Source organism: Comamonas terrae (assembly GCF_001544075.1).
In the GTDB taxonomy this organism is placed as follows: Bacteria; Pseudomonadota; Gammaproteobacteria; order Burkholderiales; family Burkholderiaceae_C; genus Comamonas; species Comamonas terrae.
Window position 1 is genome coordinate 224,799 of record NZ_BCNT01000003.1, and the last position, 115,343, is coordinate 340,141.

General features: G+C 65.8%; 90 protein-coding genes, 3 tRNA genes and 1 pseudogene (2 of these 94 cut by a window edge). 38 read left to right on the plus strand and 56 right to left on the minus strand.

What is annotated here, in order from left to right:
* From lepA to Cte04_RS04470, 13 genes are all read right to left on the minus strand, one after another.
* A protein-coding gene (lepA, locus tag Cte04_RS04410) for a translation elongation factor 4 (protein WP_066472674.1) crosses the window boundary here: on the minus strand, window positions 1-344 show its start. 1,465 nt of this gene lie to the left of the window's left edge; 344 of the gene's 1,809 nt are visible here — the first part of the coding sequence; its start codon is at window positions 342-344; its stop codon lies off the left edge, out of view.
* Window positions 345-768: 424 nt separating this feature from the next.
* Window positions 769-2,271: a DegQ family serine endoprotease gene (locus Cte04_RS04415; RefSeq protein WP_066473958.1), complete on the minus strand. Its 1,503-nt coding sequence runs from the start codon at window positions 2,269-2,271 to the stop codon at window positions 769-771.
* Window positions 2,272-2,636: 365 nt separating this feature from the next.
* Window positions 2,637-3,407, minus strand: coding sequence for a sigma-E factor negative regulatory protein (locus Cte04_RS04420; RefSeq protein WP_066473960.1), 771 nt, complete (start codon window positions 3,405-3,407; stop codon window positions 2,637-2,639).
* A 51-nt stretch (window positions 3,408-3,458) separates the two neighbouring features.
* On the minus strand, window positions 3,459-4,088 hold the full coding sequence (gene rpoE / locus Cte04_RS04425) for an RNA polymerase sigma factor RpoE (RefSeq protein WP_066472676.1): 630 nt from the start codon (window positions 4,086-4,088) through the stop codon (window positions 3,459-3,461).
* Window positions 4,089-4,200: 112 nt separating this feature from the next.
* Entirely contained in the window at window positions 4,201-4,686 is a 486-nt protein-coding gene (locus Cte04_RS04430; protein WP_157081835.1) for a hypothetical protein, read from the minus strand.
* A 204-nt stretch (window positions 4,687-4,890) separates the two neighbouring features.
* A complete protein-coding gene (gene fabF, locus Cte04_RS04435; RefSeq protein ID WP_066472683.1) occupies window positions 4,891-6,135 on the minus strand; it encodes a beta-ketoacyl-ACP synthase II in 1,245 nt (414 codons plus the stop codon).
* A 38-nt stretch (window positions 6,136-6,173) separates the two neighbouring features.
* The gene (acpP, locus tag Cte04_RS04440; RefSeq protein WP_003058049.1) at window positions 6,174-6,413 is read right to left on the minus strand and encodes an acyl carrier protein; all 240 of its coding nucleotides are present in this window, start codon (window positions 6,411-6,413) and stop codon (window positions 6,174-6,176) included.
* A gap of 157 nt (window positions 6,414-6,570) precedes the next feature.
* The gene (gene fabG, locus Cte04_RS04445) at window positions 6,571-7,314 is read right to left on the minus strand and encodes a 3-oxoacyl-ACP reductase FabG (protein WP_066472691.1); all 744 of its coding nucleotides are present in this window, start codon (window positions 7,312-7,314) and stop codon (window positions 6,571-6,573) included.
* Window positions 7,311-8,255, minus strand: a complete 945-nt coding sequence (gene fabD / locus Cte04_RS04450) for an ACP S-malonyltransferase (RefSeq protein WP_066472695.1) — start codon at window positions 8,253-8,255, stop codon at window positions 7,311-7,313. Before fabD ends, fabG begins: the two co-directional genes overlap by 4 nt.
* A gap of 51 nt (window positions 8,256-8,306) precedes the next feature.
* Complete coding sequence (locus Cte04_RS04455; RefSeq protein ID WP_066472707.1) at window positions 8,307-9,287, minus strand: beta-ketoacyl-ACP synthase III; 981 nt, start codon at window positions 9,285-9,287, stop codon at window positions 8,307-8,309.
* A 9-nt stretch (window positions 9,288-9,296) separates the two neighbouring features.
* Complete coding sequence (gene plsX / locus Cte04_RS04460) at window positions 9,297-10,337, minus strand: phosphate acyltransferase PlsX (RefSeq protein ID WP_066472715.1); 1,041 nt, start codon at window positions 10,335-10,337, stop codon at window positions 9,297-9,299.
* Between the two features lie 188 nt (window positions 10,338-10,525).
* Entirely contained in the window at window positions 10,526-10,708 is a 183-nt protein-coding gene (gene rpmF / locus Cte04_RS04465) for a 50S ribosomal protein L32 (protein WP_012207072.1), read from the minus strand.
* Window positions 10,709-10,953: 245 nt separating this feature from the next.
* The gene (locus Cte04_RS04470) at window positions 10,954-11,508 is read right to left on the minus strand and encodes a YceD family protein (protein WP_066472718.1); all 555 of its coding nucleotides are present in this window, start codon (window positions 11,506-11,508) and stop codon (window positions 10,954-10,956) included.
* A gap of 25 nt (window positions 11,509-11,533) precedes the next feature.
* Here Cte04_RS04470 and Cte04_RS04475 point away from each other — a divergent pair, with 25 nt between their 5' ends.
* Window positions 11,534-12,142 carry a Maf family nucleotide pyrophosphatase gene (locus Cte04_RS04475; protein WP_066472720.1) on the plus strand — a complete coding sequence of 203 codons (609 nt, stop codon included), beginning with the start codon at window positions 11,534-11,536 and terminating at the stop codon, window positions 12,140-12,142.
* Window positions 12,139-12,930: an SAM-dependent methyltransferase gene (locus tag Cte04_RS04480; protein WP_066472722.1), complete on the plus strand. Its 792-nt coding sequence runs from the start codon at window positions 12,139-12,141 to the stop codon at window positions 12,928-12,930. Before Cte04_RS04475 ends, Cte04_RS04480 begins: the two co-directional genes overlap by 4 nt.
* 100 nt (window positions 12,931-13,030) lie before the next feature.
* On the opposite strand, the gene Cte04_RS04485 is transcribed toward Cte04_RS04480, so the two are convergent.
* From Cte04_RS04485 to Cte04_RS04500, 4 genes are read right to left on the minus strand one after another with little or no spacing between them, the layout of a single operon-like run.
* Entirely contained in the window at window positions 13,031-14,074 is a 1,044-nt protein-coding gene (locus tag Cte04_RS04485; RefSeq protein ID WP_066472724.1) for a S49 family peptidase, read from the minus strand.
* A 1-nt stretch (window position 14,075) separates the two neighbouring features.
* Entirely contained in the window at window positions 14,076-14,453 is a 378-nt protein-coding gene (locus Cte04_RS04490) for a Rieske (2Fe-2S) protein (protein WP_066472726.1), read from the minus strand.
* Between the two features lie 8 nt (window positions 14,454-14,461).
* Window positions 14,462-15,154 (minus strand): HAD family hydrolase, encoded by a 693-nt coding sequence (locus tag Cte04_RS04495; protein WP_245633289.1) that lies wholly within the window; start codon window positions 15,152-15,154, stop codon window positions 14,462-14,464.
* A gap of 8 nt (window positions 15,155-15,162) precedes the next feature.
* Window positions 15,163-16,167: an RluA family pseudouridine synthase gene (locus tag Cte04_RS04500; protein ID WP_169798038.1), complete on the minus strand. Its 1,005-nt coding sequence runs from the start codon at window positions 16,165-16,167 to the stop codon at window positions 15,163-15,165.
* Between the two features lie 604 nt (window positions 16,168-16,771).
* On the opposite strand from Cte04_RS04500, the gene Cte04_RS04505 reads away from it, so the two are divergent.
* The 4 genes from Cte04_RS04505 (at window position 16,772) to queF (ending at window position 22,599) form a co-directional block, all read left to right on the plus strand.
* On the plus strand, window positions 16,772-19,762 hold the full coding sequence (locus tag Cte04_RS04505; protein ID WP_066472730.1) for an Rne/Rng family ribonuclease: 2,991 nt from the start codon (window positions 16,772-16,774) through the stop codon (window positions 19,760-19,762).
* A 160-nt stretch (window positions 19,763-19,922) separates the two neighbouring features.
* A complete protein-coding gene (gene yaaA, locus Cte04_RS04510; protein WP_066472732.1) occupies window positions 19,923-20,708 on the plus strand; it encodes a peroxide stress protein YaaA in 786 nt (261 codons plus the stop codon).
* Window positions 20,709-20,781: 73 nt separating this feature from the next.
* A complete protein-coding gene (locus Cte04_RS04515) occupies window positions 20,782-21,678 on the plus strand; it encodes a 2OG-Fe(II) oxygenase (protein WP_066472737.1) in 897 nt (298 codons plus the stop codon).
* A 75-nt stretch (window positions 21,679-21,753) separates the two neighbouring features.
* Entirely contained in the window at window positions 21,754-22,599 is an 846-nt protein-coding gene (queF, locus tag Cte04_RS04520; RefSeq protein WP_066472741.1) for an NADPH-dependent 7-cyano-7-deazaguanine reductase QueF, read from the plus strand.
* 21 nt (window positions 22,600-22,620) lie between these two features.
* Here the strand turns inward: queF and Cte04_RS04525 are convergent, their stop codons facing one another.
* From Cte04_RS04525 to Cte04_RS04560, 8 genes are all read right to left on the minus strand, one after another.
* Window positions 22,621-23,946 (minus strand): hypothetical protein, encoded by a 1,326-nt coding sequence (locus Cte04_RS04525; RefSeq protein ID WP_157081836.1) that lies wholly within the window; start codon window positions 23,944-23,946, stop codon window positions 22,621-22,623.
* Between the two features lie 331 nt (window positions 23,947-24,277).
* A complete protein-coding gene (locus Cte04_RS04530) occupies window positions 24,278-25,372 on the minus strand; it encodes a hypothetical protein (protein ID WP_066472748.1) in 1,095 nt (364 codons plus the stop codon).
* Window positions 25,357-27,750, minus strand: a complete 2,394-nt coding sequence (locus Cte04_RS04535) for a hypothetical protein (RefSeq protein ID WP_066472751.1) — start codon at window positions 27,748-27,750, stop codon at window positions 25,357-25,359. The genes Cte04_RS04530 and Cte04_RS04535 overlap by 16 nt, the downstream gene beginning before the upstream one ends.
* Window positions 27,751-27,891: 141 nt before the next feature.
* Window positions 27,892-29,448 (minus strand): methyl-accepting chemotaxis protein, encoded by a 1,557-nt coding sequence (locus Cte04_RS04540; protein ID WP_066472753.1) that lies wholly within the window; start codon window positions 29,446-29,448, stop codon window positions 27,892-27,894.
* Between the two features lie 128 nt (window positions 29,449-29,576).
* On the minus strand, window positions 29,577-30,794 hold the full coding sequence (dinB, locus tag Cte04_RS04545) for a DNA polymerase IV (protein ID WP_083526530.1): 1,218 nt from the start codon (window positions 30,792-30,794) through the stop codon (window positions 29,577-29,579).
* 120 nt (window positions 30,795-30,914) lie between these two features.
* Window positions 30,915-32,438: an amino acid permease gene (locus tag Cte04_RS04550; protein ID WP_066472761.1), complete on the minus strand. Its 1,524-nt coding sequence runs from the start codon at window positions 32,436-32,438 to the stop codon at window positions 30,915-30,917.
* A gap of 475 nt (window positions 32,439-32,913) precedes the next feature.
* Window positions 32,914-33,849, minus strand: coding sequence for an EamA family transporter (locus Cte04_RS04555; protein ID WP_066472762.1), 936 nt, complete (start codon window positions 33,847-33,849; stop codon window positions 32,914-32,916).
* Between the two features lie 248 nt (window positions 33,850-34,097).
* Window positions 34,098-34,943 (minus strand): AraC family transcriptional regulator, encoded by an 846-nt coding sequence (locus tag Cte04_RS04560; RefSeq protein WP_066472766.1) that lies wholly within the window; start codon window positions 34,941-34,943, stop codon window positions 34,098-34,100.
* A gap of 292 nt (window positions 34,944-35,235) precedes the next feature.
* Between Cte04_RS04560 and Cte04_RS04565 the strand changes: the two genes are divergently transcribed.
* Window positions 35,236-36,939, plus strand: coding sequence for a 2-isopropylmalate synthase (locus Cte04_RS04565; protein WP_066472769.1), 1,704 nt, complete (start codon window positions 35,236-35,238; stop codon window positions 36,937-36,939).
* 241 nt (window positions 36,940-37,180) lie between these two features.
* Here the strand turns inward: Cte04_RS04565 and Cte04_RS04570 are convergent, their stop codons facing one another.
* Complete coding sequence (locus Cte04_RS04570) at window positions 37,181-38,344, minus strand: alpha-hydroxy acid oxidase (RefSeq protein ID WP_066472771.1); 1,164 nt, start codon at window positions 38,342-38,344, stop codon at window positions 37,181-37,183.
* 221 nt (window positions 38,345-38,565) lie between these two features.
* Here Cte04_RS04570 and Cte04_RS04575 point away from each other — a divergent pair, with 221 nt between their 5' ends.
* The 4 genes from Cte04_RS04575 (at window position 38,566) to lldD (ending at window position 44,171) form a co-directional block, all read left to right on the plus strand.
* Complete coding sequence (locus Cte04_RS04575; protein WP_066472781.1) at window positions 38,566-40,224, plus strand: L-lactate permease; 1,659 nt, start codon at window positions 38,566-38,568, stop codon at window positions 40,222-40,224.
* A gap of 361 nt (window positions 40,225-40,585) precedes the next feature.
* The gene (gene lldP / locus Cte04_RS04580) at window positions 40,586-42,250 is read left to right on the plus strand and encodes an L-lactate permease (RefSeq protein WP_066472784.1); all 1,665 of its coding nucleotides are present in this window, start codon (window positions 40,586-40,588) and stop codon (window positions 42,248-42,250) included.
* A 17-nt stretch (window positions 42,251-42,267) separates the two neighbouring features.
* Window positions 42,268-43,038 carry a transcriptional regulator LldR gene (gene lldR / locus Cte04_RS04585; RefSeq protein ID WP_066472787.1) on the plus strand — a complete coding sequence of 257 codons (771 nt, stop codon included), beginning with the start codon at window positions 42,268-42,270 and terminating at the stop codon, window positions 43,036-43,038.
* Window positions 43,035-44,171: an FMN-dependent L-lactate dehydrogenase LldD gene (lldD, locus tag Cte04_RS04590; RefSeq protein WP_066472798.1), complete on the plus strand. Its 1,137-nt coding sequence runs from the start codon at window positions 43,035-43,037 to the stop codon at window positions 44,169-44,171. The genes lldR and lldD overlap by 4 nt, the downstream gene beginning before the upstream one ends.
* Window positions 44,172-44,208: 37 nt before the next feature.
* On the opposite strand, the gene pbpC is transcribed toward lldD, so the two are convergent.
* The 8 genes from pbpC to argH all read right to left on the minus strand — a co-directional run bounded on the left by pbpC (window position 44,209) and on the right by argH (window position 58,718).
* Window positions 44,209-46,749 carry a penicillin-binding protein 1C gene (gene pbpC / locus Cte04_RS04595; RefSeq protein ID WP_157081861.1) on the minus strand — a complete coding sequence of 847 codons (2,541 nt, stop codon included), beginning with the start codon at window positions 46,747-46,749 and terminating at the stop codon, window positions 44,209-44,211.
* A gap of 404 nt (window positions 46,750-47,153) precedes the next feature.
* Window positions 47,154-47,714: an HdeD family acid-resistance protein gene (locus Cte04_RS04600; RefSeq protein ID WP_066472800.1), complete on the minus strand. Its 561-nt coding sequence runs from the start codon at window positions 47,712-47,714 to the stop codon at window positions 47,154-47,156.
* Window positions 47,715-47,824: 110 nt separating this feature from the next.
* Window positions 47,825-48,700 carry an endonuclease/exonuclease/phosphatase family protein gene (locus tag Cte04_RS04605; RefSeq protein ID WP_066472803.1) on the minus strand — a complete coding sequence of 292 codons (876 nt, stop codon included), beginning with the start codon at window positions 48,698-48,700 and terminating at the stop codon, window positions 47,825-47,827.
* Between the two features lie 82 nt (window positions 48,701-48,782).
* On the minus strand, window positions 48,783-49,409 hold the full coding sequence (locus tag Cte04_RS04610; protein WP_066472805.1) for a nucleotidyltransferase family protein: 627 nt from the start codon (window positions 49,407-49,409) through the stop codon (window positions 48,783-48,785).
* Complete coding sequence (locus Cte04_RS04615) at window positions 49,402-49,797, minus strand: VOC family protein (RefSeq protein ID WP_066472809.1); 396 nt, start codon at window positions 49,795-49,797, stop codon at window positions 49,402-49,404. The genes Cte04_RS04610 and Cte04_RS04615 overlap by 8 nt, the downstream gene beginning before the upstream one ends.
* 161 nt (window positions 49,798-49,958) lie before the next feature.
* On the minus strand, window positions 49,959-56,012 hold the full coding sequence (locus Cte04_RS04620) for an alpha-2-macroglobulin family protein (RefSeq protein ID WP_066472814.1): 6,054 nt from the start codon (window positions 56,010-56,012) through the stop codon (window positions 49,959-49,961).
* Between the two features lie 158 nt (window positions 56,013-56,170).
* A complete protein-coding gene (locus Cte04_RS04625) occupies window positions 56,171-57,151 on the minus strand; it encodes a Bug family tripartite tricarboxylate transporter substrate binding protein (protein WP_066472816.1) in 981 nt (326 codons plus the stop codon).
* A gap of 109 nt (window positions 57,152-57,260) precedes the next feature.
* Window positions 57,261-58,718, minus strand: a complete 1,458-nt coding sequence (argH, locus tag Cte04_RS04630) for an argininosuccinate lyase (protein ID WP_066472818.1) — start codon at window positions 58,716-58,718, stop codon at window positions 57,261-57,263.
* A gap of 370 nt (window positions 58,719-59,088) precedes the next feature.
* Between argH and Cte04_RS04635 the strand changes: the two genes are divergently transcribed.
* From Cte04_RS04635 to Cte04_RS04645, 3 genes are all read left to right on the plus strand, one after another.
* The gene (locus Cte04_RS04635) at window positions 59,089-60,156 is read left to right on the plus strand and encodes a DMT family transporter (RefSeq protein WP_083526503.1); all 1,068 of its coding nucleotides are present in this window, start codon (window positions 59,089-59,091) and stop codon (window positions 60,154-60,156) included.
* 88 nt (window positions 60,157-60,244) lie between these two features.
* Complete coding sequence (locus Cte04_RS04640) at window positions 60,245-61,336, plus strand: histidine kinase (protein ID WP_066473975.1); 1,092 nt, start codon at window positions 60,245-60,247, stop codon at window positions 61,334-61,336.
* The gene (locus Cte04_RS04645; protein ID WP_066473966.1) at window positions 61,317-62,108 is read left to right on the plus strand and encodes a LytR/AlgR family response regulator transcription factor; all 792 of its coding nucleotides are present in this window, start codon (window positions 61,317-61,319) and stop codon (window positions 62,106-62,108) included. Before Cte04_RS04640 ends, Cte04_RS04645 begins: the two co-directional genes overlap by 20 nt.
* A gap of 17 nt (window positions 62,109-62,125) precedes the next feature.
* Here Cte04_RS04645 and Cte04_RS04650 read toward each other — a convergent pair whose 3' ends face one another.
* The 6 genes from Cte04_RS04650 to polA form a co-directional block, all read right to left on the minus strand.
* On the minus strand, window positions 62,126-62,965 hold the full coding sequence (locus Cte04_RS04650; protein ID WP_066472826.1) for a ZIP family metal transporter: 840 nt from the start codon (window positions 62,963-62,965) through the stop codon (window positions 62,126-62,128).
* A gap of 205 nt (window positions 62,966-63,170) precedes the next feature.
* On the minus strand, window positions 63,171-64,082 hold the full coding sequence (locus Cte04_RS04655) for a dienelactone hydrolase family protein (RefSeq protein ID WP_066472829.1): 912 nt from the start codon (window positions 64,080-64,082) through the stop codon (window positions 63,171-63,173).
* Between the two features lie 89 nt (window positions 64,083-64,171).
* Window positions 64,172-64,501: an AzlD domain-containing protein gene (locus Cte04_RS04660; protein ID WP_245633291.1), complete on the minus strand. Its 330-nt coding sequence runs from the start codon at window positions 64,499-64,501 to the stop codon at window positions 64,172-64,174.
* Window positions 64,498-65,220, minus strand: coding sequence for an AzlC family ABC transporter permease (locus Cte04_RS04665; RefSeq protein WP_245633292.1), 723 nt, complete (start codon window positions 65,218-65,220; stop codon window positions 64,498-64,500). Before Cte04_RS04665 ends, Cte04_RS04660 begins: the two co-directional genes overlap by 4 nt.
* Window positions 65,221-65,324: 104 nt before the next feature.
* A complete protein-coding gene (locus tag Cte04_RS04670; protein WP_157081838.1) occupies window positions 65,325-66,431 on the minus strand; it encodes a type 2 periplasmic-binding domain-containing protein in 1,107 nt (368 codons plus the stop codon).
* Window positions 66,432-66,620: 189 nt separating this feature from the next.
* A complete protein-coding gene (polA, locus tag Cte04_RS04675; RefSeq protein WP_066472836.1) occupies window positions 66,621-69,461 on the minus strand; it encodes a DNA polymerase I in 2,841 nt (946 codons plus the stop codon).
* Window positions 69,462-69,590: 129 nt separating this feature from the next.
* Between polA and Cte04_RS04680 the strand changes: the two genes are divergently transcribed.
* From Cte04_RS04680 to Cte04_RS04695, 4 genes are all read left to right on the plus strand, one after another.
* Window positions 69,591-69,971 carry a lysozyme family protein gene (locus Cte04_RS04680; protein ID WP_066472844.1) on the plus strand — a complete coding sequence of 127 codons (381 nt, stop codon included), beginning with the start codon at window positions 69,591-69,593 and terminating at the stop codon, window positions 69,969-69,971.
* A gap of 110 nt (window positions 69,972-70,081) precedes the next feature.
* A complete protein-coding gene (locus tag Cte04_RS04685) occupies window positions 70,082-71,038 on the plus strand; it encodes a homoserine kinase (protein ID WP_066473982.1) in 957 nt (318 codons plus the stop codon).
* 153 nt (window positions 71,039-71,191) lie between these two features.
* Complete coding sequence (locus Cte04_RS04690; protein ID WP_066472847.1) at window positions 71,192-71,989, plus strand: BPSS1780 family membrane protein; 798 nt, start codon at window positions 71,192-71,194, stop codon at window positions 71,987-71,989.
* 247 nt (window positions 71,990-72,236) lie between these two features.
* The gene (locus Cte04_RS04695) at window positions 72,237-74,309 is read left to right on the plus strand and encodes a PhoX family protein (protein WP_066472849.1); all 2,073 of its coding nucleotides are present in this window, start codon (window positions 72,237-72,239) and stop codon (window positions 74,307-74,309) included.
* A gap of 75 nt (window positions 74,310-74,384) precedes the next feature.
* Here the strand turns inward: Cte04_RS04695 and Cte04_RS04700 are convergent, their stop codons facing one another.
* Window positions 74,385-76,862: a UvrD-helicase domain-containing protein gene (locus Cte04_RS04700; RefSeq protein ID WP_066472852.1), complete on the minus strand. Its 2,478-nt coding sequence runs from the start codon at window positions 76,860-76,862 to the stop codon at window positions 74,385-74,387.
* 389 nt (window positions 76,863-77,251) lie between these two features.
* On the opposite strand from Cte04_RS04700, the gene Cte04_RS04705 reads away from it, so the two are divergent.
* From Cte04_RS04705 to Cte04_RS04770, 14 genes are all read left to right on the plus strand, one after another.
* On the plus strand, window positions 77,252-78,229 hold the full coding sequence (locus tag Cte04_RS04705; RefSeq protein WP_066472855.1) for a GMP reductase: 978 nt from the start codon (window positions 77,252-77,254) through the stop codon (window positions 78,227-78,229).
* A 191-nt stretch (window positions 78,230-78,420) separates the two neighbouring features.
* Window positions 78,421-79,302 carry an NAD(P)-dependent oxidoreductase gene (locus Cte04_RS04710; protein WP_066472859.1) on the plus strand — a complete coding sequence of 294 codons (882 nt, stop codon included), beginning with the start codon at window positions 78,421-78,423 and terminating at the stop codon, window positions 79,300-79,302.
* A 175-nt stretch (window positions 79,303-79,477) separates the two neighbouring features.
* Window positions 79,478-79,553, plus strand: a tRNA-Lys gene (locus Cte04_RS04715).
* A gap of 51 nt (window positions 79,554-79,604) precedes the next feature.
* Window positions 79,605-79,680: transfer RNA gene (locus Cte04_RS04720), tRNA-Lys, on the plus strand.
* A 52-nt stretch (window positions 79,681-79,732) separates the two neighbouring features.
* Window positions 79,733-79,808 (plus strand) — tRNA-Lys (locus Cte04_RS04725).
* Window positions 79,809-80,007: 199 nt separating this feature from the next.
* Window positions 80,008-82,311: a cellulose biosynthesis cyclic di-GMP-binding regulatory protein BcsB gene (bcsB, locus tag Cte04_RS04730; RefSeq protein ID WP_281178757.1), complete on the plus strand. Its 2,304-nt coding sequence runs from the start codon at window positions 80,008-80,010 to the stop codon at window positions 82,309-82,311.
* Window positions 82,304-83,464 (plus strand): cellulose synthase complex periplasmic endoglucanase BcsZ, encoded by a 1,161-nt coding sequence (gene bcsZ, locus Cte04_RS04735; protein WP_066472865.1) that lies wholly within the window; start codon window positions 82,304-82,306, stop codon window positions 83,462-83,464. Before bcsB ends, bcsZ begins: the two co-directional genes overlap by 8 nt.
* Complete coding sequence (locus Cte04_RS04740) at window positions 83,461-87,057, plus strand: cellulose synthase subunit BcsC-related outer membrane protein (protein ID WP_066472867.1); 3,597 nt, start codon at window positions 83,461-83,463, stop codon at window positions 87,055-87,057. Before bcsZ ends, Cte04_RS04740 begins: the two co-directional genes overlap by 4 nt.
* A 1-nt stretch (window position 87,058) precedes the next feature.
* Window positions 87,059-88,756 carry a BcsE family c-di-GMP-binding protein gene (locus tag Cte04_RS04745; protein WP_083526505.1) on the plus strand — a complete coding sequence of 566 codons (1,698 nt, stop codon included), beginning with the start codon at window positions 87,059-87,061 and terminating at the stop codon, window positions 88,754-88,756.
* Window positions 88,757-88,765: 9 nt separating this feature from the next.
* Window positions 88,766-88,939: a hypothetical protein gene (locus tag Cte04_RS04750; RefSeq protein ID WP_157081840.1), complete on the plus strand. Its 174-nt coding sequence runs from the start codon at window positions 88,766-88,768 to the stop codon at window positions 88,937-88,939.
* Window positions 88,940-88,944: 5 nt separating this feature from the next.
* Window positions 88,945-89,712: a cellulose biosynthesis protein BcsQ gene (gene bcsQ, locus Cte04_RS04755; protein ID WP_083526506.1), complete on the plus strand. Its 768-nt coding sequence runs from the start codon at window positions 88,945-88,947 to the stop codon at window positions 89,710-89,712.
* Window positions 89,709-92,294, plus strand: a complete 2,586-nt coding sequence (gene bcsA, locus Cte04_RS04760; RefSeq protein WP_083526507.1) for a UDP-forming cellulose synthase catalytic subunit — start codon at window positions 89,709-89,711, stop codon at window positions 92,292-92,294. Before bcsQ ends, bcsA begins: the two co-directional genes overlap by 4 nt.
* On the plus strand, window positions 92,291-93,877 hold the full coding sequence (gene bcsG, locus Cte04_RS04765) for a cellulose biosynthesis protein BcsG (RefSeq protein WP_066472872.1): 1,587 nt from the start codon (window positions 92,291-92,293) through the stop codon (window positions 93,875-93,877). Before bcsA ends, bcsG begins: the two co-directional genes overlap by 4 nt.
* A gap of 89 nt (window positions 93,878-93,966) precedes the next feature.
* A complete protein-coding gene (locus Cte04_RS04770) occupies window positions 93,967-95,187 on the plus strand; it encodes a multidrug effflux MFS transporter (protein ID WP_066472876.1) in 1,221 nt (406 codons plus the stop codon).
* 37 nt (window positions 95,188-95,224) lie between these two features.
* Here Cte04_RS04770 and Cte04_RS04775 read toward each other — a convergent pair whose 3' ends face one another.
* From Cte04_RS04775 to orn, 3 genes are all read right to left on the minus strand, one after another.
* Window positions 95,225-95,431, minus strand: coding sequence for a hypothetical protein (locus Cte04_RS04775; RefSeq protein WP_157081842.1), 207 nt, complete (start codon window positions 95,429-95,431; stop codon window positions 95,225-95,227).
* Window positions 95,431-97,548, minus strand: coding sequence for a DEAD/DEAH box helicase (locus tag Cte04_RS04780; protein ID WP_066473986.1), 2,118 nt, complete (start codon window positions 97,546-97,548; stop codon window positions 95,431-95,433). Before Cte04_RS04780 ends, Cte04_RS04775 begins: the two co-directional genes overlap by 1 nt.
* 295 nt (window positions 97,549-97,843) lie before the next feature.
* On the minus strand, window positions 97,844-98,479 hold the full coding sequence (gene orn, locus Cte04_RS04785; RefSeq protein WP_083526508.1) for an oligoribonuclease: 636 nt from the start codon (window positions 98,477-98,479) through the stop codon (window positions 97,844-97,846).
* A gap of 30 nt (window positions 98,480-98,509) precedes the next feature.
* Between orn and Cte04_RS04790 the strand changes: the two genes are divergently transcribed.
* The 3 genes from Cte04_RS04790 to rsgA are packed head-to-tail and all read left to right on the plus strand — an operon-like array spanning window position 98,510 to window position 101,141.
* Entirely contained in the window at window positions 98,510-99,817 is a 1,308-nt protein-coding gene (locus tag Cte04_RS04790; protein ID WP_066472882.1) for a M48 family metallopeptidase, read from the plus strand.
* A 19-nt stretch (window positions 99,818-99,836) separates the two neighbouring features.
* The gene (locus tag Cte04_RS04795) at window positions 99,837-100,172 is read left to right on the plus strand and encodes a 4a-hydroxytetrahydrobiopterin dehydratase (RefSeq protein ID WP_066472886.1); all 336 of its coding nucleotides are present in this window, start codon (window positions 99,837-99,839) and stop codon (window positions 100,170-100,172) included.
* 12 nt (window positions 100,173-100,184) lie between these two features.
* Window positions 100,185-101,141 (plus strand): ribosome small subunit-dependent GTPase A, encoded by a 957-nt coding sequence (rsgA, locus tag Cte04_RS04800; protein ID WP_066472891.1) that lies wholly within the window; start codon window positions 100,185-100,187, stop codon window positions 101,139-101,141.
* Window positions 101,142-101,258: 117 nt separating this feature from the next.
* On the opposite strand, the gene Cte04_RS04805 is transcribed toward rsgA, so the two are convergent.
* The 6 genes from Cte04_RS04805 to rpsP form a co-directional block, all read right to left on the minus strand.
* Window positions 101,259-102,245, minus strand: a complete 987-nt coding sequence (locus tag Cte04_RS04805) for a CobD/CbiB family protein (RefSeq protein ID WP_066472894.1) — start codon at window positions 102,243-102,245, stop codon at window positions 101,259-101,261.
* A gap of 48 nt (window positions 102,246-102,293) precedes the next feature.
* Window positions 102,294-103,010, minus strand: a complete 717-nt coding sequence (locus Cte04_RS04810) for a CoA pyrophosphatase (protein ID WP_066472897.1) — start codon at window positions 103,008-103,010, stop codon at window positions 102,294-102,296.
* Between the two features lie 117 nt (window positions 103,011-103,127).
* A complete protein-coding gene (gene rplS, locus Cte04_RS04815; protein ID WP_066472900.1) occupies window positions 103,128-103,520 on the minus strand; it encodes a 50S ribosomal protein L19 in 393 nt (130 codons plus the stop codon).
* Between the two features lie 139 nt (window positions 103,521-103,659).
* A complete protein-coding gene (gene trmD, locus Cte04_RS04820) occupies window positions 103,660-104,439 on the minus strand; it encodes a tRNA (guanosine(37)-N1)-methyltransferase TrmD (protein WP_066472903.1) in 780 nt (259 codons plus the stop codon).
* Between the two features lie 38 nt (window positions 104,440-104,477).
* Window positions 104,478-105,047 carry a ribosome maturation factor RimM gene (rimM, locus tag Cte04_RS04825; protein WP_066472905.1) on the minus strand — a complete coding sequence of 190 codons (570 nt, stop codon included), beginning with the start codon at window positions 105,045-105,047 and terminating at the stop codon, window positions 104,478-104,480.
* A 124-nt stretch (window positions 105,048-105,171) separates the two neighbouring features.
* Window positions 105,172-105,426 carry a 30S ribosomal protein S16 gene (gene rpsP / locus Cte04_RS04830; RefSeq protein WP_066472908.1) on the minus strand — a complete coding sequence of 85 codons (255 nt, stop codon included), beginning with the start codon at window positions 105,424-105,426 and terminating at the stop codon, window positions 105,172-105,174.
* A gap of 305 nt (window positions 105,427-105,731) precedes the next feature.
* Between rpsP and Cte04_RS04835 the strand changes: the two genes are divergently transcribed.
* Window positions 105,732-106,217, plus strand: coding sequence for a TM2 domain-containing protein (locus tag Cte04_RS04835; protein ID WP_066472915.1), 486 nt, complete (start codon window positions 105,732-105,734; stop codon window positions 106,215-106,217).
* Between the two features lie 137 nt (window positions 106,218-106,354).
* Here Cte04_RS04835 and Cte04_RS04840 read toward each other — a convergent pair.
* From Cte04_RS04840 to Cte04_RS04850, 3 genes and pseudogenes are all read right to left on the minus strand, one after another.
* Window positions 106,355-106,699 (minus strand): annotated as a pseudogene (locus Cte04_RS04840) (inorganic phosphate transporter); the annotation flags it as partial.
* Between the two features lie 113 nt (window positions 106,700-106,812).
* On the minus strand, window positions 106,813-107,799 hold the full coding sequence (locus Cte04_RS04845) for a hypothetical protein (RefSeq protein ID WP_157081844.1): 987 nt from the start codon (window positions 107,797-107,799) through the stop codon (window positions 106,813-106,815).
* A 165-nt stretch (window positions 107,800-107,964) separates the two neighbouring features.
* Window positions 107,965-108,333 (minus strand): hypothetical protein, encoded by a 369-nt coding sequence (locus Cte04_RS04850; protein ID WP_066472922.1) that lies wholly within the window; start codon window positions 108,331-108,333, stop codon window positions 107,965-107,967.
* Between the two features lie 115 nt (window positions 108,334-108,448).
* Here Cte04_RS04850 and Cte04_RS04855 point away from each other — a divergent pair, with 115 nt between their 5' ends.
* On the plus strand, window positions 108,449-108,727 hold the full coding sequence (locus tag Cte04_RS04855) for a helix-turn-helix domain-containing protein (RefSeq protein ID WP_245633293.1): 279 nt from the start codon (window positions 108,449-108,451) through the stop codon (window positions 108,725-108,727).
* Here the strand turns inward: Cte04_RS04855 and Cte04_RS04860 are convergent.
* On the minus strand, window positions 108,724-109,827 hold the full coding sequence (locus Cte04_RS04860) for a tyrosine-type recombinase/integrase (RefSeq protein ID WP_066472928.1): 1,104 nt from the start codon (window positions 109,825-109,827) through the stop codon (window positions 108,724-108,726). The genes Cte04_RS04855 and Cte04_RS04860 overlap by 4 nt on opposite strands.
* A gap of 235 nt (window positions 109,828-110,062) precedes the next feature.
* On the opposite strand from Cte04_RS04860, the gene Cte04_RS04865 reads away from it, so the two are divergent.
* Window positions 110,063-112,903 (plus strand): hypothetical protein, encoded by a 2,841-nt coding sequence (locus Cte04_RS04865; protein ID WP_157081846.1) that lies wholly within the window; start codon window positions 110,063-110,065, stop codon window positions 112,901-112,903.
* Between the two features lie 215 nt (window positions 112,904-113,118).
* Here Cte04_RS04865 and Cte04_RS21860 read toward each other — a convergent pair whose 3' ends face one another.
* Together Cte04_RS21860 and Cte04_RS04875 are read right to left on the minus strand one after the other, a co-directional pair.
* Window positions 113,119-113,658, minus strand: coding sequence for a hypothetical protein (locus tag Cte04_RS21860; protein ID WP_217997567.1), 540 nt, complete (start codon window positions 113,656-113,658; stop codon window positions 113,119-113,121).
* 245 nt (window positions 113,659-113,903) lie between these two features.
* Window positions 113,904-115,343: the 3' portion of an SIR2 family protein gene (locus Cte04_RS04875; RefSeq protein ID WP_083526511.1), read on the minus strand. It continues 168 nt past the right edge of the window; 1,440 of the gene's 1,608 nt are visible here — the last part of the coding sequence; its start codon lies beyond the right edge, outside the window — the gene reads right to left on this strand; its stop codon occupies window positions 113,904-113,906.

Here is a 115,343-nt window from a genome sequence, read left to right on the forward strand (position 1 = left end):
TTGGCCACGGTCTGGGCCTCGACGCCCTGGGAGGCATCGACCACCAGCAGCGCGCCCTCGCAGGCGGACAGCGAGCGGCTCACCTCATAGGAAAAGTCCACGTGGCCGGGCGTGTCGATCAGGTTCAGGTTGTAGACCTTGCCGTCCCGGGCCTTGTACTGCAGGGCCGCGGTCTGGGCCTTGATGGTGATGCCGCGCTCCTTCTCGATGTCCATCGAGTCCAGCACCTGGGCCTCCATGTCGCGCTCGGCAAGGCCGCCGCAGCGCTGGATCAAACGGTCTGCCAGCGTCGACTTGCCGTGGTCGATGTGCGCAATGATGGAGAAATTTCGGATGTGATTCATCAACGAGAAAGACGACTATGGAATTGGAAAAAAGGGTGGCCGCACGCGCAAGAAAAAAGGGCGCGTCCATTGGCGGCGCGCCCGTAACCAACAATCTCTGGCAACTGCGATAGTTGGGACTTCATTGTAGGCAAAACGGGCCGCAAACCAAGACCCAGCAAGGCTTGACAAGCGATCCAATGTGTCTGCCGAAATCATTTATCAACAGTTTATCCACAGAGATATTTCGCTCGTTTGCCCATCAGTGGCCGGAAATTGCAAGGGCTTTTGCACCGCCTGGAAACCGCTGAAATCAGCCGTTTTTTTGCGTCCAACCACCATGCATTTGCGTGGGATTCTACCCAATGGCATAGGGACACTACCCGAGAGGGGATGAACCCGCCTTGACAGCCGCCGGTTCATCCCGTTCGATAGCAGCGGAGGCTTACCTGGCGGGGCGGATCAGCACGTACTGCGCCCATTCGCCGCGGCGCACCAGCACGTTGACGGGCTTGGCCTTGTCGGCCTTGGCCCAGGCGGCCTCGAAGCTCTTGAGGTCGGTCACTTCCACATTGGCCAGCTGCAGGATGACATCGCCCTCGCGCAGGCCGGCGCGGGCGGCGGCGTCCGTGGCAGCCACCACCCTGACACCGCCCTTGATGGCCAGCTCTTTCCTCTGGGCTGCCGTCAGCTCGCCCAGCGTCAGGCCCAGAGGCTTGTTGATGATGGTGCCCTGGGGCGAGGACTTGCTGCCCGGTGCCTTGGCCTTGGCGGCATCGTCGGGCTCCACCTCGGCGATGACCAGGTTCAGGTCCTTGTTCTTGCCGCGGCGCAGCACGGACAGCGTGCTGTGCGTTCCCGGCTTGGTGTTGCCGACCATGCGCGGCAGGTCCGAGACCTTGTCGATGGGCTTGCCGTCGAACTTGGTGATCACGTCGCCCGCTTCCACGCCCGCCTTGGCGGCCGGCGAATCCGGCTCCACGGCCGACACCAGCGCGCCCTGGGCCTTGCCCAGGCCGATGGACTCGGCGATTTCCTTGGTCACGGGGCCGATCTGCACGCCGATGCGCCCGCGCGTGACCTTGCCTGTGGCGCGCAGCTGGTCGCTGACGCGGATTGCCTCGTCCACGGGAATGGCGAAGCTGATGCCCATGAAGCCGCCCGAGCGCGAATAGATCTGGCTGTTGATGCCCACCACCTCGCCGCGCATGTTGATCAGCGGGCCGCCCGAATTGCCGGGATTGATGGCCACATCGGTCTGGATGAAGGGCAGGTAGTCGCCCGTGTCGCGCTGCTTGGCCGAGACGATGCCGGCCGTGACCGAGTTCTCCAGGCCGAAAGGCGAGCCGATGGCCATCACCCACTCACCGACCTTGAGCCGGTTCACATCGCCGATTCTGACGGCCGGCAGGCCCTTGGCATCGATCTTGACCACGGCCACGTCGGTACGCTTGTCGCTGCCCACGATCTTGGCCTTGAACTCGCGCTTGTCGGTCAGCGTCACGATGACCTCGTCCGCGCCTTCGACCACATGGGCGTTGGTCATCACATAGCCGTCGGGCGTGAGGATGAAGCCCGAGCCCACGCCGCGCGGCTGCTCTTCCTCGCTGGGCGGGGACTGGCGCGGCGAACGGCGCGGCATATTGGGCATGGGCAGGCCGAAGCGGCGGAAGAACTCCAGCATGTCCTCGTCCACGCCGAGGCTGTCGTCGCCGGGCGCGACCTTCTCCAGCGTGCGGATATTGACCACCGACGGGCCGACCTGGTCGACCAGATCGGTGAAATCAGGCAGACCGCGGGCCGTGGCAGCGCTCTGGGCCTGCGCCGTAGCGAACGGCAGCATGGCAGAGGCTCCGGTGGCGGCCACAGCCATGGTGCTGGCGAGCGCTGTTGCCGATGCAGCGGCCGACGCGCGGGTTTTGAGCGACTTCCAGGCAAATGTGGTCATGGTCATCCTTTCCTTGTTCGAACCTCGAAACCGGCCTGTCCGCGCCGCGCGCGCCACCGGCTGATGCAGTCTTGCCGACACCCATTCTGGCAAAGCCCGGGCCCGCTACAAAGCGCAGAAGCGTCAGCCATGGCGCCTGTGGTTGCGGACCGATCGGCCACGGCGGCGAAACGTCCCGCCCACAGCCGGCAAGCCGGCCGCCTGCCACGACCAGGGAATCAACAAAAAGATAGCTTCTTGCGCCGGGAATTCAAGCACTTGAAGCACAAAACATGGTGAAAATTTTACAGATCAAGCGCCAGCTGCTCTTTTTTTAAAAGCAACCGGACGCCGGTCAGTGCAGGCGCTTGGCCTCACCCCCTGCCTCAGGGACGCTGCGCGGGCCGCATGCTGGCAAAGTTGGCATTGCGCAGAAAGCTGGCCGGCATCTGGAGATTGGGGGCGCTGCTGTACTGCGGATGCGAGGCCAGCAGCTCGTCAAGACGCGGATCGCGCAGCATCACGCTCTGGCCATAGGGGCCGGCCACGGCCACCACGGAGGAGGACTGCGCCTGCTCGCCCAGCGGCAGCTCGCTCGCGCCGGCATTGCCGGGCGCCGCCGGAGCTGCGGCCATCAGCGCCGAAGCCTGGGGAGCACCCAGGCCTGCCAGCTGCACAGGCGGTTGCTGGCCGGGGCTGCCGAGCATCACGCTCCAGCCGATGGCCGCCACGGCCGCCACCGAGGCCACGCCGGCCGCCATCTTCCAGCGAAACACCGAGGCATTGGCCGCAGAGCGCACCGGGAATGCCACCACGGGCGCACCATTGCTCACCAGCCGCTCCGAGGCATGATCGCCGGAGGGCGGCACCACCTGCTCCAGCTGCCCCAGGGGCAGGCCATCGGCCAGGCCGGACACGGCCTGGCCGGGGCGTGGCTCGCGCGCCATGAGCGCACGCACGCCCGGGAGCACGTCGTGCTGGCTGTGGTGCGCCAGTTCGGGGGAGCGCAGCACGTCGCCGATCAGATGGTACATGCGCCAGGATTGCTGGCCCTCGTCGCTTTCGGCATAGGCCAGCACGGCCTGCATCTGCGACGCGGATGTTTCCCCATCGACCAGGGCGGAGAGCTGTTCACGTTGGATCAGATCGTCGTTCATGGAATTCACCTGCTCATCTTGCTTGCCCGCTTCACGCGCACTCATGCATGTTTACCAGCGCTTGCCGCTCTGGCGCTCCAGCAAAGGCTTGACCCTGGCTGAAATCGCCTCGCGCGCCCGGAAAATGCGCGAACGCACCGTGCCGATAGGGCAATTCATGGCTGTGGCAATCTCTTCATAGCTCAGGCCCTCGATCTCGCGCAGCGTCACCGCCTGGCGCAGATCCTCGGGCAAAGCCTCCATCGCCGCATTGACCGCCTGCGCAATTTCCTGGGCGGCCAGCACGGTTTCCGGAGTTTCTTCGGTGGTTAGTTCCTGTCCGAAGCGAGAAGTTTCATCCTCGTCATCCCCAGTGTGTAACGCGCTCTCGGTCAGCACGGGCGAGCGCTTGATGTCCTGCAGCGCCTTCTTGGCCGTGTTGACCGCAATGCGGTACAGCCAGGTATAGAACTTGGCCTCGCCGCGGAACTGGTGCAGCGCCCGGTAGGCGCGGATGAAGGTTTCCTGCGTAACATCCTGCACCTGGTCCTGGTCGCGCACCATGCGTCCCACGAGCCGCTCTATGCGGCGCTGGTATTTGATGACCAGCAACTCGAAGGCCCGCGTATCGCCGGCGTTGGCACGCTCGACCAGGGCCAGATCGCTGTCTGCAGAAGGGGTCGGGAAGTCGGGAGGTGTCATGAATGCCTGTGCAGCGCGCCGCCGCCAGGCGCAGAACCCATCAGACGCCTCAGCCATCCCACCGGATTCCGTGAAGAGTCCCGGCGGCAGGCCCCGCGTTCGCAGCAGCTGCTCATCCAGGCTCCGGCATCGGCGCAACTGGCGAATATACCGCACGCCGCAAATCGCCCCAGCGCCCGGGATTCTGGCTTTCGCACAAATACAGCCGATATACCTTGCGCCGCAACCCTTTTCCCGGCCCATCCCCGATGGCGCAAGCTTCTATCCATAGCCAGGAGCCGCCATCCAAGGCCACATGCAGCAGCACGCCTGCCGGCTCCGCGGCTCCCTCCGAAGCGTCCAGCCCCAGCGTCCAGCACTCGCCGTCCCAGAGCAGGCACCCTGCGGGCCAGAGCCGGTGCTGGTGCCGCAACGCCAGGGAGGCCCACAGCAAGCAAAGCCCCGCCAGGCCTTGCTGCAGTGCGCTGGCCTGTGGCTGCGCGGCCCAGCCCAGCATGACGGCGGCCAGCCCCAGCCAGCAGACGATGGCGGCCTTTCCTGCCCAGTGCGGGCGCTGCGCGGCATAAGCCACTGCCGGTGGCCGGTAACGTGTCGTCATGGCTGCAGTGTGCAGCCCGCCGCCACCTGGGACGACCAGGCAAACCCGTGAGGCGTCGACACAACAGAAAATGCATCGCCCTGCCCCCTTTCATGCAGCCGCCGCTCCCACACCGGCCCTCCCGGGGGACACTTCGGCCTTGGGGCAGGCGCAACAAAAAAGCCCGCCTCTTTCGAGAGCGGGCTTTGAATTGTCCAAACGATTTCAGATGCGCTTGAAGACCAGCGTGCCGTTGGTGCCACCGAAGCCGAAGTTGTTCTTCACGGCCACATCCAGCTTGGCATCGCGTGCGATGTTGGCGCAATAGTCCAGATCGCACTCGGGATCCTGGTTGTCCAGGTTGATCGTCGGCGGAATCTTCTGGTCATGCAGAGCCATGACGGTGAACACGCTCTCGATGCCGCCGGCCCCGCCCAGCAGGTGGCCGGTCATGGACTTGGTCGAGCTGACCACCAGCTTCCTGGCGTGGTCGCCCATGGCCGCCTTGATGGCGTTGGACTCGTTCACGTCGCCCAGAGGGGTGGAGGTGCCGTGCGCATTCAGGTAGTTGACCTGATCCTGGTTCACACCGGCGTTGCGCAAGGCATTGAGCATGGCGCGGCGCGGGCCGTCCATGTTGGGAGCCGTCATATGGCCGGCATCGGCACTCATGCCGAAGCCTGCGAGCTCCGCGTAAATCTTGGCGCCACGGGCCTTGGCGTGTTCGTACTCCTCGAGCACCATCACACCGGCGCCTTCGCCGAGCACAAAGCCGTCGCGGTCCTTGTCCCAGGGGCGCGAGGCAGCCTTGGGGTCGTCGTTGCGCGTGGAGAGCGCACGCATGGCAGCAAAGCCGCCCACGCCCAAGGGGGACACTGTGGCTTCAGTGCCGCCGGCAACGACGATGTCGGCGTCGCCATATTCAATCATGCGTCCCGCTTCGCCGATGCAGTGCAGGCCCGTGGTGCAGGCAGTCACGATCGACAGGTTCGGCCCCTTGAAGCCGAAGCGCATGGACACATGCCCGGCCACCATGTTGATGATGGAGGCAGGCACGAAGAACGGCGTGATGCGGCGAGGGCCGCGCGCCGCCAGTTCTGCGTGGGTGTTTTCGATCAGCGGCAGACCGCCGATGCCCGAGCCGATCACGCAGGCGATGCGTGTCGCCAGGTCTTCGGACAAGGCTTCGCCCGTGGGCAGGCCTGCATCCAGGACCGCTTGCTCCGCAGCCGCTATGCCGTAATGAATGAAGGTATCCATGGAGCGCGCATCCTTGGCGCTCATGTATTTCTCCACATCAAATCCCTTGACCTCACCTGCAATTTTGCAGGAGAAGTTCGACGCATCGAACTTGGTGATGAGGTCAATGCCGGACTGGCCGGCCAAAAGATTGGCCCAGGCTTCGCCCACCGTGTTGCCCACGGGGGAAATGCAGCCCAGGCCGGTCACGACAACGCGACGACGGCTCATGCGTTCAAACCTTTAACTGATCGCTCGGAAAAGACCTGTCAGGCCTTTTGGTGGGTGTTGGCGTAGTCGATGGCGTTTTGCACCGTCGTGATCTTTTCGGCGTCTTCATCGGGAATTTCGATGCCGAATTCATCTTCCAGGGCCATCACCAGCTCCACCGTGTCCAGGGAGTCAGCACCCAGGTCAGCCACGAAGGCCTTTTCGTTGGTGACTTGAGACTCTTCCACGCCGAGTTGTTCGGCAATGATTTTTTTGACACGTGCTTCGATATCGCTCATGGTTTCCCTCTGGGGGTTGTGAATGAACCCGCGATTCTAGCCGTTTCGGGCAAATACCCGTGGCGGCTGGCCGTCGCGAGGAAACGGCCTGTGAACTTGCAAAATTGCAATGGATCTGGCAGTGGCGGCAAAATCGCCTCCCGGCTGCCCGATGGAATTACATGTACATGCCGCCGTTGACGTGCAGTTCCTGCCCCGTCACATAGCCTGCGCCCGCAGATGCCAGATAGGCGACCGCATGGGCGATGTCGCTGGGCTGACCCAGGTCGCCCATGGCGATCTGCGCCTTGAGCGCTGCCTTCTGCGCCTCGGGCAGGTCGGCCGTCATGTCGGTGGCGATGAAGCCGGGGGCCACGCAGTTGACAGTGATGCCGCGGCTGCCCAGTTCCTTGGCCAGCGCCCGGGTCATGCCAGCCACGCCGGCCTTGGCGGCCGCGTAGTTGGCCTGGCCGGCATTGCCCGAAGCACCGACCACGCTGGTGATGCTGATGATGCGGCCGAAGCGCTGCTTCATCATGGGGCGAATAGCCGCACGGCTGACTCGGAAAACCGCCTTCAGATTGGTATCGGTGACGGCATCCCAGTCGTCATCCTTCATGCGCATGGCCAGGGTGTCGCGGGTGATGCCGGCGTTGTTGACGAGCACGTGCAGGCCGCCGTCGTTCTTGACGATGGAGTCGACCAGCGCATCCACGGCAGCGCCGTCGGTCACGTTGAGCGTGACGCCGCGGCCACCGAAAGGCGCCAGTGCCTGGGAGATCTTTTCGGCGCCGGAATCGGTGGTGGCCGTGCCGATCACCTGATAGCCGCGCGAGGCCAGCTCCTGCGCGATGGCAGCGCCGATGCCGCGGGTGGCGCCGGTCACCAGGGCAACTTGAGGCTTGGTCTGGTTGTCAGTCATGCGAGCAATTCTTTCACGTCGGCCAGCGTGGCCGGGTCATACAGGGCGGCACCCGTCAGGTCCGCGTCAATGCGCTTGGTCATGCCGGCCAGCACCTTGCCGGGGCCGCACTCGACCAGATGGCTCACGCCACGGGCCTTGATGGCCTGCACGCATTCCACCCAGCGCACGGGGCCGAAGGCCTGGCGGTACAGCGCATCGCGGATGGCATCGGCATCCGTCTGGACAGCGACGTCGATGTTGTTGACGACCGGAATCTGGGGCGCGGCCAGCTGGAGCCCGGCCAGTGCAGCCTTGAGCTTCTCGGCCGCAGGCTTCATCAGGCTGGAGTGGAAAGGCGCGGACACGGGCAGCGGCAGTGCGCGCTTGGCACCGGCAGCCTTCACGGCTTCGCAGGCCTTTTCAACGGCCAGCTTGCTGCCGGCGATCACGGTCTGCGAGGGGTCGTTGAAATTCACAGCTTCCACGACTTCGGCGCCGCCGAGCTGGGCCGTCACCTCGGCGCAGACGGCCTTGACCTTTTCGGCCTCCAGACCCAGCACGGCAGCCATGCCGCCGGTGCCCACGGGCACGGCATCCTGCATGGCGGCAGCACGCAGGCGCACCAGGGGAGCAGCCTGGGCCAGCGTCAGCACGCCAGAAGCCACCAGGGCCGAATATTCGCCCAACGAGTGGCCGGCCACGGCCTCGGGCACGGCGCCGCCTTCCGAACGCCAAACGCGCCAGGCGGCCACGCCGGCCACCAGCATCACGGGCTGGGTATTGGTTGTCAGCGCCAGGGCTTCCTTGGGACCTTCCTTGATCAGCTGGCCGATGTTCTCGCCCAGGGCATCCGAAGCTTCGGCCAGGGTCTGGGCAACGACGGGATGGTCGCCCCAGCCGTCCAGCATGCCCACGGACTGCGAGCCCTGCCCGGGAAACACAAATGCGAACTTCTTCATATTTCTTGGTATTGAAAGTACTTGAACCGCTTGTCCATCAAGCGCCTGAAGCTACATCTTGAGGAGCACTGCACCCCAGGTGAAGCCACCTCCAACGCCTTCCAGCAACACGGTCTGGCCAGGCTTGACCTGGCCGGACCGCACGCCGTGGTCCAGCGCCAGCGGAATCGAGGCCGCCGAGGTGTTGCCGTGCTGATCCACGGTCACCACCACCTTGTCCATGGACAGCTTGAGCTTGCGCGCCGTGCTCTGCATGATGCGGATATTGGCCTGGTGGGGAATCAGCCAGTCGATGTCGGCATCGGTCAGCCCCGCCTTTTCCAGCGTGGCGCGCGCCGCCTTGTCCAGCACGCCCACGGCCAGCTTGAACACGGCCTGGCCATCCATCTTGAGCAGGGGATCGCCCAGCACATTGCCACCCGAGACATTGCCCGGAACGCACAGAATGCCCACATGGCTGCCGTCGGCATGCAGCTCCGTGGCCAGGATGCCCGGAGTTTCCGAGGCTTCCAGCACCACGGCGCCGGCGCCGTCGCCGAACAGCACGCAGGTCGTGCGGTCGTTGAAGTCGAGGATGCGGCTGAACACCTCGGACCCCACCACCAGCGCGCGTTTGGCCACGCCGGTCTGGATCATGGAATCCGCCACGGACAGCGCATAGACGAAGCCGCTGCACACGGCCTGCACGTCGAATGCCGGGCAGCCATTGGCAATGCCCAGCTTGTGCTGCAGGATGGCCGCTGTCGAGGGGAAGACCATGTCCGGCGTGGAGGTGGCCACGATGATCAGGTCGATGTCCTGCGCATTGATGCCGGCGGCCTCGATGGCCTTGCGGCTGGCCTGCAGCGCCAGATCGCTGCTGGCCACGTCGGGCTCGGCAAAGTGGCGCGCCCGGATGCCGGTGCGCTCGACAATCCACTCGTCCGAGGTTTCGATGCCGCGCTGGGCCAGCTCGGCAGCCAGGTCGTTGTTGGTGAGGCGGCGGGGAGGCAGGTAGCTGCCGGTGCCGATGATGCGTGCGTAACGTCTCATGTCTTCTAATTAGGGCGCCGACGTCTCTTGTTCCGTCTGCGCAGCCAGCAGCAAAGGTGCGGCGACGGCAATACGGCTGCGGACACGGTCAAGCAGGTTGTTGCGTGCCGCATCATACGCGCGGTTGAGCGCATGCTCGAAAGCGATGGCATCCGCCGATCCATGGCTTTTGAACACCAGGCCGCGCAGGCCCAGCAAGGCCGCGCCGTTGTAGCGGCGGTGGTCCACGCGCTTCATCAGCGCAGTTAGGACCGGATAGGAAATGATGGCTGCGATTTTCGTGAAGATGTTGCGCTTGAATTCCTGCTTCAGGATGCCAGAGATCATCGAGGCCACACCTTCGGTGGACTTCAGCGCCACGTTGCCGACAAAGCCGTCGCAGACCACGATATCCACCGTGCCCTTGAAGATGTCGTCGCCTTCCACGTTGCCGTAGAAATTCAGCGCCTTGGCTTCTCCGGCCGTGCGCAGCAGCTCGCCAGCACGCTTGATGACTTCGCTGCCCTTGATCAGCTCCTCGCCGATATTGAGCAGACCCACGCTGGGCGCCTCGTCGTTCTTGAGCGCAGCGACCAGGGCCGACCCCATGACCGCGAACTGCAGCAGGTGTTCTGCCGTGCAATCCACATTGGCCCCCAGATCCAGCATGGTGGTGTCGCCGCCCTTGGCATTGGGCAGGCCGAACGCGATCGCGGGGCGGTCGATGCCGTCCAGCGTCTTGAGCAGGTAGCGCGAGATCGCCATCAGCGCACCCGTGTTGCCGGCCGACACCGCCGCACTGGCAGCGCCGTCCTTGACCTGGGCAATGGCCACGCGCATGGAGGAATCCTTTTTCTTGCGCAGCGCAACTTCCACCGGGTCGTCCATGCCGACGACTTCGCTCGCGGCAACAATGCTGGCGCGCTCGTGCCTGAAGGCACCCAGTTCGTCCGGCTTGCCTACCAGCAGCAGGTGGGCATCGGAATGGGAATCCAGAAACTGACGGCACGCAGCCAGCGTGACGCGGGGGCCATGGTCGCCCCCCATGCAGTCAACAGCCAAAGTGATCATGGGCGACTGACAGATCCATTAAGTCCAATAGGGCTTGGGGTGAAAGACAGGCAGGCCGCAAGGCCGCCAGGATACTCACAAGACGCCTGCCCCGCCTGCGGCGGCCAAAAATCTTGTGGGTATCCCTTAAACACGAAAGCCCGCGCTACAAATTTTGTAGCCGCGGGCCTTGCGAGATCTGTCGTCGCTTAGGCTTCGGACTTGTTCTTCAGCACCTGGCGGCCACGGTACACGCCGTTGGGGCTGATGTGGTGGCGCAGGTGGGTTTCGCCGGTGGTGGGCTCCACAGCGATGCCGGGCACATTCAGTGCATTGTGCGAACGGTGCATGCCGCGCTTGGAGGGAGACTTCTTGTTTTGCTGAACAGCCATGATGGCTCCTGTGTATCTTGAAAGGGTTGGTAACACGACCCACGCAAAACAGGTCAGGCAGATGCTTGCCCTGAGGACACCACCACTGGCGCATCCTTGTTTACGTAAATCCTAAAAAAACGCGATCAGCCCATTAAAGACACGAGGGGATTCGCGCGAAGCTCACGATTATAGCGCAAACGCTTTTCGCGGCTTTCGGCAATCCGATTTCCCCCACTTATCTCCTTGGGACCTGCCCGCAGCCATCAGTCGGCAGACTTGCCCACATCCAGGGAGCGCAGCACGGCAAACGGATTTTCCTTCTGCTCGTTGGCCTGCTCGAAATCGGCATCGCTGGACTCCAGCTTGACGGGCACGGGGCAGACGTCATGGCGCGGCACCACGGGCACCTCCATCAGCAGCTCATCCTCGATCAGCTCCAGCAGATCGAATTCGCGGCTCATGGCCAGCACGTCCTCCTCGCTGTCGTCGTCTTCCTGCTCCGCCAGGGCCTCGTTGGCCACGAAGCGAAAGGACCGGTCCACCAGCAGCGGGATCGATGCCGCCGTCAGGCAGCGCTGGCAGACCATGGGCAGATCCACCTCGGCCGTCACATGCAGCCATACCTGGCCGGCGCCGCCGGTTTCGGGGACGAACTCGCCCTCGGCCTGCCAGCGCACTTCGGGCTGCGCGCCACCGTGCGGCTGTGCATCTTCGGCCAGCCGCTTGAACGCCGACAATGGCGCCTGACCTTGCAAATGGCCTTCGGCTTGCGCAAATGCGCGCACATCCAGCCGGGTCGCAGAAAAATCCTTGCTCATGCAGCCAGTGTAAGAGAATCCCGATATGCCTGATTCCTTCATTGCCGAGCGCCTGCCGCGCGCTCTGATCCTGGGCTCCACTTCGCGCTACCGCCGGGAACTGCTGAGCCGCCTTCAATTGCCGTTCGAAACGGTATCGCCCGAGGTCGACGAAACGCCGCTGCCCGGCGAGACGCCGTACGACCTGTCCCTGCGGCTGGCCCGCGCCAAGGCCCAGGCCGTCGCGAAGCTCCACCCCGGAGCCCTGGTGATAGGTTCCGACCAGGTTCCGGAAATCGACGGCCAGCCGCTGTCCAAGCCCGGCACCCATGAGCGCGCCACCGAGCAGCTGCGCCTGATGAGCGGCCGCCAGATGAATTTCCACACCGGCGTCTGCGTGGCGTGCGCCGAGACCGGTTTTCTGCAGGCCGACGTGGTGACCGTGCAGGTGCGCTTGCGCACGCTGGACGATGCCGCCATCGAGCGCTATCTGCGCGCCGAGCAGCCCTACGACTGCGCGGGCTCCGCCAAGAGCGAAGGACTGGGCATTGCCCTGCTCGACGCCCTGACCAGCGACGACCCGACGGCCCTGGTCGGCCTGCCCCTGATCCGCACCTGCCAGATGCTGCGCACCGCCGGAGTGGTGCTGCCATGAGCGGTACCGCCACGACAGTGCCGGCAGGCACGCTCTACCTGGTCCCCGCACCGCTGGATTTCGGCTGCGACAGCCAGGCGCCGCTGACCGAGGTGCTGCCCGAAGGCACGCTGCGCACGGCTGCCGGCCTCACGCACTGGATCAGCGAGAACGCCAAGAGCGCGCGCGCCTACCTCAAGCGCATCGACACCCTGCATCCGCTGGCGGCGCCGCTGCAGGCGCAGAACATTGCCGAGCTGCCACGCGAAGCCCACAAGAAGGGCGACCATGGCAACAAGGGCGCAGCCGTCTTCGATCCCAAGCCGCTGCTGGCGCCGCTGCTGGCCGGGCATGACCTGGGCCTGATCAGCGAGGCCGGCATGCCCGCCGTGGCCGACCCGGGCAGCTCCGTCGTGCGCTGCGCCCACGACCTGGGCATCCGGGTGGTGCCGCTGATCGGCCCCGTGTCGCTGCTGCTGGCTCTGGCGGCCAGCGGCCTGAACGGCCAGAACTATGCTTTTGTGGGCTATCTGCCCCAGGACGCCGGCGAGCGCGCCAGCCGCATCAAGGAGCTGGAAGCCCTGGCCCTGCGCCAGGGCCAGACCCAGCAGTTCATTGAGACGCCCTATCGCAACGCCGCACTGTGGCAGGCCCTGCTACAGACCCTGCAGCCCAGCACCCGGCTGGCCATCGCTGGCGGCCTGACCCTGGCGACGGCGCGCATAGAAAGCCGTCTGGTACGCGAGTGGCGCCAGCGCAACGCTCCGCCCGACAACCGCATGCCGACGGTGTTCTGCATCGGCCGCTGAACATCCTCCAGCAAAAAAATCCCGTGGCATGGCACACGGGATTTTTTCATAGCATTCTTCGCTTGGCCTGCCTGGCCTGGAGGCACTTTCTGCAGGGAATCTAGCGAATCTGCGGCATCAGATTGCGCATGGCCTGGACCGAACCTTCGCCCACGGCGGCACCAAAGCGCTTGGCCAGGCGCTCGGCCACGTTGTCGCGGCGCGTGTAGTCCACCACTTCCTCGGCCTTGACCACTTCGCGGGCGACATAGTCCACGCTGCCCAGCTTGTCCGCCAGCCCCAGCGCGATGGCCTGCTGGCCGGTCCAGAAAAGGCCGCTGAAAAGCTCGGGCGTCTCATGCAAACGGTCGCCGCGGCCTTTCTTGACCACGCCGATGAATTGCTCATGGATCTGGTCGAGCATCTGCTGCGCATATTCATGCTGCTTTGCAGACATGGGACTGAAAGGATCCAGGAAGCCCTTGTTCTCGCCGGCAGTCAGCAGGCGGCGTTCCACGCCTACCTTGTCCATCACGCCCGTGAAGCCGAAGCCGTCCATGAGCACGCCGATGCTGCCCACGATGCTGGCCTTGTCCACGAAGATCTCGTCGGCCGCCGATGCGATGTAGTAGGCGGCCGAAGCGCAGCTTTCCTCCACCACGGCATAAAGCGGCTTGTTGTACTTGGCCTTGAGGCGCACCATCTCGTCGTTGATGATGCCGGCCTGCACGGGACTGCCGCCAGGGGAGTTGATCAGCAGCACCACGGCGCGCGAACCCGAGTCCTCGAAGGCGCTGCGCATGGCCGCCACGATGAGCTCGGCGCTGGCATTGGAGCCCGAGGCGATCTCGCCCTTGATCTCCACCACCGCCGTGTGGGCGGAAGTGCTGGTGGTCGTGGTCGCATCCTTGAAAAAGATCAGCCACAGCGCCAGCAGGACCACGACGGACCACAGCAGGCGCCCCCAGAAGCGCCAGCGGCGCGCGGCGCGCTGCTCCTTGATGGTTGCGAACACCAGCTTTTCCAGCACCTCGCGCTCCCAGCCGGGATTGGCTGCCGAAGCAGCTGCAGGCGCGGGCGCCGCCGAGGCTTTGGACCACAGGTCCGCGCCCGGCGTCATCGAAGCGCCGGAGCCGTGGTCGTCCGGTGTGTTTGGAGCACTCATCTCAAAATTCCAAAGGTTTCAACTGGGGACCAGTATGCCAGCGCACCATGCCGCCGCTCTCGCTGAGCGCGATTTTCACCAGGCCACCGCGACAGGGGCCGCCCACGCAGGCGCCCGAGTCCGGCGCATAGGCTGCCCCATGGGTGGAGCACAGCAGCCAGTTTCCGCTGTCGTCGAAGAACTGCCCTTCCTGGTAGTCCATTTCCATGGGCACATGCGTGCAGCGGTTCAGGTAGGCGTGGGGCCGGCCTTCGAAGCGGATGGCAAAGGCCCGCGCCGCCTGCCCCGCATAGACCACATCGAAGCCATGGGCGCGCCCGCCCTCCACCAGCGCGCTGCTGGGGCACAGCTCGACGGCTTCGCTGGTGAATTCAGGCATGACCAGACTCAGGCATTTTCCAGCAGCCAGCGGTGCAGCTCGGCCACCGATTCCGCAATGAACAGCGGTCCCAGCGCGCCGAACTGGTCCGGCGCATGCGCGCCATAGGACACGCCGACCGAAGCGCAGCCCGCGTTCACAGCCATCTGCAGATCGTGCGTGGTGTCGCCGATCATCAGCACGCGCTCGGGCTCGACGCCGAACTCGGCCATCAGCTCCTGCAGCATCAGCGGGCTGGGCTTGCCGGCCGTCTCGTCGGCCGTGCGCGAGCCGTCGAACATGCCGCGCAGCTGCTCGTCCTGGAATGCATGGTTGAGTCCCATGCGGCTCTTTCCGGTGGCCACCGCCAGCCAGTGGCCGCGCGTGCGCAGCTCCGTCAGCAAAGGCAGAATGCCCTTGAACAGGCAGATGTCGTTCTGGTGCTTGAAGAAGTGGTAGCGGTAGCGGTTGCCCAGCTCCGCATGCTTTTCCGGCGGCACGTCGGGGGCCGCATGCGCCAGCGCCGGCATCAGCGCCATGCCGATCACATACGAGGCCTGCTCGTCGCTGGGCACGGTGCCGCCGACATCGCGCACCGCCTCCTGGATGCTGCGCGTGATGATGGCCGTGGAATCGGCCACCGTTCCATCCCAGTCGAACGCGATCAAATCGAAGCGGCGCGGTCGCTGGGCGCTATCTTTTTCCATAAAAAACAAACTCATGCGGTCTTTCAGGCCACGAAATCGGCCAGCTCCGGCGGCAGCTCGGCCCGGAGCTCCAGGCGCTCGCCGCTGGCGGGATGCATGAACTGTAACCGCCACGCATGCAAAAACATGCGCTTGAGCCCCTGCTTTTGCACACGGCGGTTGAGATCGAAATCGCCGTATTTGTCGTCGCCCACGATGGGATGGCCCTGCGAGGACAGGTGCACGCGGATCTGGTGCGTGCGCCCGGTCTTGATCGTGACCTCCAGCAGGCTCATGGCCGGCAGGCCCTGCAGCGGGCGCGGTTCGATCAGCTTGCGCACCTTGACCAGCGTGATCGAGCGCATGCCCTCGGGGTCGTCGGCCGTGGTCACGCGCACGCGGCGCTCGCCGTCGGCCTGAAGATACTTGTGCAGCGGCAGGTCGATCACCTTCTTGTTGGCCGGCCAGGTGCCCTGGACCAGGGCCAGATAGGTCTTGCCGGTCTCGCGCTCGCGGAACTGGTCCTGCAGGTGGACCAGGGCCGAGCGCTTCTTGGCCACCAGCAGAATGCCCGAGGTCTCGCGGTCCAGCCGGTGCACGAGCTCGAGAAAGCGCGCCTCGGGACGGGCCTGGCGCAGCTGTTCGATCACGCCGAAGTTCACGCCCGAGCCGCCATGCACGGCCACGCCCGCAGGCTTGTCGATGGCGATCATGGACTCGTCGTCGAGCAATGCGGGAAAGTCCTTGGCCGGCGCAGGGCGTTGCGCCTTCTCGGCCACTTTTTCGGAAATCCGCACGGGCGGCACGCGCACCATGTCGCCGGCCTGCACGCGCGTTTCCGCACTGGCGCGGCCCTTGTTGACGCGTACTTCGCCACTGCGGATGATGCGGTAGACATGGGTCTTGGGCACGCCCTTTAGATGGCGCAGAAGAAAGTTGTCCAGACGCTGTCCCGCGGAATCGGCATCGACTTCGATCAGCCGCACGGAAGCTGCGGCTGCATGCTGGGACCGGCTCGTTGCCGGTTTGCCCTCTATAATGTGTTTCACCTGTGCCGAGATAGTTGTAAGTGGTTGATTCGCATGGAGTTTAGTCCAATCAGCCATTTCCCGCCGCACAGGCAGGTCGATGCCCGCCGGTTTTGCACACACAAATTGCAGTAAAGATGGACTGCAAAAGTCGGTGAAATGCTGGCAAAGGCTGACAAATCGAAACACTGATACGGAATCTCATCACCGGCAGTTGCAGCAGGCCTGGCGCCACCGACTGCCGGTAGTCAAAGCGAGCATGTGGATCTTCTGGACATGGATGATTGAACTGTGGAGCAGCGCGATGCTTGCTCCCGGAGTTCGTCGTGTCCAAAAGCGACCACCCACCTCCTTCGCACGTGCAAAAGCTCCGGGGGTGACGCCCTGGATCACGCGTTTGTCTGCACGTCCCCCCTCGCTCGTTCCCCGGCCTGTGCCCCTGCGACTGACTTGAGACAAGCCAGTCGCACTGCAGCACCCCGCAGATTCCCTTCCGTTTCGACGCGTCCGTCTGGCATCTCGGCTCCCATGAGAGCCTGTCTTTGATTACCAGTCAAAGGCACGTCGGTCGACGGCATGAGCCCGCAGACCGGCGTGCCCCCAAAACGATTAGAGGAAATGCATCATGAAACGGATGCTGATTAACGCCACACAGTCCGAAGAACGCCGCCTGGCGATTGTGGACGGCCAGAAGCTGCTGGACTACGAGATCGAGATCGAGGGCCGCGAGCAGCGCAAGGGCAATATCTACAAGGCGGTCGTGACCCGCGTGGAGCCCTCCCTGGAAGCCTGCTTCGTGGACTACGGCGAGGACCGCCACGGCTTCCTGCCCTTCAAGGAAATCTCCAAGCAGTACTTTGCCGAAGGCGTCTCCCCCAGCCAGGCCCGCATCAACGACGTGATCCGCGAAGGCCAGGAGCTGATCGTCCAGGTCGAGAAGGAAGAGCGCGGCAACAAGGGCGCAGCTCTGACCACCTTCATCTCGCTGGCCGGCCGCTACGTGGTGCTGATGCCCAACAATCCGCGCGGCGGCGGTGTCTCGCGCCGCATCGAGGGCGAGGACCGGGCCGAGCTCAAGGAGGCCATGGACCAGCTCGAATACCCCAAGGGCATGTCCATCATTGCGCGCACCGCCGGCATCGGCCGCACCGCGCCCGAGCTGCAGTGGGACCTGAACTACCTGCTCAAGCTGTGGAACGCCATCGACGGCGCCGCCAAGGGCGCCAAGGGCGCCTTCCTGATCTACCAGGAATCGAGCCTGGTGATCCGCGCCATCCGCGACTACTTCAACAGCGACATCGGCGACATCCTGATCGACACCGACGACATCTACGAGCAGGCGCAGCAATTCATGGCGCACGTCATGCCCGAGCACGCCGCCCGCGTCAAGCGCTACCGCGACGACGCGCCGCTGTTCAGCCGCTTCCAGATCGAGCACCAGATCGAGTCGGCCTACTCGCGCACCGTGACTCTGCCTTCGGGCGGCGCCATCGTGATCGACCATACCGAGGCCCTGGTGTCGGTGGACGTGAACTCGGCCCGCGCCATCAAGGGCGGCGACATCGAGGAAACTGCGACCCGCACCAACCTGGAAGCCGCCGACGAAGTGGCACGCCAGATGCGCCTGCGCGACCTGGGCGGCCTGATCGTGATCGACTTCATCGACATGGAGGAGAGCAAGAACCGCCGCGAAGTGGAAAACCGCTTGCGCGACGCGCTGCGCCAGGACCGCGCCCGCGTGCAGTTCGGCACCATCAGCAAGTTCGGCCTGATGGAGATGAGCCGACAGCGCCTCAAGCCCGCCCTCTCCGAAGGCGCGCACATCAACTGCCCGCGCTGCGGCGGCTCCGGCCACATCCGCGACACGGAAAGCTCGGCGCTGCAGATCCTGCGCATCATCCAGGAAGAGTCCATGAAGGACAACACGGCCGCCGTGCACTGCCAGGTGCCCGTGGAGGTGGCGTCCTTCCTGCTCAACGAAAAGCGCAGCGAAATCACCAAGATCGAGCTCAAGCAGCGCGTCAACGTGATCATGGTGCCCAACAAGTCCATGGACACGCCGCACTACAAGCTCGAGCGCCTCAAGCATGACGATGCGCGCCTGGAATCCATGGAAGCCAGCTACAAGCTGGCCGAGGAAGCCGAGGACGTGACCACCGTCACGCGCCGCTCGCAGGAACCCACCAACAAGCAGACGCCGGTGATCAAGGGCGTGCTGCCCGATGCTCCCGCGCCGGTGGCCGAGCCCCGTCCGCCGCGCCAGCCGCGACCCCAGGCCGGTGCGGCTGCGACCGCTCCTGCGGCCGCGCGCCCCGTGGTGCGCGAGCAGGGCTTCTTCGCCTGGCTCAAGAACCTGTTCGGCTTCGGCACGCCGGCACCCGTGGCCGCCCCGCAGCCCGTGGCGGAAACCCCGGCCCGTGAAAGCCGCGAAGGCCGCCGCGGCGACCGCAACGAACGCTCCGATGGCCGCCGCCGCAACGGTGAACGCACTGGCGAGCGTGCGGAACGCGGCGAGCGCAGCAATGAACGCGGCGGCGAGCGCCAGGACCGCAACCGCCGCAACGGCGCCGGCCGCGACGCCGAGGTGCAACGTGGCGAACGCCCTGAACGCAGCGAGCGCAGCAATGAACGCAGCAGCGAGCGCAACGAGCGTGGCAACAACCGCCGTGGCAGTGAGCGTCGCGAGCGCGAGGACCGACGCGAACAGGTAGCCGAATCCGCGCTGAACACCGGCGAGGAGCTCAACCAGCAGGCCGGCGAAGGCCGCGGCGAACGCAGCCGCCAGGAACGCGGTGAAAACCGCCGTGAGCGCCAGCAGGACCGTCAGGAACGCCAACCGCGCTCCGCGGAGCAGCAGCCCACCCAGCAGCCGGCCGATGAAGCGGCCGTGAATGCGGGCAATGCACAGCCCGGCGACATTGCAGGCGAAGGCGAGCAGACCCGCGAGCCGCGCCAGCGCCGCTCGCGCGACCGCTACGGCCGCGACCGCCGCGACCGTGCCGAGCGCGGCGACCGCATCCCTCGCGACGCAGAGGCGCAGGCCGGCCTTGCGCCCGAGCAGGGCGAGCCGATCCCGCAGCCTGTAGCCGCCGTGGACGATACCGCCCAGGAGCAGCCGGCACGCCGCAGCTATTTCGACACGGCTTCGGCCCAGCCCATTGCCGTACCTGCGCAAGACGCCATCGAAGTGCAAGCACCCGCACTGGCCCCGGCCGCTACGGAGCAAGCTGCTGCTGCGGCGGCGGTGCCTGCCCAGGCTGCCGAGCCTGTCGTGGCGGCCGAACAGGCGCCCGCCCCGGCCGTGGAAGCCGTGGCCGAGCCGGCACCGACGCAGCCCGCTGCGCCTGCGGTCTACGCGCTGCCGATGGCCGAGCTGCAATCGCTGGCATCGGCCTCGGGCCTGCAGTGGATCAACTCCGATCCGGAAAAGGTCGCGGCCGTGCAAGCCGCCATCGCTGCCGAACCCAGGCCCGTGCACATTCCGCGCGAGCGTCCCCCGGCCATCGTGCTGGACGAAGGCCCGCTGATCCTGGTCGAGACCCGCAAGGACCTGAGCCATATGCCGCTGCCATTCGAGCAGGCGGCCGTCGCCAGCTCCATCGGCGCAGCCCGCTGATTGCATGGACCGGTCGGGCGAAGCCTGCAAGGCATCGCTCGGCATGGACATGGCATAAAACGCCGCTGCCGCACCGGGGCCAATGGCCTTGTCCGACCCCGGGCAAGGCCATTGGCCCCGTTTCTTTTCCCCCGAAACATCAACGTCCACAGCCCCCGCCATGCTGTTCCTGATCTCCCCCGCCAAGTCCCTGGACTATGAAACGCCGCTGCCCAAGGACCTGCCGCATACCCTGCCCGTCTTCAAGCAGCAGCCGCTGGAGCTGATCGAGGTTCTGCGCGGCAAGTCGCCGCAGGAGCTGTCCGAGCTCATGGGCATCAGCGACAAGCTGGCCGTGCTCAACGTGGCGCGTTACGAAGCCTTCAGCGCCCGCTTCACCGCCGGCAACGCGCGCCAGGCCGTGCTGGCCTTCAACGGCGACGTGTACGAAGGGCTGGATGCGCATTCGCTCAAGCCCCGCGAGCTGGACTGGGCCCAGGAGCATGTGGTGATCCTCAGCGGCCTGTACGGCGTGCTGCGCCCGCTGGACTGGCTGCAGCCCTACCGCCTGGAAATGGGCACCCGCCTGGCCACGGACAAGGGCAGCAATCTCTACCAGTTCTGGGGCTCGCAGATCGCCGACTACCTCAACGAACGCAGCGCGGCCCAGCCCGAGGCCGAGCGCGTGGTCGTCAACCTCGCCTCGCAGGAATACTTCAAGTCCGTGGACCTCAAGACGCTCAAGGCGCCCGTGGTCGAGTGCGTGTTCGAGGATTTCAAGGGCGGCCAGTACAAGATCATCAGCTTCTACGCCAAGCGTGCGCGCGGGCTGATGGTGCGCTGGGCCGTGCAGCACAAGGCCAGGCGCGTGGCCGATCTGCGCAAGTTCGATCTGGACGGCTATGCCTATGCCGCCACGGCATCCACGCCCGAGCGCCTGGTGTTCCGCCGCAAGGTGGCGGGCTGATGCCCGAGAGGGTTCTGCCCGCAGAACACCCCCAGGTTTGAGTTTCCACGGCACGCGCACTAGCATCAAGGCCATGAGCTCCACCACCAATGCCGCTTCCTCCGTTCCCGCCGGACTGACGCCCGAGCTGATGCAATGGGTGCAAAGCCAGAGCGCTGCGGGCGTGCCGCTGCCGGCCCTGCTGCAGTCCATGCGCGACGTGGGCTGGCGCGAGAACCTGGCGCGCCGTGCGCTGGGCCTGCCCGAGGAAGGCGAGCTGCCGCCGCCGTTCACGGCCGCGGCCCGGCCGCACGGCGCCACGGCCTCCCAGGCAGGCAGCGTGCCCGAGCCCGGCCTGCAAGGCGATCCCTGCTGCATACAGGTGGACGGCCACGAGGTCCATGTGCTCATGAGCCTGCACAACCCGCGCATCGTGGTCTTCGGCAATCTGCTCACGGCACAGGAGTGCGAGGCCATCATCGAGGCCGCGCGTCCGCGCATGCAGCGCTCGCTGACGGTGGACAACTTGAGCGGCGGCGAAGCCGTCAACGACGACCGCACCAGCAACGGCATGTTCTTCCAGCGCGGCGAAAACGAGGTGGTGCGCCGGCTGGAGGAGCGCATCGCCCGATTGCTGAACTGGCCCGTGGAAAACGGCGAAGGCCTGCAGGTGCTGCACTACCGGCCCGGCGCCGAATACAAGCCCCACCATGATTACTTCGCGCCCAACGAGCCGGGCACGCCCAGCATTCTCAAGCGCGGCGGCCAGCGCGTGGGCACCCTGGTCATGTACCTGAACGAGCCTGCGCGCGGCGGCGGCACCACCTTCCCCGAAGTGCCGCTGCAGGTCATGCCGCGCCGCGGCAATGCCGTGTTCTTCAGCTACGACCGGCCCGATCCCGCCACGCGCACCCTGCACGGCGGCGCCCCCGTGCTCGAAGGCGAGAAATGGATTGCCACCAAGTGGCTGCGCGAGCGCGAATTCAGATAAAAAGCCAGTCCAACCCAATACAGTCCTGCGCTGGCAGCTACTTTTTTTGCCAGCCTTTTGTTGCCCCCGAATACCATGAACACTCCTGAGCAATCCCAGCTGGGCAAGGCCTCGGCCTATGTCGACCAGTACGACGCCACCCTGCTCTTCCCGCTGCCGCGCCTGGCCAAGCGCGAGGAAATCGGCGCCGGCGCCCGGCCGCCCTTCTTCGGCGCCGACCTCTGGACGGCCTTCGAGCTGTCCTGGCTCAACCTGCGCGGCAAGCCCCAGGTGGCGCTGGTGCACTTCACCATTCCCTGCGAGACGCCCAATCTCATCGAGAGCAAGTCCTTCAAGCTCTACCTGAACAGCTTCAACAACAGCCGCTTTGCCGATGCCGGCGAGGTGCAGGCGCGGCTGCGCACCGACCTGTCCGAAGCCGTGTGGCGCGGCAGCGAGCAAAAAGGCAGCGTGGGCGTGCAGCTGCTGGGGGTGGACCGCTTCGATCAGCAGCAGGTCCAGGAGCTCGACGGCCTGCTGCTGGACCGCCTGGACGTCGAATGCACGCAATACACGCCTGCGCCCCAGCTGCTGCGGGCCGCCCAGGAGGAAACGCCGGTCACCGAGACCCTGGTCAGCCACCTCCTCAAGAGCAACTGCCTGGTCACGGGCCAGCCCGACTGGGGCAGCGTCCAGATCCGCTACAGCGGCGCGCCCATCGACCAGGAAGGCCTGTTGCAGTACCTGGTGAGCTTTCGCAACCACAACGAATTCCATGAGCAATGCGTGGAACGCATCTTCATGGACATCTGGACGCGCTGCCAGCCGATCAAGCTGGCCGTCTATGCGCGCTACACCCGCCGCGGCGGGCTGGACATCAACCCCTACCGCACCAGCCATCCCGGCGCACTGCCGCCGAACGTGCGCACGGCACGCCAGTGATGGCCGCCGATGCCCATGTCCTTATGTCCCTGCATCGTCCGCTTTCAGGGACCATTGGGCGTCAATGGCCAGGCTGCCGCCGGCGCAGCTGATCTGGCGTGCACCCTCCAGGCGGCTTGGGTCTGCGCCATATGAAGGCAGGGCGGTGCCGTCCATCACCGCTTTCTCGGGACAGGCGTTGAACAGCCCCATCACGGAGAACCAGTAACGGCCTGAGAACGATGCGTAGGGGCCTTCGAGCACGGGGTCATGGACGGTCAGCACGCTTCCGTCGCCCTCCAGGTTCACCAGCCGGGTGGTGACATCGCCGCCCGGATGGTAGGTGGTCATGGTGAGGCTGCCGCGCGCCGCGTAATTGGTCGGCGGCACCTCCAGCGGAACAAAGCGCAGGTTGGCGGACTGGTAGGTGATCCTCGTGCCGTCCGCCGTTTCGGTGACGGTGCCGGAAATGCTGCCTGCATAGCCCGCGGTTTCATCCCCCTTGACCGTGATGTTCGAGACCACCAGCACCTTGCCCCCGGCGCCCTGTATCTCGGCCGAGACCGCTACCGGATTGGTCGGCGGCACCTGCGCCGGCGCCGTATAGGTGGCGCCGCCCTTGCTGCCGGCCACGGTGCCTGCGCTGCCGTTGCCGCCGGGGATGCCGTTGACGGACCAGTTGACGGCCTGACTGGGCGCGGGCGCATTTTCGGCCTCGCAGTCGAAGCCCAGCGGCTCGAGCAGGTCGTTGTCCAGCGCGGGCGCGAAGCAGTACGCCAGCTTCAGCGACACGCTGGCGCGGGTCTTGACGGTGGCGCTGGGAGGACGCAGCTGCAGGCCCTTGACCAGCGACCAGTCGCTGAAATGCGTGGCGCTGGCGGTCACGGTGCGGGCCTGCGCGTCCAGCGTGCCGCCCTGCCACCGCCAGGTGCCATCGGCCTGCTGGGTGGCCACGCCCAGCAGTTCGGCGCTGCTGCCTGCGACATCGCTCTCGTCGTAGGCAAAGCTCAGCTGCACCGGCCTGGCAAACGTGATGCCCTCCGGCAGCAGGTGGTAGCCAGACCCCACACGGCCGGGCGCGCCGTTGCTGACGGGCTGGATGCTGATCGTGGTGGGTGCGCTCAGCGCGCCTTCGGGCACCACGAGCTGGAGCCTGCCGTCGGCGCTGCTCAGCGTGCCGCCCGCGCTGCCCAGGCTGGCGCTGACCGGCGTGCCCTGTGCAGTGCCGGCAGGCGTCACCACGGGCGGTGGCCCTGGAGGCACAGGTGCCGGAGCCGGGGCAGGGGTGGAGTCGCCGCCGCCGCAGGCCGCCAGGGCCATCAGCACGGGGGCAATGCAAACCAGCTTGCGGATCAATGTGTATCGCATGGAAATGCTCCTTGGGAGTGCAGAAAAGGCAGGCCGGCAGGTGGGACGCCTGTGCCGCCAGGGATCGCGCCGACTTCGGGACACAGGCTGCGTGCCAGTGAGAGCAGGCGAAGAGGATTCGCCCACGGGATGAAGTGCGGACCGAGGCGGCAGCCCAGACCGGCCGGCGCGAGAAGGCCGGCGGCAGGAAGGGAAAGGGCTCCGACATGCATGGGAAGGTTTTCCAGGAATGGACATCCGCCTGCCAAAGCAGGACGGTGGCGGCATTTTTGGAAAACCGGATGGCGCGCGCCATCCCCCTAGGGATACCGTCTCAATGCCTGTTCATGCGTCAGCCGCGCAGGCTGCGCCCCAGCTCGTCCCAGTTGCCGACATTGGCGACTTCGAGGATGGCGCCCAGGTGCTTCTTGAGCGCCGCATTGCTCACCCCGGTCAGCGCCAGGCTGTCGGCCCGGGCGTGGCCCAGCCCGGCCAGCACGGCGATCTCGCGCTGCAGCGGCGTCAGCGGCAGCTCCACCACGCGGCGCACCACGTCGATCTGGCGCGGTCGCTGCAGCTGCAGCGTCAGCAACCAGTGGGCGGCATCTTGCGCCGTGGGCTGCGTGCCGGCGTGCAGCGGACTGATGTGCAGCGCCAGCAGCCCCCGGGGCACGGGCAGCAGCCGGCTCTGGCCGGGCAGCAGTCCCAGCAAGGCGAGCAGATTGGCCGGCAGCGCAGCGGCGCCGGCACCGTACAGGCCCAGGCCCGGCACATGGGCCGCCTGCAACAGCTGCAGCGCCGGTGCGTCGGCCGACAAGGGGCGCAGGCGGGCGCCATCCAGCAGCACATGGCCGGTGGCGCCATGGGCGCTGAGGTGAGAGGGAGCGGCCTGCGGCTGGAAGGCGCGCTGCAGGCTGGCACAGGCCCGGTCCAGCAGGGACGCCTCGGCAGCGCTGAAGCCATGGCAGAAGCCGGCGCTGTGCGCACGGAACAGGGCAGCGACCGCCCGGGTCACGGGTCCCCTGGGCCCCTGCACTTCCACCCGCAAATCCAGCGTGTAGTGGTGGCCGTTGGGCCGCATCAGCAGATTGTGGCTGTTCGATCGGTAATACGCGGCGCCCGGCGACAGCAGCCGCCCCACGCGCGGCCCCTCGGGACGGGCCAGGATATGGATGTTGGTCTCTCCCGGGCCTGTGAACAGGTGGAACTCGTTGAGAAAGAGGTTGCGCACACTGGCCGGAGAGTCCTCGTGGTGAAAGCCCTCGGGACGCCCCTGTTCGTCGAGCCAGAACAGCGCCGCCGCATCGGCGCCCACCAGCGCGCGCAGCACCGCGCATATTTCGGCGGCGACGGGGGCCTGGCCCAGGCCCAGCCGGCACAGCAAGTCCAGTTCCTGCCAGAGCAGTTGCCGCCGGGCAGCCGTCTGGAGGGTCAGATCCTTTCCCATGGCCAGTCATCCTGCACCAGCAGGGCTTCGGCATAGCTCAGGTCCTGCTTGCGCAGCCACAGGCCCTGCGGCCCCTGGCGCAGCTTCTCCACACCGGCCCGGTTCCACATCTGCGCCACGATGAGCTGGCGCTCCGGCGCCTGCGGCGCTTCGCCTTCCTGCGCAGGCCTTTCGGCCTCGCGCCAGTGCAGGCCCTGCGCATCCCAGCCCAGCAGCAGCGGCATCCAGGCCTGCAGGCCCAGGCTGCGCACTTCCTTTTCCACGGGATTGATCCAGTGCAGCTTCCATTCGCCCGGCCCGCTGTAGGAGCTGCTGAGCCACTCCAGCGTCACCCAGCCCTCGCCGGCCGGATGGGGGCAGGCGCTGGGGCCGGTGCCGCACAGCACGGTGCCGCTGCGCGTCACGCACACGCCGTCAAAGCGCGGAGTCTCCGGCTCCCAGTAATTGTTGACGCGCGCATGCACGCCGCCCCACCACCACAGTGCATCGCCGCGGGCCGGGTCGCGCCAGACATAGTCGCCATCGGCGCAGGGATGCTGGATCTGGCGTACTTCGCGCCAGCGCGGCAGCAGCCGCCAGCGCCCTTGCGCATCGGGCGCGATATGACGGATGGCATACAGCGGCGACCAGTCGGGCCGCGCCAGGTGGCTGGTGGATACCGAATGCACGGGCCAGCGCCAGGAAGCCGTGTTCGCATCCCGGTCCTTGTCGGCCAGGCAGCCTGTCAGGGCCACCAGCCCCACACGCACCGCGGCGCCCCCGTTGCGGCCGGGCACGGGAATCAGGCGCACCACGGGCCAGGGCAGGTCCACGTTCTGCAGGCGCTGGCCGTCCCAGATCTGCACCGCGCCGCTGCCGCCACGCTCGGGGGCCTTGCCATGCGGCATGAGCACGGCGCGGCGGCCCTGCACCACCACATGCTCGAGCGCCCAGTTGCCGGCCAGATGGCGCTCGCCCCACTGCAGGCTGTAGGCCGCGGTTTCGCCCTGCTCGTCCAGCGCGTTCTTGCGCAGCGTCCAGATCAGGCGCTGGCCGGCCACGGGCTCGCTGCAGGCGCGCCACTGCTCGGGCTGCCGGGGATCGCGCAGCCAGGTGAAGGTGGTGCGCGGTATGGCAGCCAGCCTGATCTGCCCGTCCCTGGCGTGGCCGGCGCAGCCTTCGGTGTCGCTGGCCACACAGCTCAGGCTCACGCCGTCGTGCAGGCGCTCGGTCTCGGGCGTATCCAGCTCCACGCGCTGCGCCACCACGGAGCCTTCCCAGCGCAGCACGGAAAGTGGCTTGGCCACCTCTTTTTCTTCTTCCTGACCTTGCTCGGGCAGGTACAGGCCCACACTCCAGCTCTTGCGGTCCGCCGGCAGGGTCTCGGGCCATTGCTGCCAGCCGCGCTCCACGCTCCAGACCGCCAGGCGCAGCAGGGGGCGCTCCTGCTCGTCGCCCGCCGGGCAGGCATACAGCGCAAAGGCCTGGCCGTCCTCGCGCCAGGCCAGATGGGCCTTCTCGTCCACCAGCCAGGGCTGGGCCTTGCCGTCGATCATCAGCTGCCAGTTCGGGCGTTCCAGAGGCTCGAGCGGATAGCGCAGATGGCGCAGCGTGGCCGGCCAGTGGCGCTCCAGCGTGAGCTTGGGAGCCGCCGGCGCAGGGGCTGCCGGCGGAGATGCGGCGGATGCGGGAGCCGCGGGCTTGCCCCCACCCTCGGCCCGAGCCGCCGGGGGCGGCGTCAGCGCCGGCGGGGAGGCCGCCACCTGCGGAGGAACCGTTTCAAGCGGCATCCACAAATCGCGCACGGCCACAAGGGGCTGGGCCGGGCTGGCCACATGCTCGCCCAGCCAGGCCTCGAAGCTGGCATCCGACATGACGACATGCTCGTCGTCGGCCAGTCCGCTTTCGTTGATGGTTTCTCCGCTCCAGCGCGGCAGCCGCCAGTGGATGCCCTCCAGCGCCTGGACCTGCGCGCGGCTCAGCAGCCAGCTGCGGCGGGACTTGCGGTCCACGAGGTGCGCGGTGTCGGATTCGTAGAAACCGGTGCGCAGCCAGCGTCCGTCGAACGAGGTATGCATGTCCGACTCCCACACCATGGGCAGGTAGACGCCGTCCGCGCACATGACATCGCCATAGACGGGGCCACCCATGCCGCGCTCGCCCTGCATGCGGAAATGCACGTCCCTGGATTCGGCCGGCGCCGGCTGCGCCTGTTCCGCAGCCGGCTCCCGGGCCGCAGGCCTGGGCGCCGCACCGGGCTTGCCGGGCACCTTGTCCGAAGGCTCCTGTCCGTCCGGCTGCGCCCTGGCGTTGCGCACATCCTGCATATGACTCAACAGCCAGCCAAGCGCACATAAAGCCAGCACCGCGATGGCTATCAAGATCAGCAAAATTTTCATGCCGCAATCGTAACCAAGAGCAAGCGCGATTCGGCGCGCGCCAGGGCATCCATGCAACAGATAACGGCCGGCGGGCCGGCTGCCGGCCATGAAAAAAGCAGCCGCAAACGGCTGCTTTTCACGCGCGGCACAAGCGCCGCACTACAGGTGGAACACGTCCACCGAGCGCTCCAGCGTCTTGGCGCTCAGGCGCAACGAATCGGCCGCGCCGGTGGACTGCTCCACCAGTGCCGCGTTCTGCTGCGTGACCGAATCGAGCTGGGCCACGGCCTCGTTGACCTGGGCAATGCCTATCGACTGTTCACGCGTCGCAATGCTGATCTGGTGCACCAGGGCGCTGACGCGGTCCACCGCATCGACCATGCCGTTGATGGTCTCGCCCGCGGCGCGCATGCGCGCATTGCCGTCGTTGATGCCGTCCACGGTGCGCGTGATCAGGCCGCTGATTTCCTTGGCCGCCGTGGCGCTGCGCTGGGCCAGCGCCCGCACCTCGCCGGCCACCACGGCAAAGCCGCGGCCCTGTTCGCCCGCACGCGCGGCCTCTACCGCGGCGTTCAGTGCCAGCAGATTGGTCTGGAAGGCAATGCTCTCGATCACGCCGATGATCTCGCTCATGCGCGTGGACGAACCGCGGATGTGCTCCATGGCCGCGCCCACCTCGCTGATGGCGGCGCCGCTGCGGCTGGCCACCTGCTTGCTCTGGTCACTTTCCAGCGCCATGTGCTGGGCCGTGTCGGCCGTCTGCGCCACCGTGCCTGAAATCTCCTCCATCGAGGCCGCGGTCTGCTGCAGATTGCTGGACTGGGATTCGGTGCGGCTGGCCAGGTCGAAGCTGCTTTGGGCGATTTCGTGGGCCGTGTCGGCAAAGTTGCGCACTTCGGTGCGCACATCGCCCACCACCGCGCGCAGATTGCTCTGGATCTGCTGCAGGCGCTGCATCAGCGTGCCCATGGTGCCGCTGTAGTTCCTGCTGCTGGCCGTGCCCAGGTTGCAGCTGGCAATATCGGCGGCAAAGCGGCTGGCTTCCTCCAGACCCGCGACGCAGCGCCGCTGGAAGCGCCACAGCACAAAGCCCCCGCCCAGCACCAGCGCGGCCAGGCGCGTGCCCCAGGCCAGGGCGCCCTGCCAGCCCAGCAGATCGGGCAGCATGGCCATGCTGCCGACCATGACCAACAGCAGTGCCATGCGGGCCACCAGGCCTACGTCCTGGCGCGCATCCCACCAGCCCATCAGGCCCAGGCGGCGCAGTTCGCCGCCGCGCAGGCGGAAGGTCGGCCGGCCTTTTTCGGCTTCGCTGCGCATGCGCTGGTACAGAGCCTCGGCCGCCTCGATCTCGCGCGGCTCGGGCTTGGTGCGCACGGACAGGTAGCCGCTGGGCCTGCCGCCCTCCATGATGGGCGTGACGTTGGCGCGCACCCAGTAGTGGTCGCCGTTCTTGCGGCGGTTCTTGACCAGGGCCGTCCACGGATAGCCGTGGGCGATGGTGCGCCACATGTCCTTGAAGGCGGCGGCCGGCATGTCGGGATGGCGGATCAGATTGTGCGGCTGGCCGATCAGTTCCTCATAGGAGTAGCCGCTCACGCGCACGAAAGCCGGGTTGCAGTGCGTGATCTCGCCCTTGGTATTGGTGGTGGACACCAGCAGCTCGTCGCCCGGATAGTCATGGTTGCGCTGGGTCACCGGCAGGTTCTGGCGCATGGAAAACTCCTCGATTCGTTGATTGCTTTTGTGAAACACTGCATGCGCCAGGCCGATACCCTCGTCACCAGATACACAATTTCACATTTGCGTCATCATCGCATACCGCAATTGCCGTACTGGGGCAGTCAGAACAGGGACGCCGTGTAGGGGTCCGCATCCTGCTCGGAGGTCTGGGGCGCGGGCCTGAGCAGCAGCTCGCGCGCCAGCGGATCGCCCGCCGCCGCCACCCATTCCCGGGTGCGCACCAGGGCGCCGACGCGCACGCCCAGCAGACGCAGCCGCCGGGTCAGCGGCACGCGCTTGAGGCACTGGCCCGCGGCCTGGCGCAGCGCGGCCGCATCGTCCACGGGCAGTGCCAGCGTGTGGTCGCGCGTGGCGATCCTGAAATCGTCGTAGCGCAGCTTGATGCCCACGGTGCGCCCCATGTAGCCCTTGCGCTGCAGGTCTTCGGCCAGCCGCTCGCACAGGTCGGTGAAGATGGCGCCCAACTCCTGCCTGTCGCGCACCGCATGCAGGTCGCGGTCGAACGTGGTCTCGCGGCTCATGGACACGGGCTCGCTCTGCGTCACCACCGGCTTGTCGTCCCGGCCCCAGGCCGCGGCATGCAGCCAGGCGCCATAGGATTTGCCGAAGTGCTGCACCAGCCAGGGCAGGCTCTGCGCCGCCAGCTGTCCCAGCGTCTCTATGCCCAGGCCCTTGAGCTTGGCGTCGGCCTTGGGGCCTATGCCGTTGAGCTTGCGGCAGGCCAGCGGCCAGATCAGCGTCTGCAGGTCTTCGGGCTGGACGATGGAGATGCCGTTGGGTTTGTTGAACTCGCTGGCCATCTTGGCCAGCAGCTTGTTGGGCGCCACGCCCACCGAGCAGGTCAGGCCCGTGGCCTCGAAGATGGATTTCTGGATCAGCCGCGCGAGCACGCGCCCGCCCTCGCGCTGGCCGCCGGGCACCTCGGTGAAGTCGATGTAGACCTCGTCCACGCCGCGGTTTTCCATGACCGGCGCGATCGACAGGATCACGTCCTTGAAGGCCTTGGAAAAGCGCCGGTACTCGGCAAAGTCCACGGGCAGCAAGATGGCCTGGGGGCAGAGCCGTGCGGCCTTCATGAGCCCCATGGCCGAGCCCACGCCGAACTGGCGGGCCGCATAGGTGGCCGTGGTGATGACGCCGCGGCCCACGTAGTCCCTGAGCAGCGGGAACTCGGCCACGGGAATCTCGTGCAGCGGCAGGCCCGCATGGCGCGCCAGCAGCTCGTCGTCGGGCGCGCGGCGGCTGCCGCCGATCACCACGGGCAGGCCCTTGAGCTGGGGGTAGCGCAGCAGCTCCACGGACGCGTAGAAAGCATCCATGTCCAGGTGGGCAATGCGGCGCGGCAGCGCCGGCCGGGCAGGAGAGGAATCCGTCACAGGCCGCTATTGTGCCTATGGCCGCGCATTTTGCAGGCGGGCGCGGCAACGGCCCGCCAGCGCTCAGCGCATTCCTTGCGCAGCCTCGCTGCGGATGGCATCGGTCTCGTCGAAGCGCATGTCGGCATAGCGCACCCAGGTCCTGCGCTTGACCAGCCAGTAGCCGAGCCAGCAGCCCAGGAACAGCGGGATCGCCAGATAGGTGGAGACCACGCCGCCCCAGTCCACCTTGTCCTGCAGAAAGGCCTGGTAGTTCTGGCCCAGCGTGACGATCAGGCACAACACGAAGGCCAGGATGGGACCGAAGGGAAACATGCCGGCCTTGTAGGGCAGCAGGTTCACGTCGTAGCCGTGCATGACATAGCCGCGGCGGAAGCGGTAGTGGCACACCGCGATGCTGAGCCAGACGAGGAACTCCGTCATCCCCGCCAGGTTGAGCAGCCAGATGTACACGGCCTGCGGGCTGTACAGCGACGAGAACAGGCACAGGCTCGCGATCACGGTGCTGCCGGTCAGCGCGTACAGCGGCACGCCGTTGCCCGTGAGCCTGGCGAACACGCGCGGCGCATTGCCCTCGGTGGCCATGTTGTAGAGCATGCGGGTGGCAGCATACAGCCCGGAGTTGCCGGCCGACAGCACCGAGGTCAGGATCACCGCATTCATCACCGTGGCGGCGCCCAGCAGGCCCGCGTGCTGGAACACCAGCGTGAAGGGGCTCACGGCAATGTCGGCCACATCGGTGCGCAGCAGCTGCGGATCGGTATAGGGAATCAGAAAGCCGATGACGATGATGGCCAGCACGTAGAACAGCAGAATGCGCCAGAACACCTGGCGGATGGCGTGCGGCACGTTCTCGCGCGGATTCTCGGACTCGCCCGCGGCCACGCCCACCAGTTCCGTGCCCTGGAAGGAGTAGGCCACGATCATGGCCACGCCCACGAAGGTGGCGAAATTGCCCACGAAGGGCGCCTCGCCCACGGTCCAGTTCTCGAAACCCGGCATGTGGCCCGTATGGATGATGCCTGCCAGGATCAGCACGCCGGTGACCAGAAAGCCGAGCACGGCCAGCACCTTGATCAGCGCGAACCAGTATTCGGCCTCGCCGAAGCCCTTGGCCGAGAAGGCATTGAGCCCGAGCATGACCAGCATGAAGATGCCGCTCCAGAGGATGCCCGGCACGTCGGGGAACCAGTAGGCCATCACCAGCTGCGAGGCCACCAGGTCCACCGCCACCACCACGGCCCAGCTGAACCAGAAGTTCCAGCCCAGCGCGAAGCCGAAGCCCTTGTCCACGTAGCGCGAGGCATAGGTGGAAAACGAGCCGGCCACGGGCATGAAGGCGGCCAGCTCGCCCAGGCTGGTCATCAGGTAGTAGACCATGATGCCGATGGTCAGATAGGTCAGCACGGCGCCGCCGGGGCCGACCTGGGCAATGGCCGAGCCCGAGGCCACGAACAGGCCGGTGCCGATGGCGCCGCCGATGGCGATCATGCTCAGGTGGCGCGCCTTGAGCACTCGGTGCAAATGCGGCGTCTGCGCGGAATCATGCGCCTGGGCAGGCGCATCCGCGGACGTGGGCTGGGACATGAAGTTTCCGAATCATCAGGTGAATGCAACCCTGGGCGACCTGACCGTCGGCTCGACTTTGCGGTTGCGGCATCTCGCTGCATGGCGCCGCCAACGCGGAAAAGCGGTCGCCAGGCTGGCAGCGGCCGCTGCAAAAGATCAGGCGATGAAGTGCGCGAAGAGCGCCAGACGCTGGCGCAAGCGGCCACTCAGGCATCGCCCGTGGAGTCACCCCGGTCGGGTGCCCGGCGACAAAGCGGCCGCGCCGCCCTGCCGATCGATGGGCAAGAGCCGTCATTCTGCCAAAAAGAGCCCGACGCTATGGGTTCCTACGCCAAAGCCTGTGAAGGCAGGCGGGGCTCGGCGGCAGTGGCGCCGCTCTTTTTCCGATACGGACCGCTATCGAATCATGAGCTTTTGTCGCTTGCCATCAAATGGTTTTGATTTCTTTTCCATTCAACATCCAGCAATGGCAGGCGCTGGCAGCTATCGAATTTCATGCACCCTGCAGACAGATCAGCAGCAGGCCCAGCATCATCAGGCCCATGCCCAGCTTTTCGGGCAGCGACAGCTTTTCGCTGAGCACGCGGCGCGAGACCAGGTAGCTGAATACCACCTCCACCATGCCCAGCGTGCGCACCGGCGCCGCGCCCTGGATCGCATAGGCCGTGAACCAGGCCAGCGAGGCCGCCGCGCCCATGCTGCCGGCCAGCAGCGATACGCGCCAGGCGCGGAAGACGGGGCGCAGCCCCTGCTCGTGCCGGTAGGCGATCCAGGCGCCCAGGCCCAGCGTCTGCAGCGTCTGGGCGATCAGCACGCCCCAGGCGCCCGACAGCCAGGGCGAGGCTTCGCCCAGCCGGGCCAGCTCCACCGCGCCGCCGCGAAAGCCGATGGTGGCCAGCGCAAAGCAGGCGCCGCAAACCAGCCCGTACAGCGAGGACCGGCTGGCCCAGGCCGAGAGCGTGAGCAACTGGCCGCGCGGCGGCAGCGACAGGATCAGCACGCCCACCGTGGCCAGCACCATGGCCAGCAGCGCCCAGCGGCCGGGCAATTCGTGCAGGAAGACGGCCGCAAACAGCGCGACCTGCAGCACCTCGGTCTTGGACAGCGTGACCGCCACCGCGAAATTGCGCTCCTTCATGGCCAGCAGCAGCGCGGCCGTGGCCGCCACCTGGAAGAAAGCGCCCAGCGCGATCCAGCCCAGATAGGCCCAGGAAAACTGCGGCAGCATGCGGGGCCGGTCGCCCAGCAGGTACAGCGCCAGCAGATACAGGGCCGCGAACGGGAGGCCGTAGAGAAAACGCACCAGCGTGGCCGGCAGGGTGCCGACCTGGGCCGTCAGCGAACGCTGGGCCGTGTTGCGCACCGTCTGGGCCGCGGCGGCGAACAGCACCACCGGCACCCACAGATATTCCATTCCCAGACTCCCCATTGCTGCATGCCTTCTTGTCGAGGATCGGCGCCCGCCGGAGCCAGGGCTCCATTCCCGGGGAGCGCCCTGCTCCGGCCGGTTCTGCGCAAATCATGTTGTGCGGCCCGCGACGGCCGCGGCCCGAGCGCAGAGGATAGCGGCCCCCGGCACCGCGCGCCTGCGTGATTGGCGCGGTGCGCCTGCTGCATGCAAGCCGGCGCAGGCCGCGAAGCGGGGCCTGCTGAAACGGAAGTCGCCGCCCGTGCCGTTCAGCCTGCTGCGCGGCTTTGCGCCGCGAAGGCAGACGGCGGCATGCCCATCTGCGACCGGAAGGCCAGGCTGTAGGCGCTGTGGCTTTCATAACCCGCCTGCAGTGCCACCTGCACGATGGGCTGGCCCGACAGCAGGGCCGGCAGCGAGCCCAGCAGGCGCGCGCGCTGGCGCCAGCGGCCAAAGCCCAGGCCCGTGGCCTTCTCGAAATGGCGGTGGAAGGTCTTGGCGCTCATGCCCAGCGCAGCGGCCCAGTCCTCGGCCAGGCGCGCATCGCCGGGCTCGGCCACGAGCTGCTCGCAGACCCGGGCCAGCCTGGCGGATGCGGGCCAGGGCAGGTGGAACAGCGCCTCGCCGGGCAGGCCCAGCTCTTCCAGCAGCAGGGCCACCAGCAGCAGTTCGCGCCGACCGCGCTGCCCGTCCACGGGCCAGTGGGCCACTTCGGTGATCAGCGCCCGCAGCAGCGGCGAGACCCCGATCACGCAGTCCTGCGCAGGCAGGCGCTCGCGCTGCGCCGGTGCCAGCAGTTCCCGGTTCACCAGCAGGCTGCGCACGCGCACGGCCCCGCGCATGCGCAGGCCGTGCTCCACATGCGGCGTGAGCCACACGGCCTTGCTCGGCGGCACCAGCCAGCGGCTGGTCCGCGTGCGCACCTCCAGCACGCCCTGCACCGCATACAGCAGCTGGCACTGGGCATGGCTGTGGGGCTCGACCTTCAGCCCCGCCGGATAGTCCACGGCCACCCCGACCATGGGCAACGGCGCATGTTCATGCGGTGCGAAATCGATGCTGTCGGGAGATGCGGCCGGCAGCTTGCGCAGCCGTGCCGCTGCAGGCTGCGGCATGGTTTTGTCCAGAATTCAACAGAATTCGCCAGATTCTATAGAGCAAGCCAGGCCACGGTTTCCTAAGCTGGGCGCAGTTTCCGCTTCAAGCCTTTTTGTCCCGCCCCATGGACCGCCTGCCCCAGCCATCGCTACGACTACCGCCAGCACTGACCTGCGGCCGGGGTCGGCCCGCGCCTGGGTGCAGCCGCCTGCCCCGCGCCAGCAACTCCCCCTGACCCCGGCCCCGCGGCGCCGGCATGCCCGGCCAGGGGAGTTGACACCTGGTTTCCACTGTCCCCGAAGGGCTCCCATGCTGAAGAATCCGCATACCAAATACCGTCCCCATCCCGCCGTCGAGCTGGCCGACCGCCAGTGGCCATCGCGGCGCATCGAGCAGGCTCCCGTCTGGCTGTCCACCGATCTGCGCGACGGCAACCAGGCGCTGTTCGAGCCCATGAACCGCGAACGCAAGCTGCGCCTGTTCCAGGAACTCGTGCGCCTGGGCTTCAAGGAGATCGAGGTGGGCTTCCCCTCGGCTTCGCAGACCGACTTCGATATCGTGCGCCACCTGATCGACCACGGACTGATCCCCGCCGACGTGACGCCCATGGCCATCACCCAGCTGCGCGAGGAGCTGATCCGCACCACGGTACGGAGCATGGCGGGCGCGCGCCGCGCCATCGTCCATTTCTACAACGCCGTGGCGCCGGCCTGGCGGGAGATCGTCTTCGGCATGGACGTGCCCGAGATCATCGCCATGGTCGAACACCATATCCGCCTGCTGCGCGAATTGACCGACGCCCAGCCCGGGACCGAATGGGTGCTGCAGTATTCGCCGGAGACCTTCTGCATGGCCGAGCTCGAGGTGTCGCTGGCCGTCTGCAACGCGGCCATCTGCGCCTGGGATGCGGGCCCGGGCCGACCCATGATCGTGAACCTGCCGACCACGGTGGAGGTGAGCACGGCCAATGTGTTTGCCGACCAGATCGAATGGATGCACCGGCGGCTGGAGCGGCGCGATCACATCGTGCTGTCGGTCCACCCGCACAACGACCGCGGCACGGGCGTGGCCTGCGCCGAGCAGGCATTGCTGGCCGGCGCCCAGCGCGTGGAAGGCTGCCTGTTCGGCAACGGCGAGCGCAGCGGCAACCTGGACCTGGTGACGCTGGCGCTCAATCTCTACACCCAGGGCATCGATCCGGGCCTGGATTTCTCCGACATCGCGGCCGTGGCCCGCATTGCCGAGGAGTGCACGGCCCTGCCCATCCATCCGCGCCATCCCTATGTGGGCGACCTGGTGTTCACGGCCTTCTCGGGCTCGCACCAGGATGCCATCGCCAAGGGCTTTGCGGCCCAGAAACCCGGCGCGCCCTGGCGCGTGCCCTATCTGCCCGTGGATCCCCAGGACCTGGGCCGCACCTACGACAGCATCGTGCGCGTCAACAGCCAGTCGGGCAAGGGCGGCATCAGCTATCTGCTGCAGCGCGACCATGGCGTGGTCCTGCCGCGCCGCATGCAGGTGGAGTTCAGCGCCGTGGTCCAGAAGCTGGCCGATGCCAGCGAAGCCGAGCTGGGCAGCGATGCGCTGTGGCAGCTGTTCGAGCGCACCTACCTGCAGCCGAGCGCCGCAGCCTGGAGCTATCTGCGCCACAGCCTGGCCGAGACGGGCGACGGCCAGCGCATCACGCTGGTGCTGCAGGATGCTGGCGGAGGGTTGCACAGCTGGACGGGCACGGGCAACGGGCCCATCGAAGCTGCGGCTAGCGCCCTGCACCAGGCGCTGGGCCTGGCCCTGCGCATAGACCACTACGAGGAGCGTGCGCTGGGCCATGGCGCCGATGCCCAGGCCATGGCGATTGTCGAAGCCGCCCTGCCCGGCGTGGCCGGCACGCGTTTCGGCGCCGGCCGCGACAGCAACATCGTCACCGCCTCCGTGCGCGCCCTGCTCAGCGCGGCCAACCGGCTGCTGGCCGATGCGCGGGCGGCCCAGGTCCGCGCGGCGCAGCCGGCCTGAAGCGGGCCGGCCATGAAAAACGGATGCCCATGCTCCCCGCTATCGGGCAGTCGCAACCCTTCAGGGTGGGACGCTTTTCCTCCTGGGGCGGCCTGGCGATGAAAAAGGGCTCCCCACGCTCCCCACTGCGTGTGGTCGCTGCCCTCCAAGAAGGGCGTTTTCATCTTGGGGCGGCACGGCGATGAAAAAAGCCTGCGCCTTGCATGCAAGGCGCAGGCTTTTTGCCTGAAGCCGCAGCCGCTCAGGCCTGCTGCGGTGGCCGCGGATAGGTGCCGGGCACGAGGATGGAGCGATCCACTGTCTGGATGTTGGTGTGGCCGCAAAAGGCCATGCTCACATCCAGTTCCTTGTGAATGATCTGCAGCGCGCGGGTCACGCCGGCTTCGCCATAGGCGCCCAGGCCATAGACCATGGAGCGGCCGATCATGGTGCCGCGCGCTCCCAGGGCCCAGGCCTTGAGCACGTCCTGGCCGCTGCGGATGCCGCCGTCCATCCAGACTTCGAGCTTGTCACCCACCGCATCGACGATGGCCGGCAGCGCCGCGATGGACGAAGGCGCGCCGTCGAGCTGGCGCCCGCCGTGGTTGCTGACCACGATGGCGTCGGCGCCGTATTGCGCGGCCAGCACCGCATCCTCCACCTCCATGATGCCCTTGAGGATGAGCTTGCCACCCCACTGCTGCTTGACCCAGGCCACATCGGCCCACGACAGGCGCGGGTCGAACTGCTCGTTGGTCCAGGCGGCCAGCGAATTCATGTCCGACACGCCCTTCACATGGCCCACGAGGTTGCGGAAGGTGCGGCGCTGCGTGCCCGCCATGCCCAGGCACCAGCGCGGCTTGGTCATGAGGTTGAGGATGTTCCTGAGCGTGGGGCGCGGCGGCGCGGTCAGGCCGTTCTTGATGTCCTTGTGGCGCTGGCCGATCACCTGCAGGTCCAGCGTGAGCACCAGGGCGCTGCATCCGGCGTCCTTGGCGCGCTGGATCATGCGCACCATGGCCTCGCGGTCGCGCATCATGTACAGCTGGAACCAGAACACCAGCGAGGAGCCGGTGTTCTCTGCAATGTCCTCGATGGAGCAGATGCTCATGGTCGACAGCGTGAACGGGATGCCGAACTTCTCGGCCGCGCGGGCGGCGTGGATCTCGCCGTCGGCATGCTGCATGCCCGTCAGGCCCACGGGCGCGATGGCCACGGGCATCGTGGCCGGCTGTCCCACCATGGTGGCGGCCGTGGTACGGCCTTCCATGTTCACCGCCACGCGCTGGCGCAGCTTGATGGCCTGGAAGTCGGCCTCGTTGGCGCGGTAGGTGCCTTCGGTCCACGAGCCCGAGTCCGCATAGTCGTAGAACATGCGCGGCACGCGGCCCTCGGCCACCACGCGCAGGTCCTCGATGCAGGTCATTTTGGAAAGATCGGTCGCCACGGTTGAATCCCTTGTTATTCGATTGGGCCCGATGGTAGTGCGCCCGGCCCAATCCGCACAGCGGCTCGGGTTTGAAGTGATTTATGCGCGCTTTGAAATTTTCTGCAGCGCAACAGAACCAAGGGCTAACGCTAGTGCGCAATTTTTGCGCTCCCGCCACCATCGCGCCCACAAATAACGCACTTTCGAGGAGAACAACAATGGTCTGGCAACAAGTCTATGACCCCCTGTCCAATATGTGGCTGTCCACATTGCTGGCGGCCGTGCCGGTCGTGGTGATGCTGGTCGGCCTGGGCTTTCTGCACATGAAGGCCCACCTGGCCGCAGGCGCGGGCCTGATCGCCGCGCTGGTCATCGCCATCTTCGTCTACAACATGCCGGCCGACATGGCCGGCCGCGCGGCCATGCTCGGCGGCCTCACCGGCCTGCTGCCCATAGGCTGGATCGTGCTCAACATCATCTTCCTGCACCAGCTGACCGAGAAGAACGGCAGCTTCAAGATCCTGCAGGATTCGATTGCCGGCATCACCGAGGACCGCCGCATCCAGCTGCTGCTGATCGCCTTCGCCTTCGGCGCCTTCTTCGAGGGAGCGGCCGGCTTCGGCACGCCCGTGGCCGTGACGGCCGCCATCCTGATCGGCCTGGGCTTTTCGCCGCTGGCCGCCTCGGGACTGTCGCTGATCGCCAATACCGCGCCCGTGGCCTTCGGCGCGCTGGGCACGCCCGTGATCACGCTGGCCAAGGTGCACGGCTACGACCTGATGGAAGTGACGGCCATGATCGGCCGCCAGCTGCCTTTCTTCTCGGTGCTGGTGCCGTTCTGGCTGATCTGGGCCTTTGCCGGGCGCAAGGCCATGATGGAGATCTGGCCCGCCATCCTGGTGACCGGCGTGTCGTTCGCGATCCCGCAGTACCTGGTGTCCAACTTCATCGGCCCCGAGCTGGTGGACATCATCGCGGCCATCGTCTCCATGGTCTGCCTGGTGGGCTTTCTGCGCGTCTGGCAGCCCCGGAACATCTGGCGCACCACCACGCTGCGCGGCCATGAGAGCGGCCAGGGCGAGACCGAGGCGCCGCGCGCCGTCGCCAAGCACTCGCGTGCCGACGTGATCCGCGCCTGGACGCCCTGGGCCATTCTCACGGTCTTCGTCTTCATCTGGGGCCTGCCTTCGGTCAAGGCCGCGCTCAACGGCATCTTCAGCCCCTCCTTCCCCATCGACGGCCTGGACAAGCTGATCGAGAAGATGCCGCCCGTGGTCAAGCAGCCCACCAAGGAAGGCGCCGTCTACGTGCTCAACCTGCTGTCGGCCACCGGCACCGGCATTCTGCTGTCGGCCATCGTCGGCGGCCTGGTCATGAAGTACAACCCGGCGCAGCTCGTGGGCCAGTTCTTCAAGACCATCTACATCGTGCGCTACTCGCTGCTGACCATCGTGCTGATGCTGGCCCTGGGCACGCTGACGCGCTACTCGGGTACCGACACCACGCTAGGCCTGGCGTTTGCCAACACCGGCGTGCTCTACCCCTTCTTCGGCACGCTGATGGGCTGGCTGGGCGTGGCGCTCACGGGCTCGGACACCGCGTCCAACGTGCTGTTCGGCGGCATGCAGAAAGTGGCGGCCGACCAGCTGGGCCTGTCGCCCAACCTCATGGGCGCAGCCAACAGCTCGGGCGGCGTGATGGGCAAGATGATCGACGCCCAGTCCATCGTCGTGGCCTCCACCGCCACGCGCTGGTTCAACCATGAAGGCGACATCCTGCGCTATGTGTTCTTCCACTCGATCGCGCTGGCCTGCCTGATGGGCATCTTCGTGACCCTGCAGGCCTATGTCTGGCCGTTCCACCTGATGGTGAACTGAGCCCGATCCGGCTCCTTTTCCTCAGCACCAGGCCACAGCGTGGCCTCCCCGCAAAAAGCCGCAGCGCTCCAGGCCTGCGGTTTTTTTCATGCTTCCCCCTTAAATTGGTATTACCAATTAATTATTTCAGACCAGGGAAAACCATTAAACACCCTGTAAAAACCCATTCATACAATCCACCCCACTCGTGATTGGCATAAATTGGTAACACCAATTAGCCACCAAAACCGGAACCCATCAGGCCCGCCCCTGGCGCGGCGGCACCGGTTTTGCACAGGGTCGATTTTGAAAAATGGACGGGGAAGACTTCTGGACAGTCAGGAGGGTTGCCCTCCCCGCGCCTCTCCAGGAGATCAAGGCAATGCAAGAAATCTGGTCGCAGAACTACGACCCCGCCGGCAATGTGTGGGTGTCGGCGCTGGTGGCGCTGATACCCATCCTCTTTTTCTTCCTCGCGCTGACCCGGCTGCGGCTCAAGGGCTATGTGGCGGGCTCCATCACGGTGGCGCTGTCGCTGGCCGTGGCGCTGCTTTTCTACCGCATGCCGGTCGCCAACGCGCTGGCCGCGGGCGTCTACGGCTTCTTCTACGGCCTGTGGCCGATTGCCTGGATCATCGTCGCGGCGGTGTTTCTCTACAAGGTCTCGGTCAAGACCGGGCAGTTCGACATCATCCGCTCCTCCATCCTGTCGGTGACCGAGGACCAGCGCCTGCAGCTGATCCTGGTGGGCTTTTGCTTCGGCGCCTTCCTCGAAGGCGCGGCCGGCTTCGGCGCGCCCGTGGCCATCACCGCGGCGCTGCTCGTGGGCCTGGGCTTCAGGCCGCTGTATGCGGCCGGCCTGTGCCTGATCGGCAATACCGCGCCCGTGGCCTTCGGCGCCATGGGCATTCCCGTCATCGTGGCCGGCCAGGTTTCGGGCGTCGATGCCATGGCCATCAGCCAGATGGCCGGCCGCCAGCTGCCGTTCATGACCATCATCGTGCTGTTCTGGCTCATGGCCATCATGGATGGCTGGCGCGGCGTCAAGGAAACCTGGCCCGCCGTGCTGGTGGGAGGCGGCAGCTTCGCGCTGGGACAGTTCCTCACGGCCAACTACATCGGCCCCGAGCTGCCGGACATCACCTCGGCCATCTTCGCCCTGGTGACGCTGACCACCTTCCTGAAGTTCTGGCAGCCCCGGCGCATCTTCCGCTTCGACACCGAGCCCGGCGCAGCCAAGATCCAGACCACGTCCTCCATCAAGCTGACGGCCGGCGTGGTGCTCAAGGCCTGGTCGCCCTTCATCATCCTCACGGCCATGGTGACGATCTGGAGCCTCAAGCCCTTCAAGGCGCTGTTCGCCTCGGGCGGCGCGCTGGCCGGCACGGTCTTCAACATTCCCGTGCCCATGCTGCACAACCTGGTGCAGAAGATGCCGCCCGTGGTGGCCTCGGCCACCCCTTATGGCGCGGTGTATTCCTTCAACTGGCTGTCGGCCACGGGCACGGCCATACTGATCGCGGCGGTGATCGCCATCGCGCTGCTGCGCCTGAAGCCTTCGGTGGCCGTGCGCACCCTGGGCGAGACCTTCAGGGAACTGGCCCTGCCCATCTACTCCATCGGCATGGTGCTGGCCTTTGCCTTCATCGCCAATTACTCGGGCCTGTCCACCACGCTGGCCATGGCCCTGGCCCATACCGGCAAGGCCTTTGCGTTCTTCTCGCCCTTCCTGGGCTGGGTGGGCGTGTTCCTCACGGGCTCGGACACTTCGGCCAACGCCCTGTTCGGCGCGCTGCAGGCCACGACGGCCGCCCAGCTGGGCCTGCCCGAGGTGCTGGCCGTGACGGCCAACACCACGGGCGGCGTGACCGGCAAGATGATCTCGCCCCAGTCCATCGCCATTGCCTGCGCGGCCGTGGGCCTGGCCGGCAAGGAGTCCGACCTGTTTCGCTTCACCGTCAAGCACAGCCTGGCCTTCCTGGTGTTGATCGGCATCATCTGCACGCTGCAGGCCTATGTGTTTCCGTGGATGATTCCGACCACGTGAAACTCCCGGTAGATCCCATGCCCGCCCTGCGCCTGTCCGACCGCGTTGCCCAGCAACTGCTGGAGCTGATCCAGACCACCCAGCTCCAGAGCGGCGACAAGCTGCCCACCGAGCGGGCCCTGGCCGAGCAGCTGGGTGTGTCGCGCACGGCGCTGCGCGAGGCGATCCAGAAGCTCGCCAGCCGCGGCGTGCTGGAAAGCCGCGTGGGTGCCGGCACCTTCGTGGGCTCGCATGTGCCGCTGTGGCATGAACAGGCCGTCGCCCCGCTGCAGGACCTGCTGCGCGACGACCCCCAGTACCGCTACGACGTGCTGGAGGCGCGCCAGGCGCTGGAGCTGAGCACCGCCTGGTATGCGGCCCAGCGCGCCACCGACAAGGACCGGGACCGCATCCGCCGCTGCTTCGACGACATGCTGCGCCACCAGCAGGCACGCGATGCCGCCAGTGCGGCCCGCTCCGATGCGCAGTTCCACCTGGCCATTGCCGAAGCCTCGCACAACGCCGTGCTGGTGCAGCTCATGGGCAGCCTCTTCGAGCTGGTGCTGGGCACCGTGGCCCAGAACCGGCGCCTGATGTTCGTGCACGACGATCCCTCGACGCTGGAGCACCTGACGCTCCAGCATCAGAACCTCATGCAGGCCATTGTCGATGGCGAACCCGAACAGGCCAGGGACGCCATCGGCCGGCATCTGTCCTATGTCCACGAGAAACTGTCCGAATCCGATGCCGATGCCGCCCGGCGCAAGCGGCTGGACCGTTTCTCCTCCTCCGCCGCATTTTTCTCATGATCATCTCCTCCACGACCGACTACCGCGCGGCCGCGCAAAAGCGCCTGCCGCCCTTTCTTTTCCACTACATCGACGGCGGCGCCTACGCCGAGAAGACGCTGGCGCGCAATGTGGATGACCTGGCCGGCGTGGCCCTGCGCCAGCGCGTGCTCAAGGACATGAGCCGGCTGGACACCGGCATCGAGCTGTTCGGCGAGAAGTTCTCGATTCCCGTGGCCCTCTCGCCCGTGGGGCTGACCGGCATGTATGCGCGCCGCGGCGAGGTGCAGGCCGCCATGGCTGCCGACAGGAAAGGCATTCCCTTCACCATGTCCAGCGTCTCGGTCTGCCCCATCGAGGAAGTCGCGCCCAGGCTGAGCCGCCCCATGTGGTTCCAGCTCTATGTGCTCAAGGACCGCGGCTTCATGAAGAACGCGCTGGAGCGCGCCCGGGCCGCGGGCGTCTCCACCCTGGTCTTCACCGTGGACATGCCCGTGCCCGGCGCGCGCTACCGCGACGCGCATTCGGGCATGAGCGGCCCCCGCGCCGCCCTGCGCCGCTACCTGCAGGCCGCCACCCATCCGCAGTGGGCGCTGGACGTGGGCCTGCGGGGCCGGCCGCACACGCTGGGCAACATCTCCGCCTACCTGGGCAAGAACGTCAGCCTGGAAGACTACATGGGCTATCTGGGCGCCAACTTCGACCCCTCGATCTCGTGGTCGGACCTGGAGTGGATACGCGACTTCTGGAAGGGCCCCATGGTCATCAAGGGTATCCTCGACCCCGAGGACGCCAGGGATGCGGTGCGCTTCGGCGCCGACGGCATCATCGTCTCCAACCACGGCGGGCGCCAGCTCGACGGCGCCCTCTCCTCGGCCCGAGCGCTGCCGGCCATCGCCGATGCCGTCAAGGGACGGATCAAGATCCTGGCCGACTCCGGCATCCGCAACGGCCTGGACATCGTGCGCATGCTGGCCCTGGGCGCCGACTGCACCATGATAGGCCGCGCCTTCATCTATGCGCTGGCGGCCGAAGGCGGCGCCGGCGTGACCCATCTGCTCGACCTGCTGGAGAAGGAAATGCGCGTGGCCATGACGCTGACCAGCGTCAAGAACGTGGGCGAAATCACCGGCGATCTGCTGGTGCGGGAGTGATCCCGCGCCAGCCCTCGGTCCGGCGGTCTTGCGCGCATCAGCGGCGGCGCGTGCCGCGGATCTCCTCGGGGCCGGCCACCAGCGCGCCGGCACCGCGCACCTCCACCTGCACGCTGTCTAGCACCGTGCCCGCGGCATCGACCAGCTCGATGCGGTGGCGGCCCGGCCAGGGCAGCCATCCGACCTGGCTGCCGCGCCCGATCTCGCGCGTGACATCGGAAACCCGGGAGGTGCCGGCACCGCCCGCCGCAGCCGCGCCAGGCTGGACCGGCGCGGCGATGCGCTGCGTGACCATGCGCCAGCGCAGACTGCCGTCGCGCCAGTCCTGCTCGGCCGCCATGCCGGCCTGGCGCGCGATCAGCTGCACGCGCTGGCGGTCCGGCGGTATGTCGGGGTCCAGTGCCAGGATGGTGCCGTTGGCAGGCCGCGATATGCGCACCGGCATCGGCTGGACGCTACGGTTTTGCGTAGCAGCTTGCGCCGAGCCTGCGCCATTTCTCGCATGGTTTCGGCTTGAATTCCTGTCGTTGCCAGCGTCAGAAGCTACATGATCCATAGCAAAAACAGCCTGCTGCGTACCCGCGATGAACCACTCGCTGCGCGCGCTCTCCAGCGGCAGGCCCTGGCCGGCCGCACCTGGGCCGGCCGCGCCGAACTGCACCTGCTGCTGCACCAGGCCGGCCGGCGGTTGCGGCGCGCGGCTGGGCGTGGAGCGGTGCAGAAAGCCCATGATCTCGGCCCATACGGGCGCGGCGCCGCTGGTGCCGCTGACGGAATGCATGGCGTCGCCGCGCGCATTGCCCACCCACACGCCCACGGTGTAGCGCTCGGACCAGCCCAGGGCCCAGTTGTCGCGCATGTCCTTGCTGGTGCCGGTTTTCACGGCCGTCCAGAAGCGCGTGGCCAGCACGCTGTCGGTGCCGAAGGTGGGGGCGCGCGCCATGTTGTCCGAAAGGATATTGCCCACGATATAGGCCGCGCGCGCATCCAGCGCCTGTACGGGTGCCTCGCCCCCTGCAGTCTGCTCGCCATCATTGGGCTTGCCACCCGCCATGCGGCTCATGCGGCTGCCCGTGGGCCCCAGCGTCCAGCTCACAGGCCGGTATAGGCCTCCATTGCCCAGAGCGCGGTAGGCGTTGGTCAGCTGGAGCAAAGGTACTTCGCTGCTGCCCAGTGCCAGACTGAAACCGTAGTAGCCGCCGCTTTCGCGCAGCGGCAGGCCCAGGCGCTTGAGCTGGTCGAAAAATGCATCGGGCGTGACCATGACCAGGGTACGCACCGCCGGCACGTTGAGCGAGGAGGCCAGCGCCGTGCGCGCAGAGACCCAGCCCTTGAAGCGCCGGTCGTAGTTCTGCGGGATGTACAGGCCGTTCTGCGTGGGGATGTGGGCCGGCGAATCCTCGATCAGCGAGGCCGCCGTGAGGCGTTTTTCGGCAATCGCCTGCGCATAGAGAAAGGGCTTGAACGTGGAGCCCGGCTGGCGCATGGCGGTCACGCCGTCCACTTCCGAGGCCTGGCTCAGCGTGCCCGAGGAGCCCACCCAGGCCAGGATCTCGCCCGTGGCGTTGTCCAGCACCACGGCGGCACCGTCCTCCACATTGCGGCCCTGCAGCTCGCGCAGATGCTGCTGCAGGCTGGCGACGGCAAAGCGCTGCAAGGGTGCGCTGAGCGTGGAGCGCACCTGCTCCCGGTTCTTGTTCTGCGGCAGCGCCAGCCAGCGCCGCGCGAAATGCGGGGCCACGCCTTCGCTGGGTGCCCACTGTCGGCGCTGCAGCACGCTGGCCGTGTACAGCTGCAGGGCCGAGCCGCCGTCCTGGCAGTTGCGCGCGGCCGCGTCGTCGGGCGCCATGGCCTGCAGCACGCCGCAGGCGCGCTGGGCCACGCGCTCGGGCGAGGCATTGGGCGCCCGCACCAGGGCCGCGGCAAGCGCCGCCTCGCGCGCATCCAGGCCGTGCGGCGCCTTGCCGAACAGGGTCTGCGCCAGCGCGTCGATGCCCACGATCTCGCCGCGGAACGGCACCAGATTGAGGTAGGCCTCCAGGATCTGGTCCTTGCGCCAGCGCCGGTCCAGCACCTGGGCCGCCACGGCCTGGCCGACCTTCTGCACCACCGTGCGCCCGCCCGGGCCCTGGCGCCAGTCGCCGTCGAGCAAACCGGCCAGCTGCATGGTGATGGTGCTGGCGCCGCGCGTACGCGTGTTCCACAGATTGCCCCAGGCCGCCGAGGTCACGGCCGTCCAGTCCACGCCGCTGTGCTCGTAGAAGCGCTTGTCCTCGCTGAGCACCAGGGCCGTGCGCAAGGCCGGCGACACATCGCCCAGCGCGGTCCACGGGCCGCGGCGAACCGTGCTGTCGGTGCGCAGGCGCTGCAGCACCTCGCCTTCGCGCGACAGCAGCACCGTCTCGGAGGAACGGTGCTCGCGCCTGACTTCGTCGAAACTGGGCAGCGCATGGGAGACGGTGGACAGGCCAAGGCCCAGGAGGGCGGCGATGGCAGCGCGGCGCAGCAGGCGGCGGCCGGGCTCTGGGGCGCCTGCACGGAGCAGGGCGGGAATGGCGGGGACGGGTGCGTCGGTCATAGGCATGGCGGCAGGCTCCTGGGGAGCCCGGGCCAGCATTGTCCCAAAGAAAGAAGGCATGCCCTTGCCGCATGCCTCTGAGGTAGACGCCCGGAGCCAGGCCGGCAGCCCGCGCGGGCTCCGGGAACGCGTTGCAGCGCCCCAGGACCTGTTTACATAACGCACGTGGATCGCGTTGTGCAGCCTGGGGATGGATGCCAGGCGCCGGGCCGCATCAAGGTAGGCACCTTGCAAGGACCGGCAACGCCGCAGACGCCCAAGGCTGCACAACCCTTCGGGCAAGCCAGGCAGGGCCGCCACTGCGGCGTTGCAGTCCTTGTGCGGGTTGGCACCCGCACGGCGTCGCGCGCCTGGCATTGACACCTGCCTGGCTTGCGCGACCGCAAGGGTTATGTGAACAGGCCCTAAGGCATCGCGTTCTTGCGGATCTTGAAGGCCAGGATCACCATCAGCACGCCGAAGGCCACGGCATACACGGCCAGCACCCACAGCATGGCCATCATGCCGGCGCCCGGCTGGGCCAGCACGAAGCCGCCGAAAAGCACGGAGATCGCGCCGCCCAGCACCAGCACCCATTCGCCCTCGATTTCCTTGCGCAGGCGGATGGCCGCGATGATCTGCATCACGCCGGTAATCAGCGCCCAGGCGCCGATGTACATGGTCAGCACCAGCGCCGTGATGGCCGGATTGACGACCGTGAGCACGCCGACGACCACGCCCGTCAGTCCCCACAGCAGAATCACCCACCAGTGGCGCGACTGGTGGCGGCTCCGGATCGCCGCATACACGCCCAGCAGGCCGTCGATAAACACATAGGCGCCGAAGACCAGCACCAGGGCTGCGGCCGATGCCGCTGGCTGCAGCCAGGTCAGCACGCCGAACACGATGGCGACCAGGCCGCGCAGCAGCAGCACCCACCAGGTACGGTGCAGCATGATGGACAGGGACGGGACGGCAACAGGCATGGGAACTCCTTTCAGGTGGCGGATTCGCCTCTACCTTGAACGCTGGCCCGCGCGCCGTCTGTAGTCCTTTCACGCAAGCGCGGCGGCCCGTGCAGGCGCCTGGACATGGATCAAGCCAGGCCCAGCAGCACGGGCTGGTGGTCGGAGGCCTGGGTGGCGCTGTCCACCCGCCAGTCGCGCACATGGGAGCGCAGGCTGTCGCTGACCCAGATGAAATCGCAAGCCCCGGGCTCCGGACCCCAGGTGCGGTCGACGAGCCGGAAGGTCGGCGGCTGGGGCTCGCCGGGGTGCAGCACCGTCCAGCTGTTGTGCCAGCCGCCGGGCTCCCGCGCCCCCTCTTCGCCCCGGTCCCAGGGCGCGGAAAGCACCGCATATTCGTCTTCGTGCGGCTCGAAGTTGAAATCGCCGCACAGGATGGCATGGCGGGTATGCGGCTTGGTCTGGTAGGGCGAGCCGTCGTCGGCCGGCTGCGGCGGCGCATCGGCCAGCGCGCAGGCCTGCAGATGCAGCGAGCGCAAGGCCCGGGCCTGGGCCATGCGCTGGCGCGCCGAGAAATACTCCAGGTGCGTGCCCATGATGCGCACCGGCCCCAGTGCCGCATCGTGCACCGTCACCACCGAGCACATGCGCTGCATGCAGCGCACGCCGGCCTCGGCCGGAAACGGCAGCGGATGGTGCTGCACCTGCAGCACCGGCAGCCGCGTGGCGACCACGTTGCCGAAGCGCTGCCGGCCCTGCGCGGTGAACTCGTCCACCGATGCGCCGAAGAAGACCTGCCAGCCGGGCAGCAGCGCCCGCAGCTGGCCGACCTGGTCGCCGGGGCGACCCTGCAGCGCCGGATAGTTCACGGCCACTTCCTGCAGGCACAGCACATCCAGCCCGCCCTGGTCCTGCGCCATCTGCAGCGCATGGCGCACGATGCGCTCCACGCTGACCTGCCCGTCCATACCGCAGCACCATTGGGTATTCCATGTCAGAACTTGCATAGGCGTCCTTGGATATTCAATCAAATCGCATTCCAGCGCTTGTACACCAAGCGTCCATAGCTATGCTTTTAGCCATTGCTGCTCAGGCGGCGGCCTCGATCTGCAGCAGCGGCCAGTGGCGCTGCCACGGCTTGGACTGCATGCGCTGCGCATAGGTGCGCGCATCGACCCGCTCGGGCTGCGAGGCGTTGTAGCGCACGCGCAGCGCCAGCAGATCGTCCAGACCCAGCGGCGCCACCAGCTGCAGCTCGTTGCGCGCATCCAGGTAGACGCCCACGCAGGTGGCCACTTCGGGCCAGCTCGCCACCGCCTGCTCGAGCGAGGCAAAGGGCGGCACCGGCTGGCCTGCGGCGCCGCGATACCAGCAGTGCACGGCCGCCTGGTTCACGACTTCCCATCGCGCCCAGGGCAAGCTGTCCTGCAACTGCCGCCGGGCCGATGCCTGCGCCGACTGCCAGCGGCCCTGCGCCACCTCCTGCGCGTCGAAATACACCGCGTCCATGTCGCCCAGTCCGGACGGCGGCCGCACGCCGGCGGTGCGGCCATGCAGTGCCTCCCACACGGCGCAGCGCACGGCGCCCGCGCCTATGCACCACGATGACCAGCCCTGCTGCCCGGCCGCCGCCAGCGCCTGCATCAGCCAGGGCGTGCGCCGCACAAGGCTCAGGACCTGCCCGGCCTGCGCCGCGCCAGGGGCGGCGTCATGCATGGCCCGCAGTCCGTTCGCGCAGCTGGAACACATTGCCTTCGCAGTCCATGGCATTGCAGACGGCAAAGCCCGGGCCCTGCCAGCGCTCGTCGAACACCTGGCCGCCCAGTGTCCGGGCAGCCCGGGCGGCCTCGGCGATGGAAGGCACGGTGGCAAAGAACCGGAGCGCCGCGTTCTCGCGCCGCACCGGCGGCGAGGCAATGCTGATCTGGCCGGCAATGGCTTCGGGGATCGCGTGGATGACCAGTTGCAGCTGCGGCGACTCGATCACCGTCAGGTTTTCGTCGCGGTGCAGCGGCTGCATGCCCAGCACCCGGCCGTAGAAATTCGCGAGCGCATCGCGGTGTCTGGCGTAGATCAGCACGCCTGCTGCAGCGGGTCCGGACATGAAAGTACTCCATTGCACGAGAGCGCCACTGTACTCCGCTCCTGGCCTTCGGCTCGCCGGGTGCTGCGCCCCGCCTGCGGCAATGGCGCATGAAAAAGCCCCGGGCCGCGCATGCGGGCCGGGGCTCGGGGTCCCTGCGCGGCGGCTTGCGCCGCCGGGCATTACTTGGGCATGGCCACCTTGATCCTGGCGTTGGGCGCCTCGCCGAACATCTCGGGGGCGTACAGCGCTTCGACGCGGGTGGGCGGCAAGGCGAACTCGCCGGCATTGTTCAGGCGCACCGTGTACTCCACCTTGGTCTTGCCCGCGGGCAGGTACTGGTAGTAGGCACGGTAGGCCTCGAAGCTGCGCTCCTCGTAGGCCAGCCAGCCCGCGCCCTCCTGCTTCTCGCCGGCCGAGGCGATTTCCGAATCGCGGCCCAGGCCGCCGCCCAGGATGGTGGCGCCCGTGGGCACGGGGTCGGTGATGGCCACCCAGGTCATGTCGGCCTTGCCCTGCACTTCCAGCGTCACGCGCAGCACGTCGCCGCGCGTGTACTGGCCCGCACCCAGGCTCTTGTCGGCCTGCTCCACGGGCGTCACGGTGCGCTTGACGGTATAGCCGGAGCTGAACGGCTCCTTGAGCTGCATGGCCGCGACGGACTGCACGGTCAGCCAGGGCTTGCCCGTGCCCTGCTGGGTCACGGTGAGCTGTCCCTTGCCGGCCTTGCCCCAGGGCATGAACATGGTGTTGTTCATCAGGCCGCCGGCACGCACGGGCGCGCCGAACAGGCTGGTGGCATGGGCCGTGCCCTGCGCGTCCTCGGAGGTGGCGCGCCGCACATTGGCCCAGTCCACCTTGGCCTCGTTGCCGTTCATGCTGGCCACCGTGGTGCCGGCCACGGGCACGGCCTCGAACTTCTGCGAGAAGCGGCGCAGCGCCAGCGCACCCCACAGATTGGCCGTGGTGGTGCTCCAGGCACCCGACTGCTGGCGGGCGATGAAGCCGCTGACCAGTCGCGGCATGTCGTCCTTCCACTCGGGCTCGTCCATGGTCGCCAGCATCAGGCGCGCCAGGTTCACGTCCGGGCCCTGCATCAGCCACCACCAGCTGTCGTCCTGGTCGGTGGAGAAGCCCACGCGCGTACCGTTGAACGTCAGGCGGCCGCGCAGGATCTGCATGGCCTGGGCCAGGCGCTCATCGCGCTGCGGCGCATCCTTCATGTGCTGCAGCAGGATCGCCAGATCGATCACCGCATGGGTGGGCCACTGGTTGGGCGTGATGTTGATGCTGTCGAGCATGCGCGGCGAGGCCTTGCCGTACTGCGCCAATGCGGCGATGGCCGCGAGCTTGCGCATTTCCAGGTCCTTGCGCGGGCTCCAGAAGTTGCGCTGGATGCGGCCTTCCACGAAGGCGATCAGGCCGTCTTCCATGCGCGCGCGCTCGGCAGCGGGCAGCACGAAGCGCTTGTCCACGCCCTGGGCCAGGGCAGCCAGGTTCAGCAGGTGCGCGGTCAGCGTGTCGCTGCCGCTGTCGCGGAAACCGTCGCGCGGCGGGAAGTAGTTGGCCAGGCCGTCACCGTCCAGATAGTTGGGCAGCTGGGCCATGGTCGATTGCCACAGCTCGGCATTGCTCATGCCCACGGCCTTGCCCGTGATCTGCTCCAGGCAGGAGTACGGGTAGCGGGCCCACCAGTCGCGCACGCCCGGCAAGCCTTCGGTCAGCTTGGGCACCAGCGACATCTGCAGGCCGCCGCGTCCCGGCAGCGCATCGGCGGGCGGCGCCACGGGCACGGCATAGCTGCCGTCCACCTGCACCAGCGTGGCCTGCTGCACGCTCAAGGGCACGGCAGGGACGATGCGCTGGCTGATCTTGAGCGCGTCCTGGGCGGCATCGGCACCGCCGCCGACATCGCGCGCCGAAATCTCCCAGATCAGCGCTTCGGCACGCGTGCCGGCCAGCTGGGCCGGAGCCTTCACGTCCCAGGCCACTTCACGCGCCTCGCCGGCGGGAATGTCGACCTTCTGGGGCTGCAGCTCCAGCAGCGTGGCGCGCGGCGTGACTTCCACCTTCATGGCCTTGGCCGACGTGTTGCGCAGCGTGACCTGGGCACGGAACTGGTCGTCCTCGCGCACCAGCGGCGGCAGGCCGCTGATGATCTGCAGGTCCTGCGTGGTGCGGATGGCCGTCTGGCCCGTGCCGAACAGGCCCACGCCATGGTCGGCCACGGCCACCACCTGGAAGGTGGTCAGCGCATCGTTGAGCGGCACCTCGATCTGTGCTTCGCCCTTGGCATCCAGCACCACATTGGGCTTCCACAGCAGCAGGGTGTCGAGCAGCTCGCGCGTGGGGCTGCGGCCGCCGCCGCCGCCCGCGGGCACGGCCTTCTTGCCGTAGTGGCGCCGGCCGATGACTTCCATCTGCGCCGTGGCGGTCTGCACGCCCCAGGAGCGGCGCGTCATCATGGCATCCAGCAGCTGCCAGCTGGGATTGGGCATGAGCTCCAGCAGCGCCTGGTCCACGGCGGCCACCGCGACCTCGGCACCGGCCGCGGGCTTGCCGTCAGGCAACGTGGCCTTCACGGTGACCCTGGCCGTGCCGCGCACCTTGTAGCTGCCCTTGTCGGCGCTGAGCTTCACGTCGATGGCGTGTCCCTTGATGCCGACGCGGATCTCGGCCATGCCGAAGCGGAAGGCCGGCTTGGACAGATCCACCATGGCCGTGGGCGCGATGTATTCCTTGCCCTCGTGCCAGAAGGCATTCCACCATTCACGCGGAGACTTGAAGCCCCAGGTGAAGAAGCTGTACCAGGGCACCTCGCGCAGGCGGCCGCGCAGGGCCAGCACGCTCACGTAGACGTTGGGGCCCCAGCTGTCCTGCACCTTGAGTTCCACCGTGGGGTTCTCGCCATTGAGTTCCACGACCTGGGTGCTCACGATGCCTTCGCGCTCCACGGCCACCAGGGCCGTGGCGCTGCGGAACGGCATGCGCACCTGAAAGCGCGCCGTCTCGCCGGGCTCGTAGCTCTTGCGCTCGGCCAGCACGTCCATGCGGTCATGGTCCTCGCCGCCGAACCACAGCTCGCCCTTGCCGGTGACCCACACACTGGTGGCGGCCTGCGCACTGCGGCTGTCCTTGTCGGTGGCCGAAACGATCAGCTCCACCTCGCCGGGCTGGGCCAGCTGGGCTTCGCACTGCAGCAGGCCATGGCTGTCGGTGGTGCCCGAGCACACCGTGCCCAGCGACTTCAGCGAGGTCTGGTTGTCGTAGCTGTAGAAGCCGCCGACCAGACGCTTGCGGCTGGAGGTGGTGATGCGGGCCACGGCCTCCACCTTGACGGGCACGCCGGCCTGGGCCTTGCCCGAGGTATCGAGCGTCAGCGCCTGGAAGCTGAGCTTGCGGTCCACCGAGATCCAGCCTTCGGCACGGATGCCGGCCACCACGGCCGCGGGCCACAGGGTCTGCGTGCTGCGCAGGGTCTGCACCTCGCCGTTGGGGTCGGCGTAGCTGGCCTCCATCAGCAGCTCGCGGGCCTCCCTGGACTTGGGCAAATTGGAGATGTTGACCTTGCCCAGGCCGTTCCTGTCCAGCGTCACGGGCAGCTTGTCGGCCACCACCTTGCTTTCGTCGCTGGCGGCTTCCTCTTCGTCATCGCTGCGCTCCAGGTCCTGGGCGCCGCGCGGAGAACGGAAGCTGAAACCGTCCCAATCGGAGAAGTCCAGCGACTTGGTCCGCACCACGGCCGACACCTTGACCGGCAGATTGGCCGCGGCACCGCCCGAGACATAGTTGATCTGCACCTGGGCCGGCACGCTGCTCACGTTGTAGAGCGGTCCCTTGGCCTCGGGGCCTATGCGGCCCTCCATCACGGGGAGGCGGAACTCCTCCACGCGGAACGACCCGGTGCTGAAGGTGCGGCGGTAGCTGCTGCCGCCGCCGGCATAGCCCAGCTCCACGTAGTATTCGCCGAGCTTGGCGGCCTTGGGAATGGCGAATTCGCTGGCCGCGCTCAGCCCCCCCGAGCCGGTGCTGCGCCAGTTCAGGGCCTGGGTGAAGCGCTGGCCGCTGCCCACATGGGTGATGCGCAGCTGGTCGGGCCGGTTTTCCGGCAGGGCAAAGCCGTTGCGGCCTGCGCCAGGGCCGGTGAGGCTGCGCAGGATGTGCTTCATGGACACGGTCTCGCCGGCGCGAAACAGCATGCGGTCGAAGATGGTGTGGGCGGCCTCGTCACGCTCGGAGCTGCTGCTGGTGGGCGCGTTGAAGCGCCAGGGCTCTATGCCCTTTTGCCAGTTGCTCCAGGTGAAGGCCAGTTCCTCGCCCTTGTCCGTACTGGCGCGGGCGCTCACGAAATAGGCAGCGCTATGGTAGAAGCCTTCGTCTGTGCGGCTGCACTGGGGCGGATTGGGGCTCAGGTCCGGGAACGAGGCCACGCCCTGCTCGTTGGTGGTGGCCGACGCCAGCGCGCGGCCGTTGCAGTCGGACACCTGCACCCTGGCGCCAGGCACCACCTTGCCCTTGTCCAGCGTCGTCACCCAGGCCACCGAATTCTCGCGGCCCAGCTTGAAATGCACGGCCAGATTGGTCACCAGGGCCGAAGTGCGCACATACATGGTGCGGCCCGCGCCATAGCCTTCATCGAGCAGCGACTTGCCCAGCATGGGCGATGCGATCTCGACGATCTGGAAGCCAGGGCTCAGCGGGATGCCCACCACCTCGAAGGGGCGCGGATCGCCCTTGGATGCCTTGGGCATCTCCAGCTTCTGGACCTGGCTCTGCCCATCGAGCAGGGACAGCATGCGCGTCTGCACGTAGTGCTTTTCGTCGTTGATGACAGGCGGCAGCACCTTCACGTCGCGCGCCGCACGCTTGCGGCTGACGGTGTAGCTGTCGTAGTCCTCCAGCTTGTGCAGCCAGGCGATGATGTCGGCATCCGAGCCGCCCTTCTTGGTGCGCACCAGGCTGGCGTCCAGCGACTGCGCGGTCAGCTCGGGCTCCACATTGCGCAGCGTCACGGGCAGCAGCGCCGGGCCGTCCGGGCCTTCGGCAAAGCGCTCGACGATGCCGAACGGCGAAGCTGCGAACTTGGCCAGCGGCGGCATGGCGCCCGTGGCCGTGGCCAGCGGGAACATGCCGGCGTTCTCCAGCGTGCGGCCGGCCGCGTCCTTGAACTGGGGCGGCAGCTCGATCACATACTTGGCATTGGCCGTCATGGTGGGCGGGAAGCTCACGCTGTCGACCAGCGAATCCTCGGCCAGCCTGTCGCCGTTCTGCTCGATGACGGGTGCCACCGCAGAAGCGCCGCTCTTGAGGCGTATGCCCTCGATGAGCTTGCGCGGCACCGGCGCATTGAAGGACAGGCGCATGGGCCGGATCGGCAGGCAGGCCGCCTGGGCGTTTTCACGCTCGCAGCTGAAATCGGCGGAGAAAGGCTCGCGCACGCTGTATTCGTAGCGCTGCACGTCCTTGCTGGCCAGGCCGCTCGCCATGGCCACGCCCTGGCCGTAGACCAGCGTCATCTTGCTGCCCGAAGTCAGGCGGCGGTTGCAGCCGAGCACCACATATTTCTGCGGATTCCTGGCGGCGTCCTTGTCCCAGCGCTGCTGCTTGAGCACGGCATCGCGGTCCTTGCCAGTGACCAGTTGCACGGGAATGCGCTCGCCCACGCCTTCCGAGGTGCACCACATATGCTTTTGCACGCTGTCGGGCAGGGCCGCGCCCGTCAGGCGCAGCGCGAACATCTGCTGCTCGTCGATGCTCTCGTAGGTGTCGGGGGCGATGCGCTCCACCTGCGGGCCGCCGGTCTGGAACTGGTAGCTGGCGGCGCCGGTCAGCGCCGTGCCGGCGACCGTTTTGAACTGGGAATTGATCTGCGCCGTGCAGCGCACGCCGGCCGGCAGGTTGTCCGCGAAGTCGAACACCCACTCCTTTTCGCTGTTCCAGCGCCCCGTGCCCTGCGCCGCCTGGGCGTCGCTGCACTTGAGCGTCACAGGCGCTGCGGCCTTGGGATCGCCCAGGCGCACGCCGGCGCCGTCGAGCTGGACCACCACCTGCCCCACCTTGGTCACATCGCCTTGCGGGCTGAACTGGCGGATGCCCACGGCATGCGCCGATACGGCGGCCAGCCCCCACAGCAAACCCGCCCCCAGGGCCTTGCGCCAGGCCGGCGCCCGGCTTTGCGCGTTCGGAGGTGCCTTTCGGGACACTTCTTCGGCCTTCTTCGTGCTCGGCACGCTCATAACAGCTTTCCCCTCTGAGCCGCAAAGAATGCCCCGGGCCCACTATTTTGAATTGGAGTTATGGCCCGGCGCGTCTTTCCCCACCACTGGGAAGCAGGCACGAAAAAACCCTGCTCCTCGGGCGAAGCAGGGCTTTGAGCAGATGCTGCACGCGCGGGCTATTGCGGCTGGAAGCCGCTGCGCCGAATGATACCGGCCCATACCCGGGTGTAGGCCGCCTCCCTGGCCGCCAGCTGTGCGGAATTCATGTATCCGACTGTAAGACCAAGCGCCGTCAGCTGCTCGTGCACATCCTGCTGCCTGAGCACCGCGGCCAGCGCCGAAGAGAACCGGTCCACGAAAGCCTGGGGCGTGCCCCGGGGCGCATAGATGCCGTAATACGGCGTGTCCTCGAAGCCCTGGATGCCCTGCTCGGCCAGCGTGGGCACGTCGGGCATGGCGGCCTGGCGCTTTGCACCCAGCACGCCGATCACGCGCAGCTTGCCGGCCTTGTGGTTCTCCATGAAGTCCTGCACCGAGCCAATGCCGGCCGGAATCTGGTTGCCCAGCATGTCGGCCAGCATGGGCGCGCTGCCGCGGTAGGGCGCGGCCACGAGGTCGAGCTGGTAGTGCTCGGCCAGCAGCTTGACCAGGAACTCGGGCGTGGAAGCCGGCGCGGGAATGCCCACGCTGCCGCGCCGCGCACCGGCGCGCACCCAGGCCACGTACTCGGCGAGGTTCCTGGCCGGCGTGCTGCTCGATACGGCCAGCGCGTTCACAAAGGTCGCGAAGCCGGCCACGGGCACGAAGTCCTGGTGCGGATCGAAGCCGGGCTTTTTCACCACCTGGGGCAGGATGGAGATGGTGTGGTCGTGCGTGAGAAACAGCGTATGGCCGTCGGCCGGCGCCGCCTTGAGCTGCTGTGCCGCGATCTGGCCGCCTGCGCCGGGGCGGTTGTCCACGATGACGGTGGTGCCCAGCTCGTCCTTGAGCCGGTCGGCCAGCAGGCGCGCAATGGCGTCCGAGCCGCCGCCGGGCGGAAAGCCCACCAGGATCCGGATCGGCTGCGATGCCGGCTGCGCCCAGGCCAGGGGCTGCAGCGCCGCAGCGGCAGCGGCTCCCAGGCCGGCCTGCAGCAGTTGACGACGGGATTGCGCCATGAGTTCTCTCCTTGTGTATTGTTCGGTCTGCCCCAAGCAAAAGCGCCCGGCAAAGGGCGCTTTTCCGGCGCAATGATTACGCCACAAATTCAGGGCCGCGGGGCGGCCATCAGCCCAGGCGCGCCTGGTGCCGCGCCAGCTGGGCACGCACCTGCGCGGGCGCGGTGCCGCCCAGCGTGTTGCGGGCATTGAGCGAGCCCTCCAGGCTCAGCGCCTCGAACACGTCGGCCTCGATGTTCGGGTTGAAGGCCTGCAGTTCGGCCAGGGGCAGCTCGGTCAGGTCCACGCCCTTCATGGTGGCCAGCTTCACGGCATGCGCCACGGTCTCGTGCGCGTCGCGGAACGGCAGGCCCTTCTTGACCAGGTAGTCGGCCAGGTCGGTGGCCGTGGCATAGCCCTTGAGCGCGGCGGCGCGCATGGCCTCCTGGTTGACGGTGATGCCCCCCTCCTTGGCACCGGTGGCCGGGTTGACCTGGCCGCCGATCATCTCGGCGAAGATGCGCAGCGTGTCCTTGAGCGTGTCCACGGTGTCGAACAGCGGCTCCTTGTCCTCCTGGTTGTCCTTGTTGTAGGCCAGGGGCTGACCCTTCATCAGCGTGATCAGGCCCATCAGGTGGCCGACCACGCGGCCGGTCTTGCCGCGTGCGAGCTCGGGCACGTCGGGGTTCTTCTTCTGCGGCATGATCGACGAGCCGGTGGTGAAGCGGTCGGCGATGCGGATGAAGCCGAAGTTCTGGCTCATCCAGATGATCAGCTCCTCGGACAGGCGCGAGATGTGCACCATGCACAGGCTGGCGGCCGCAGTGAATTCGATGGCGAAGTCACGGTCGCTCACGCCGTCCAGGCTGTTCTGGCTCACGCCTTCCATGCCCAGCGTGCGGGCCACGCGCTCGCGGTCCAGCGGGTAGGTGGTGCCGGCCAGCGCCGCGCTGCCCAGGGGCAGCACGTTGACGCGCTTGCGCACGTCCAGCATGCGCTCGGCGTCACGCTTGAACATTTCCACATAGGCCAGCAGGTGGTGGGCGAAGCTCACTGGCTGGGCCACCTGCAGGTGGGTGAAGCCGGGCAGGATCACATCCACGTTCTTCTCGGCCACCTCGACCAGCGAACGCTGCAGCTCCTTGAGCAGGCCTTCGATGAGGTCGATCTCGCCGCGCAGCCACAGACGCACGTCGGTGGCCACCTGGTCGTTGCGGCTGCGGCCGGTGTGCAGGCGCTTGCCCGCATCGCCCACGAGCTGGGTCAGGCGCGCCTCGATGTTCAGGTGCACGTCTTCGAGGTCCAGCTTCCAGTCGAAGCTGCCGGCCTCGATCTCGGCCGTGATCTGCGCCATGCCCTTCTGGATGGCGGCAAAGTCCTCGGCCGCGATGATCTTCTGGGCCGCCAGCATCTCGGCGTGCGCCAGGCTGCCCTGGATGTCGGCCTGCCACATGCGCTTGTCGAAGAACACGCTGGAGGTATAGCGCTTGACGAGGTCGCTCATGGGTTCGGAGAACAGGGCCGACCAGGCTTCGGCCTTGGTGTCGAGCTGGTTGTGCGAGGGAGTGGAGTTTTGATGGGCGGACATAGGGGACAAAGCGGGGTGAGCCGGATGAAATCGCTGCGGACTGCAGCGGTCCGCGAAACCGCCCATTTTATCGGCGGTGCCGGCCGTCGGCCCTGCGCACCGCCGCAAGCCCGGGCGATGGCAAAAAACAGACAGCGCCGCTCGCTGCGGATGCTATGTTTTTCAAAGTCCTTTCGCTTACCAGCAAAGCGCTGCAGGCGGATTTTCTGGATATCACATCCGACTGCCCCATAGGCCTGATGCCATCCATGCCATGGCTGGCGGCGCACAATCGCGCTCGCCTCAGCGGTGGGCCTGCGCTTGTGCGGGCCATCTTGGTTTGCGGCAGTTGGATGGGCCGGCACTTAACAAGCGCCGGCCTTCGTTGTTGATGTCTTCCCGTTCGTCGATGGCCCAGGGTCTGGTGTTTGCGCTCGCCGCCTGCGGCCTTTGGGGCGCCATTTACATGGTGCCCACGCTGCTGCCCGAGTTTTCACCGCTGCAGATCACCTTTGCCCGTTTCGGTCTTTACGGCGTGGTGGCCCTGTGCATCTTTGCGCCGCGCGCTGCCCGGCTGCGGCCGCGCATCCGCAGGGTGGACCTGCTGCGCCTGGCCTGGCTGGCGCTCGTGGGCAATATCGCCTACTTCGCCGTGGCTGCCACGGCCGTGCAATGGGTGGGCGTGCCGGTGACGTCGCTGATCGTCGGCCTGGTGCCCGTGCTCGTGCCCCTGATGGCGCGCCACACGGCCGGCTCGCTGCCCCTACGGCACCTGGCCATGCCACTGCTGCTCATCGTGCTGGGCATCGTCACCATCAACAGCCAGGCCCTGGGCCAGGCGCTGTCGGCCGGCGGCACGGGCGGCACGCGCTATGCGGGCGGCGTCTTCATGGCCATGCTGGCCCTGCTGGCCTGGAGCCGCTATGCCATCGACAACAACCGCTTCCTGCGCGACAGCAGCTTCAACGGCTCCGAATGGTCCACGCTGTGGGGCCTGGTCGTGGGCGTGCTGAGCCTGGTGCTGGCCGCACTGTGGTGGTGGCTCGCGCCGGCCGCCACCCAGCAGATCCCGCCGGCACGCTGGCAGACTTTCTGGCTGCTGTGCCTGGGCATGGCCATCTTCTGCTCCTGGCTCGGCAACCTGGCCTGGAATGCGGCCAGCGTGCGCCTGCCGGTTTCCCTCATGGGCCAGCTCGTGGTGTTCGAGACCCTGTTCACGCTGCTCTACCACTTCGCCTGGGAAAGGCGCCTGCCGGACTGGACCGAGTGCCTTGCGATGGCGCTGATCCTCACCGGCATAGGCTGGTCGCTCAAGCGCTTTGCCCAGGCGGCCCGCGGCGCCGAGGCCCTGGCGCCGGCACCCGCTGCCGCGTCCACGGGCCTGGCCATGGCCTTGCGCCACATCAGACGAGGCTCGTTCAGGCTGCGCCAGCTGGCCGGCCTGCGCCGGCATGCCTGAACCGGCACCGCCGCAGCCATAATCACCAGCCACGGGCCCGCGCCGCCGCGGCGGGCCCCTGTCCTGCCTTGCCGTGACTTGCGAGCCCATCTTGCCGAACCCGACCACCCGCCCCGCCGAGCCCCCGTCGCGCCTGCCGCAGCCGCTGGTGTTCGACGCCTGCAATGCAGGCGTGGTGCTGCGTGCCGTGCTGTTCGTGCAGGGCGTGATTGCCGTCGCGGCCATGTTCGGCACCGGCACGCCGGCCGAATGGCTTTCGCGCATGGCCCTGCTGACCGGCGCCAGCCTGCCCGGCACGCTGATCTGGCTGATCGCGGCCTGCAGCCTCAAGCACCGGCTGCAGCGCATGCACACGCGCGGCCAGTACCTGGGCGGCGTGGCGCTGGGCATGCTGGCCGGTCTGTACGCCTGCGCCACGCTGCACTGGGTGGGCCTGGCCGACGCGCCCTGGCTGGCCAGCGCCGTCACCGGCGGGGTGCTGGCGGCCGCGCTGGTCACGGCCCTGGTGCTGCGTGCACGCGGCAGCACGCCCGCCCAGACCCAGGCGCGCCTGGCCGAGCTGCAGTCGCGAATCCGCCCGCACTTTCTGTTCAACACCCTCAACAGCGCCATCGCGCTGGTGCGCGCCGAACCGGCCAAGGCCGAAACCCTGCTGGAGGACCTGAGCGACCTGTTCCGCTACGCCCTGGCCGAACCGCACAGCACGGCCACGCTGGCCCAGGAAATCGAGCTGGCCCAGCGCTACCTGGCCATCGAGCAGGTGCGCTTTGGCGATCGGCTGCAGATGCAGTGGCAGCTGGACCCCGACGCCCATGGCGCGCTGCTGCCGCCCCTGCTGCTGCAGCCGCTGGTCGAGAACGCCATCCGCCACGGAGTGGAGCCCGGCCTGCGCGGCGGCAAGCTGCAGATACGCACGCAAAGGCGCGGCGAGCAGGCCGTGGTCCACATCATCAACACCCTGCCGGCGGACGGCGCCGCGCAGGACACCGCATCGCCCAGCGGCCACCGCATTGCGCTGGCCAACGTGAAGGCCAGGCTTTCGCTGCTGCACGACCTGCACGGCAGCTTTTCGGCCCGCGTCCAGGGCGGCTTCTTCATCGTGCGCATCGCCGTGCCCCTTCCCGATTCCGACAGCCGGCAGCCCTCTGCCGCCCTCCGCCATGCACATACTGATCGTTGACGACGAGGCCCTGGCCCGGACCCGCCTGCGCACGCTGCTGGGCGACTGCGAGGACCGCGAAAGCCGCCAGGGCCGCGAGCCGCTGCGCGTGCAGGAAGCCGCCGACGCCCGCCAGGCCCTGGAAGTGCTGCAGGCCTCGCGGCAGATGGCAAGGCCCGTGCAGCTGGTACTGCTGGACATCCACATGCCGGGCCAGGACGGCCTGACGCTGGCCCGGGCGCTGTGCTCGCAGGCCGAGCCGGCGGCCGTCATCTTCGTGACGGCCCATGCCCACCATGCGGTCGACGCCTTCGAGCTGGACGCCGTGGACTACCTGACCAAGCCGGTGCGCCTGGAACGCCTGGAGCAGGCCCTGCTCAAGGCCGAGCGCGCCATCGAGGCCCGCAGCGCCCTGGCGCAGGCCGCGCGCGAGACCGGCGCGCAGCTGCTGATACAGGAGCGCGGGCGCACGGTACGCCTGCCCCTGGCCGAGGTGCTCTATCTGAAAGCCGAGCAGAAATACATCACGGTGCGCACCGCCGCACGCCACTACATCCTCGACGGCGCCCTGGCCGAACTCGAGGAGCGCCACGGCGAGCACCTGCTGCGCGTGCACCGCAATGCGCTGGTGGCGCGCTCCGCGCTGCGCGGCCTGGAGCGCTGCGACGGCGGCGCCGACGGGGAAACCTGGATGCTGCAGCTGCACGGCGTGCCCGAGATGCTGGCGGTCTCGCGGCGCCAGCTGCCCGCCGTGCGCGCCGTGCTGCGCGGCGAGGCCCTGCCCCAGGCCTGAGCGCCGTTCAGCAAATTTCAGTGCGCATGGCTGTGCGCCGCGCCGCTCATGACCGTGACCAGGACGATGCCCAGCAGCAGCCAGCCCACCTGGGCCGCGGTCTCTCGCGCGCTCAGCCGCCTCTGCAGCTGGGGAATCAGGTCGGCCAGCGCCACATAGATGAAGCTGCTGGAAGCCACCACCAGGAAGTACGGGAGCAGCTCGTGCAGCTGGCCGATGAGGAAATAGCCCGCAATGCCGCCCAGGGTGGTGACCGCGCCCGCCATGGAGACCTTGATCAGCGCCACGCGCCGGTTGGAGCTGGACTGGCGCAGCACCACGATGTCGCCCATGTGGTGCGGCACCTCGTGGGCCAGCACGGACAGGGCCGCGATCAGCCCCAGCCGGATGTCGGCCACGAAGGCCGAGGCAATCAGCACGCCGTCGCCGAAGCAGTGCACGCTGTCGCCCGTCAGCACGGCCCAGCCGCCGCCCTGGTGGCCGTGGCCATGCCCATGGCCCTGTTCGTGCGCGTGGGCATGCCCATGGCCGTGGCCGTGATGCGCATGGGACGGCGGATGCGCGTGGGAATGCTCGTGCCCGTGGTGCCACAGCTCGGCCTTGGACAGCAGAAAGAAGAACACCAGCCCCACCAGCAGGGTGATGAACAGGTCGTGCGCCTCGCCATGGCTCTCGAACGCCTCGGGCAGCAAATGCATGAAAGCCGTGGCCAGCAAGGCGCCGGCCGCCAGGCTCAGCAGCCGCTGCGGCATCATGCCCGGCGAACGCGAGCCGCCCAAACCCATCAACAAAGCGGCCACCCAGACGCTGCCGATGCCGGCCGCCAGAGTGGCCAGAATGATTGCTACCAATGTCATAGCTAATTTCTTGCTTTTAGCCTGCCTCACAGGCGAAACCCGCGAATTCTCGCAGAATGCGCCGCCCACTGCGGCGCGCGGCGCTATCACCACACCGCAAGCCCGGAGCTGCTTCCCGGTTTCACCTTAGCAAAGCTGTCAAGCCCCCGCCGGATCCTTTTTCCGCAGGGTCGTGGCCGGACGCCGGGCCACGGATGCAGGCCGCCTAAGACACGCCATGCCTGTGCAGCCAGGCCAGCATACGCTGCCAGCCATCCTGGGCAGCCTGCTCGCGGTAGCTGGGCCGGTAGTCGGCATGGAAGGCGTGGCCCGCCTCCGGATAGATCACGAATTCCGAGGCCTTGGCCGCAGCCGGGCCGTGCCGCAGCCGTTCGCGCATGCGTTCCACGGAGGCCACGGGAATGCCGCCATCCTGGCCGCCATACAGGCCCAGCACCGGCGCCTTGAGCTGCGGGACCAGGTCCACCGGATGGGCCGGCTGCAAGGCCGTCTTCTCGCCTTCCAGTCGCCCGTACCAGGCCACGCCGGCCCGGGCAGCGCCATGGGCGGCATACAGCCAGGTGATGCGCCCGCCCCAGCAAAAGCCGGTAATGCCGAGGCGGGCCCCGTCGCCGCCATGGGCCGCGGCCCATTGCACGGCGCCGTCGAGATCGGCCATGGCCTGGGCATCGGGCACCCGGGCCACCACCTCGCTCATGAGCCTGGCCATCTCGGTATAGCTGGCGGGATCGCCCTGGCGCGCAAACAGGTCCGGAGCAATCGCCAGATAGCCGGCGCGCGCCAGGCGCCGGCAGACATCGGCAATGTATTCATGCACACCGAAAATTTCAGAAACCACCAGCACCACGGGCAGGTCGGCCTTCTTTTCCGGCATCGCATGGTAGGCCGGCACGGCAAAGCCGCCCACCTCGTAATGGATGCGTCCGGCCGCCAGGCCATCCGCCGGCGTGGCGATGGCCGTCTGCGCCATCACCGGGCCGGCAGCTGCGGCATAGCCCAGCCCCGCACCGATTCCCAGCGCCATGCGCAGCATGCCGCGCCGGCTGTCCTTGCCCTCTTCTGCCGAACGGCCCGGCAGCATGGATTCCAGATCCCGCCTGATATCGCCATATTGCATAGGAAGTCGCCTTTCCAGCCATGAACGGCTCGCAGCAGTCTAATCGGTGAGCCCGGGCACAGCTGCAGCCCCCTTGCGTGGAGCGCGGCTCAGAACCACCAGCGCACCAGGGCCGCCGCCAGCGCGCCCAGGATCACCACCAGCAGGAACGGCAGGCGCAGCCACAGGGCCGCGGCCGCCACGGCCAGCGCCGCCAGGCGCGCATCGAACACCAGCCGGGTACCGCCGGCCAGCGTGTTCATGACCGTCAGCGAAGCCAGCAAGGCCACCGTGAGGCAGGCCGCCACCTGGGTCATGCGCGGGCTGTGCAGCCAGCGCTGCGGCAGGCTGTAGCCCAGGAATTTGGTCACGAAGGCCAGTGCGCAAGCCAGCGCGATCCAGCCCCACAGGCCGGTCCCCGTCATCGCTGCGCCGCTCATGCGGGACCTCCCCTTTTCGCCTCGGAAGGCCGCATCCAGCCCCACAGGGCGCCGACGGCCGCAGCCAGCAGGATCGGCAGGCCCGGCGGCACCAGCGGGATGGCCACGGCCGTGACCAGGCCGCACACCAGCGCCAGCGCAACCGGCTCGCGCGCGTTCAGCCGCGGCCAGAGCAGGCCCAGAAAGGCCGCCACCGCTGCGCCATCCAGGCCGAAGCGGCGCGTGTCGCCCAGGGCGTCGCCCAGCAGCGCGCCCAGCAGGGTGAACAGGTTCCAGAACAGGAAGACGCCGCCCCCGGCCATCCAGAAGCCGCGACGCTGCTCGGCCGCATCATCCTGGCCCGCGGCCGTGGCCGCCGATTCGTCAATGGTCCAGTGCGCGGCCAGCCAGCGCCACAGGCCGTGCGGGCCGACCATGCGGCTCAGCTGCATGCCGTAGATGGCATTGCGCACGCCCAGCAGGCTGGCCGCGCCCACGGCGGCGGCCCCGCTGCCGCCGCCGGCAATCACGCCGACGAAGGCGAATTGCGAACCGCCCGTGAACATCAGAAAGCTCAGCGCCTGGGTCTGCCAGAGGTCGAGGCCGGCCGCCACCGACAGTGCGCCGAACGAGATGCCGTACAGCCCGGTGGCCACCGCGATGGACAGGCCCATGCGCATCGCCGGCGTCATGCGCGCGCTGCCTTGGGCGGGGCGGCTGGAGCCGCTGCCTGCGCTCATAAAACGGGAGCTTGCAGCGCTCCTGCCTTCTTTGTTCTACTGCTATTCATCATTGGAATCATGGCACATCCAGCGCTGACCGCTATGCATTTTCATGCAGGCCGTCAGGGCTGCGCCTCCTGCGCGGGGGCCTGCGGCAAAGCCTCGGAGGAAATGTTGTCGAGCCAGGTCGCCACGCTGCGCCAGTCCCCCAGGGAGTTTTCCACGAAGGCCTGGCTGGCCTCGATCGAGAATGTGGACGGCTCCAGCTGCAGATCCTGGATCAGGCGCTGCGTGTCGGCCCGCAGGGCGATGGCATGCAGCGCCCGGCCCAGGCGTTCGCGTTCATCGGGCTTCATGCGCGCCGGCACGAACCAGGCCATCCAGCCCGAGGAGATGGGCGGCAGCCGCCATTGGCAGAAATTGGGCACATCCGAGACCGGCTGCTCCCCCGCAAAGGCCAGGATCTGCAGCCTGGAGCGCACGGCATCGCCGGCGGCGTCCGCCACGCGCCGGATCTCGGCGCAATGGTCCAGCAGCAGGTCCTGGCGGCCCGCCAGCAGATCCTTCACGGCCGGATAGACTTCGCGTGCATAGGTCTGCGCCTGCCAGGCCACGCCGGTGCGGCGCTCCATGGCCTTGATCCAGATGCCGGGCATGCCGCCGTTGACCGGCACGCCCAGGCGCACCGGCCGCCCCAGCTTGCGCAGCCTGGCAACCAGCTCGCCGCTGTTCTTCAGCGGCTGGCCGCTGGCCGCCGCCAGGCACCAGGAACGCTGCAGCACCAGCTGCACCGGCAGCATGCTCAATCCGCGGCGTCTCGCGCCGTCTTCATCCTGGATCTGCACGGCCAGCACCGAGGACATCAGCATCAGCGTACGCTGCGGCGGCGCTTCGTCCACCGCCCAGCGCACGGCCCGCACGCCCTGGGCCCGGCTGGCCTCGTGCACGGCAGCCTTGCCTTCCAGGTACTGGGGCAGCAGCCTGGCATAGTGGCGCGCCACCGCATCGGCCACCTGGGCCCGCTCCAGCGGCTGCACCAGCACCCAGCTGCCTTTTTCCTGGGCCTGGGCCAGGCCGGCCACGCCCAGCAGGCTGCCGACGCCCAGGGCACCGGCCAGCAGGTCGCGCCGCATGCGCCTGCGCACCAGGGTACAGCGCGGCTTTCTGTGAAAGCCGATGAGCGCCACGGAGTCCAAAGTGATCAGGACCTGATACAAGATGGAAGTCAAAACATGTCCTCGCAGAAAAACCGCAGTTGCAGGGCCGCACGGATCTCGCCGGCGGCGTGCGAAGCGCTTGTGGCGCCCGGGCACGGCCCTGGCTAGATCGTATACAGCTTCATGGCGCTTGGGAGGCGCCCGCCTGCCGTGTCGCGCTATTCCGACACTGCATAGCGGACGGATGGGCCGGACGTTGGTTCAGTGCGCCTGGTCCCAGTTGGGCCCGAAGCCGACCTCGGCCAGCAGCGGCACCTTGAGCTCGGCCACCTGGGCCATCAGGCGCGGGATTTCGGTCCTGACCCAGTCCTGCTCGGCGGCGGGCAGCTCGAACACCAGTTCGTCGTGCACCTGCATGATGACCTTGACCTCGGGCCTGGCGGCGTCCAGCTCGGCCTGCACGGCCACCATGGCCTTCTTGATCAGATCGGCCGCCGTGCCCTGCATGGGCGCGTTGATGGCCTGGCGCTCGGCGGCTTTCTTGCGCGGGCCGCTGCCGCCGTTGATGTCGGGCAGGTACAGGCGCCGGCCGAACACGGTCTGCACATAGCCGTGGGCATGGGCGAATTCCACGGTCTCGTCCATGTAGCGCTTGACGCCCGGATAGCGCTGGAAGTACTTGTCGATATAGGCCGCCGCGGCCTTGGTCTCTATGCCCAGGTTCTTGGCCAGGCCGAAGCTGCTCATGCCGTAGATCAGGCCGAAGTTGATGACCTTGGCATAGCGGCGCTGCTCGCTGCTGACCTGCTCCAGCTCCACGCCGAAGACCTCGGCCGCCGTGGCGCGGTGCACGTCGCGGCCTTCGTGGAAGGCCCGGAGCAGGGACTCGTCGCCCGACAGATGGGCCATGATGCGCAGTTCGATCTGCGAATAGTCGGCGCTGGCGATCAGCCTGCCCTCGGGCGCGACAAAGGCCTCGCGCACGCGCCGGCCCTCGGGCGTGCGGATCGGGATGTTCTGCAGATTGGGGTCGTTGCTGGACAGGCGCCCCGTCACGGCCACGGCCTGGGCATAGTGGGTGTGCACGCGGCCCGTGCGCGGCAGCGCCAGCTGGGCCAGCTTGTCGGTATAGGTGCCCTTGAGCTTGGACAGGCTGCGGTGCTCCAGCAGCTTGGCCGGCAGAGGGTAGTCCTCGGCCAGCTTTTCCAGCACCTCCTCGTCGGTGCTGCGCGCGCCCGTGGCGGTCTTCTTCACCACGGGCATGCCCAGCTTGTCGAAGAAGATCTCGCCCAGCTGCTTGGGGCTGGCCAGATTGAAGGGCTGGCCCGCGATGTCATAGGCCTCCTGCTCCAGCTGCACGATGCGCTGGCCCAGGTCGTTGCTCTGCCTGGCCAGCGTGGCCGCGTCGATGAGCACGCCGTTGCGCTCGATGCGGAACAGCGCCTCGCTGGTCGCGATCTCCAGCTCGTAGATGCCGCGCAGGGCTTCGCTGGCCTGCAGCTGCGGCCACAGCACGCCGTGCACGTCCAGCGTCTGGTCGGCATCCTCGCAGGCATAGGCGGCCGCCTTGTCCACGGGTACCTGGGCAAACGGAATCTGGTGCGCGCCCTTGCCGCACAGGTCTTCGTAGCTGATGCCCGTGCGGTTGGTGTGGCGCAGCGCCAGGCTGGCCAGGCCATGCGGGCGGTGCACTTCCAGCACATAGCTTTGCAGCATGGTGTCGTGCACATAGCCGCGCACCTCGATGCCGGCATTGGCGAACACATGGCGGTCGTACTTGATGTGCTGGCCCAGCTTGGGCTTGGCCGCATCCTCCAGCCAGGGCCTGAGCCGCGCCAGCACCTCGTCGAAAGGCAGCTGCTCGGGCGCGTCCGGGCCCGCATGGCGCAGCGGGATGTAGGCCGCCTCTCCGGGATTGACGCTCAGCGAGATGCCGACGATCTCGGCCTTCATCTCGTCCAGCGAATTGGTCTCGGTATCGATGGCCGTGAGCGGCGCTGCATCGATCCGCCCCAGCCACTGGTCGAACAGTTCCCAGGTCAGCACCACGTCATAGTGCAGCTCGCGCTGCTGGGCCTGCTCGGCCTCGGCCGTGGCGCTGCCGGATTCCTCGGCCTGCTCGGCAAACATGTCGTCCGTGGCCGTGTCGGCACGCGGCCTGGCGCTCTTGCGGCCGGACTGCACGGCCTCCAGCGCATCGGGCTGCGCGGCACCGCCGCCGATGGCGCGCGCCAGTGCCTTGAAGCCGTAGCGCTCGTAGAAGTCGCGCAGCTGCACGGCGTCGGGCACGGCCGGCTCCAGCACCGCCAGGTCGGGCAGGCCGGGCAGCTCGGCCTTCAGGTCGCAGTCGGTCTTCATGGTCACCAGCTGGCGGCTCAGCGCCAGCTGGCCCGAGGCGATCGCATCGCGCAGGTTCTGCCCCGCCACGCCCTTGATGTCGGTCGCATGGGCGATGAGCGCATCCAGCGAGCCGTACTCCAGCAGCCATTTGGCCGCGGTCTTGGGCCCGACCTTGGCCACGCCGGGCACGTTGTCCACCGCGTCGCCCACCAGGGACTGGTAATCGATCATGAGCTGGGGCGGTACGCCGAACTCCGCCGTGACGCCCGCCACGTCGCGGCGCTTGCCGCTCATGGTGTCCATGACCATGATGCGCTCGTCCACCAGCTGGGACAGGTCCTTGTCGCCGCTGGAGATGACCACGTTCACGCCCTGGCAAGCCGCCGTCTTGGCCAGCGTGCCGATCACGTCGTCGGCCTCCACGCCCTGTATGGCCAGCACCGGCCAGCCCAGCAGGCGCACCACTTCGTGGATGGGCTCGATCTGGGCGCGCAGATCGTCGGGCATGGGCGCGCGGTGGGCCTTGTAGTCGGCATACAGCGCATCGCGGAAGGTCGGGCCGCTGGTGTCGAACACGCAGGCCGCATAGTCGGCCGCCACGTCCTTCTTCAGCGCCTGCAGCATGTTGATCATGCCGCGTATCGCCCCGGTGGCCGGGCTGGCCGGGTTGCCGGGCTCTGCCCGCAGGTCCGGCATGGCGTGATAGGCGCGGTACAGGTAGCTGGAGCCGTCGATCAGCACCAAAGTCTTGGAATTGCTCATCCCCGGATTGTGCACGCCCTGCCGCGCCCGGCGCCAAAAACAGCCGGGCTCGCACGTAGGCCCGGCCGCCGCCCACGAGACGCCGGGCGCTGACGCCGGACCGGCCCGAACACGCCCTACAATCGGGCCATGCGCGCACCATCCCTTTTCATTGCCCTGAGTCTGGCCTGCGGCTTCGCACTGGCCCAGGACCCAGTCCCCGTCTCCCCGGCCAGCCCTGCGGCTGGACAGGCCCGCCCGCCCGCGGGCGCCGGCCAGGACACCCAGGACAATTCGGCGGCGCCCGGCAAGCGCAACCAGCGGATCGAGCGCATCCACGTGGAGGATGCCGGCAGCCGTGTCGACGAAACCCGCGTGGGCGGGCAGACCCAGAGCATCACGGTGCAGCCCAAGGTGGGCGAAATGCCCTCCTACGAGGTGCAATCCAACGACGGCGCCCGCTCCAGCCGCAGCCGCAGCGACACCAATGACACGACCGGCACCCGGGTCTGGAACGTCATCAAGTTCTGAAGCCGCGCATACCGTTTTCCCGCATGACAGGGCAGTGCTCCAGGCACTGCCCTGTTGCATATTGAACCTGTTCCCTCCTGCCGGCCTGCATGGCCGGCGGCTTTCCCATCATGGCCGTTTTCACCGAAGTCTCTGAAAAGGATGCACGCGACCTGCTGCGCCGCCTCTCCCTTGGTTCGCTCAAGGAACTGCGCGGCATACAGGGCGGGATTGAGAACACCAACTACTTCCTGACCACGGACCAGGGCGAGTACGTACTGACGCTGTTCGAGCGCCTGGACGCCGAGCAGCTGCCGTTCTACCTGTACCTGATGAAGCACCTGGCGCAGGCCGGCATCCCGGTGCCGGACCCGCAGGCCGAGACGCGCAGCGGCGACATCCTGCTCAAGGTCTGCGGCAAGCCGGCCGCCATTGTCAACAAGCTCGAAGGCAAGAGCCAGCTCGCGCCCCAGCCCGTGCACTGCGCAGCCGTGGGCGACATGCTGGCGCGCATGCACCTGGCCGGGCAGAGCTATGAGCGCCAGCAGCCCAATCTGCGCGCCCTGCCCTGGTGGAACGAGACCGTGCCCGTGGTGCTGCCCCACCTGGATGAGCAGGCCGCCGCCATGCTGCGCGCGGAGCTGGCCTACCAGAACCATGTGGCCGCCTCTTCCACCTACGCGGCGCTGCCGCGCGGCCCCGTGCACGCCGATCTGTTCCGCGACAACGTCATGTTCGACGGCGAACACCTGACCGGCTTTTTCGACTTCTACTTCGCCGGCGTGGACACCTGGCTGTTCGATCTGGCCGTCTGCCTCAACGATTGGTGTATCGATCACGCAACAGGTGCGCACGATGCACCGCGCGCCACGGCCATGCTCGACGCCTACCAGGCCGTGCGCCCGCTCACGGCCGCCGAGCGCGAGCTGTTCAATGCCCAGTTGCGGGCCGGTGCCCTGCGTTTCTGGATCTCGCGCCTGTGGGACTTCTACCTGCCGCGCGAAGCTGCCCTGCTGACGCCGCACGACCCGACCCATTTCGAGCGCGTGCTCGGCCAGCGCATCGCCCATCCGGTCGCGCCGGCCTGAAGGTGCTGCCAAGGCCGCGCCGCGCCCGCTGCCCGGCCTGCTGCCACTGCACGGGGCTTTTCTTGGCCCCGTGGCGCGGTTCTCAGGTACAGTGATCCACATGGCTTTTGCCAACTGTCGAATGCGCCGCCGAATGGCGCCTCTGCCGTCTCCATGAAACTCCAAATCGTTCCTGCCCGCACTGGCTTGCAGTGGGTTCAGCTGGGCCTGCGCACCTTCAGGAGCCAGCCGCTGGCCCTTGCCGCCCTGTTCTTTCTTGCCATGGCCAGCATGTCCCTGGTCACCATCCTGCCGCTGATCGGCCCGGTCATCGCGCTGGCCATGCTGCCCTCGGCCACGCTGGCCATGATGGTCGCGGCCTCCGAAGCCGCCCACGGCCGCAAGCCCACGCCGGCGCTGCTGCTGGTGGCCTTCCGCTCGGGCCAGCAGCACCTGCATTCCATGCTGGTCCTCGGCGGCCTGTATGCCGCCGGCTTTCTGCTCATCATCGGCGTCTCCAGCCTCGTCGACGGCGGCACGTTCGCCAGCGTCTACATGGGTGCCGCACCCATGACGCGCGAGATCGCCGAGCTTCCCGAGTTCCAGTCGGCCATGTGGCTGAGCATGGGCCTGTACCTGCCGCTGTCCATGCTGTTCTGGCATGCGCCCGGCCTGGTGCACTGGCATGGCATTGCGCCTGCCAAGGCCCTGTTCTTCAGCTGGGTCGCCTGCGTGCGCAATATCGGCGCCTTCGTCGCATTCGGCCTGGGCTGGGCGGCCGTGTTCGTGGCCTTCGGCATGGCGCTGGCCATCGTGACCGGCATCCTGGCCGCGCTGATCGGCAGCGTGGCGGGCGGCATCATGGTCGCCACGGCCATGATGCTGGCGGCCATGTTCTTCACCTCCATCGTCTTCACCTTCCGGGACTGCTTCAGCCCGCCCGACGAAGTGGCCGACCTGCAGATCCCGTAGGCCACGCCCCATCCCGCCCCCCAGCCCCCGATCGAAGGATGCGGGGGCTTTTTCATTCCGGGCGCCGCCGCAAAGCGCAGCCGCCATGTCACCAATCCGTCATGCAACGGTAACCGGCGTGACATGCGCGATTCCTAGCATTCATGGCGCCCGCCCGAGGACTCCGCCAGGAGTGCCTTGCGTGCATGCAGTCTCGCGGCACCTTCGAAGCGTGCCGATCACATCTACAACGCCACGACGCCCATCCATGTCCCATACCCTGCTCAGCCGCCGCAAAGCCCTGCAATTCCTGTCCGGCGCGCCCCTGCTGCCCCTCGGCTCCGCAGTATCCGCCTCCACGCTGCTTGCGGCCTGCGGCGGCGATGACAACAGCACGTCCGTGCAGCCGCCTGCGGCCAAGCCCAACTATGTCTCGGCCACCTTCACGGGCATGGCCGCACCCGCCCTCGGCAATCCCCAGGCCATGGCCACGATGAGCGTGGGCTCCAGGCTGACAGTGAATTTCGACGACCAGAGCCAGCACGAATATGTGCTGGGCTACCAGGGCTTCTTCAACACGGGCGACAGCGTCGACAAGACCGGCGGCGGCAAGATCGTCGCGGGCGGCTACTTCGATGCCAGCGGCAACCCCATCACCACCATCAAGGCCGCCGACGGCACGGCAGCCACGCTGGACGGCTACAGCAAGGCCAGCGCTCCCGCCGAATGGACCAAGGCCGGCCAGGTCTTCTCCGACTGCGTGGACGGCTCCTCCCTGCTGAAAGTCGCCGGCGCGCCGGCCAACACGGTCCATGCCGTGGTGCAGTACGAGTACAACTCCAACGCCTACGGCATGCTGCCCTCGCCCATTGCCGTGCTGACGCTCAACCAGGATGCCGCCACCGGCAAGCTCACGCTCAAGAGCTACCACAATGTGAACACCTTCGCCAACGACGCGCACGGCCTGTGGATTCCCTGCGGCGGCAGCCTCTCGCCCTGGGGTACCCACCTGTCCAGCGAGGAATACCATCCCGACGCCTTCGACCAGGGCGACAACCAGAAACTGTCGGTGCTCAAGGCCTTCAGCCAGAATGCCTTCGGCAACGCCAATGCCAATCCCTACTGGTACGGCCACCTGCCCGAAGTCACCGTCAAGGCCGACGGCACGGCCGACTTCAGGAAGTACTACAACCTGGGCCGCTACTCGCGCGAGCTGGTGCAGGTGTTCCCCGACCAGCGCACCGTGCTGGGCGGCGACGACTCCAACAACGGCGGCCTGTTCATGTTCGTGGCCGACAAGGCCGGCGACCTCTCGTCGGGCACGCTCTATGTCGCCAAATACGTCACGGCGCTCAATGAAACCAGTGCGGGCAAGATCCAGTGGATCAGGCTCGGCCATGCCACCAGCGACGAAATCAAGGCGCTGGCCAACGACACCGCCCTGACCACGGTGACGACCAATGCGGCCGGCTTCAAGGAGAACGGCATCTTCGCCTCGACCACGACCAACCCGAACGACGCCAGCTTCACCGAGATCAAGCTCAGCGGCAAGAGCGCCTGGGTCAGGCTCAAGCCCGGCCAGGAAAAGGCGGCGGCCTTCCTCGAGACCCACCGCTACGCTGCGCTGAAAGGCGGCAGCCTGGTGTTCAACAAGCTCGAAGGCACGACGGTCAACGCCAAGGACAAGATCGCCTACTCGGCCGTGTCCGGCAGCACCAGCACCTTTGTGGCCAGCAGCACCCACAACAAGGAGCTGCCGCTCAACGCACCTGCCGGCTCCGTGCCGGTGGCCAGCCTCGCGGGCTTTGCCAAGAGCACGGCCGGTTACGTGCTGCAGCACAAGCTGGGCGGTGGCCAGAAGGACGACACGGGGGCCGCCATCGACAGCGAATGGGTGCCGACCCAGACCAGCCTGCTGCTGGCCGGCGAGCCTCTGGCCGCACCCGACAGCCTGGGCAACACCGACGCCCCGGGCAAGATCTCGCAGCCCGACAACCTCAAGTTCTCCGAAAAGCTGCGCACGCTGTTCATCGGCGAGGACAGCGGCCAGCACGTCAACAACTTCATGTGGGGCTACAACGTGGACAGCGGCAAGCTCGAGCGCGTGCTCTCCTGCCCGGCCGGCGCCGAATCCACCGGCCTGCACGGCGTGGAGGACCTGAACGGCTGGACCTACATCCTCAGCAGCTTCCAGCACGCGGGCGAATACACCGACGCCACCGTGCAGGCCGTCAGGGACGCGGTCGATGCCCAGATCAACAGCAACTACAAGAACAAGGTGGCTGCCACCGTCGGCTACATCACGGCCACCCCGACGCAGATCAAGCTGGCCGCCAAGTAAGCCGGCCTGCGCCTCCTAAAAAAGCCGCCTCCGAGAGGCGGCTTTTTCAATGGGCGACGCTCAGGGCTGCGGGACTCACTCCACGATGGTGAGCTTGGCGATGGACAGCGCCAGCCACTTCGTGCCGTGGCGGCCGAAGCTGACCTGGGCGCGCGCATCGTCGCCCGTGCCCTCCAGCGCCAGCACCTTGCCTTCGCCGAACTTGTTGTGGAACACGTTCATGCCGGCCTTCAGGCCGTGCGAAGGCTCGGCCTTGCGCGGCGGCACGGGCGGGCTGGCAAACACGTCCGGCTTGCCGGCCCAGCCGGAATTCGAGCCCAACTGGCCGGAAGCCCTTGATCCATAAGCGCCATATGCACCTGAATGGGGAGCAAACGTACCAAAGCCTCCCTGTCTCGGCGTGATCCACTTGAGCGCCTCCTCGGGCAGCTCGTCGAAGAAGCGGCTCTTGACGTTGTAGCGCGTCTGGCCATGCAGCATGCGCGTTTGCGAATGGCTCAGATACAGGCGCTTGCGCGCCCGCGTGATGGCCACATAGGCCAGGCGCCGCTCTTCCTCCAGGCCGCCGCGGTCCATCATGGCGTTCTCGTGCGGAAACAGGCCCTCCTCCATGCCGCCGATGAAGACGGCGTCGAATTCCAGTCCCTTGGAGGCATGCACGGTCATCAGCTGCACCGCATCCTGTCCGGCCTGGGCCTGGTTGTCGCCGGCTTCCAGCGCGGCATGGGTCAGAAAGGCCGCCAGCGGCGACAGGGTCTCGCCCGTATCCGCATTGACCATGGCCGCGGCCGTGCCTGCCGGCGGCCTGAGCGGCTCATCGAGCAGCGGTGCGTCCGGGTCCAGGCCCTGGCTGGCCGGGCTCTGGGTCAGGTCCTGCCCGGGCCGCGCATTCTGCTGCTCGTCCAGGGGCAGCGCGATCGCGTCACGGCCAAATCCTTCCTGCGTCACGAAGCTCTCGGCTGCGGTCACCAGCTCCTGCAGGTTCTCGATGCGGTCCGCGCCTTCCTTTTCGTTGCGGTAGTGCTCGAGCAGGCCGCTTTCCTCTTCCACGGTCTCGATGATCTCGCGCAGCGTCTTGCCCTGCGTCTGCTCGCGCAGCACGTCGATTTTGGCCACGAAGCCCTGCAGCTTGGTGCCGGCGGCGCCGCCCACGGCCGTGACGGCATCGCTCAGCGACGTGCCGCTGCTGCGCGCCGTGTCCTGCAGGACTTCGATGGTGCGAGCGCCGATGCCGCGCGGCGGAAAGTTCACCACGCGCAGAAAGCTGGTGTCGTCATGCGGGTTCTCCAGCAGGCGCAGATAAGCCAGCGCATGCTTGATTTCGGCCCGCTCGAAAAAGCGCAGGCCGCCGTACACGCGGTAGGGGATGGCGGCATTGAACAGTGCCGATTCGATGGCCCGGCTTTGCGCATTGCTGCGGTAGAGCACGGCGATTTCCTGGCGCGCATAGCCGTCGTTCTTCACGAGCTGCTTGATCTCGTCCACCATCCACGAGGCCTCGGCCAGGTCCGAGGGCGCCTCGTAGATGCGCACCGGCTCGCCCGGCCCCTGCGCGGTGCGCAGGTTCTTGCCCAGGCGGTTGCTGTTGTGGCTGATCAGCGCGTTGGCGCAGTCCAGGATGTTGCTGTAGCTGCGGTAGTTCTGCTCCAGCTTGATCTGCTGGCGCACATCGAACTCGCGGATGAAGTCGGCCATGTTGCCCACGCGCGCACCGCGGAACGCGTAGATGCTCTGGTCGTCGTCGCCCACGGCGATCACGCTGGAGCCGGACACATAGCGGCCGCCGACCTCGTTGCCGGCCAGCTGCTTGAGCCACTGGTACTGCAGCTTGTTCGTGTCCTGGAATTCGTCCACCAGAATGTGCTGGAAACGCCGCTGGTAGTGGTGGCGCAGGTGCTCGTCGTCGCGCAGCAGCTCGAAGGAGCGCAGCATCAGCTCGCCGAAGTCCACCACGCCCTCGCGCTGGCACTGCTCCTCGTAGAGCTGGTAGATCTCCACCTTCTTGCGCGTGTCCGGGTCGCTGGCCACCACGTCGCCGGGACGCATGCCCTCTTCCTTGCAGCCGGCGATGAAATACATCAGCTGCTTGGGCGGAAAGCGCTCGTCGTCCACGTTGAACTGCTTGCACAGGCGCTTGATGGCCGACAGCTGGTCCTGCGTGTCCAGGATCTGGAAGGCCTGCGGCAGCCTGGCGGCCTGGTGGTGCGCGCGCAGCAGGCGGTTGCACAGGCCGTGAAAAGTGCCTATCCACATGCCGCGCACGTTGTAGGGCAGCATGGCCGACAGGCGCGCCAGCATTTCCTTGGCCGCCTTGTTGGTGAAGGTCACGGCCAGGATGGAGCCCGGCGTGGCCTGCCCGGTCTGCAGCAGCCAGGCGATGCGCGTGGTCAGCACGCGGGTCTTGCCCGAGCCGGCGCCGGCCAGGATCAGCGCATGGCCGGCCGGCAGGGTCACCGCCGCCAGCTGCTCCGGATTGAGGTGGGCCAGCAGGGGCGAGGAAGAGGGGTGCGGCGAGCCCTCGGGCGCGGCATCAAGCAGATCGATCGGGAACATAGGACAGCATTGTAGAAATGCCCGCATGCACTTCGGGCCGGGCATGGCAATGCGGGTCTCGATTCAAAAACAATAGCACTTGGCGCATGTCACACGGAATTTTCTCGGCTGATTCACATCGAAACCCATGTCTCCCAAGCGGCAAAAGCTATGACTATGGAAGCACCCCTTCCTGCCCGATGGCTGCGGTTTTCGGTATAACCCCATAAGCCCTGGGCACTACGCGCCGGCCCCCGAGGGCGTATACAATCAATCACCGGGCCCAAGTTTCTTGCGGTCCGGTTTTTTTTGCCCGCAACTTCCTGCCGGGCCGGAAGACCGGTCTCCAAGCCAAGCGCCCCATTGCCGCGAAATAGTTCGCTGCAACCTCTTATGGAGCTTGGAATCAAATGGAAATCTTCGACTACGACAACATTCTTCTGCTGCCCCGCAAGTGCCGCGTGGAAAGCCGCTCGGAATGTGACACCAGCGTGGAGCTGGGCAACCGGACCTTCAAGCTGCCCGTCGTGCCCGCCAACATGAAGACGGTGGTGGACGAGAAGATCTGCGCCTTCTTGGCACAAAACGGTTTCTTCTACGTGATGCACCGTTTCGACATCGACAACGTGGCTTTCACCAAGGACATGCAGAGCCGGGGCCTGTTCGCCTCGATCTCCCTGGGCGTGAAGCAGCCCGACTACGACACGGTGGACCGCTTCGTGGCCGAAGGCATCTGCCCCGAATACATCACCATCGACATCGCCCACGGCCATGCCGACAGCGTGAAGAACATGATCCAGTACCTGAAGGCCAAGATTCCCGCGGCCTTCGTGATCGCCGGCAACGTGGGAACACCCGAGGCCGTGATCGACCTGGAAAACTGGGGCGCGGACGCGACCAAGGTCGGCATCGGCCCCGGCAAGGTCTGCATCACCAAGCTCAAGACCGGCTTCGGCACGGGCGGCTGGCAGCTGTCGGCCCTCAAGTGGTGCGCCCGCGTGGCCACCAAGCCCATCATCGCCGACGGCGGCATTCGCAGCCACGGCGACATCGCCAAGAGCGTGCGCTTCGGCGCCACCATGGTCATGGTCGGCTCCCTGTTCGCCGGCCACGAGGAATCGCCCGGCAAGACCGTGGAGGTCGATGGCGAGCTGTTCAAGGAGTATTACGGCTCGGCCTCGGACTTCAACAAGGGCGAGTACAAGCACGTGGAAGGCAAGCGCATCCTGGAACCCGTCAAGGGCAAGCTGGCCGACACGCTGACCGAGATGCAGCAGGACGTGCAATCCTCCATCAGCTACTCGGGCGGCAAGAAGCTCATGGACATCCGCAAGGTCAACTACGTGATCCTGGGCGGCGACAACCAGGGCGAGCATCTGCTGATGTAAACCGCAGCGCACTCACCGGCGCGAAGGTGAACCTCCCAAAAAAAGCATCAAGGGCAGCTTCGGCTGCCCTTGCTGTTTGTGCAGCGCCGCGATTGGAGCCACCGCATGCACAACTGATCTGTTCGCCAGCCGGCGATTGCCCACGCCGCCAGGCCTTAGCATTCAAGAACGACTCCAAGGAGCAAAAAGAAATGAGCACACGTCTGAAGATCGCCGTCCTGGGCACCGGCATGATGGGCCTGCCCATGGCGCGCCGCCTGGCCCGGGCCGGCCACGAAGTCCACGCCTGGAACCGCACGCGCGCCAAGGCCGAGCCGCTGGCCGCCGACGGCGCCACCGTCCACGACAGCGCCGCCGACGCCGTGCGCGGCGTGGACTTTGCCGTGAGCCTGCTCGAAAACGGCGCCATCGTGGGCGACGTGCTGTTCAATCTGGGCGTGGCCGAAGCCATGCCCAGGGGCTCGCTGTTCATCGACATGGCCTCCATCCAGCCGCGCGAGGCGCGCGAGCATGCCGCCAGGCTGCAGGCGCTGGGCGTGCAGCACCTGGATGCCCCCGTCTCCGGCGGCACGCTGGGCGCCGAGGCCGGCACGCTGGCCATCATGGCCGGCGGCGACGAGACCGACTTCGCGCGCGCCCTGCCCGTGTTCGCCGCCCTCGGCCGCGCCACGCGCGTGGGGCCGCACGGCGCGGGCCAGCTGGCCAAGCTGGCCAACCAGATGATCGTGGGCATCACCATCGGCGCCGTGGCCGAAGCCCTGCTGCTGGCCGAGCGTGGCGGCGCCGACCCGGCCAAGGTGCGCGAGGCCATCTCGGGCGGCTTTGCCGACAGCCGCATTCTGCAGGTGCATGGCGAGCGCATGGTGCAGCGCGACTTCGCGCCGCGCGGCCGCATGACGGTGCAGCTCAAGGACATGCGCAACGCCATGGCCACGGCCCGGGAACTGGACTTCCAGGCGCCCATCACGGCGCTGTTCGAGCGCCTGTATGCCGACGGCGTGGAGCACGGCCTGGCCGACCTGGACCAGGCCGGCCTCTTCGTCGAGCTCGCACAGCGCAACGGCATGCAGTAAATCAACCTTACCTGCCCGCAACACGGGCTCGCCGATGCGCCACTGCAGAGCCCAGGAGCCGCAGGCTTTTGGCGATACGGCGGCAAAAAAATTCAGGAAAAAATCAGGGTTTGCCTGCAAGCGGGTAAAAATTAGCGCATAATTGCGGTCTCGCTTGCACAGCAGGCATCTTGTGGGGCTCTTAGCTCAGTTGGTAGAGCAGCGGACTCTTAATCCGTTGGTCGAAGGTTCGAATCCTTCAGGGCCCACCAGAATTCACCGATCCGGCACACGCCTGATCCACACCCCGGTTTCACACCGGCGGGCTCTTAGCTCAGTTGGTAGAGCAGCGGACTCTTAATCCGTTGGTCGAAGGTTCGAATCCTTCAGGGCCCACCAAAAATTCACCGATCCGACACATGCCGGATCCACTCCCCGGTTTCACGCCGGCGGGCTCTTAGCTCAGTTGGTAGAGCAGCGGACTCTTAATCCGTTGGTCGAAGGTTCGAATCCTTCAGGGCCCACCAAAAACGTCAAGCCCGCTGTTCCTTTGGACAGCGGGCTTTTGCTTTTTCCTGGTTGATCCGCAACAACGATTGTGAAAATTAATGTTAAAGATTAACCGTTAATGTAAAACTATCGAAAATCCATCAGAATGACACCCTTCGCAATGGGGGAAGCACGCATAACGCACTCCCTTCCAACGAATTACGCAGAGGAGATGGCGTGTCCAAGACAAAAAAGAAATCTATTCTTCCTCAGTGGGCCCTGGTTACAGCGAGCCTGACGCTGCTGGCGCCTTCGCCAGTCAGCGTTGCACAAGAGTTGCCGCCTGCCGCACCGTCATCGGCCGCAAGTCCTTTAGCCAATCTTCCTCTCAGAGAGCTGGAGCCCACCTTCCGGCAGCTGGGACAGGGCAGCTCCATGATGCTGCGCGGCGTGGAGAGCGAGGGCAATGTCAATATCAGCATTCGCCGTGACGAGCTGGTGGAGTCCGCGCTCCTGCGACTGACCTTTACGCTGTCTCCTGCACTGATTCCTTCTCTGTCGCATATCAAGATTCTTCTCAACGAGGAACTGCTGCAAACGGTCTCGTTGACCAAGGAACAACTGGGAACACCACAGCATGTGGAACTGCCCATTGATGCCCGCCTTTTCACTGACTACAACAGGCTGCGCTTCCAGTTCATCGGTCATTACACGATGGACTGCGAGATGCCCAACCACACCAGCCTGTGGGCCGCCATCAGCAACGAGAGCCAGCTTAGCCTCAAGTTGCGCCAGCTTCCCCTCAGCAATGACCTGGCGCTCTTGCCAGCCCCGTTTTTCGATACCCGGGACAACCAGACCGTCAATGTTCCAATCGTTGTGGCCAATGCCGGCGACATGGGCCAGCTCAGGGCGGCCGGCTCTGTAGCCAGCTGGCTGGGCATGCTTGCAGGCTATCGCGGCAACCGCTTCCCGATTTTCGAGAATCAGTTGCCGCAACGCCATGCGATCGTGTTCGCGACCAACGAACACCGCCCCGACTTCCTCAAGGAACAGCCCGCCGTCACGCAGCCCACGCTGACCATGATGTCGCACCCCGAGCATCCGACCGTCAAGCTGCTGGTCGTGCAGGGCAAGGACGATGCACAGCTGCAGCAGGCCGCCGATGCACTGGCCCTGGGCAAGGCTGCATTGACCGGCAGCAGCATGCAGGTGACCAAGCTGGAGTACCCCGAAAAGCGCAAGGCCTATGATGCGCCGCGCTGGCTGACCACCAAGCGGCCGGTTCTTCTTTCCGAACTGGTGGACAACCCTTCGGATCTCCAGCTGCGGGGCTACGCGCTCAACAACACCATCAACATTCCCGCGCGCATGGCGCCGGATCTGTTCTCCTGGAAAGGCAGGGGCGTCCCCCTGCAGCTCAACTATCGCTACACGCCGAACTCGGTCTCGCAGCATGGCTCGCTCAGCCTTTCCATCAACGATCAGTTCATCAAAGCCTATCCCTTGCAAGCTGCGGATGACGACAAGAGCGGCAGAAGCACCATCATGCTGCCTCTGTTCGAGGACGGCAGCACCCAGACCAGCTCGGACTTCCGCATTCCGTCCTTCCTCGTCGGTGGAGACAACCAGCTCCAGCTGGGCTTCCAGCTGCCGGCGGCCGATCTGGGCCGTTGCCGCTCCACCCAGCCGACGGAGCTGCGTGCCGCCATCGACCCGGAATCCAGCATTGACTTCAGAGGCTTCAGGCACTACCTGCCCATGCCCAATCTTGCGGCCTATGCCAATAGCGGCTATCCGTTCACCAAATACGCCGATCTGAGCCAGACATCCGTTGTCCTGCCCAACCATCCCACTGCAGCCGACGCCGAGGCCTACCTGACGGCCGTGGCACGCATGAGTGCCGCGACCGGTCTTGCAGGCGTACGCTTCAGCCTGCTGAATGCGGACCAGATCGAAAAGGCGCGCGATACGGACATTCTGCTGGTCTCCGCCGGCGACAAGGACGGCCTGCTGCAGAAGTGGTCTCAGGATATCCCGACCCTGATTTCAGCCGGCAAGCGCACCACCCATTTGCTCGAACGCGCCATCGGCTCGCTGAGCGAATTGTTCCAGCACGCTGCAGACGCCCCCACGCCCGCCACCACCGGACTGGCCACGCTGGAGGGTGAAGGCCCGCTGGCGGCCATCGTGGGTTTCGAATCCCCGCTGCACAAGGGCCGCAGCATCGTGGGCCTCACAGCCAGCGACGATGTCGCCATGGGCCATATCTCCAGAGGCCTCAGCGATTCAACCAAGATCAGCGCCATGCGCGGCGACCTGAGCTTTCTGCGTGCCGAGCAGGTGGAGAGCTTCCGTGTGAATCCTGTCTATTACGTGGGCGACCTGCCCTGGTGGCAGCGCATGTGGTTCCATCTGCACAACCACCCCCTGGCCCTGGCATTGGCCGGTATCGCCACGGGCCTGCTGCTCACTTTCCTGGTTTACGGGGCGCTGCGCTCCCTGGCTGCCCGCCGGCTTGCCGGCAGGAACAATGTTTGAGCGGCGGCTCAAGCGCCGCAGCTGGCTGCTGTCGGCGGCCAGCCTGACTGTGGCCGGGCCGCTGACCGGTCTGGCGGCGCGCCCGGCCCGGGCGGCCACGACACCCTGGCCGATGTGGGAGCAGTTCAAGCGCAGCTTCATGACCCGGGACGGGCGCATCGTCTCCGACGATGAAAAAGGCGGCCAGACCTACTCCGAGGGTCAGGCCTATGCCCTGTTCTTTGCGCTGGCGGCCAATGACCGGCCGGCCTTCGAGCTGCTGCTGCAATGGACGGAAAACAACCTGTGCGCCGGCGACCTGAGCACCGCACTGCCTGCCTGGCTCTGGGGACAGAAGCCGGATGGCAGCTGGGGGCCGCTGGATACCAATGCAGCCTCCGATGCCGACCTGTGGATCGTCTACCTTCTGGCGGAGGCGGGACGGCTGTGGAACGACCGGCGCTATCGCGCCATGGCTTCGGTCATGGGCGCGCTGCTGCTGGACAAGGAAACCGAAGACCTGCCGGGCCTGGGCCTCACGCTGCTGCCCGGCCCCCAGGGCTTCAAGCTGGGCGAGGGCCGATGGCGCCTCAACCCCAGCTATGTGCCGCTGCAGGTGCTGGACCGGCTGGCCCAGGCCCTGCCCCAGCAGCCCCGCTGGAAGGCACTGCAGGCCAGCTCCCTCAGGCTCATCGTGGACTCGGCGCCCAAGGGCATCGCGCCCGACTGGGTGATCTACGACGCCAAGCAAGGTTTTCTGAAGGACCCGGACAAGGACAAGGCACAGGGTGCCTACAACGCCATCCGTGTTTATCTCTGGGCCGGCATGCTGCACCCCGAGGCCGCATCGCGCGCGCAGGTCCTTGCGGCGCTGCGCCCCATGGCCAGGCTGGTGCATGACACCGGTCGCCCCCCCGAGCGCATAGACCCCATGAGCGGCGAGAGCACGGGCACCGCGCCCGGCGGCTTCAGTGCCGCCATGCTGCCATTTCTGAGTGCGCAGGGCGACGAGGAGGCCGTGCGTGCCCAGCAGACCCATCTGCAAGAGCAGCCCCTGCGGCCCACGGCGTATTACGAACAATGCCTGGCCCTGTTCGGGCTCGGCTGGATGCAGCAGCAATACCGTTTTGGCAGGCTTGGCGAACTCCAGCCCAAGTGGACCTCCCGACCATGAATCCTTTCGCTTGCACATACCAGCCGCTGGGCGCCATCGCAATCGCCGCGCTGCTGTGCTGTACCTCTTCCATGGCGCAGTCCGGCGCCAGCGAGGCCGTGGAGGCCGAGCTGCTGCGCACGGCCCAGATGTGGAGCGGCCGCCAGCGCGCCGACCTGGCCCGCCAGTCGATAGAAAAGCTGCTGAGCATCAATCCACGTTCGCCCCAGGGTTTGGCCGCGCTGGGGGACATTGCCTTGCAGGAGGGCAAGACCCAGGAAGCGCAAAGCATTCTCGCCCGCCTGCAGAGCATCCATCCGTCAAGCCAGTCGGCCCGCGACCTTGCCGCGTTGATCAACGCATACGGCCCGGGCAAGCAGCAATTGGCGCAGATGCGGCTCATGGCCCGCGCCGGGCGCAAGGCCGAAGCCGCGGCCATTGCCCGGCAGCTCTTTCCGGCAGGCCCGCCGCAGACCGGCAGCCTGATGCGCGAGTACTATCAGATCATCGGTGGCGACCCCGAGTCCTCGGCGCAGCCGGCGAACGCCCAGAACGGGGCACAGCCTGCTGCCCCCAACGCTGCACGCACCGACCCGGCCACGGACAGAGTGTCACCCCAGTCCGGCCCTCCCCGGGATCAGCAAGCGCAGGCCGCGCGCGATCCCGCCAGCGTCGCGCTCAGGGCTGGATTGGCCGCGCTGGACAAGGGTGAGCTGGAGCAGGCCGAACGCAGCTTCGACGAAGTGCTCCAGCGCAGGCCGCGCGATGCGCAGGCACTGGGCAGCAAGGGCCTGCTGCGCATGCGCCAGGGCCGCCATGCCGAAGCGCTGCCCCTGCTGGACCAAGCCTACGCCATAGACCGCCAGGGCAAATGGCGGGACCTGCGCGCCACGGCTCAGTTCTGGGCCCATCTGCGCGCCGCCGAAGCCGCGCTGCAGGCCGATGATCTGGCGGCAGCGCAGCAGTTGTCGCAGCAAGCCCTGCAGCAGCAGCCCGACAATCTGCAGGCATTGATGCTGGCCGGAGAAATCAAGGCCCGCCGGCAGGATGCTGCCGGCGCCGAAGCCTATTACCGGCAGGCCCTGCGGAGCAGTCCCGGCAATGTTCCGGCCCTGACCGCTCTGGCCGATCTCTATGCCACCCAGGGTCACCCCGAGCGCGCACGCCAGCTGCTCGAACAGACCGCGCAGCAGCAGCCCGGTCTGGCCCGGGACCTGCAGCCCGTGCAGGCCCGTGTGCTCGACCGCGAAGCCAATACGGCGCTTGAGGCCGGCCAGCTCAGCAAGGCGCTGGGCCTTCAGGAGCAGGCCCTGAAGCTCACGCCTGCCGATCCCTGGCTCAGGCACCGGCTCGCACGCACCTATCTGCGCATGCAGCAGCCCGCATCGGCGCTGCAGGTCATGGATGCGGGCATCGCCCTCGCCCCTGCAGAACCGGACATGCGCTATGCACGGGCCCTGATTCGCAGTGCCGTCAATGACGACGAAGGCGCGCTGTTCGACATGCGGCAGATCCCCGAGGCCGCGTACAGCGAATCCATGCGCAATCTGCGCAACAGTGCACAGATCCATGCCTACATCGCCCAGACCGCGCGCGATCCCGCCCTGGCCCGGGCCCGGCTGGATGCGGCCGAACGAGCGGCAGGCAACGACAGCGACCTGCTGTATGCGGTCTCCAGTGCCTGGTTCCGCATGAACCGGCCGCAGGAAGCCGTGGCCGTCTTTGACCGCCGCATGGCCAGGCTGCCGGCTCCCGAGCCTGCCGATCGGTTGCGCCAGGCGCAGTTGCTCGGCCGCGCAGCCGAGGACAGCCGGCTGCAGTCCCTTCTGCCGCAGCTCCTGGCACGAAAGGACTGGACGGCCGAGCAAGATGCGGACCTGCTGGGCATACAGGCCGATTACCTGGAACGGCAGGTGGATCTGGCCATGGCACAGGCCCGCCCGGCGCAGGCCCGGCGGCTTGCAACCTCCCCCTTGCACCAGGGCCGGACCACGCAGGCCCAGCGCAGCGCCGCCCGCGCCCGCCTGATGCTTGCGGCCAACGAAAACGCCGCGGCGCTCGAGCAGTTCGACATCGCCCTCAAGGACACGCCTGACAGCTACGACCTGCACATAGGGCGCGGCAATGCGCTTGCACGCATGCACCAGCTTGAGGCCGCCCGATCGGAAGCGCAATGGGCGCAGCAGCGCGCAGCCGGCCAGGAGCCCTACCGTCAGCTCGCACTGGTTCGACTGTGGCAGCGGGCCGGCCAGCCGGAGCAGGCCAGGGCCTTGCTGGCATCGTTGCAGGCCGTCAACCCGGACGACACCGAAGTGCTGCTGCACAGCGCGCGCCTGGAACGCTCGGAAAGCCGGTATGCCCAGGCCCTGTCTTCCTACCGCGACGCACTGGCCCTGGAACGCCGCAGCCTGCCTGCGGACAGCATCGCCCTGCCCGATTCCGTGGCCAAGATCGAGTCGGACATCGCATCCATAGAGGGACGCCGCCAGAGCTGGGTCGAAGTCGGCCAGACGGGACTGCGCAAGTCCTCCACCGACGGCATCTCCTCCCTGCATGGTTGGGAGCGCCCCGCCGTGGCATGGTTCCCGCGCGGCTACGACGGCCTCTATTTCCTGCACGTGGACCAGGTCCATCTCGATGCCGGCGCCCTGCCCGGAAACGCCGACGACGCGCTGAGCTACGGCCAGGTGGCAGCCTGGCCCTCGGCCCGGTATCCGACCACGGGCGCGCATTCCAAGGCAGACGGGTACAACGTCGGCTTCGGCTATCAGGCCGACCGCTGGCAATGGGACATAGGCACGACCGGCGCAGGCATGCCCGTCACCAATGTGGTCGGCGGCATTGCCCATACCGGCGACTGGCGCGATATCGGCTACCGGGTAGAGGTGTCGCGCCGCCCGCTAACCGGCAGCCTTCTTTCCTATGGCGGAGCACACGATCCCATCACCGGCCAGACCTGGGGCGGCGTGGTCGCCACGGGCGTGTCCGCACGCGCCTCCACCGATGTGGGCGGCTTTGCTGCTTCGCTCAGCGGCAACTACGCGGCCCTGACCGGCAAGAACGTGCGCAGCAACACCCGCTGGCAGCTGCGCGCCGCGCTGGATCGCGACATCTGGCGCACGCCCAGCCAGGTCGTCAATTTGGGTGCCGCACTATCCTTCTGGGGCTATGCGCGCGACCTGTCCGAGTACAGCTGGGGCCATGGCGGCTACTACAGCCCCCAGCGCTATGCCTCCATCTCCCTGCCGCTGCAATGGAGCGGCCGCGAAGGCCGTTGGACCTGGCTGCTGCGCGCTTCGGTGTCCTATTCCCGCAGCTCCAGCAATCCTACGGACTATTTCCCCACCGACCCGCAGCTGCAAGCCCAGGCCTATGCGCTGGGCCGGTCGGCCGTCTATGCAGGGGGCAGCAGCACGGGCTTCGGCAGGTCGCTGCGCGCGGTCCTCGAGCACCAGCTCACTTCCAACCTGGCCCTGGGGGCGCAGTTCGAAATGGACCGCTCGGCATACTACGCGCCCACCAGCCTGATGCTCTACGCGCGCTTCCTGTTCGATCCCGTGACGGCACCGCTCGCGAACCGGCCCCGCCCCGTACAGCCCTATTCGAGCTTCTGACATGCAACAGATTACGGATCTTTCCAGCAATCGTGCAGCCCTACCACCCATGGGCCTGGGTATCGACGGCCTGCCGGACGGCATGGGACAGCTGCCGCACCATGGCGTGATTGCACTGGCGGGCCCACCCGGCCCGGCTTTCGAGAACTGGCGCCGGCATCTGGTCCAGGACCTGTGTCAGGCCTTTCCCACCATGCTGGTCGCTCCTGATGCGCCCCTGCTCGACCGCCTGCTGGGCACGCAGGCCGCCACAGCCGACCGGATCGAGGCCTGGATATTGCCCGAGGCCGCCCAGAGGCAATTGCAGGAAACCGGCTTTGCTGCCTTGCGCAAGGATCTCAAACGCGCGGGCCTGGGTGCACGGCAGGCGCTGTGCGTGCTCGATGCCTCCCCGCTGTTCACCGGCGCTTCCCTGGAGCGCATTCACCGCTTTGCCGGCCAGCTCCACCAGTGGGCCGCCCTGCGCAAGGCACCGGTGATACTGTGCTTCGAGGCTCCTGACGACGAAGTGCGGGGCATGCTGAGCAGCTTTGCCCATGCCTTTGCGTATTGCGCCTTTCTCGAGCAGGATGCCAATGGCCTTTCGCTGTATCTGGAGCGCTGGAACAGCGCGCATGGCGCAATCTTCGACACCCGGCTGGGCCTGCAGTGGCTGGCGGGAAAGGAACCCGCCCAGCGCATGCGCGCCAACGGCGTGGTCATGCAGGGCGCCGCAGCGCAGCTCGTCCATACGCCCGACGAACTGGAAATCTACGCCACGCAGGCTGCTGTGGCAGATCAGCGCCAGCCGCCCGCGGCCTGGCACGTGATTGAAACCAGGGAGCTCATCCCCGAAGCCGTGCAACATGCCATCGGTGCCACGGTGCTGCTGGACGCCGGCAGCAGCGTCGAATTCGAGGCCCTGGCACGGCTGGTGCACCGGCTGCGGTGCACCCATCCGCAGACGCTCAAGATCGTCGTCAGGGAAACCCAAGGCAAGCTGCGCCTGAACAGCGAGCAGGCGCTGCTGCGCCTGGGCGCCAACGACGTCATCTACCGCGAACTCAATTTTTCCCGGCTGCTGCAGCGTCTCAAGGAACTGCAGTCCCAGCGTTTCTCGCGCCAGGTGCCAGAAAACTACGAGCAGGCCCTTCATGCCTTCATGCCGGTACCGGAGCTCGGCTACCAGCGGCCCGAGCTTTTCTGTGCGCTGACGCGGGGCATGCTGCGCAAGACCCAGGCCATCGGCCTGAGCCACAGCCTGATCCGGCTGCGGCTGCTCAGCCATGCCTCGCATGTCCAGGCAATCGCGGCGTATCGACCTTCACGCGATGGCGACCTGATCACCGCGGACCAGGATTCCATCTACGTCTTCCTGTTCGCCTGCGGGGAATCGGACGTCGACACCGCCCTGCCGCGCCTTTTCCGCCAACCGCTGGCACAGCTGTTCAGTTCCCAGATCTCGGAAAGCAGCCATGAAGGAATGCTGCAGTTGCTGGATCGGCTTCAATCCGCCGCCGAAGCCGGGCTGCCCGACTACACGGCCGTGGCGGCACCGGTTTCCGCAGGCAAGGGGCAAACGTCCCTGCAGCCGCACGAGGCCGCCCGGCAGCCGGCGGCCCTGCCCCGCATCGCGCAGCCGGCTGCCACCGTTCCACACGCCCCCGCCATGAGCAGCCGTCCCATTGCCAGGCGGCCGGCACAGCCCCACGACGCCTAGGAACACGCCATGTCGTCCTATCTTTTCTTCACCGGTATCGCCGCAGGCATTGCCATCGCCGCAGCGCTGTGGCTGCTCGGGCGCGCCGAATCCGCCAGCAAGCTGCTGCGCCGGTGGTATCGCCCCCGCTACCTTCAGCCCTATCCGCCGGCGCCGTCGGCGCGCCATACCGGCAAAGGCTAAGTCCCATGCAACGTCTCGTCTTTCTTTCCCCCCTCGGAGGAGCTGGCTGCACCACGCTGGCAGCCCACGTGGCGGCTCTGGCTGCGCAGCGCGGCAGCGTCTGCCTGGCGCTGGACCTGAGCCCGGGCAACATGCTGGGCCGCCATCTGGGCTTGCCTTCCTGCGCAGCGCAAGGCTGGAGCCATGCGCTGCTGCACAACCAATGGTGGGGCCGGGCCGCCATGGCCAATTCCGCCGGGCTGCAATACCTGCCGCACGGCCACCTCGATGATGAGGCTTGCAGCCGCCTGCAGGCGCACTGGCTGCGGCACCCCGGCTGGCTGGCTGAAAACCTCCAGGCCCTGGACATGCCCTCCTCTGCCCTGGCGGTCATGGATGCGCCTTCGCCCTGCACACCCCTGGGCCGGCAGGCCTTGCAGGCAGCCGATCTGGCGGTTGTGGTGCTCGACGCCTCCGAGCGCGCCCTGCAGGCGCAGCCGGCCGTGCAGGCCCTGCAGCAATGCCTGGCGCCTGGGGCGCGGCTGCGGCTGGTCGTGAACCGCTATGCGCCGCGCCGCCCGTCCCAGCAGGCCGCGCTGGAGCGCCTGCGCCAGCAATGGGGCAATGCCCTGCTGCTGGATCTCATTCACGACGACGAGGCCATCTGCGAAGCCCTGTCGCAAGGCCTGTGCGTGCACCAGAGCATGCCCCAGGCACAGTCCGCCCACGACTTCCAGGGGCTGGCTTTCCGGTTGCTGTCAGACCTTGGCTTGCTGCCCCAGGATCCGCCATGAATCCTCTGCACTTCAGCGCCCTCTGGCTGGCCAATCAGCTGCACGTGGAGCAGCCTGCGCGGTGGTCCTCGTGGGCCAGGCGGCTGTTCGTGCTGCCCCGCCGCACACAGGCCTGGCTGCCCCTGACGGCCGCACAGGTGCCCGATCCGCTGCGATGGCTGGCACGCCAGCTGCAGCTGGCCCCCGGTGCTTCGCCGCAGCAGTGGCTGCTGGCCCTGTTCCTGCGCCCCGATCCCTCGGGCCGCCAGGACGGCATGCGCCTGGAAAACCTGCTGGCCGCGGTGCTGCGGCCCATGCTCCAGGCCCTGGCCTGGATGTGGGGCGGCGTGTGGCTGCTGCTGCGCCCGCTGCTGCTGCTCCTGTCCTGGCCCATACGCATGGCCATGCGCGGTGCCGAGCGCGTGGCAGCGCGCATCGATTCGGACGCCTTCGGCCGCCAGGCCGACACCCTGCTGCATCCGCTGTTCGCCATTCCGGGCATGCGCTGGGCCGTGCTGGGGGCAGGCGCCGCCGTCACGGCGGTGGTCATGACCACGCCGCTGAGCTGGGCCGGGCAGCTGTTGTTCCTGACCGTCATCTGGCTGCTGTCCCTGGTCCTGCGCAAGCTGCCCGGGCGCTTTCCGTCGCTGGCCCTGTCCACGCTGAGCCTGATGGCCATGGGACGCTATGCCTGGTGGCGCATGAACAATACGCTGCAGTTCGACAGCGCGCTGGAAGCGGCTCTCGGCTATGGCCTGCTGGCCGCCGAAGCCTACACCTGGCTGATCGTCATCCTGGGCTTCATACAGACGGCCTGGCCGCTGCAGCGCAAGCCCGCCCCGCTGTCCGGGCCGCCGTCGTCCTGGCCCACGGTGGACGTCTTCATTCCCACCTACAACGAACCCCTGAGCGTGGTCAGGCCCACGGTGCTGGCCGCCATGGCGCTGGACTGGCCCGAGGACAAGCTCAAGGTCTACATCCTGGACGACGGTCGCCGCGATGAATTCCGCGACTTCGCCAACCAACTGGGCGTGGGCTACATCTGCCGCACGGACAACCGGCATGCCAAGGCGGGCAATCTCAACCATGCCCTCGCGCAAACCGACGGAGAACTCGTCGCCATCTTCGACTGCGACCACATTCCCACGCGCAGCTTCCTCAAGACCGCCGGTGGCTGGTTCCAGCGCGATCCGCTGTGCGCCATGCTGCAGACCCCGCACCACTTCTTCTCGCCCGACCCTTTCGAACGCAACCTGGGCACCTTCCGGCGCATACCCAACGAAGGCGCGCTGTTCTATGGGCTGATCCAGGACGGCAACGACTTCTGGAATGCCACCTTCTTCTGCGGCTCCTGCGCGGTTCTGCGCCGAGGCCCGCTGATGGAAGTGGGCGGCATCGCCGTGGAAACCGTGACCGAAGACGCCCATACCGCGCTCAAGCTGCACGCCAAGGGCTACAACACCGCCTATATCAACGAAACCCAGGCCGCGGGACTGGCCACCGAGAGCCTGTCCGCCCATATCGGCCAGCGCATCCGCTGGGCGCGCGGCATGGCGCAGATCTTCCGCCTCGACAACCCCTTCCTCAAGGCCGGGCTGAGCCTGTGGCAGCGCATCTGCTACGCCAATGCCATGCTGCACTTCTTCTTCGGGCTGCCGCGGCTGGTGTTCCTCACGGCCCCCATGGCCTATCTGTTCTTCGAGCTGCACATCATCAACACCAATGCCCTGCTGCTGATGCTCTACGTGCTGCCGTACATACTGCAGACCAATATCGCCAATGCCCATGTGCAGGGGAAATTCCGCCATACGTTCTGGGCCGAGGTCTACGAGACCGTGCTGGCCTGGTACATCGCCCTGCCCACCACGGTGGCCCTGCTCTCGCCGCGCCACGGCAAGTTCAACGTCACCGCCAAGGGCGGGCTGGTCACGCACACCTATTTCGACTGGGCCATCTCCCGGCCCTACATGGTGCTGGTGCTGCTCAACATCGCGGCCTTCTTTGCCGGTGTCTGGCGCCTGGCATATGCCAACTCCGACGAGCCGCTGACCGTGCTGCTCAACATGGTCTGGACGGCCTACAGCATCTTCATGCTCGGCACGGCGCTGGGCGTGGCCACCGAGTCCAAGCAGGTGCGCCGCATGCACCGCGTGGCCTCCGACCTGCCGGCCACACTGTACCTGCCCACGGGCCATGTGCTGAGCGCCAGCTGTACCGATTTTTCGATGTCGGGCCTGGGCCTTCAGGCCCCCTCGGGGCTGGCCCTGGAGGCGGGCAGCAGCCTGGATGTGGGCCTGTGGTTCGAAGAGCGCGAATGCGTCTTTCCCGCGCGTGTCATTGCCTGCCATGCCAGCGGAGCCGTGGGCCTGGAATTCGGCACGCTGTCCAAGCCCCAGCAGATACAACTGGTGCAATGCACGTTTGCCCGTCCCGCGGCATGGCGCGAGTGGAGCGACGAGCACGATACCGACAAGCCCATGCAGGGTCTGTACGAGCTGGGCGCACTGGGCCTGCACGGCTACCGGAAATTCTGGCATTCCTTGAATGCAGAGCTGCGCAATGCCCGGCAGTCCCTTTTTACGTCATTGAAGAGCATGCCATGAGCTACTGGAGTTTCTACTTTCTGGCCAAAGTCGGCCTGCATTACGCCGGGTATCTGGACCTGCACTGGCTCCCCAATCTGCTGCTGGCTGCCGTGGTGTTCTGGCCGGTGCAGACCCGGCTGTGGAAGAACTTGCGCCTGGCTGCAGCCGTGGCCGCCGGCATCGCCCTGCTGTACTACGACAGCCATTTCCCGCCTATCTCGCGGGTGCTGTCGCAGATCTCCGCCCTCTCCGGCTTCAGTGCCGGCTACATGCTGGAGCTTGTCCAGCGCGTCGTGCCGCTGCAGGCCTTGCTGGTCGCTCTTGTGCTGCTGGTGCTCTACAGCGTGCTGGCGTGGCGTATCCGGTTTGCCACCTTTGCCCTGCTGGCCATCCTCAGCGTACCGCTTGCCGCCCGACTGCAGCAAGGCCCGGCCAAACCCGTGCTGGCCCAGGCCCGGGACAATGCCCAACCCGGCGACATGGCTGCAGCGCCTGCCACGCCAGACGCCCTGCTCAGCAACTTCTACGCCAGCGAACACCAGCGGCGGCTGAACTTCGCCGCGGCAGGAAATACGCCTCCCTTCGACATCGTCCTGCTGCATGTGTGCTCGCTGGCATGGGACGACATGGAATTCGAAGGTCTGCGCGACACGCCGCTGCTGCAGCGCTTCGACGCCGTCTTCACCCAGTTCAACAGCGCGGCCAGCTACAGCGGGCCGGCCCAGCTGCGCGTGCTGCACGGCAGCTGCGGCCAGATGCCGCACAAGGCGCTCTACGAAGGCACCGATGCTGCCTGCAACGTGTTTCCCAGCCTGGAGCAGGCCGGCTACCATACCAGCGCCCTGCTCAACCACAACGGCGTATTCGACGGCTTTGCGCAGTCGCTGCAGGAGCGCGGCGGCTTCGCGGGCAAGATGGAGAAGAACCAGGGTGCGCCCGAAGCCATGCAAAGCTTCGACGGATCTCCCGTCTACAGCGATCTCGCCCTGCTGTCGCAGTGGTGGAAGGACCGCCAAAGCCGCGGCACCGAGCCCGTGGCCCTGTACTACAACACCATCACGCTGCACGACGGCAACCGTGTTCCGGGCATCGCCTCGCGCAACAGCCTGCAGACCTACAAGCCCCGTCTGACACAGCTGCTGTCCGATTTTGACCGCTTCATCAGCCTCCTGGAGGCGAGCGGACGTCCGGTGCTGCTGATGCTGGTACCCGAGCATGGAGCCTCCCTGCGCGGCGACAAGATGCAGATCTCGGGCATGCGCGAGATTCCCGGTCCCCGGGTGACGCTGGTTCCCACGGCCATCAAGCTGATCGGCATGCCCCGTGCCGCATCCAGTGGCGGCGAAGCAGGGCCTTCCTCTCCGGCAAGCCCGCTCATCGTCAGCAAGCCCACGAGCTATTTCGACCTCTTCACCCTGGTCAACAGCCTGATGCAGGACAGCCCCTATCGGCCCGGAGCCCAGCCGCTGGCCGAACGCGTCACCCAGCTTCAGGGAACACGCTTTGTCGCCGAGAACGCCGACGTGGTCGTCATGCGCGACGAACAGGGGCAATATCTGCTCAAGTCCGGCAGCGATGCCTGGATCCCGTACGCCAACTGACAGGCCACGCCGGCACCCGCAGCAGAAAGCGCCGGACTATGGCATGCTCGGGTGCCTCCGGCATGGTGCCGGTATTCGATTTGCTTCCTATGCACCATCTATGGCAAGGCCCGCGCTGGACGCTGGCAGTCCTGCTGGCCATCCTCGGCATGCTGGGCCCCTTCTCGGTCGACACCTACATTCCCGCCTTCTCGGGCATCGCCAGGGCACTGAATGCCACGCCGCTGGAGATGCAGCAGACGCTGTCGGCCTATCTGTTCGGCTTTGCCTTCATGAACCTGTTCCACGGCGCGCTGGCCGACAGTTTCGGCCGTCGTCCGGTGATCCTGTGGGGCCTGGTGGCGTTCACGCTGGCCTCGGCGGGCTGCGCGCTGTCGCAGAACATCACGCAGCTGGTGCTGTTCCGCGCCATCCAGGGCCTGTCCACCGGCGCCGGCATCGTGGTCTCGCGCGCCATCGTGCGCGACATCTTTCCGCCGTCGCAGGCCCAGAGCGTGATGGCGCAGATCACCATCTTCTTCGGCGTGGCGCCGGCGCTGGCCCCGGTCATCGGCGGCTGGCTGTTCATCCACCTGAGCTGGCAATCGGTGTTCTGGTTCCTCACGGCCGTCGGCGTGGCGCTGTGGCTCATCAACGTGCGCTTCCTGCCTGAATCCCTGCCCCTGGAAAAGCGCCAGCCCTTCCATCTCAAGCCGCTGATGGGCGGCTACTGGGTGCTGTGCACCGACCCGCGCTTTCTGCTGCTGGCCCTGGCCAGCGGCGTGCCGTTCAACGGCATGTTCCTGTACCTGCTCTCGGCGCCGGCCTTCCTCGGCGACATCCTGCATCTGGAGCCCGGCCAGTTCTTCTGGTTCTTCATCGCCTCGATCGGCGGCATCATGTCCGGCAGCTGGACCAGCGGGCGCCTGGCAGGCCGCATTGCGCCCAAGCGCCAGATCCGCCACGGCTTTCTCATCATGTGCCTGACGTCCATCGTCAATCTGGCCGCCAACCTGGTCTGGCCGGCCCATGTGGGCTGGGCGCTGATCCCCATCAGCCTGTTCTCCTATGGCTGGGCGCTGATGGTGCCCGTGGTCACGCTGCTGGTGCTGGACATCCACCCCGAGCGCCGCGGCATGGCCTCGTCGCTGCAGGCCGTGGTCGGCTCCGTGGCCAACGGCTTTGTGGCCGGCGTGATCGCACCGCTGGTCATGCACTCCGCCGTGCTGCTGGCCGCCGGCTCCATCAGCATGATGCTGATCGGCCTGGTGGCCTGGATCTACCTGCATCACCGCTGGCCCGAGATCGGCCGCCATGCATCCGCCAGCTGAGCCGCGTATCAAAAAAGGAAGCTGATAGCGCCTGCCCTCACTGGATTTCAAGGCGAATTGACTTGGAAACCATGGAGTAGAAGGCGACAGAAGCTTCTTTTTCCATAGCATCACCCAGGGCTTTCATTGCCTGGGCCCGCGCAGGCCGGGCCATGCAGGCATATAAGCGCCATGAAAAAAGCCGGTCTTCAGACCGGCTTTTTTCATGCAGCGTGCGCCAGCACAGGCTGGCGCCAGCGTCCATCAACGCTCGTCGCGGCGCGGGGCGCGGGGACGGCGCTCGAAGCCACGGTCGCCGCCGCGCTCGCCACGTTCGCCGTGGGGCTGGTAAGGCTTGGCGGCCGTCTTGCCGAAGGCCGGGCGACGTTCGCCGCCGCCGAAGCCGCGTGCTTCACCACCACGGAAACCGCCTTCGCGAGGGGCACCGTGCGCAGCGCCGCCGTCGCGGCCGCCGAAGCTCTTGCGACCGAAGTCGCCGCCTTCGCGATGGCCCTCGCTGCGGCGCTGGCCGCCGAAACCGCCACGGTCGCCGCCAAAGCCGCCGCGATCGCCACGCGGCTCGCCGGAGCGCTCGAAGCCACGGTCGAAACCGCGATCCCCGCGCTGCTCGAAGCTGCGCTCCTGGCGCTCGCCGCCGAAGCTGGGGCGGCCGCCGAAGCTGCCGCGCTCGGCACCCCGATCGCCGCCGAAACCACCACGGTCGCCACGCGGAGCGCCGAAGCCGCCGCGGTCATTGTTGAAACGGTCGCCGCCGCCGAAACCGCCACGGTCGCCACCGCGGTCGTTGCCCCGGCCACCGCCAAAGCTGCCGAAGCCGGACTTGCGGCCATAGCCTTCGCTGTCGCGGCGGGCGCCGAAGCCGCCACGGCCTTCACCACGGCCGCGGCCGCCACGCTCGCCGTCGCGCGAGCTGGGGAAGCGCTGGGTGGGTTCCAGGCCCGGAATCACTTCGGCCTTGAACTGCTGGCGCGTATAGCCTTCGATGTCGAACACGCGGCGGCGGTCGCGGAACTCGGCGAACGTCACGGCAATGCCTTCGCGGCCGGCACGGCCGGTGCGGCCGATGCGGTGGGTATAGTCCTCGGCCTTCATGGGCAGGCCGTAGTTGAAGACGTGGGTGATGGTGGGCACGTCGATGCCGCGTGCCGCCACGTCGGTGGCCACCAGCACCTGCACCTGGCCGTTGCGCAGCGCCATCAGGCGGCGGTTGCGCAGGCCCTGGCTCAGCGCGCCGTGCAGCGCCACGGCCGAGAAGCCGTCCTGCTGCAGGTCGTTGGCCAGACCGTCGCACTCCACCTGGGTGGAAGCGAACACGATGGCCTGGTTGATGTTGGTGTCGCGCAGCCAGTGGTCCAGCATCTTGCGCTTGTGCTGGGAGTTGTCGGCCCAGAACAGCACCTGCTTGATGTTCTCGTGCTTTTGCTGGGCGGTCGCGATCGTGATCTTCTGCACGTTGGCGCCGTTGTCATGCATCACGCGCATGGCCAGCTGCTGGATGCGCGGCGCGAACGTGGCGCTGAACATCATGGTCTGCTTGCGCTGGCTGGTCAGCTGGTTGACTTCGGCCAGGTCGTCGGCAAAGCCCAGGTCCAGCATGCGGTCGGCTTCGTCGACCACCAGGAACTGCACCTGGTCGAGCTTGATCTGCAGCGAGCGCTGCAGGTCCAGCAGGCGGCCGGGCGTGGCCACCACGAGGTTGGCGTTCTGCAGCTTGGCGATCTGCAGCTGGTAGGGCATGCCGCCCACGATGTTGGCGATGCGGATGCCGCGGCAGTGCTTGACCAGCTCGATGGCGTCATGGGCCACCTGCTGGGCCAGCTCGCGCGTGGGGCACAGGATCAGGGCGCCGGGCACGGCGGCCTTGAAGTTGCGCGGGTTGGTCGGGTCCTTGCGCTTGTTGCGCTTGGGCTGCGGCTGGCCGCTGGCGGCGGCTTCGGCGCACTGGCGCTCGTATTCGGCGCGGGCCTTGGCGTCTTCCTCGGCCTTCTGGCCGATCAGCGTGTGCAGCACGGGCAGCAGGAAGGCGGCGGTCTTGCCCGAGCCGGTCTGGCTGGACACCATCAGGTCCACGAACGGCTGCTCGCCGCCGCTGTTCATGGCCAGGGGAATGGCCTGCTCCTGCACGCCGGTAGGCTTGGTGTAGCCCAGGTCGGCCACGGCCTGCACCAGCTCGGGCGCCAGGCCCAGTTCGGCGAAGGCGTTCGGCTCGGCAGCCTGCTCTTGTTCAGCGGTCGGCTCGGCACCGGTTCCTTCGGCGTCGGCGGCTGCCAGCATGGCGTCCAGGCGGGATTCCACTTCGGGGGAGGACAAGGACATATCGGCAGCGGCCACGAGGCCCTGCTCCAGGGATTTTTCTGTCATGAAAAAGCTCACGAAAAAAGCGGCGCAGCCAGCGATCTGCCCACTTTTTTTGACGGTTGGTTATCAACATCCACCGTCAGACTTTGACTGCCCGTTCGCAAAAGGGGCAGATGGGCGTATGGCTTGACGTGTCGGCCGGTGTTGAGCCGTTGCACGCAAGAAGGAAGAGCCCGGTGTGTGATGGAGATGCGCAAAATTACCCATGGATCGGGTAAGCAGTGCATTGTCGCATGCTCCGGGTTTTCCCGCAAGTCCTGCGGCTATCGGGCAGCTGCCCGCCCCTACCCCGTCCCATTCAGACGTTCAGCAATTCCTTGCGGTAGTGCTGCAGCTCGTCGATCGACTCATGCACATCGGCCAGGGCCGTATGGCGCTGGGCCTTCTTGAACGAGCTATAGACCGCGGGCTTCCAGCGCTTGGCCAGTTCCTTGAGCGTGCTCACGTCGATATTGCGGTAATGGAAGAAGCTGTTGAGCCTGGGCATGTAGCGCTCCATGAAGCGCCGGTCCTGCGCAATGCTGTTGCCGCACAGCGGCGCCTTGCCCTTGGGCACGTACCTGGAAAGAAAGGCGATGAGCTCGGCCTCGGCCTGGGCCTCGGTGACGGTGGAGGCCTTGACGCGCTCGATCAGCCCGCTCCTGCCGTGCGTGCCCTTGTTCCAGGCATCCATGCCGTTGAGCAGTTCGTCCGGCTGATGGATGGCGAAGACCGGTCCTTCGATGCGGATCAGCAGATCGGGGCTGCTCACCACCACCGCGATTTCGATGATCCGGTCGTGGTCGGGCTGCAGGCCCGTCATCTCGCAGTCCAGCCAGACCAGGTTGAGGTCGGATTTGACGAGGGTGGCTGCGGCAGCGGCCGGTGCGGCGGGTGTGGCTGCCGCCACGGTTTCGGACACGGTTTGGAGGCGGTTGCTAGGGGCTTCAGACATGGTGCAAATTGTCGCCTACACTGCAGCCACATGGCTTCCACCCCTGCTTTTCCCCCCTCGCTGGCGCTGTCGCTGGTGTTTGCCGCCGCCGTGCTGCTGCAATGGCTGCTGCGCGTCTGGCTGGTTTCGCGCCAGGTGCGGCATGTGGCCGGGCACCGCGCCAGCGTGCCTGCCGTATTCGCCCGCCGCATCAGCCTGGCGGCCCACCAGAAGGCGGCCGACTACACGCTGGCCAAGGCCAGGGTCTCGCTGATCGACATGACGCTGTCCACGGCCGTTTTGCTGTGCTGGACGCTGCTGGGCGGCCTGGACGCCCTCAATCTCTGGCTGTACGAGCGGCTGGGTGCCGGCATGGTGCAGCAACTGGCCCTGCTGGGCGGCTTTGCGCTGATCTCGGGCCTGATCGAGCTGCCGCTGTCGCTGTACCAGACCTTTGTGCTGGAGCAGCGCTACGGCTTCAACCAGATGACGCTCCGGCTCTGGCTGGGCGACCTGCTCAAGTCCACGCTGCTGGGCGCGGCCATCGGCTTGCCGATTGCGGCGCTGATCCTGTGGCTCATGGGCAGCACGGGCGGCCTCTGGTGGCTGTGGGCCTGGGCCAGCTGGACGGTTTTCAACCTGTTGCTGATGTGGATCTTCCCGAGCTTCATCGCGCCGCTGTTCAACAAGTTCGAGCCGCTGGCCGACGAGAGCCTCAAGGCCCGGGTCTCCGGCTTGATGCAGCGCTGCGGCTTCGCCGCCAAGGGCCTGTTCGTGATGGACGGCAGCCGCCGCTCGGCCCATGCCAATGCCTATTTCACGGGTTTCGGCCACTCCAAGCGGGTGGTTTTCTTCGACACCCTGCTCAGGCAGCTCAGCGCCGAGGAGGTCGAGGCCGTGCTGGCCCACGAGCTCGGCCACTTCAAGCACAGGCACATCGCGCGGCGCATGGCGCTGATGTTCGGCATCTCGCTGCTGGGCTTTGCGCTGCTGGGCTGGCTTTCGCAGCAGCTGTGGTTCTACGCCGGACTTGGCGTGACCCCCATGCTGAACGAAGCCCTGCGCGTGTCGGCTGACAACAACGCCACGGCCCTGCTGCTGTTCATGCTGGCCGTGCCGGTCTTCAGCTTCTTCGTCACGCCGCTGATGTCGGCCCTGTCGCGCCGCGACGAATTCCAGGCCGATGCCTATGCCATGCAGCAGGCCGATGGCGCCCACCTGGCTTCCGCCCTGCTCAAGCTTTATGAGGACAATGCGTCCACGCTCACGCCCGACCCCTTGTACGTGAGCTTTTACTATTCCCACCCCCCGGCCGTGGACCGGCTGGCGCGCATGCCCGCGCCCGCCGGCAGCCTGTAAACCTACCGACGATTCCATCATGAGCACCCTGCAACAGAAAGACTGGTCCCGGCAAAAGCGCAGCGCGCTGAGCGCCCAACAGGTACGCGAGCAACTGGCCGCGCTTCCCGGCTGGGAGCTGGCCGGCGAAGGAGGCCAAGCGGCCATTTCCAAGACCTTCGGCTTTGCCAACTTCTACGAAACCATGGCTTTCGTGAACGCCCTGGCCCTGGTCGCCCACCAGCAGGACCACCACCCCGACCTGGAAGTGAGTTATGGCCGCTGCACCGTGCGCCTGAACACCCATGATGCCGGCGGTATTTCCGAGACCGACATCGACTGCGCGCGCCGCATCAACGCCCTGCTGGCCGCATGAGAATGGTGAAGCATGGCTGAACGCGCGCAACTGCAGGAAGGGCTGGTCGTCTCCAGCCATGGCCGCCACTATGTGGTGGAAGCCGCCAGCGGCGCGCGCCACATGTGCCACCCGCGCGGCAAGAAAGGCCAGGCCGTGGTCGGCGACCGGGTGCAATGGCTGCTGCCGCCGGCCGGCCAGGGCGAGGAAGGCAGCATAGAGAAGGTCCTGCCGCGCAAGAACCTGTTCTACCGCCAGGACGAGATACGCACCAAGAGCTTTGCCGCCAATATCGACCAGGTGCTGATCCTGATCGCGGCCGAGCCCGTGTTCTCCGAAAGCCAGCTGGCACGCGCGCTGATCGCTGCCGAGGCCGCGCATATCCGCCCCATCATCGCCCTGAACAAGCGCGACCTGACGGATGCCTTTGCCGCTGCCTGGCAGCGCCTGGCGCCCTACCGCCAGATGCGCCATGGCCAGGACGAGCCGCACTACGAGGTACTGCAGCTGTCGCTGACCACGGAAGGCGAGTCCGACAAGGCCCTGCTCATGCAGCATCTGCGCGGCAAAAGCACACTGGTGCTGGGTCCCTCGGGCTCGGGCAAGAGCACGCTGATCAATCTGCTGATTCCAGGCACCAATGCCGCAACCGGAGAGATCTCGCAGGCGCTGAACTCGGGCAAGCACACCACCACGACCACCACCTGGTACTGGATGGATGCAGCGCACGAAACGGCACTGATCGACTCGCCGGGCTTTCAGGAATTCGGCCTGCGCCACCTGCAGCCCACCGACCTGGCCCGCTGCATGCCCGATATCGGCGCCCTGGCCGACCAGTGCAAGTTCTACAACTGCACCCATCTGCACGAACCCGGCTGCGCCGTGATGGCACAGGTCGAGGCAGAAGGCAGCCCCCATGCCATCAGCGCCAGCCGCTATCGCATCTATGGCGACCTGTTCGAGGAACTGAGCCAGGAAACCCGCTACTGAGTCCCGGCATGCGGCCATGAAAAAAGCCCTGCATGCAGGGCTTTTTTTACAGTCTTTTCAAGATCAAACGCTGGCACAACAAACACTTATAGCTATCAAATAAGAAGCATCCGAAGATCAACCGAGCAGCCGCGCCATCGTCAGCAGGGCCAGCAGCAGCAGCCATACCACCACCGAGCGCCAGACCAGGCCCACGACGCTGCGCAGATGCGCAAGCTCGGGTTCGCGGCCCGGGGTGACATCGCTGCCGGCATCCCAATGGACGTCCTCGCCCTCCTCGGTGTAGCCCGCATCGCGGCGGCGCAGGGCTTCTCCGCCCAGGCGCACATTGATGGCGCCGGCCGTGGCAGCCAGGATCACGCCGTCGTTGTCGTTGGGAAACCGCTGGGCATACAGGCGCCAGTTGTCGATGGCCTCCTCGAAGCTGCCGACCATGGCGAACGACAGGGCCGTCAGCCGCGCCGGCAGCCAGTCGATCACGTACCAGGCCTTGCGCGCGGCCTCCTGCAGGCGCTCGCTCACCGGAGGCCGGCTGCCTTCGACGCCTTTGCGGGACCAGGCGCGCGACAGGTATTCGCCCATGCGGTACAGCACGGCTCCCAGGGGCCCCAGACCGACGGCCGAGAGCACGGAAAACCAGAACAGCACGCCGAACACATGGCGGTGGGCGGCCAGCACCGAGTATTCGATCACATGGCGCACCACCTCGCTGCGCGGCACTTCGCTGGCATCGACCTGCTGCCATTCGGCCAGCGTCTGGCGTGCGGCGTATTCGTCGCCGGCGTCCAGGGCATCGCGGATCCGGGTGAAGTGGTGGCTGAACTGGCGAAAGCCCAGCGTGACATAGAGCACGGCCACGTTCCAGACCATGGCCAGCGGCCAGCCCGCAAGGCGCAGCAGTGCCCAGTACACGCAGACGACCAGCACGCAGGGCAGCAAAATGGCCATGGACCAGGCAAGCCAGCCATGCAGGGGCTTGCCGGCATCGAAATTGCGGCGCACGGTCACGGTCCAGGCCTTGTAGCCGGCATGCACCAGATTGGTCCGGGCCAGCGGGCGCGCCTGCTCTATCAGCAAGGCGATCAGGATGGCAAAAAAGCTCATTGCTTCATCATAGCGGCCGCATGTGAATGCCTGTTACAGCTTTGCGTTTCAAGCCGCCAAAAAACGGTAGAGATTGCGCAGCATACCCGCCGTGGCCCCCCAGATGTAGCGCTGCTGCCCGCCATCCTGGTACGGCATGGCAAACCATTCACGCTCCACGCCCTGCCACAGCATGGCGTGGCGCTCATGGTGGGCGGGATCGAGCAGGAAGGACAGCGGTACCTCGAACAGATCCTCCACCTCGCCGGGGTTGGGAAAGTAGCTGGACTGCGGATGGACCAGCCCCACGACCGGCGTGACGACGAAGGACGACCCCGTCACATAGACGGGCAGGCGGCCCAGCACCTCCACATTGCGCGGCTCCAGGCCGATCTCCTCCTGCGCCTCGCGCAGCGCCGTGGCCTCTGCCGATACGTCCTGCGGATCGCGCTTGCCGCCGGGAAAGGCCACCTGTCCCGAATGCGAGGACAGATGGGACGCTCGCACGGTCAGCAGCACCGTGGGCTGCTCGCGCAGCACGATGGGCACCAGCACGGCCGCATCCGACGGCGGCCTGTGGATCCAGCGCTTTTCCAGCATGGCCTCCGGTTGCCATTGCGGCGGCTTGGCAAAGCGCTCGCGCAGGGCCCGGGGCGTCTGGGCCTGCAGGGGGACGGCAGGCAGATGGCCGTCCACGCCGATCAGCGGCGCTAGGCGCGGATCGGCAATGCCCACGGGCCGCGCCGGTTCGGCAGCCGCAGGGGAAGGGTGATGAGGTGTGAGCATGCAGCAACCACGAAGCTGCAGGCCACCGGCCTGCAAGATACTGTTACGAAGCAGGCATAAAAAAAGCCGCCACAGCAAACTGTAGCGGCTTTTCCGGAAAGGTTCCGGTCGCGCGGATTACTCGGCTGCAGCAGCAACTGTAGTCTTGTTAACGCGCTGGGGCAGCTTTTCCTTGATGCGAGCCGACTTGCCGCTGCGCTCACGCAGGTAGTACAGCTTGGCACGGCGCACATCACCGCGGCGCTTGACTTCGATCTTGGCGATCAGGGGCGAGTAGGTCTGGAACGTACGTTCCACGCCTTCACCGCTGGAAATCTTGCGCACGGTAAAACCGCTGTTCAGGCCGCGATTACGCTTGGCAATCACCACGCCTTCGTAAGCCTGTACGCGCTTACGGTTGCCTTCCACCACGTTCACGCTCACGATGACGGTGTCACCAGGGGCGAACTCGGGGATGGTCTTGTTCAGGCGAGCGATTTCTTCTTGCTCGAGGGTCTGGATCAGGTTCATGGTTTAGTCCACCTTGATCTTGTCCGCGCCACAATTGGCAAGCACCGGGATTGGTGCCATGGCTGCATTGAAGGCTGGACGCACAAGCGCCAGCCAAGGATATCTGCAGCGGCCGGATAGAGGATCAAAGAACCTGCGATTATAGCTTGCCTGCGTTTTTTGCCAAAAACCCTTCGTCCCGGGCATCGAGCAGCCCGTTTTCGCGGGCCTGCGCGATCAGCTCCGGCCTGTGCGCCGCGGTGATGCGCAGGCGCTGGTCGCGGCGCCAGCGCTCGATATGGGCATGGTGGCCGCTGAGCAGCTCGGCCGGCACTTCCTGGCCATTCCAGACCTCGGGGCGCGTGTAGTGCGGGCAATCCAGCAGGCCGTCCAGCGCGGGATTGAAGCTGTCCTGCTGGAAACTGCCCTCGTCGTTGAGCACGCCAGGCTGCAGGCGGGCCAGCGCATCGAGCATGACCATGGCCGCCAGCTCGCCGCCCGAGAGCACGAAGTCGCCCAGGCTCAGCTGGTGAGTGACATAGGTATCGATGAAGCGCTGGTCTATCCCTTCGTAGCGGCCGCACAGCAGCACGGCGCCACGGCTTTGCGCCCACCGGGCCACCACGTCATGCTTGAGCGTGGTGCCTATGGGCGAGAACAGGACCAGGGGCGCAGGCTCGGCCGCCTCGGACGCATCGGCCGCCTCACGCGCCGCGCGGATACCGGCCAGGCACTGCTGCAGCGGTTCGGCCATCATGACCATGCCCGGACCACCGCCGAACGGGCGGTCGTCCACGCGGCGGTAATTGCCCTGGGCATGGTCGCGCGGATTCCACAGATGCACGGCCACCTGGCCCGAGCTGTAGGCGCGCCGCGTCACCCCGCTTTCCAGGAACGGAGCGAACAGCTCGGGAAACAGTGTGATGATGTCAAAGCGCATGATGGGAAATCGCAAGCAGCTACCGGGTCGACGGCGGCTCAATAGTCGGGCTGCCAGTCGGCCACGATGGTCTTGCCCGCCAGGTCCACCTTGTCCACATAGGCGTCCACGAAGGGTATGAGACGTTCCTGCTCCTTGCCTTGTGCTTCGTAGCCCAGCACCAGCACCGTCTGCGGGCCCGTGGCCATCAGGTCCTTGACCACGCCCAGGGCCACGCCCTCGCGGTTGACCACGGACAGGCCCATCAGGTCCACCCAGTAGTACTCGCCGTCCCCGGCCTTGGGGAAATGCTCGCGCGCAACGAAGATGCGCGCACCGCGCAGCGCCTCGGCCGCGTTGCGGTCCACGACTTGTGCCGAGGTGGCCACGATGGAGTCCGAATGCGTGCGCGCCTGCTTGACGGACAACACCACCGTGCCGCTGAACTGCTTGGCGCCTTTTTCGGGGGGTTGCAGAAACCACTGCTTGGCCGTGAACAACGCCTCGGGGTCGCTGCTGAACGCCTGGACCTTGAACCAGCCCTTGATGCCCCAGGCATCGGCTATGCGCCCGACCTCGACCGCGTCCGCAGGCAAGGTGGCAGCTTCAAGTGCAGGCATATGGCTCATGGCAGTTTCTCTGGACAACTAAAAATCAAAAGTCTGGCGTGACGCCAAGAATAAAAAACGGGTTCCGTCAGACAAGCCAACGGAACCCGCTTTGGGAACGATGCCTAGCGGCAGCAACCTGAAATCAGGCGGCAACCTTCTTGGCAGCTTCCTTGACCAGGCGCTCGACCGTGTCGGAAGCTTGCGCACCGACGCTCTTCCAGTAGTTCACGCGGTCCAGGGCAACGCGCAGGCCTTCTTCGGCACCGCGGGCGTTGGGGTTGTAGAAGCCCAGACGCTCGATGAAGGCGCCGTCGCGACGCACGCGCTTGTCAGCAGCAACGATGTTGTAGAACGGACGGGCCTTGGAGCCGCCGCGGGAGAGTCGAATGACGACCATGATTAATCCTTCGGGTGGTCACAGCAATCTGCTGCATTTCTCACGGCGTTTGAGACACGCGACATGGCCACCCGGCCAGCGACACGCCGTAAAACGCGAGAGTATATCGTTTTTTGTGTTTTCTGCCAACTCGGCCTGCCGCAAGCCGGAGATTGTCACGCCCCTCTTGCCCCGGTGGCTCCATCGAGGCTTGCCCGCAGGCGCAACACATGAATAATGGGCCCGGCGCCTGAAAACCTCATTGCAGGCTCCGCCCATTTCCCTTATCCACCCTCGGCACCCGGAGTGCCTCCCCTGCGTTGCCCATGACCCAGCCCACCACTGCAGCCCCTTCCTCCTCGCGCAGCAAAAGCAAGACCGTGGCCGCCTGGCTGGCCTTTCTGGGCGGACCGCTGGGGCTGCATCGTTTCTATCTTCACGGGCTGGGCGACTGGCTGGGATGGCTGTTGCCCGTGCCCACGGCGCTGGGCATATACGGCATGGAGCGGGTGCAGCAGCTCGGCCAGGACGACCAGCTCAGCTGGGTGCTGATTCCGTTGCTGGGCTTCACGATGGCAGCCTGCGCGCTACGCGGCATTCTCTACGGGCTGGCCGACAGCAAAGCCTGGAACCGGCAGCACAACCCGGCGCTGGCCGAGGATGCGGCGCCGGGGCAGACGCGCTGGGCCACGATTTTCGCCATCGCGCTCGCGCTCATGGTCGGCGCCACCGTGCTCATGGCCAGCATTGCCTACAGCTTTCAGCATTACTTCGAATACCAGGTGGAAGAAGCTCGCAAGATTTCCCAGTAGGCCTCTACGGCGCTCCAGGCACCATCGGGGTGCATCCCGCCAAAAAAAGGCTTCGCATGCCGCGAAGCCTTTTTGCATCCTGCCAGACCACAACACTGGCTGATCATGCGCCAGATGCTATCTTTACAAGATCATCCTCAGTACAGCTGCAGGCTCACCCAATAGGCAATTGCCGCGACGAAAGCGCTGGCCGGAATCGTCAGAATCCAGGCCCAGACGATGTTGCCTGCCACGCCCCAGCGCACGGCGCTGGCCCGCTGGGTGGAGCCCACGCCCACGATGGCGCCCGTGATGGTGTGCGTGGTCGAGACCGGCACCCCCAGAAAGGTGGCGATGAACAGCGTCAGTGCGCCTCCGCTTTCGGCGCAGAAGCCGCCCACGGGCTTGAGCTTGGTGAGGTCCCCTGACTGGTTTGAAATGACCTCAACGAACAGTGCGGGTTCCGTGACAGTAGAGGTAAAGGTGCCGATCACAGTACATGGGGATCGGACGACTTCCATGGCGACCGAAGGCATTGAAGTGCGCTTGACCCTCTTGCAATGACAGCTGGCGCCCAAACCGTTTGCACAAAAATCCTGACAACATCGGGGATTGGCTAGCGACATCCAGCTTTCGCCAACTGATAGTCAGCACCGACCATACCGCTGAGTTGGCTTCGAAGCATTGCACATCGTTGATCCTGGATTTGAGAGCGAATGTCGCTATTCCGCTGAACCGATGCACAAGCCGCAGGGTTGATTGAGCAAACATCCACTTGAGGCGCAGGGGTAGCCGCTGCTACCGCCTTTGTGACACAGGTGTTGGCAACCTCCGTGCCCAACTTCACCAATGTCATTTTAAATTTGGACTGACCTGGAGATGTGACGATGGAATCAATGCGAACAAGCATTGATGATGGCACGATCTGTCCATTGACTTTTGCCTGTTCGACTGTCACCGAGGTGCTGCCGCCACTCGGCTGATACCGACCGATCAAGTGGGACTGGGGATCAACGTAGACGAAGCCTCCTTGCGCATCAAACTTGAATGCAGTGCTGAAAGATGCGCCCCCCGGTTTGCTTGACTTGCAACTCCATTCTCCAACGAGAGGAAACTTTGTCGCGCCCCCTTGCGGCGCTGCTGAAGCTTTCGTTGATGGATGGGTTGGTGCAATCGATTTCACGCGATTGACCACGGCTTCAAAAGAGCATGACGCACCATGCAAGACACGACAACCGGAGCTTTCAGTGATTGAAAGCTGCCCTTTGGCTAATGGCTGCAGCTGCATCTCACAACGCTCGCCACTTGCTACTGTCTCCAGCCTTAGAACTTGGCCATGAGGAACACCTAACCCTTCTACAGAGCCGAAACAGCCTGGTCCACTGACATCCACCGAGACAAGATACTTGCCATCAGCTCCTGGCGCGCGGACTTCAGCACTGACGTCCCCACCATCGCCCTCGCCGCGATAGCTGCCTGTGTACTGCGCACCTGATGCACTGTCATTTGGAGAGGCTTTCACACTCTGAGCATCTACCCCTCCAACAACGGCGAGCCCAACTGCAATACCTCCAATCACGGCCAAAGATCGGCGAAAAGTCATAGCGCGAATACCTCCCTATTGATTCTTCAACTCTTATTCTTGATGCATGAGGCGATGCTGACCGCCAGCAATGAAAGCGCCGCTATTTGTAGCAGCGCCGTGGATACACAGAGTTCAAGGGCAATGTGCTGCGATCGACGGCACATTGCGAGAAACAGCAACACGTCAGCCAATGCGAATCATCTGCGAGAGCAACCCGAAGAGCACAGCCAATTGCACCAGCAGGGCGATCCACCGAGTCTGCGCCACCAAAGTTCCAAGAACTCCGAGTCCAACGACTCCTTTGCCAATCATTGCCAAGACAGAGGTTCCTTCTGGATGGATGTTGTAGGCCACACATCCCAGCATGTAGAGCAAAACAAGAAGGATGAACAACAGGCAGTTGGCCGCGAATAGCAAGCCTCCGCTCTGATGGGCGCTGATAGCAACTGCCTCGATCACCCCACCAAAAGCATTCAAGCTCTTCTCGCGGTGGTACTCATCCTCCGTCACGATTCTTTCGTTGCCATCTTTGTCTTTGATTACGCGAAGCATATGCCCTCACTTTCAGTCTCGCGATAGATGCACGCCGTGGACTCCCAGCCACTGCTGGGTGCTCACGAAGACGGCTGATCATAAGCTCAATTACTCAAAATGAGGTACATGGTCCGTGGATTTTGGCGCACTCTACAGAAACCATTCGGGGGTGCCAAATCTCACGAGTCGCCGACAAGATCCTGCTTTGGTGGCTCTTGGCGATGCCATTAAGCGAATCCGCCAAGCCAAATCAATTTCCCAGGAGCGTCTGGCGTTGCTTGCTGAGGTAGACCGAAGCTATGTCGGACGAATTGAGCGTGGCGACAACAATGTGGCCGTTCTCACGCTTATCCGATTGGCGGCGGCTTTGGATGTATCCGTTGCGAAGCTCATGGAGCAGGCCAGCCTCTAGGCAGAGTACGCAGCCTCCTCTTGTTGCCTGTTCAATCGGTTGATCACGTCGCGCGCCTTCGCCGTCACCTGCTGTGCTTCGAGATGGGCATATCTCATCGTCGTCTTGATGTCTGTGTGCCCGAGCACTTCCCGTACCTCGTAGACGCTGAGGCCATTCTGAATCAGCCTTGAAGCATGGGTGTGCCGCAGTGTGTGGACCTTGACCCCTTCAAGACCGGCATTCTTCAATGCCTTGCGAATCCCTCTCGCCTGATAGCCCCTCGGGCCACCTGCCTTGTTCGCAAACAGGTACGGGCTGGCGATCTTCTTCTCACGAAGAGCTTCTGATCTTCGCTGTAGCACTTCAAAAACCCGATCCGTCATGTACAAGATCGCTTCGTTCTGCACCTTCGGTCGCCAAAGGTGAATCGTCCGGTCTTCGAGGTGGATCCGTGACCATTCGATGTTCGCGATCTCGCTGTACCGTGCGCCAGTGTCGAGCAGCAGGACTACGAGGTCGTATCCGTCCTGCATCATCTGCTGGATATCCCCCCTCCGGTCTTCATACGCTGGGTAGTACTTGATATCGCGCTTCGGGTCGAGCGCCATGAGTAGGCGCTTTTCCTCGTCCGCTGACAGATAACGCACCGAGGTCTTGGGCATCTTGACTACCGGGAACGTGAGATCACTCACCCGATAGCCCAACTTGTGCGCGTACTTCCACGCCCCTCGGATCAAGTGGAAATCATGCTTGAGTGTCTGCCCATTGACTCCCTCAGCCGTCCGATCGCGCTTGAACTTTTCCAGATCGTGGCTCGTCAACTCGTCCAGATGCCTGTTTACACCCATCAGCCGTGCAATCACCTTCAATCTGCTGAGCATCCCCCGGTGGCTTGGCGTTCCGATCTTGGTGTCGATGTACTGCTCCATCGCTAACTTAATCTTGATTCGGGATTTCTCGCCCAAAAAACGTTCAGCGTGGAGCTTGGCTTTCCATTCGACCTCCATCTGCTGGGCTACCTTCTTGTCTGTCGAGTGGGTGGACTTGATATAGGTCCTCCCGTTGAACTGGAACTGGATGTACCAGGAAGGGCTGCTGCCGCGCTTGATGAGGCTCATCGGGTCGCTCTCGGAGTCGTTGAATCCCGATGACCATCCTCTGTGTTTCCACTTGGGGCAACAGCATCCGCTCACGCAAACTGTATAAATATACAGTCGAACACGGTGCGCCACCCTTCCAAGCGTCTTTTCAGTTCCACACCATTCCTCCCCGCTTGGAACGTGGCCGCCTGCTCGATTTGCTGTCTGGAACTCGGCGATCATTGAACCTGAAAAGAACATGGAGGAGGCGCACATGCCCATCAAACACCTGTCGTCCAATGGAGAGGACGCCATCACTGTCAACACACCAACACCATCTCAATCGTCTGGAATCCAGCCGATTTCATCGCCTGTCGCATCGACATTCGGCATCAACCTCTTTCGATCGGTTCAAGACGGTGTTCACTACCGCTCCGACGACCTGACCTGGGAAGAATTCACCGACTTCATGATCGAGGAAGGCCATCAGGTTTCACCCTGCAAGGAGGCCGTGAAACTCTTCAACGCCACCCGGTTCAAGACCTTGGATGAGGCGGTGAAGGAAGACCGTGGTGGTTATCGTGAAGACCCAGACGGAACCCAACTGGTTCGACGCCAACAGCGCAATGCCGTCGCCGTGGAACTGCTGATCGTGGACTACGATGGCACGCTGACTCTTGATGAAGCACGGGAGCGCTTCAAGGACTATGAGTATTTGGGCTATACGTCACATAGTCATCTGAAGACACCCGATGTCCACAAGTTCCGGTTGATTTTCCCGCTGACATCGCCGATCCCGGCACATCAATATCACAACGAATACGGGATGCTCCAGGAGCAAGGGGTGTTCTATGACCTGTCCGAAGCACTGCAGGCCTTCGCTCCGACCTGCGATCCCGTCATCGCCAGGCCAGCACAGGTCTACTATCTGCCCTCTGTTCCAGAGGAGCGCAAGGCCGACGCGGTGATCTGGCGCAATCACGGGACCGTCCTCGACTGGACCACATGGAAGCACAACAGCGCCTATGCCAGGGATCCGCACGACAGCTCTCCCGTTCCTCGCAAAGCCAGCGGCCTGCCAAACCGCACCCTCGATCCCGACCAGGTGTTTCAGCACCGCCAAGGAACCATTCGCGCGTCGGAAGTGACGGGGCGCATTCAACACGTGTGCTGTCCGTTCCATGGTGATACCCAAGGTTCGGAATTTCTGGCCCGGTATCCCTCCGGTGTCGTGTGCTTCCACTGCAAACACTGCGGGTCTTTCACCCTGCCACCATCCCACCGACTGACGCTCCCAATACAGCAGGAAATGCCAGACACCCTCCATGAGATGTTGGAAAACAGCTTCGAACCCGTGTGGTTGGATCACGAGGACAGGCAACACATCGCACGGACACTCGAGAGCTACAAGAGGGACATCCTCGCCGACAGGGCTGAGGGGATGGGCGGTGGCCTCCAGTTCAAGTCACATGTGATCTACCTGCCCGAAGGCGCGGGTAAAAGCCAGTTAGCGATGAGTTTTCTGCGCGATCCACCACAACCCTACTTCCCACCAATGCGCGAGGCTCTGTATCGCCACCAGATCATCTTTGCCTGCAAGTCGTGGAAGCAGGTGAGGGAAAAAGAAGCCTCGTTTCGCCCCCAACTCCAAGCCATCGGTCGCAGCTGCCGGATTGCCTGGAGCTTCGACGGATCGATCGAACGACGATTCAACGTCAAGGTCAGGCGCAAGGCCGGCGGCCCGTTCATACCGGGTGATTTGATTCCCGACGAAACGTTCGAAGATATTCGACGGGAGAACCCCCGTCTATCCGAAAAATTCATTCGTGTCGCCTGGACCATACTCGGCGACGACCCTGTTCGTTTCAAGCGGATGGCGATCCCTGATCACGTCGATGTCACGCCAGACACCCCTGTTGACGATGAAGACCTGATCTTCGACGACATGGGCAGCGAGCCGCCCGCCATGATCTTCACCACCTTCGCCCAACTGCGATTGCTCGCCGCCAAGCATGACCGCATTCCGATGAACTGGATTATCTGGATCGATGACCCGGACCTGGATGAGTTCCTCGACATCAAGCCGCGCCACAGCAGCGCAAAGGCCGATGACGCCAAGACCAGGACGATCGACGGTACCAACTACGACATTCGCCCGGAAGTTCAGTCCCTGGGTGTGCCGTTCAAGCACCACCGCTGCATCTACACCACCACAGAACGGATGACGCTACGCCTGCTGGAAAACCACCTGGGCAAGCACCACACCCCTTATACCGTTCACGGCAAACGCCAGCAGGTCACGGGGGGCAAGATCACGCTACTGGGTACCGACAAGGTGCAAACCAAATTCGATGCCTTGATTCCACTGCTGATTCGCCGTTTGGAAAAGGATCACCAGACGGAAATCACCTTGATCGCCGATGGTATTCCAGCGGATTTCAACCACAGCACGAACAAGGGCCGCAATGACCTCAAGAACCGGAATATCCTGGCCGAACTCAGCGTCCCTCACCCTACCCAGATCAAGACCGTGTGTGACGCCTTGGGTTTGAAGTACTCCGAGCATCAGCGTGCGGTCGGCCACGACCTGATGGTCGACAAGATGCACCAAGCCATTGGCCGCAATTCAGGGTTCAGAACATCAGGTGCTGAATGTGTCGTCCTCGTGGACAAGAAGCGACATGCCGCAATCGTGAACGAATGCGGCTACCTGATTGACACCGCCAACAGCGTGATCATCGACAAGACCGCAAAAATGGGACGTTCAGACAGCCGCCTGACGGATTCTGCTTCCCCACTTGTAAAACAGATTGAGCGCTTCCTGAATCACCCGACAGAGTATTTGTCGGACTTCAGGAAGGTGAAACCCGATATCCAATTCGTGCTCGATCAACTGGAAAATCCAACCAAGAAGTCGAACTACATCGTCCGTCTTCTGGTTGCATTGACCTCGGTGTCACAAGTTCGTTTCGATCACGATCCGTCATCTTCGGTTCGGGAGGAAACCCATATGTCGAGCCAGATTCGGAAGTTGGGTGAATGGGTTTTGACCCTCATTCAACCAGATGAACGGGAGAAGGTTTTGATCCAATATCGGATTCAATTCGAGAAATGATCCGGAACCACCATTCCAACACCCAGGATCACGCCCATTCATGGATATTTTTATAACTCATTGATTTTACAGAGATTTTCTATTTTCGCCTTCTATTATTAATAGATAAAATACAAAATACTCTTATAAATCAACACGTTATAATTTTTTTCACACCACTGCTTTTCCTATGGGGGATGGGGCATGGGGAAGGCCACGATCCCACCGAGTGAGGGTCAAGACCCAGGGACAGACCCGTTCTTGGACCGTGCGGCCTCCTTGGCGGCCTTACGACGACAGTTGTACCAGTACGTGAGTGCACCCTTTTCCGTGAGGGTAGCACCCACCACGAAGGCAGCAGTGATCACCTCCTTGGGTTCGTCCTTGATCTCGTTGTAGATGGCACGGGCGGCATCGGCCTTTGTTTTACCTTCGGCAATCAAGGCTTGGCCTTGTTCGATGGCGGCACAAATGATCGGTTGGTTCAGGTCGACCTCGACAGGCTTCGATGTGGTGACATCGGCCTTGGTCGGCATGACGGACGTTCCAGCGGCGGGCTTCTTTCCCATGTATAGGCTCCACAGTTCGTTGAGGTGTTGCTGGCTCACTTCCAGCGTCATGGTCTCGAACCCCGGGATGTTCTCGAACAAACCCAGGACCACCTCGGCAAACTCGTCCTCAACCAATGCCAAACCACCCTGTTCTTCGATGATCAACAGCAGGGTTCGGCATTCGTCTTCCGAGAGGGCGTGCACGGCGATTTCGTTCTTGACCATGCGTACACCATCCCGACGAACTCAAGAGCTGACAACAGGGAATGACCAATCAACACCGGCGCAGAATTCACCATGGAGGATGGAACCAGACACACGAACCTCCTAGTTAACCCGCTTTCTCGCTCAGGATAGTGAAATCGATAACTGTCGGCCACTTTCCAAACTTCAGATGCAAACGGTGGGCGACGTTATTAATCTCATCGATTGAATGTGATTGAGCATATATCCCTGCGATTTAATCAGACCTACTGGGCTTTATCTTTTGCATCCTTTATGTAGTCGTAAACACTGATTAGTTTCAAAAATGAAGTGCGAATATTTGGATCTTCATGGGAAATAAGTAGGTCAAATTTTTCTTTTAAAAAATCTTCAACTTGGTCAACTTGAAATGCTAGCTCCGGCAGGTAAAACCAGTATGACATTGTTCTCTCAAGAGTATCTTGCTCAGAAAAAGCCAGAAAATCACCTTGAAAGTTTTTAGCCTTTTCGACGAGCTGCCCAGATCCTGTCTTTTTCAAATAGAAATCTAAAGTCCTATTCGCCACCAGCTTGACACGGTGGTCCATCGTTTCCGGATCGAAGCCCTCCATTGTTTTTGCGATTTTTATATATCTCAGCACTGGCAAATAACGAACTTTTTTCAAGAGCTCGGGTAGTGATTTTTCCACTACTGTCTTTGCATTTAACCCCTGGTCATTAAAAATCAAATCTCTGACGAGTATTTCTCTAGAGATTGCAACGTAACCTACGTCTCTGAGCTTAGCAAGTAGGCCAACCCCCATAGCAAACTCAATTTCATTTAGAGGCGTTTTATCATCAATATCTTGAACATAAACTCGATCTGCAGGATCAGTTGAATGAACGAGCTGATAAACCTGCTGCTTTAGTAGGCGAAGTAACTTAGCAGGAATTTGTCGTTTAATTTTTCCGAGTGCTTCCAGTACGTCAGTCATTGACGAGGTTGTACCCTGATAAACAGGAAGGCTTCTCCCGTCGTGAGAAAGAATGGTTCGCTCAAAACGTGGATCTCGGCATTTAGGGTCCCATTGAATAAATACTAAGCGATCAGCCAATTTCCCAACATTTTCACTAGAAAGCCCATCCAAGATACTATATATAATCTGCAAAATATTTTCATCAGCAAGGGAGTACCCCAGAAATACAACTGGATTTTCGACGAAGAATGTTAAAAGTTTTGATGCAAGATATGGATTTTTTTGATGGAAGCGCTCATAATCTTTCTTGGTGAAAACCAGAGATAAAGGATCATCTTGTGTTCCATGAATCTTGTAAATCTCGGCAATACCCTGAATTTGGGAGAAAATTAGTCCCTCTTGTCCTACATAGACTGTTTGGCCGGGGAAAATAGTTTCTATTAAATTATCCCAATTTGTTGTTACCACTCCATCAGCAACCACTTTTTTGAAGAGTTCCAGTTCAGCAACGAGTTCAGGCGTAGTTGTTAATTTTGCCGCACTTTTTAGATAGATTGCGGTCTCAATTTTGAGAGCAGATTCGCTATCGATGGCAAGGTTCATATAGGCATCACGAGAAGCCTTGTAACGTTCTTCTTTCCACCATTTGGGCTGTAATTCCTTTGCTATTAACGTGGCAAGTTGTGGCAAATCGCCTGCTGCCTCCGTGCTGAGGAAACCGTAGTCCAGCCCATGAATCTCACAAAGCTT

Bases quoted from the DNA above. Each gene is read 5' to 3' on its own strand.
- rsgA (WP_066472891.1), top strand. From the start codon at position 100,185: ATGGCTGAACGCGCGCAACTGCAGGAAGGGCTGGTCGTCTCCAGCCAT.
- polA (WP_066472836.1), bottom strand. From the start codon at position 69,461: ATGAGCAATTCCAAGACTTTGGTGCTGATCGACGGCTCCAGCTACCTG.
- Cte04_RS04620 (WP_066472814.1), bottom strand. From the start codon at position 56,012: ATGAGCGTGCCGAGCACGAAGAAGGCCGAAGAAGTGTCCCGAAAGGCA.
- rpsP (WP_066472908.1), bottom strand. From the start codon at position 105,426: ATGGTCGTCATTCGACTCTCCCGCGGCGGCTCCAAGGCCCGTCCGTTC.
- Cte04_RS04695 (WP_066472849.1), top strand. From the start codon at position 72,237: ATGTCCCATACCCTGCTCAGCCGCCGCAAAGCCCTGCAATTCCTGTCC.
- fabF (WP_066472683.1), bottom strand. From the start codon at position 6,135: ATGAGCCGTCGTCGCGTTGTCGTGACCGGCCTGGGCTGCATTTCCCCC.
- Cte04_RS04570 (WP_066472771.1), bottom strand. From the start codon at position 38,344: ATGACCTGCATCGAGGACCTGCGCGTGGTGGCCGAGGGCCGCGTGCCG.
- Cte04_RS04700 (WP_066472852.1), bottom strand. From the start codon at position 76,862: ATGTTCCCGATCGATCTGCTTGATGCCGCGCCCGAGGGCTCGCCGCAC.
- Cte04_RS04645 (WP_066473966.1), top strand. From the start codon at position 61,317: ATGCACATACTGATCGTTGACGACGAGGCCCTGGCCCGGACCCGCCTG.
- lldR (WP_066472787.1), top strand. From the start codon at position 42,268: ATGCCCGCCCTGCGCCTGTCCGACCGCGTTGCCCAGCAACTGCTGGAG.
- Cte04_RS04470 (WP_066472718.1), bottom strand. From the start codon at position 11,508: ATGAGCAAGGATTTTTCTGCGACCCGGCTGGATGTGCGCGCATTTGCG.
- fabG (WP_066472691.1), bottom strand. From the start codon at position 7,314: ATGACTGACAACCAGACCAAGCCTCAAGTTGCCCTGGTGACCGGCGCC.
- Cte04_RS04550 (WP_066472761.1), bottom strand. From the start codon at position 32,438: ATGTCCCAGCCCACGTCCGCGGATGCGCCTGCCCAGGCGCATGATTCC.
- trmD (WP_066472903.1), bottom strand. From the start codon at position 104,439: ATGCGCTTTGACATCATCACACTGTTTCCCGAGCTGTTCGCTCCGTTC.
- orn (WP_083526508.1), bottom strand. From the start codon at position 98,479: ATGTCTGAAGCCCCTAGCAACCGCCTCCAAACCGTGTCCGAAACCGTG.
- Cte04_RS04810 (WP_066472897.1), bottom strand. From the start codon at position 103,010: ATGCTCACACCTCATCACCCTTCCCCTGCGGCTGCCGAACCGGCGCGG.
- queF (WP_066472741.1), top strand. From the start codon at position 21,754: ATGAACACTCCTGAGCAATCCCAGCTGGGCAAGGCCTCGGCCTATGTC.
- Cte04_RS04540 (WP_066472753.1), bottom strand. From the start codon at position 29,448: ATGCGCCAGAACCTGCCGGTGACCCAGCGCAACCATGACTATCCGGGC.
- argH (WP_066472818.1), bottom strand. From the start codon at position 58,718: ATGTCCGCCCATCAAAACTCCACTCCCTCGCACAACCAGCTCGACACC.
- Cte04_RS04665 (WP_245633292.1), bottom strand. From the start codon at position 65,220: ATGAGCGCAGGCAGCGGCTCCAGCCGCCCCGCCCAAGGCAGCGCGCGC.
- Cte04_RS04705 (WP_066472855.1), top strand. From the start codon at position 77,252: ATGGAAATCTTCGACTACGACAACATTCTTCTGCTGCCCCGCAAGTGC.
- Cte04_RS04490 (WP_066472726.1), bottom strand. From the start codon at position 14,453: ATGCCTGAATTCACCAGCGAAGCCGTCGAGCTGTGCCCCAGCAGCGCG.
- Cte04_RS04805 (WP_066472894.1), bottom strand. From the start codon at position 102,245: ATGAGCTTTTTTGCCATCCTGATCGCCTTGCTGATAGAGCAGGCGCGC.
- Cte04_RS21860 (WP_217997567.1), bottom strand. From the start codon at position 113,658: ATGGTCAAGAACGAAATCGCCGTGCACGCCCTCTCGGAAGACGAATGC.
- Cte04_RS04680 (WP_066472844.1), top strand. From the start codon at position 69,591: ATGCGCGCACCATCCCTTTTCATTGCCCTGAGTCTGGCCTGCGGCTTC.
- Cte04_RS04615 (WP_066472809.1), bottom strand. From the start codon at position 49,797: ATGTCCGGACCCGCTGCAGCAGGCGTGCTGATCTACGCCAGACACCGC.
- Cte04_RS04690 (WP_066472847.1), top strand. From the start codon at position 71,192: ATGAAACTCCAAATCGTTCCTGCCCGCACTGGCTTGCAGTGGGTTCAG.
- rplS (WP_066472900.1), bottom strand. From the start codon at position 103,520: ATGAACCTGATCCAGACCCTCGAGCAAGAAGAAATCGCTCGCCTGAAC.
- Cte04_RS04420 (WP_066473960.1), bottom strand. From the start codon at position 3,407: ATGAACGACGATCTGATCCAACGTGAACAGCTCTCCGCCCTGGTCGAT.
- Cte04_RS04775 (WP_157081842.1), bottom strand. From the start codon at position 95,431: ATGGACGCTGGCGCCAGCCTGTGCTGGCGCACGCTGCATGAAAAAAGC.
- Cte04_RS04605 (WP_066472803.1), bottom strand. From the start codon at position 48,700: ATGCAAGTTCTGACATGGAATACCCAATGGTGCTGCGGTATGGACGGG.
- Cte04_RS04575 (WP_066472781.1), top strand. From the start codon at position 38,566: ATGGTCTGGCAACAAGTCTATGACCCCCTGTCCAATATGTGGCTGTCC.
- Cte04_RS04845 (WP_157081844.1), bottom strand. From the start codon at position 107,799: ATGACTTTTCGCCGATCTTTGGCCGTGATTGGAGGTATTGCAGTTGGG.
- Cte04_RS04480 (WP_066472722.1), top strand. From the start codon at position 12,139: ATGAGCGGTACCGCCACGACAGTGCCGGCAGGCACGCTCTACCTGGTC.
- Cte04_RS04655 (WP_066472829.1), bottom strand. From the start codon at position 64,082: ATGCAATATGGCGATATCAGGCGGGATCTGGAATCCATGCTGCCGGGC.
- rpoE (WP_066472676.1), bottom strand. From the start codon at position 4,088: ATGACACCTCCCGACTTCCCGACCCCTTCTGCAGACAGCGATCTGGCC.
- Cte04_RS04475 (WP_066472720.1), top strand. From the start codon at position 11,534: ATGCCTGATTCCTTCATTGCCGAGCGCCTGCCGCGCGCTCTGATCCTG.
- bcsQ (WP_083526506.1), top strand. From the start codon at position 88,945: ATGCAACGTCTCGTCTTTCTTTCCCCCCTCGGAGGAGCTGGCTGCACC.
- Cte04_RS04750 (WP_157081840.1), top strand. From the start codon at position 88,766: ATGTCGTCCTATCTTTTCTTCACCGGTATCGCCGCAGGCATTGCCATC.
- Cte04_RS04600 (WP_066472800.1), bottom strand. From the start codon at position 47,714: ATGCCTGTTGCCGTCCCGTCCCTGTCCATCATGCTGCACCGTACCTGG.
- bcsG (WP_066472872.1), top strand. From the start codon at position 92,291: ATGAGCTACTGGAGTTTCTACTTTCTGGCCAAAGTCGGCCTGCATTAC.
- lldD (WP_066472798.1), top strand. From the start codon at position 43,035: ATGATCATCTCCTCCACGACCGACTACCGCGCGGCCGCGCAAAAGCGC.
- Cte04_RS04485 (WP_066472724.1), bottom strand. From the start codon at position 14,074: ATGAGTGCTCCAAACACACCGGACGACCACGGCTCCGGCGCTTCGATG.
- rimM (WP_066472905.1), bottom strand. From the start codon at position 105,047: ATGAGCCATATGCCTGCACTTGAAGCTGCCACCTTGCCTGCGGACGCG.
- acpP (WP_003058049.1), bottom strand. From the start codon at position 6,413: ATGAGCGATATCGAAGCACGTGTCAAAAAAATCATTGCCGAACAACTC.
- Cte04_RS04495 (WP_245633289.1), bottom strand. From the start codon at position 15,154: ATGAGTTTGTTTTTTATGGAAAAAGATAGCGCCCAGCGACCGCGCCGC.
- Cte04_RS04835 (WP_066472915.1), top strand. From the start codon at position 105,732: ATGACCCAGCCCACCACTGCAGCCCCTTCCTCCTCGCGCAGCAAAAGC.
- Cte04_RS04710 (WP_066472859.1), top strand. From the start codon at position 78,421: ATGAGCACACGTCTGAAGATCGCCGTCCTGGGCACCGGCATGATGGGC.
- Cte04_RS04455 (WP_066472707.1), bottom strand. From the start codon at position 9,287: ATGAGACGTTACGCACGCATCATCGGCACCGGCAGCTACCTGCCTCCC.
- Cte04_RS04650 (WP_066472826.1), bottom strand. From the start codon at position 62,965: ATGACATTGGTAGCAATCATTCTGGCCACTCTGGCGGCCGGCATCGGC.
- Cte04_RS04660 (WP_245633291.1), bottom strand. From the start codon at position 64,501: ATGAGCGGCGCAGCGATGACGGGGACCGGCCTGTGGGGCTGGATCGCG.
- Cte04_RS04555 (WP_066472762.1), bottom strand. From the start codon at position 33,849: ATGGGGAGTCTGGGAATGGAATATCTGTGGGTGCCGGTGGTGCTGTTC.
- Cte04_RS04865 (WP_157081846.1), top strand. From the start codon at position 110,063: ATGCCCATCAAACACCTGTCGTCCAATGGAGAGGACGCCATCACTGTC.
- bcsZ (WP_066472865.1), top strand. From the start codon at position 82,304: ATGTTTGAGCGGCGGCTCAAGCGCCGCAGCTGGCTGCTGTCGGCGGCC.
- plsX (WP_066472715.1), bottom strand. From the start codon at position 10,337: ATGATCACTTTGGCTGTTGACTGCATGGGGGGCGACCATGGCCCCCGC.
- yaaA (WP_066472732.1), top strand. From the start codon at position 19,923: ATGCTGTTCCTGATCTCCCCCGCCAAGTCCCTGGACTATGAAACGCCG.
- bcsA (WP_083526507.1), top strand. From the start codon at position 89,709: ATGAATCCTCTGCACTTCAGCGCCCTCTGGCTGGCCAATCAGCTGCAC.
- Cte04_RS04790 (WP_066472882.1), top strand. From the start codon at position 98,510: ATGGCTTCCACCCCTGCTTTTCCCCCCTCGCTGGCGCTGTCGCTGGTG.
- Cte04_RS04535 (WP_066472751.1), bottom strand. From the start codon at position 27,750: ATGAAAATTTTGCTGATCTTGATAGCCATCGCGGTGCTGGCTTTATGT.
- lldP (WP_066472784.1), top strand. From the start codon at position 40,586: ATGCAAGAAATCTGGTCGCAGAACTACGACCCCGCCGGCAATGTGTGG.
- Cte04_RS04515 (WP_066472737.1), top strand. From the start codon at position 20,782: ATGAGCTCCACCACCAATGCCGCTTCCTCCGTTCCCGCCGGACTGACG.
- Cte04_RS04625 (WP_066472816.1), bottom strand. From the start codon at position 57,151: ATGGCGCAATCCCGTCGTCAACTGCTGCAGGCCGGCCTGGGAGCCGCT.
- Cte04_RS04795 (WP_066472886.1), top strand. From the start codon at position 99,837: ATGAGCACCCTGCAACAGAAAGACTGGTCCCGGCAAAAGCGCAGCGCG.
- dinB (WP_083526530.1), bottom strand. From the start codon at position 30,794: ATGGATGCTTTCTACGCGTCCGTGGAGCTGCTGCGCTACCCCCAGCTC.
- Cte04_RS04635 (WP_083526503.1), top strand. From the start codon at position 59,089: ATGTCTTCCCGTTCGTCGATGGCCCAGGGTCTGGTGTTTGCGCTCGCC.
- pbpC (WP_157081861.1), bottom strand. From the start codon at position 46,749: ATGACCGACGCACCCGTCCCCGCCATTCCCGCCCTGCTCCGTGCAGGC.
- Cte04_RS04685 (WP_066473982.1), top strand. From the start codon at position 70,082: ATGGCCGTTTTCACCGAAGTCTCTGAAAAGGATGCACGCGACCTGCTG.
- Cte04_RS04740 (WP_066472867.1), top strand. From the start codon at position 83,461: ATGAATCCTTTCGCTTGCACATACCAGCCGCTGGGCGCCATCGCAATC.
- fabD (WP_066472695.1), bottom strand. From the start codon at position 8,255: ATGAAGAAGTTCGCATTTGTGTTTCCCGGGCAGGGCTCGCAGTCCGTG.
- Cte04_RS04525 (WP_157081836.1), bottom strand. From the start codon at position 23,946: ATGCGATACACATTGATCCGCAAGCTGGTTTGCATTGCCCCCGTGCTG.
- Cte04_RS04565 (WP_066472769.1), top strand. From the start codon at position 35,236: ATGCTGAAGAATCCGCATACCAAATACCGTCCCCATCCCGCCGTCGAG.
- Cte04_RS04530 (WP_066472748.1), bottom strand. From the start codon at position 25,372: ATGGGAAAGGATCTGACCCTCCAGACGGCTGCCCGGCGGCAACTGCTC.
- Cte04_RS04780 (WP_066473986.1), bottom strand. From the start codon at position 97,548: ATGACAGAAAAATCCCTGGAGCAGGGCCTCGTGGCCGCTGCCGATATG.
- Cte04_RS04860 (WP_066472928.1), bottom strand. From the start codon at position 109,827: ATGAGCCTCATCAAGCGCGGCAGCAGCCCTTCCTGGTACATCCAGTTC.
- Cte04_RS04770 (WP_066472876.1), top strand. From the start codon at position 93,967: ATGCACCATCTATGGCAAGGCCCGCGCTGGACGCTGGCAGTCCTGCTG.
- Cte04_RS04745 (WP_083526505.1), top strand. From the start codon at position 87,059: ATGCAACAGATTACGGATCTTTCCAGCAATCGTGCAGCCCTACCACCC.
- rpmF (WP_012207072.1), bottom strand. From the start codon at position 10,708: ATGGCTGTTCAGCAAAACAAGAAGTCTCCCTCCAAGCGCGGCATGCAC.
- Cte04_RS04415 (WP_066473958.1), bottom strand. From the start codon at position 2,271: ATGACCACATTTGCCTGGAAGTCGCTCAAAACCCGCGCGTCGGCCGCT.
- Cte04_RS04505 (WP_066472730.1), top strand. From the start codon at position 16,772: ATGAAACGGATGCTGATTAACGCCACACAGTCCGAAGAACGCCGCCTG.
- Cte04_RS04610 (WP_066472805.1), bottom strand. From the start codon at position 49,409: ATGCATGACGCCGCCCCTGGCGCGGCGCAGGCCGGGCAGGTCCTGAGC.
- Cte04_RS04850 (WP_066472922.1), bottom strand. From the start codon at position 108,333: ATGCTTCGCGTAATCAAAGACAAAGATGGCAACGAAAGAATCGTGACG.
- Cte04_RS04560 (WP_066472766.1), bottom strand. From the start codon at position 34,943: ATGCCGCAGCCTGCAGCGGCACGGCTGCGCAAGCTGCCGGCCGCATCT.
- Cte04_RS04430 (WP_157081835.1), bottom strand. From the start codon at position 4,686: ATGACGACACGTTACCGGCCACCGGCAGTGGCTTATGCCGCGCAGCGC.